Source organism: Shouchella lonarensis (assembly GCF_900096965.1).
GTDB lineage: Bacteria > Bacillota > Bacilli > Bacillales > Bacillaceae_D > Shouchella > Shouchella lonarensis.
Map to the genome: position 1 here is coordinate 115344 of NZ_FMYM01000004.1, position 115343 is coordinate 230686.

Annotated in this window: 128 protein-coding genes, 1 other RNA gene and 1 pseudogene (2 of these 130 cut by a window edge); 25 read left to right on the forward strand and 105 right to left on the reverse strand. The window is 43.5% G+C overall.

Translation table 11 applies throughout. From position 1 onward, the window contains the following. The 30 genes from BLT29_RS05075 to BLT29_RS05220 all read right to left on the reverse strand — a co-directional run. Positions 1-221, reverse strand: partial view of a phage major tail protein, TP901-1 family gene (locus BLT29_RS05075; RefSeq protein WP_090775244.1) — the 5' portion only. The gene continues 358 nt to the left of window position 1, outside the view; the window shows 221 of its 579 coding nt (coding positions 1-221); the start codon lies at positions 219-221; the stop codon falls past the left edge of the window. Positions 222-238: 17 nt separating this feature from the next. Continuing rightward, positions 239-619, reverse strand: coding sequence for a gp17 family tail completion protein (locus tag BLT29_RS05080; RefSeq protein WP_090775245.1), 381 nt, complete (start codon positions 617-619; stop codon positions 239-241). Further along, positions 616-951 (reverse strand): HK97-gp10 family putative phage morphogenesis protein, encoded by a 336-nt coding sequence (locus BLT29_RS05085; protein ID WP_090775246.1) that lies wholly within the window; start codon positions 949-951, stop codon positions 616-618. The genes BLT29_RS05080 and BLT29_RS05085 overlap by 4 nt, the downstream gene beginning before the upstream one ends. After that, a complete protein-coding gene (locus BLT29_RS05090; protein WP_141769853.1) occupies positions 938-1258 on the reverse strand; it encodes a hypothetical protein in 321 nt (106 codons plus the stop codon). Before BLT29_RS05090 ends, BLT29_RS05085 begins: the two co-directional genes overlap by 14 nt. Further along, complete coding sequence (locus BLT29_RS05095; protein WP_090775248.1) at positions 1246-1581, reverse strand: phage head-tail connector protein; 336 nt, start codon at positions 1579-1581, stop codon at positions 1246-1248. Before BLT29_RS05095 ends, BLT29_RS05090 begins: the two co-directional genes overlap by 13 nt. Further along, entirely contained in the window at positions 1578-2654 is a 1077-nt protein-coding gene (locus tag BLT29_RS05100) for a major capsid protein (RefSeq protein ID WP_090775249.1), read from the reverse strand. The genes BLT29_RS05095 and BLT29_RS05100 overlap by 4 nt, the downstream gene beginning before the upstream one ends. A 2-nt stretch (positions 2655-2656) precedes the next feature. Continuing rightward, the gene (locus BLT29_RS05105; protein ID WP_090775250.1) at positions 2657-2989 is read right to left on the reverse strand and encodes a hypothetical protein; all 333 of its coding nucleotides are present in this window, start codon (positions 2987-2989) and stop codon (positions 2657-2659) included. A 12-nt stretch (positions 2990-3001) separates the two neighbouring features. After that, positions 3002-3592 carry a capsid assembly scaffolding protein Gp46 family protein gene (locus BLT29_RS05110; protein ID WP_176763818.1) on the reverse strand — a complete coding sequence of 197 codons (591 nt, stop codon included), beginning with the start codon at positions 3590-3592 and terminating at the stop codon, positions 3002-3004. Between the two features lie 87 nt (positions 3593-3679). Continuing rightward, on the reverse strand, positions 3680-4594 hold the full coding sequence (locus tag BLT29_RS05115; RefSeq protein ID WP_090775252.1) for a minor capsid protein: 915 nt from the start codon (positions 4592-4594) through the stop codon (positions 3680-3682). Further along, positions 4594-6027, reverse strand: a complete 1434-nt coding sequence (locus tag BLT29_RS05120; RefSeq protein ID WP_090775253.1) for a phage portal protein — start codon at positions 6025-6027, stop codon at positions 4594-4596. Before BLT29_RS05120 ends, BLT29_RS05115 begins: the two co-directional genes overlap by 1 nt. A 12-nt stretch (positions 6028-6039) precedes the next feature. Then, positions 6040-7326, reverse strand: a complete 1287-nt coding sequence (locus BLT29_RS05125; RefSeq protein ID WP_090775254.1) for a PBSX family phage terminase large subunit — start codon at positions 7324-7326, stop codon at positions 6040-6042. Further along, positions 7304-7729 (reverse strand): terminase small subunit, encoded by a 426-nt coding sequence (locus BLT29_RS05130; RefSeq protein ID WP_090775255.1) that lies wholly within the window; start codon positions 7727-7729, stop codon positions 7304-7306. The genes BLT29_RS05125 and BLT29_RS05130 overlap by 23 nt, the downstream gene beginning before the upstream one ends. 287 nt (positions 7730-8016) lie before the next feature. Then, the gene (locus tag BLT29_RS05135; protein ID WP_141769854.1) at positions 8017-8565 is read right to left on the reverse strand and encodes a Cthe_2314 family HEPN domain-containing protein; all 549 of its coding nucleotides are present in this window, start codon (positions 8563-8565) and stop codon (positions 8017-8019) included. A gap of 124 nt (positions 8566-8689) precedes the next feature. Further along, positions 8690-9250, reverse strand: coding sequence for a hypothetical protein (locus BLT29_RS05140; RefSeq protein WP_090775257.1), 561 nt, complete (start codon positions 9248-9250; stop codon positions 8690-8692). Between the two features lie 256 nt (positions 9251-9506). Continuing rightward, the gene (locus tag BLT29_RS13630) at positions 9507-9824 is read right to left on the reverse strand and encodes a DNA cytosine methyltransferase (protein WP_090775258.1); all 318 of its coding nucleotides are present in this window, start codon (positions 9822-9824) and stop codon (positions 9507-9509) included. 3 nt (positions 9825-9827) lie between these two features. Further along, the gene (gene dcm / locus BLT29_RS05150; protein ID WP_090775259.1) at positions 9828-10553 is read right to left on the reverse strand and encodes a DNA (cytosine-5-)-methyltransferase; all 726 of its coding nucleotides are present in this window, start codon (positions 10551-10553) and stop codon (positions 9828-9830) included. A gap of 328 nt (positions 10554-10881) precedes the next feature. Then, a complete protein-coding gene (locus BLT29_RS05155; protein ID WP_090775260.1) occupies positions 10882-11271 on the reverse strand; it encodes an SH3 domain-containing protein in 390 nt (129 codons plus the stop codon). After that, positions 11237-12637: an SNF2-related protein gene (locus tag BLT29_RS05160; protein WP_090775261.1), complete on the reverse strand. Its 1401-nt coding sequence runs from the start codon at positions 12635-12637 to the stop codon at positions 11237-11239. The genes BLT29_RS05155 and BLT29_RS05160 overlap by 35 nt, the downstream gene beginning before the upstream one ends. Continuing rightward, on the reverse strand, positions 12634-12849 hold the full coding sequence (locus tag BLT29_RS05165; protein ID WP_367576282.1) for a VRR-NUC domain-containing protein: 216 nt from the start codon (positions 12847-12849) through the stop codon (positions 12634-12636). Before BLT29_RS05165 ends, BLT29_RS05160 begins: the two co-directional genes overlap by 4 nt. A 386-nt stretch (positions 12850-13235) precedes the next feature. Continuing rightward, positions 13236-15638 carry a virulence-associated E family protein gene (locus BLT29_RS05170; protein WP_176763819.1) on the reverse strand — a complete coding sequence of 801 codons (2403 nt, stop codon included), beginning with the start codon at positions 15636-15638 and terminating at the stop codon, positions 13236-13238. Between the two features lie 46 nt (positions 15639-15684). Further along, the gene (locus BLT29_RS05175) at positions 15685-17619 is read right to left on the reverse strand and encodes a DNA polymerase (RefSeq protein WP_090775380.1); all 1935 of its coding nucleotides are present in this window, start codon (positions 17617-17619) and stop codon (positions 15685-15687) included. A gap of 64 nt (positions 17620-17683) precedes the next feature. Next, positions 17684-18244: a DUF2815 family protein gene (locus BLT29_RS05180; RefSeq protein ID WP_090775263.1), complete on the reverse strand. Its 561-nt coding sequence runs from the start codon at positions 18242-18244 to the stop codon at positions 17684-17686. A 19-nt stretch (positions 18245-18263) separates the two neighbouring features. Further along, positions 18264-19043: a DUF2800 domain-containing protein gene (locus BLT29_RS05185; RefSeq protein ID WP_090775264.1), complete on the reverse strand. Its 780-nt coding sequence runs from the start codon at positions 19041-19043 to the stop codon at positions 18264-18266. Next, positions 19040-19327 (reverse strand): hypothetical protein, encoded by a 288-nt coding sequence (locus BLT29_RS05190; RefSeq protein WP_090775265.1) that lies wholly within the window; start codon positions 19325-19327, stop codon positions 19040-19042. Before BLT29_RS05190 ends, BLT29_RS05185 begins: the two co-directional genes overlap by 4 nt. Before the next feature lie 32 nt (positions 19328-19359). Beyond that, the gene (locus tag BLT29_RS05195) at positions 19360-20118 is read right to left on the reverse strand and encodes a phage antirepressor KilAC domain-containing protein (RefSeq protein WP_245701096.1); all 759 of its coding nucleotides are present in this window, start codon (positions 20116-20118) and stop codon (positions 19360-19362) included. Further along, positions 20115-20615 (reverse strand): phage antirepressor KilAC domain-containing protein, encoded by a 501-nt coding sequence (locus tag BLT29_RS05200; RefSeq protein WP_176763820.1) that lies wholly within the window; start codon positions 20613-20615, stop codon positions 20115-20117. The genes BLT29_RS05195 and BLT29_RS05200 overlap by 4 nt, the downstream gene beginning before the upstream one ends. 13 nt (positions 20616-20628) lie before the next feature. Then, a complete protein-coding gene (locus BLT29_RS05205) occupies positions 20629-21015 on the reverse strand; it encodes a BRO-N domain-containing protein (RefSeq protein ID WP_090775268.1) in 387 nt (128 codons plus the stop codon). A 46-nt stretch (positions 21016-21061) separates the two neighbouring features. Further along, complete coding sequence (locus tag BLT29_RS05210) at positions 21062-21538, reverse strand: BRO family protein (RefSeq protein WP_090775269.1); 477 nt, start codon at positions 21536-21538, stop codon at positions 21062-21064. Between the two features lie 12 nt (positions 21539-21550). Continuing rightward, positions 21551-21871 carry a DUF771 domain-containing protein gene (locus tag BLT29_RS05215; RefSeq protein ID WP_090775270.1) on the reverse strand — a complete coding sequence of 107 codons (321 nt, stop codon included), beginning with the start codon at positions 21869-21871 and terminating at the stop codon, positions 21551-21553. Then, the gene (locus tag BLT29_RS05220; protein ID WP_090775381.1) at positions 21859-22077 is read right to left on the reverse strand and encodes a DNA-binding protein; all 219 of its coding nucleotides are present in this window, start codon (positions 22075-22077) and stop codon (positions 21859-21861) included. Before BLT29_RS05220 ends, BLT29_RS05215 begins: the two co-directional genes overlap by 13 nt. A gap of 202 nt (positions 22078-22279) precedes the next feature. Here BLT29_RS05220 and BLT29_RS05225 point away from each other — a divergent pair, with 202 nt between their 5' ends. From BLT29_RS05225 to BLT29_RS05240, 5 genes are all read left to right on the forward strand, one after another. Beyond that, positions 22280-22738, forward strand: coding sequence for a helix-turn-helix domain-containing protein (locus BLT29_RS05225; protein WP_245701098.1), 459 nt, complete (start codon positions 22280-22282; stop codon positions 22736-22738). A gap of 13 nt (positions 22739-22751) precedes the next feature. Further along, positions 22752-23159: an ImmA/IrrE family metallo-endopeptidase gene (locus BLT29_RS05230; protein ID WP_090775272.1), complete on the forward strand. Its 408-nt coding sequence runs from the start codon at positions 22752-22754 to the stop codon at positions 23157-23159. Between the two features lie 129 nt (positions 23160-23288). Further along, positions 23289-23447, forward strand: a complete 159-nt coding sequence (locus BLT29_RS05235; RefSeq protein ID WP_090775273.1) for an Arm DNA-binding domain-containing protein — start codon at positions 23289-23291, stop codon at positions 23445-23447. A 51-nt stretch (positions 23448-23498) separates the two neighbouring features. Then, positions 23499-23654 (forward strand): Arm DNA-binding domain-containing protein, encoded by a 156-nt coding sequence (locus BLT29_RS13080; RefSeq protein WP_176763821.1) that lies wholly within the window; start codon positions 23499-23501, stop codon positions 23652-23654. Between the two features lie 46 nt (positions 23655-23700). After that, entirely contained in the window at positions 23701-24855 is a 1155-nt protein-coding gene (locus BLT29_RS05240) for a tyrosine-type recombinase/integrase (protein ID WP_090775274.1), read from the forward strand. 145 nt (positions 24856-25000) lie between these two features. Here the strand turns inward: BLT29_RS05240 and ssrA are convergent. Together ssrA and smpB are read right to left on the reverse strand one after the other, a co-directional pair. Then, positions 25001-25355, reverse strand: a transfer-messenger RNA (tmRNA) gene (gene ssrA, locus BLT29_RS05245). 74 nt (positions 25356-25429) lie between these two features. Further along, positions 25430-25897 carry an SsrA-binding protein SmpB gene (smpB, locus tag BLT29_RS05250; RefSeq protein ID WP_090775275.1) on the reverse strand — a complete coding sequence of 156 codons (468 nt, stop codon included), beginning with the start codon at positions 25895-25897 and terminating at the stop codon, positions 25430-25432. Between the two features lie 193 nt (positions 25898-26090). Here smpB and BLT29_RS05255 point away from each other — a divergent pair, with 193 nt between their 5' ends. The 3 genes from BLT29_RS05255 to BLT29_RS05265 are packed head-to-tail and all read left to right on the forward strand — an operon-like array spanning position 26091 to position 29610. After that, a complete protein-coding gene (locus tag BLT29_RS05255; RefSeq protein ID WP_090775276.1) occupies positions 26091-27170 on the forward strand; it encodes a D-alanine--D-alanine ligase family protein in 1080 nt (359 codons plus the stop codon). Beyond that, entirely contained in the window at positions 27167-28540 is a 1374-nt protein-coding gene (locus BLT29_RS05260; protein WP_090775277.1) for a UDP-N-acetylmuramoyl-tripeptide--D-alanyl-D-alanine ligase, read from the forward strand. The genes BLT29_RS05255 and BLT29_RS05260 overlap by 4 nt, the downstream gene beginning before the upstream one ends. Then, positions 28537-29610: an alanine/ornithine racemase family PLP-dependent enzyme gene (locus tag BLT29_RS05265; RefSeq protein WP_090775278.1), complete on the forward strand. Its 1074-nt coding sequence runs from the start codon at positions 28537-28539 to the stop codon at positions 29608-29610. The genes BLT29_RS05260 and BLT29_RS05265 overlap by 4 nt, the downstream gene beginning before the upstream one ends. Positions 29611-29651: 41 nt before the next feature. On the opposite strand, the gene rnr is transcribed toward BLT29_RS05265, so the two are convergent. The 21 genes from rnr to BLT29_RS05370 form a co-directional block, all read right to left on the reverse strand. Then, a complete protein-coding gene (gene rnr, locus BLT29_RS05270; RefSeq protein WP_090775279.1) occupies positions 29652-31982 on the reverse strand; it encodes a ribonuclease R in 2331 nt (776 codons plus the stop codon). 34 nt (positions 31983-32016) lie between these two features. Then, positions 32017-32763: an alpha/beta hydrolase gene (locus BLT29_RS05275; protein WP_090775280.1), complete on the reverse strand. Its 747-nt coding sequence runs from the start codon at positions 32761-32763 to the stop codon at positions 32017-32019. Positions 32764-32841: 78 nt separating this feature from the next. Further along, positions 32842-33072: a preprotein translocase subunit SecG gene (secG, locus tag BLT29_RS05280; protein ID WP_090775281.1), complete on the reverse strand. Its 231-nt coding sequence runs from the start codon at positions 33070-33072 to the stop codon at positions 32842-32844. 54 nt (positions 33073-33126) lie between these two features. Next, entirely contained in the window at positions 33127-33570 is a 444-nt protein-coding gene (locus BLT29_RS05285) for a pyridoxamine 5'-phosphate oxidase family protein (RefSeq protein ID WP_090775282.1), read from the reverse strand. Next, a complete protein-coding gene (locus BLT29_RS05290; protein ID WP_090775283.1) occupies positions 33570-34151 on the reverse strand; it encodes a non-oxidative hydroxyarylic acid decarboxylases subunit B in 582 nt (193 codons plus the stop codon). Before BLT29_RS05290 ends, BLT29_RS05285 begins: the two co-directional genes overlap by 1 nt. Positions 34152-34883: 732 nt before the next feature. Further along, positions 34884-35783: a VOC family protein gene (locus tag BLT29_RS05295; protein WP_090775284.1), complete on the reverse strand. Its 900-nt coding sequence runs from the start codon at positions 35781-35783 to the stop codon at positions 34884-34886. 134 nt (positions 35784-35917) lie between these two features. After that, positions 35918-37129 carry a cytochrome P450 gene (locus BLT29_RS05300; protein ID WP_090775285.1) on the reverse strand — a complete coding sequence of 404 codons (1212 nt, stop codon included), beginning with the start codon at positions 37127-37129 and terminating at the stop codon, positions 35918-35920. A 52-nt stretch (positions 37130-37181) separates the two neighbouring features. Then, complete coding sequence (gene bioB, locus BLT29_RS05305; protein WP_090775286.1) at positions 37182-38201, reverse strand: biotin synthase BioB; 1020 nt, start codon at positions 38199-38201, stop codon at positions 37182-37184. Continuing rightward, positions 38198-38899, reverse strand: a complete 702-nt coding sequence (bioD, locus tag BLT29_RS05310) for a dethiobiotin synthase (RefSeq protein ID WP_090775287.1) — start codon at positions 38897-38899, stop codon at positions 38198-38200. Before bioD ends, bioB begins: the two co-directional genes overlap by 4 nt. Next, complete coding sequence (gene bioF / locus BLT29_RS05315; protein WP_090775288.1) at positions 38896-40071, reverse strand: 8-amino-7-oxononanoate synthase; 1176 nt, start codon at positions 40069-40071, stop codon at positions 38896-38898. Before bioF ends, bioD begins: the two co-directional genes overlap by 4 nt. Further along, positions 40058-41416 (reverse strand): adenosylmethionine--8-amino-7-oxononanoate transaminase, encoded by a 1359-nt coding sequence (bioA, locus tag BLT29_RS05320; RefSeq protein ID WP_090775289.1) that lies wholly within the window; start codon positions 41414-41416, stop codon positions 40058-40060. Before bioA ends, bioF begins: the two co-directional genes overlap by 14 nt. Continuing rightward, the gene (bioW, locus tag BLT29_RS05325) at positions 41397-42182 is read right to left on the reverse strand and encodes a 6-carboxyhexanoate--CoA ligase (protein ID WP_090775290.1); all 786 of its coding nucleotides are present in this window, start codon (positions 42180-42182) and stop codon (positions 41397-41399) included. The genes bioA and bioW overlap by 20 nt, the downstream gene beginning before the upstream one ends. Before the next feature lie 211 nt (positions 42183-42393). Then, positions 42394-42720 (reverse strand): hypothetical protein, encoded by a 327-nt coding sequence (locus BLT29_RS05330; RefSeq protein WP_090775291.1) that lies wholly within the window; start codon positions 42718-42720, stop codon positions 42394-42396. Positions 42721-42799: 79 nt separating this feature from the next. Continuing rightward, entirely contained in the window at positions 42800-43549 is a 750-nt protein-coding gene (locus BLT29_RS05335) for an SRPBCC family protein (protein WP_090775292.1), read from the reverse strand. Positions 43550-43613: 64 nt separating this feature from the next. Continuing rightward, positions 43614-43964: a DUF2200 domain-containing protein gene (locus BLT29_RS05340; RefSeq protein WP_090775293.1), complete on the reverse strand. Its 351-nt coding sequence runs from the start codon at positions 43962-43964 to the stop codon at positions 43614-43616. 86 nt (positions 43965-44050) lie between these two features. Next, on the reverse strand, positions 44051-45340 hold the full coding sequence (gene eno, locus BLT29_RS05345; protein ID WP_090775294.1) for a phosphopyruvate hydratase: 1290 nt from the start codon (positions 45338-45340) through the stop codon (positions 44051-44053). Next, positions 45341-46891 carry a 2,3-bisphosphoglycerate-independent phosphoglycerate mutase gene (gene gpmI / locus BLT29_RS05350; protein WP_090775295.1) on the reverse strand — a complete coding sequence of 517 codons (1551 nt, stop codon included), beginning with the start codon at positions 46889-46891 and terminating at the stop codon, positions 45341-45343. It abuts the gene before it with no gap. Then, the gene (tpiA, locus tag BLT29_RS05355) at positions 46888-47643 is read right to left on the reverse strand and encodes a triose-phosphate isomerase (RefSeq protein WP_090775296.1); all 756 of its coding nucleotides are present in this window, start codon (positions 47641-47643) and stop codon (positions 46888-46890) included. The genes gpmI and tpiA overlap by 4 nt, the downstream gene beginning before the upstream one ends. An 11-nt stretch (positions 47644-47654) precedes the next feature. Further along, complete coding sequence (locus BLT29_RS05360) at positions 47655-48839, reverse strand: phosphoglycerate kinase (protein ID WP_090775297.1); 1185 nt, start codon at positions 48837-48839, stop codon at positions 47655-47657. A 66-nt stretch (positions 48840-48905) separates the two neighbouring features. Beyond that, a complete protein-coding gene (gene gap / locus BLT29_RS05365) occupies positions 48906-49913 on the reverse strand; it encodes a type I glyceraldehyde-3-phosphate dehydrogenase (RefSeq protein ID WP_090775298.1) in 1008 nt (335 codons plus the stop codon). 60 nt (positions 49914-49973) lie between these two features. After that, on the reverse strand, positions 49974-50999 hold the full coding sequence (locus BLT29_RS05370; RefSeq protein ID WP_090775299.1) for a sugar-binding transcriptional regulator: 1026 nt from the start codon (positions 50997-50999) through the stop codon (positions 49974-49976). A 312-nt stretch (positions 51000-51311) separates the two neighbouring features. Here BLT29_RS05370 and BLT29_RS05375 point away from each other — a divergent pair, with 312 nt between their 5' ends. Continuing rightward, positions 51312-51755: a GNAT family N-acetyltransferase gene (locus tag BLT29_RS05375; RefSeq protein ID WP_090775300.1), complete on the forward strand. Its 444-nt coding sequence runs from the start codon at positions 51312-51314 to the stop codon at positions 51753-51755. 463 nt (positions 51756-52218) lie between these two features. Here BLT29_RS05375 and BLT29_RS05380 read toward each other — a convergent pair whose 3' ends face one another. Continuing rightward, a complete protein-coding gene (locus BLT29_RS05380; RefSeq protein ID WP_090775301.1) occupies positions 52219-52458 on the reverse strand; it encodes a glutaredoxin family protein in 240 nt (79 codons plus the stop codon). Further along, complete coding sequence (gene rpoN / locus BLT29_RS05385; RefSeq protein WP_090775302.1) at positions 52455-53777, reverse strand: RNA polymerase factor sigma-54; 1323 nt, start codon at positions 53775-53777, stop codon at positions 52455-52457. Before rpoN ends, BLT29_RS05380 begins: the two co-directional genes overlap by 4 nt. A gap of 257 nt (positions 53778-54034) precedes the next feature. Between rpoN and clpP the strand changes: the two genes are divergently transcribed. After that, positions 54035-54619 carry an ATP-dependent Clp endopeptidase proteolytic subunit ClpP gene (gene clpP / locus BLT29_RS05390; RefSeq protein ID WP_090775303.1) on the forward strand — a complete coding sequence of 195 codons (585 nt, stop codon included), beginning with the start codon at positions 54035-54037 and terminating at the stop codon, positions 54617-54619. A 94-nt stretch (positions 54620-54713) separates the two neighbouring features. Continuing rightward, a complete protein-coding gene (locus tag BLT29_RS05395; RefSeq protein WP_090775304.1) occupies positions 54714-55364 on the forward strand; it encodes a hypothetical protein in 651 nt (216 codons plus the stop codon). Between the two features lie 34 nt (positions 55365-55398). On the opposite strand, the gene BLT29_RS05400 is transcribed toward BLT29_RS05395, so the two are convergent. Genes BLT29_RS05400 through BLT29_RS05420 form a run of 5 tightly spaced genes read right to left on the reverse strand, consistent with a single transcriptional unit; the run spans position 55399 to position 58975 of the window. Next, positions 55399-55659 carry an HPr family phosphocarrier protein gene (locus tag BLT29_RS05400; protein WP_090775382.1) on the reverse strand — a complete coding sequence of 87 codons (261 nt, stop codon included), beginning with the start codon at positions 55657-55659 and terminating at the stop codon, positions 55399-55401. A gap of 5 nt (positions 55660-55664) precedes the next feature. Beyond that, positions 55665-56624 carry a DNA-binding protein WhiA gene (gene whiA / locus BLT29_RS05405; RefSeq protein ID WP_090775305.1) on the reverse strand — a complete coding sequence of 320 codons (960 nt, stop codon included), beginning with the start codon at positions 56622-56624 and terminating at the stop codon, positions 55665-55667. A 20-nt stretch (positions 56625-56644) separates the two neighbouring features. Next, entirely contained in the window at positions 56645-57604 is a 960-nt protein-coding gene (locus BLT29_RS05410) for a gluconeogenesis factor YvcK family protein (RefSeq protein WP_090775383.1), read from the reverse strand. Further along, complete coding sequence (rapZ, locus tag BLT29_RS05415; protein ID WP_090775306.1) at positions 57604-58494, reverse strand: RNase adapter RapZ; 891 nt, start codon at positions 58492-58494, stop codon at positions 57604-57606. Before rapZ ends, BLT29_RS05410 begins: the two co-directional genes overlap by 1 nt. Then, positions 58481-58975, reverse strand: coding sequence for an NUDIX hydrolase (locus tag BLT29_RS05420; protein ID WP_090775307.1), 495 nt, complete (start codon positions 58973-58975; stop codon positions 58481-58483). The genes rapZ and BLT29_RS05420 overlap by 14 nt, the downstream gene beginning before the upstream one ends. Positions 58976-59162: 187 nt before the next feature. Here BLT29_RS05420 and BLT29_RS05425 point away from each other — a divergent pair, with 187 nt between their 5' ends. The 3 genes from BLT29_RS05425 to BLT29_RS13855 all read left to right on the forward strand — a co-directional run bounded on the left by BLT29_RS05425 (position 59163) and on the right by BLT29_RS13855 (position 62337). After that, positions 59163-60194, forward strand: a complete 1032-nt coding sequence (locus tag BLT29_RS05425) for a tetratricopeptide repeat protein (protein WP_090775308.1) — start codon at positions 59163-59165, stop codon at positions 60192-60194. Between the two features lie 92 nt (positions 60195-60286). Then, positions 60287-61231, forward strand: coding sequence for a thioredoxin-disulfide reductase (gene trxB, locus BLT29_RS05430; RefSeq protein WP_090775309.1), 945 nt, complete (start codon positions 60287-60289; stop codon positions 61229-61231). 281 nt (positions 61232-61512) lie between these two features. Further along, entirely contained in the window at positions 61513-62337 is an 825-nt protein-coding gene (locus BLT29_RS13855; RefSeq protein WP_090775310.1) for a C40 family peptidase, read from the forward strand. 83 nt (positions 62338-62420) lie between these two features. Here BLT29_RS13855 and guaA read toward each other — a convergent pair whose 3' ends face one another. From guaA to BLT29_RS05455, 4 genes are all read right to left on the reverse strand, one after another. Next, positions 62421-63968 carry a glutamine-hydrolyzing GMP synthase gene (guaA, locus tag BLT29_RS05440; protein ID WP_090775311.1) on the reverse strand — a complete coding sequence of 516 codons (1548 nt, stop codon included), beginning with the start codon at positions 63966-63968 and terminating at the stop codon, positions 62421-62423. A 253-nt stretch (positions 63969-64221) separates the two neighbouring features. Continuing rightward, positions 64222-66417, reverse strand: a complete 2196-nt coding sequence (locus BLT29_RS05445) for a DUF4129 domain-containing transglutaminase family protein (RefSeq protein WP_176763822.1) — start codon at positions 66415-66417, stop codon at positions 64222-64224. Next, positions 66410-67600: a DUF58 domain-containing protein gene (locus tag BLT29_RS05450; RefSeq protein WP_090775313.1), complete on the reverse strand. Its 1191-nt coding sequence runs from the start codon at positions 67598-67600 to the stop codon at positions 66410-66412. Before BLT29_RS05450 ends, BLT29_RS05445 begins: the two co-directional genes overlap by 8 nt. Next, positions 67597-68526, reverse strand: coding sequence for an AAA family ATPase (locus BLT29_RS05455; protein WP_090775384.1), 930 nt, complete (start codon positions 68524-68526; stop codon positions 67597-67599). The genes BLT29_RS05450 and BLT29_RS05455 overlap by 4 nt, the downstream gene beginning before the upstream one ends. A 161-nt stretch (positions 68527-68687) precedes the next feature. Between BLT29_RS05455 and BLT29_RS05460 the strand changes: the two genes are divergently transcribed. Beyond that, positions 68688-69626 carry a metallophosphoesterase gene (locus BLT29_RS05460; RefSeq protein ID WP_090775314.1) on the forward strand — a complete coding sequence of 313 codons (939 nt, stop codon included), beginning with the start codon at positions 68688-68690 and terminating at the stop codon, positions 69624-69626. A gap of 100 nt (positions 69627-69726) precedes the next feature. After that, positions 69727-69927: a hypothetical protein gene (locus BLT29_RS05465; protein WP_090775315.1), complete on the forward strand. Its 201-nt coding sequence runs from the start codon at positions 69727-69729 to the stop codon at positions 69925-69927. 64 nt (positions 69928-69991) lie between these two features. Here BLT29_RS05465 and BLT29_RS05470 read toward each other — a convergent pair whose 3' ends face one another. From BLT29_RS05470 to BLT29_RS05505, 8 genes are all read right to left on the reverse strand, one after another. Continuing rightward, positions 69992-71986, reverse strand: a complete 1995-nt coding sequence (locus tag BLT29_RS05470; RefSeq protein WP_176763823.1) for a penicillin-binding transpeptidase domain-containing protein — start codon at positions 71984-71986, stop codon at positions 69992-69994. A 191-nt stretch (positions 71987-72177) separates the two neighbouring features. After that, positions 72178-72375, reverse strand: a complete 198-nt coding sequence (locus BLT29_RS05475) for a hypothetical protein (RefSeq protein ID WP_090775317.1) — start codon at positions 72373-72375, stop codon at positions 72178-72180. Positions 72376-72437: 62 nt separating this feature from the next. After that, positions 72438-72953, reverse strand: coding sequence for a phospholipase A2 family protein (locus tag BLT29_RS05480; RefSeq protein WP_090775318.1), 516 nt, complete (start codon positions 72951-72953; stop codon positions 72438-72440). Positions 72954-73127: 174 nt separating this feature from the next. Beyond that, positions 73128-73901 carry an ectoine/hydroxyectoine ABC transporter ATP-binding protein EhuA gene (gene ehuA / locus BLT29_RS05485; RefSeq protein ID WP_090775319.1) on the reverse strand — a complete coding sequence of 258 codons (774 nt, stop codon included), beginning with the start codon at positions 73899-73901 and terminating at the stop codon, positions 73128-73130. Next, positions 73898-74578: an ectoine/hydroxyectoine ABC transporter permease subunit EhuD gene (ehuD, locus tag BLT29_RS05490; RefSeq protein WP_090775320.1), complete on the reverse strand. Its 681-nt coding sequence runs from the start codon at positions 74576-74578 to the stop codon at positions 73898-73900. Before ehuD ends, ehuA begins: the two co-directional genes overlap by 4 nt. After that, positions 74575-75246 (reverse strand): ectoine/hydroxyectoine ABC transporter permease subunit EhuC, encoded by a 672-nt coding sequence (ehuC, locus tag BLT29_RS05495; RefSeq protein ID WP_090775321.1) that lies wholly within the window; start codon positions 75244-75246, stop codon positions 74575-74577. Before ehuC ends, ehuD begins: the two co-directional genes overlap by 4 nt. Positions 75247-75310: 64 nt before the next feature. Beyond that, the gene (ehuB, locus tag BLT29_RS05500; protein ID WP_090775322.1) at positions 75311-76165 is read right to left on the reverse strand and encodes an ectoine/hydroxyectoine ABC transporter substrate-binding protein EhuB; all 855 of its coding nucleotides are present in this window, start codon (positions 76163-76165) and stop codon (positions 75311-75313) included. Between the two features lie 280 nt (positions 76166-76445). After that, positions 76446-77258, reverse strand: coding sequence for an HAD family hydrolase (locus BLT29_RS05505; protein WP_090775323.1), 813 nt, complete (start codon positions 77256-77258; stop codon positions 76446-76448). A gap of 208 nt (positions 77259-77466) precedes the next feature. Between BLT29_RS05505 and BLT29_RS05510 the strand changes: the two genes are divergently transcribed. The 4 genes from BLT29_RS05510 (at position 77467) to BLT29_RS13085 (ending at position 81904) form a co-directional block, all read left to right on the forward strand. Next, positions 77467-78429, forward strand: a complete 963-nt coding sequence (locus BLT29_RS05510) for a glycosyltransferase family 2 protein (protein ID WP_090775324.1) — start codon at positions 77467-77469, stop codon at positions 78427-78429. Next, on the forward strand, positions 78410-78823 hold the full coding sequence (locus BLT29_RS05515) for a GtrA family protein (protein WP_090775385.1): 414 nt from the start codon (positions 78410-78412) through the stop codon (positions 78821-78823). Before BLT29_RS05510 ends, BLT29_RS05515 begins: the two co-directional genes overlap by 20 nt. Further along, positions 78813-81404 (forward strand): YfhO family protein, encoded by a 2592-nt coding sequence (locus BLT29_RS05520; RefSeq protein WP_176763824.1) that lies wholly within the window; start codon positions 78813-78815, stop codon positions 81402-81404. Before BLT29_RS05515 ends, BLT29_RS05520 begins: the two co-directional genes overlap by 11 nt. Positions 81405-81733: 329 nt before the next feature. After that, on the forward strand, positions 81734-81904 hold the full coding sequence (locus tag BLT29_RS13085) for a glycine zipper domain-containing protein (RefSeq protein WP_141769856.1): 171 nt from the start codon (positions 81734-81736) through the stop codon (positions 81902-81904). An 11-nt stretch (positions 81905-81915) separates the two neighbouring features. Here BLT29_RS13085 and BLT29_RS05525 read toward each other — a convergent pair whose 3' ends face one another. Both BLT29_RS05525 and BLT29_RS05530 read right to left on the reverse strand, forming a co-directional pair. Beyond that, a complete protein-coding gene (locus BLT29_RS05525) occupies positions 81916-83391 on the reverse strand; it encodes a 4-hydroxyphenylacetate 3-hydroxylase family protein (protein ID WP_090775326.1) in 1476 nt (491 codons plus the stop codon). A gap of 112 nt (positions 83392-83503) precedes the next feature. Next, positions 83504-84214, reverse strand: a complete 711-nt coding sequence (locus tag BLT29_RS05530) for a DUF554 domain-containing protein (RefSeq protein ID WP_090775327.1) — start codon at positions 84212-84214, stop codon at positions 83504-83506. Positions 84215-84383: 169 nt separating this feature from the next. On the opposite strand from BLT29_RS05530, the gene BLT29_RS05535 reads away from it, so the two are divergent. Continuing rightward, a complete protein-coding gene (locus BLT29_RS05535; RefSeq protein ID WP_090775328.1) occupies positions 84384-85061 on the forward strand; it encodes a queuosine precursor transporter in 678 nt (225 codons plus the stop codon). An 81-nt stretch (positions 85062-85142) separates the two neighbouring features. Here BLT29_RS05535 and BLT29_RS05540 read toward each other — a convergent pair whose 3' ends face one another. Further along, positions 85143-85808, reverse strand: a complete 666-nt coding sequence (locus BLT29_RS05540; RefSeq protein WP_090775329.1) for a potassium channel family protein — start codon at positions 85806-85808, stop codon at positions 85143-85145. Between the two features lie 213 nt (positions 85809-86021). On the opposite strand from BLT29_RS05540, the gene BLT29_RS05545 reads away from it, so the two are divergent. Next, a complete protein-coding gene (locus tag BLT29_RS05545; RefSeq protein ID WP_176763825.1) occupies positions 86022-86594 on the forward strand; it encodes a VanZ family protein in 573 nt (190 codons plus the stop codon). 36 nt (positions 86595-86630) lie between these two features. Here BLT29_RS05545 and deoD read toward each other — a convergent pair whose 3' ends face one another. The 8 genes and pseudogenes from deoD to groES all read right to left on the reverse strand — a co-directional run bounded on the left by deoD (position 86631) and on the right by groES (position 93416). Further along, positions 86631-87344: a purine-nucleoside phosphorylase gene (gene deoD / locus BLT29_RS05550; protein ID WP_090775331.1), complete on the reverse strand. Its 714-nt coding sequence runs from the start codon at positions 87342-87344 to the stop codon at positions 86631-86633. 115 nt (positions 87345-87459) lie between these two features. Further along, complete coding sequence (locus BLT29_RS05555) at positions 87460-87969, reverse strand: DinB family protein (RefSeq protein ID WP_090775332.1); 510 nt, start codon at positions 87967-87969, stop codon at positions 87460-87462. Positions 87970-88060: 91 nt separating this feature from the next. Beyond that, on the reverse strand, positions 88061-89086 hold the full coding sequence (locus BLT29_RS05560; RefSeq protein ID WP_090775333.1) for an NAD-dependent epimerase/dehydratase family protein: 1026 nt from the start codon (positions 89084-89086) through the stop codon (positions 88061-88063). Continuing rightward, positions 89083-90353, reverse strand: a pseudogene (locus tag BLT29_RS05565) (MFS transporter). The gene BLT29_RS05560 and the pseudogene BLT29_RS05565 overlap by 4 nt, the downstream one beginning before the upstream one ends. Before the next feature lie 47 nt (positions 90354-90400). Then, positions 90401-90946: an SRPBCC domain-containing protein gene (locus BLT29_RS05575; protein ID WP_245701101.1), complete on the reverse strand. Its 546-nt coding sequence runs from the start codon at positions 90944-90946 to the stop codon at positions 90401-90403. A gap of 4 nt (positions 90947-90950) precedes the next feature. Beyond that, positions 90951-91289 (reverse strand): ArsR/SmtB family transcription factor, encoded by a 339-nt coding sequence (locus BLT29_RS05580; protein ID WP_090775337.1) that lies wholly within the window; start codon positions 91287-91289, stop codon positions 90951-90953. A 160-nt stretch (positions 91290-91449) separates the two neighbouring features. After that, positions 91450-93099 carry a chaperonin GroEL gene (groL, locus tag BLT29_RS05585; RefSeq protein WP_090775338.1) on the reverse strand — a complete coding sequence of 550 codons (1650 nt, stop codon included), beginning with the start codon at positions 93097-93099 and terminating at the stop codon, positions 91450-91452. Between the two features lie 32 nt (positions 93100-93131). Continuing rightward, a complete protein-coding gene (gene groES, locus BLT29_RS05590; RefSeq protein ID WP_090775339.1) occupies positions 93132-93416 on the reverse strand; it encodes a co-chaperone GroES in 285 nt (94 codons plus the stop codon). Positions 93417-93714: 298 nt separating this feature from the next. On the opposite strand from groES, the gene BLT29_RS05595 reads away from it, so the two are divergent. Together BLT29_RS05595 and BLT29_RS05600 are read left to right on the forward strand one after the other, a co-directional pair. After that, on the forward strand, positions 93715-94449 hold the full coding sequence (locus tag BLT29_RS05595; RefSeq protein ID WP_090775340.1) for a CPBP family intramembrane glutamic endopeptidase: 735 nt from the start codon (positions 93715-93717) through the stop codon (positions 94447-94449). Between the two features lies 1 nt (position 94450). Next, the gene (locus BLT29_RS05600; RefSeq protein ID WP_090775341.1) at positions 94451-94648 is read left to right on the forward strand and encodes a DUF4305 domain-containing protein; all 198 of its coding nucleotides are present in this window, start codon (positions 94451-94453) and stop codon (positions 94646-94648) included. Positions 94649-94708: 60 nt separating this feature from the next. Here BLT29_RS05600 and tatC read toward each other — a convergent pair whose 3' ends face one another. From tatC to BLT29_RS05615, 3 genes are read right to left on the reverse strand one after another with little or no spacing between them, the layout of a single operon-like run. Then, on the reverse strand, positions 94709-95473 hold the full coding sequence (gene tatC / locus BLT29_RS05605) for a twin-arginine translocase subunit TatC (RefSeq protein ID WP_245701103.1): 765 nt from the start codon (positions 95471-95473) through the stop codon (positions 94709-94711). After that, on the reverse strand, positions 95436-95609 hold the full coding sequence (locus BLT29_RS05610) for a twin-arginine translocase TatA/TatE family subunit (RefSeq protein ID WP_090775342.1): 174 nt from the start codon (positions 95607-95609) through the stop codon (positions 95436-95438). Before BLT29_RS05610 ends, tatC begins: the two co-directional genes overlap by 38 nt. Positions 95610-95625: 16 nt before the next feature. Then, positions 95626-96261 carry a redox-sensing transcriptional repressor Rex gene (locus BLT29_RS05615; RefSeq protein ID WP_090775387.1) on the reverse strand — a complete coding sequence of 212 codons (636 nt, stop codon included), beginning with the start codon at positions 96259-96261 and terminating at the stop codon, positions 95626-95628. Positions 96262-96497: 236 nt separating this feature from the next. Between BLT29_RS05615 and abc-f the strand changes: the two genes are divergently transcribed. Further along, positions 96498-98411 (forward strand): ribosomal protection-like ABC-F family protein, encoded by a 1914-nt coding sequence (gene abc-f / locus BLT29_RS05620; RefSeq protein ID WP_090775343.1) that lies wholly within the window; start codon positions 96498-96500, stop codon positions 98409-98411. 218 nt (positions 98412-98629) lie between these two features. Here abc-f and BLT29_RS05625 read toward each other — a convergent pair whose 3' ends face one another. The 19 genes from BLT29_RS05625 to BLT29_RS05710 all read right to left on the reverse strand — a co-directional run. Then, positions 98630-99088, reverse strand: a complete 459-nt coding sequence (locus BLT29_RS05625; protein WP_090775344.1) for a hypothetical protein — start codon at positions 99086-99088, stop codon at positions 98630-98632. Between the two features lie 15 nt (positions 99089-99103). Next, positions 99104-99676: a T7SS effector LXG polymorphic toxin gene (locus BLT29_RS05630; RefSeq protein WP_090775345.1), complete on the reverse strand. Its 573-nt coding sequence runs from the start codon at positions 99674-99676 to the stop codon at positions 99104-99106. 15 nt (positions 99677-99691) lie between these two features. Next, positions 99692-101185, reverse strand: a complete 1494-nt coding sequence (locus BLT29_RS05635; protein WP_090775346.1) for a DUF6792 domain-containing protein — start codon at positions 101183-101185, stop codon at positions 99692-99694. Positions 101186-101200: 15 nt separating this feature from the next. After that, positions 101201-101896, reverse strand: a complete 696-nt coding sequence (locus BLT29_RS05640; RefSeq protein ID WP_090775347.1) for a YvcA-related protein — start codon at positions 101894-101896, stop codon at positions 101201-101203. A gap of 304 nt (positions 101897-102200) precedes the next feature. Then, positions 102201-102890 carry a YvcA-related protein gene (locus BLT29_RS05645; RefSeq protein WP_090775348.1) on the reverse strand — a complete coding sequence of 230 codons (690 nt, stop codon included), beginning with the start codon at positions 102888-102890 and terminating at the stop codon, positions 102201-102203. 84 nt (positions 102891-102974) lie between these two features. Next, on the reverse strand, positions 102975-103232 hold the full coding sequence (locus BLT29_RS05650; protein WP_090775349.1) for a DUF6792 domain-containing protein: 258 nt from the start codon (positions 103230-103232) through the stop codon (positions 102975-102977). 13 nt (positions 103233-103245) lie between these two features. After that, positions 103246-103929 (reverse strand): YvcA-related protein, encoded by a 684-nt coding sequence (locus tag BLT29_RS05655; RefSeq protein ID WP_090775350.1) that lies wholly within the window; start codon positions 103927-103929, stop codon positions 103246-103248. After that, positions 103893-104057: a hypothetical protein gene (locus tag BLT29_RS13315; protein ID WP_176763827.1), complete on the reverse strand. Its 165-nt coding sequence runs from the start codon at positions 104055-104057 to the stop codon at positions 103893-103895. Before BLT29_RS13315 ends, BLT29_RS05655 begins: the two co-directional genes overlap by 37 nt. 39 nt (positions 104058-104096) lie before the next feature. After that, positions 104097-104510 (reverse strand): YwqH-like family protein, encoded by a 414-nt coding sequence (locus BLT29_RS05660; protein ID WP_090775351.1) that lies wholly within the window; start codon positions 104508-104510, stop codon positions 104097-104099. Positions 104511-104592: 82 nt separating this feature from the next. After that, positions 104593-104871: a hypothetical protein gene (locus tag BLT29_RS05665; protein ID WP_090775352.1), complete on the reverse strand. Its 279-nt coding sequence runs from the start codon at positions 104869-104871 to the stop codon at positions 104593-104595. Positions 104872-104932: 61 nt separating this feature from the next. After that, positions 104933-105505 carry a T7SS effector LXG polymorphic toxin gene (locus BLT29_RS05670; protein ID WP_176763828.1) on the reverse strand — a complete coding sequence of 191 codons (573 nt, stop codon included), beginning with the start codon at positions 105503-105505 and terminating at the stop codon, positions 104933-104935. A 15-nt stretch (positions 105506-105520) separates the two neighbouring features. Beyond that, positions 105521-107014: a DUF6792 domain-containing protein gene (locus BLT29_RS05675; protein ID WP_090775354.1), complete on the reverse strand. Its 1494-nt coding sequence runs from the start codon at positions 107012-107014 to the stop codon at positions 105521-105523. Between the two features lie 14 nt (positions 107015-107028). Further along, positions 107029-107724 carry a YvcA-related protein gene (locus tag BLT29_RS05680; RefSeq protein ID WP_090775355.1) on the reverse strand — a complete coding sequence of 232 codons (696 nt, stop codon included), beginning with the start codon at positions 107722-107724 and terminating at the stop codon, positions 107029-107031. A 32-nt stretch (positions 107725-107756) separates the two neighbouring features. Beyond that, positions 107757-108170, reverse strand: coding sequence for a YwqH-like family protein (locus BLT29_RS05685; RefSeq protein ID WP_090775356.1), 414 nt, complete (start codon positions 108168-108170; stop codon positions 107757-107759). A gap of 82 nt (positions 108171-108252) precedes the next feature. Then, the gene (gene essC / locus BLT29_RS05690; RefSeq protein ID WP_090775357.1) at positions 108253-112791 is read right to left on the reverse strand and encodes a type VII secretion protein EssC; all 4539 of its coding nucleotides are present in this window, start codon (positions 112789-112791) and stop codon (positions 108253-108255) included. Positions 112792-112797: 6 nt separating this feature from the next. After that, positions 112798-114111: a type VII secretion protein EssB gene (gene essB / locus BLT29_RS05695; protein ID WP_090775358.1), complete on the reverse strand. Its 1314-nt coding sequence runs from the start codon at positions 114109-114111 to the stop codon at positions 112798-112800. 22 nt (positions 114112-114133) lie between these two features. Continuing rightward, a complete protein-coding gene (yukD, locus tag BLT29_RS05700) occupies positions 114134-114373 on the reverse strand; it encodes an ESX secretion system protein YukD (protein ID WP_090775359.1) in 240 nt (79 codons plus the stop codon). Positions 114374-114446: 73 nt separating this feature from the next. Next, positions 114447-114740, reverse strand: coding sequence for a WXG100 family type VII secretion target (locus BLT29_RS05705; protein ID WP_176763829.1), 294 nt, complete (start codon positions 114738-114740; stop codon positions 114447-114449). Between the two features lie 291 nt (positions 114741-115031). Continuing rightward, positions 115032-115343: the end of an endonuclease/exonuclease/phosphatase family protein gene (locus BLT29_RS05710; protein WP_090775361.1), read on the reverse strand. 741 nt of this gene lie beyond the right edge of the window; 312 of the gene's 1053 nt are visible here — the last part of the coding sequence; its start codon lies beyond the right edge, outside the window; it ends in the stop codon at positions 115032-115034.

Below are 115343 nucleotides of genomic sequence, written 5' to 3' on the forward strand. Positions count from 1 at the left end.
TCTGCTTCCAATTCGCCAACCTTGATCACGGTACCATCCTTTGTCACGATGCGATCAAGTGATCGCGAGTACGAGAATGTATGCTCCGTTTGGAATACAAGTTTCCCTGCCGCCGTGTCGCTTTCAGATAACCGTCGAAACAACAAAATTTTGTTTTTACCCTGCGCCATCTCTCTTCGTAGCTGCTCATCGGTTTTTACCACTGGTTCATGATTGCTCATTTGTCTCTCACTTCCTTTCAGTTGTATCTAAACTCTAATTCCAAGATGTTGTGCCATAATATATCAGATGTTGTATCATCCTTGACCATCTGTCCGCTTGCATTGCGATACATAAAGTAGTAACCGTCACTGTTGCTAATCTGCGCACAAGCACGCTTTAATCGCTCTCCCATATCAGCTATTAACCGCCTATCTTTATACAGCCCGTACACGTGGATGGTTTGTTGAACGGTCCCATACACCCCCGATTTTGTCTGTCCATCCTGATTAAATTGCTCTCCAATGTAAACAAACGGGTACGACGCATCAGGAGGTGCAACATCATAGGTGTTGTATCCCAAACGCAAAGAAGCCTTATATACCGCATCATACAAGGCTTGTCCTGATGTCTTCTTCATTTCATTAGCCGCTTCATGTCAGAGATAAAGCGCCCTTTCTGTTCATGGAAAGCCGGACGTATAAACGGCTTTCCTCGCTGATACCTTGTACCGTACTCAACGTAAGGTGCGTAATGTGCGCCTGCGCTTAAATGTGCCGTAAAACCACGATCTTTTGGATACAGGTTCGTGGATCGTTTCAACTCACCTGTATCAACAGGTACGTTCTTTAGTGCTTTGCGGTGCATTTCTGCCCCATTCATCCTCACAACCGCCTTCACATCATTCAGATTCGCATTTTTCTTTAATTTTCCTCGTAACTCATTCATTCCTCTTAACTCAATTTTTGCCATCGGCCATCCTCTCCAAAAATAGAACCGCTTTATTATATGAAGAAACTCGTCTCACTTTATATTTTTCTCCGTTGACTTCCACCGATGTATAAGGAGTATTATAAGGACGCAAAAGCCGTGCAATGGTGATCACACGGCTTGACTCTCCATATAATTGCTTTGTCCTCTCTACACCCATCGTAGACAAATGGCACGGAACAAATTTTTCCTGTCGTGTAGGAGCTTCACGTTTGCCTGTCTTGGGGTTATATGTTCCTCCCGTTTCGAGCACAAAGTTCAGCCTAGCATTAGATTTCATATCATGCACACCTTTCCTCTTCGTGCACGGTTCACATCTTCATCATCTCTATATTCAGCGATGATGTCTAAGAACGGAACAAATTCATCCTTTAAATCGTAAAACGCAACACTATGCCCTTCCACACTCTCCGTCTTCATTCCCTCGCTACCCAAGCGATGAAAGCGCCGCACCACAACTTCTAAAATGACAAAGTCCAGTGCTGGCGGTACTTCCGGTTTTTTAAGTAATGACATTAAGTGGGCAGTGACATTACTAATGATGAGATCGAGGACGTCATCTTGCAGATCGTCCTTAATTCCTAGCAATATCTTTGCCTTATCCCTTATCATCCTTTAACACCCGTCACGGTAGACGAAGGGTCAATGTCTGGATCAAGTACATTTCCAATAAACACTTGATCAGCTAATGGGAAGGATGGCAATGCTTTAGCCACCGCTTTTGTCCAGCGTGCTACAGGGTCATTCGTACTATATGTCTGTGCAATGATATTTCCAAAGTTCTGGAACACACTGCCCGTCATGTTTCTCATCTCGATCTCTTCTGCGGTCACGCCATAAAATGTTGTCCCCAGTGTGCCGTCCGGCAGAAGCACGAATGAGTTAGACGGAAAAAAGCGCCTGTTCTCATACGTTCCATCATTCTTTTGGACGCGGTACATTCGGTCATCGGTTGCGATGATTGGTAAGTTTTGAAGCTGTAAGAAGTCATTGAGCTTCGTTAAAGATACAAGCCGTCCTGAATCACTGCCGAACATCGCGATACTTACAGTCGGATGACGACGAAGCGCATTAATGACTTGCGTAGATGTGAGTGCGCGTGTTGGTCGTACCCCTGTCCGTTCCGTCACCGAGTTTGCCCAGTCGTCTAGCTGGCGCAATGGGTCCGAATCGGGACTGTTCCACGCTTCATTTTCTTTTAATTGTGCACGTTGATGATCTCCAATCCCATAATCCACTTCACCGTTTACGCCATTGCCACTTAATTGAATCTTACCTGTTCCAATCAGTTCAAGCCGCATCGCTTCAACACGTGTTAACACGGACTGTACCATGTGATCAACGTCGTTATAAATGGTACTAATCACACGGTCAATCTCCGGCTGCCGGTTCGATTGTGCGAGCTTGCTTAATAGCTCTTCTTTCACCTGGATTTTTCGTTTGATCAACGCAAGTTCCATCTCGATTGTTTCTGCACCGTCACGGCTTCCAACTTGTGCTTCCGTGTCGTAAGAATGCACATTTGCCGCCACTGGCGCGTGATTCGCACCCATAATGTACTTGATCTTAAATTCTTCCGTTTTTTCGGGAGGAAACAACGCGTCACCCAACGTTAGTGGATACTGACGTTGTTGCACATATTCCTGTACCCGTGATCCTCCTAAGAGTTCTTCAACTGTTGCCATGCTTACTCACCTCCGTGGTTATATGCTTCAAACTTGATTTCTTTTAATACCGCTTTCGCTTCTGGCGTCACTTCTTCTGGCAATCGATCTTCGTAGACATAACCTTCAACCAAGACCGCTACTGGATAACCGCCATTTGTCAAATCAACATCATTGACAACAATTCCTTCTGCCGTTTCATCATTCGCTGGATAAACGCTCCCCGCTTTCAAGATGATTTTTCCACCTATCTCTTTGCCCATATCTTGTGTCGCCGTTCGGGTTCGACTAATAGAGTGATAGCTTGAAATAAACGACGGGTCATTTTGGTACGTTTGTTTCTTTTTCAAAAACATGCCTCGCCCTCCTTAATTGATCGCCCACGGATTGGGCACATCAAGTTTTTTTGCTTCTTTCTCATTCCGCTCTTTGGCGTAATTGTTGATGCTGTCATCGGTCTTGCTGTAGTTGTCCTCTGGCGTCTCTTGCCGCAATGCCTTTTGTACTTGCTTTTGGACGGCAGCCGCAAACTCGGTTTTGATCTCTGCAATCGTTTGCTTAATCGCTTCGTTGTCTTCGAGCTTGATCAACGCCTTTGAAAATGCAGGTGGTAGTTCTGCTTCTTTCAACTCTTTTTCAATCTCAATCTTGAGATCACGCTCATTCAGCTTTCGTTCTCGCTCTTCCAAGGCCTTCAAGCGTTTTTGTAGCTCTGACTCGGCGCGTTCTTTTTCCGTCATCTTGGCGTATTGCTCTGCATCGCGTTTTGCTGCTGCGACCTTTTCATCTACTTCTTTTTGTTTTGCGGCTTCCCATTCGGACTTTTTCTTCTCTAAGAGCTCATTAAATTTGCGATCACTTTCAGCTTCAATCAGCTTTTGCGTTGTTTCATCAACTTCAACCGCTTCTTCTGCTTTCACTTCAACCTCTTCTGGTTGAGTTTCCTTTGATTCTGGCAATGGTATTCCCTCCTTTTTTGCATGCAAAAAAGCCGCAAACATTCCGTCTGCGACCAGCCTTTTAATGTCGTGCTTAGGACAATTATTTTATAGACCTCTTCTTTCTAAATCGGCTTCATATTCTTCTCTGCTAAAGTATGGCGACGTTGAGCACCTGCAAAACGGATGCATCGGTGCAGCATTTTCACCCGCTTGCATATTTCCCACTTTAAAACGTTTTTTGTCTAACTTCTCGCATATAGGACAGGCGCTCCACTCTGCGACAAATTCGTATTCCTCAAAGCCAAACTCTTGGTAGCTGATTTTCTGTATTTCCGTCTCGACTCGCGCTTTCTCTGTAATGAGTAATCTCTTGGCGGCATAATTACTTACACCAAAACGATCACTTAATTGTGGCGCTAAATCACGGGAGTGAATACCTTGTACAATCGCTTTTTGCAGTAAAGAATCAATCTCTCGCCTCAACGCTTCCTGATTGCCCCATAGACGAGTAGACCACTTTGCAGATAAAAATGATTGGTCGATGATCGCCCTGGTCTTAATATCTAAACCACCAACCGTCATACCCATGATACCCGCCTGACGCTCAAGCTCTGCTCTAGCACCTGCGATTAATTCGTGGCGCATAAACTTCTCCATCTCGTTGCCTGCCGCGACCAGTTCGAGCCAAATGTGCATTTTTAGTAATTCCAGTCGGTTTGTTTTCATGGTGAGATTGTATAGCAACATTTCACGATTAGCTCGGGGAGAAAAGTCTTTATCAGCCACATATCGGCGTGCCTTCCGTCCGTATTCTTCCATGTCTAACGTGGATATGCGCTTCCGCACTTCTTCTTCGCTAATACCTTCCTTGTCAGCATAACTAAAAATAAATGCATTGATCTGACGTTGTATCTCCTGCATGCTGTTTCTGTTAATTTGTTCGAGACGTTGTAATTTCTGTTGCTCGGTCCAAATGATGTTTTTTCGGTGTTCTCGTTCCCTCTTCCGCCAATATGACATTACTCTTCACCTTCGGGCTTCATAAAATCATACGTCCCATCGCTACGAGGGTCTTCTGCTTCAATCTTTTTAATTTCTTCGGCTGGATTTTCTACGCCAGATACAAGTAAAGAGATCAGCGTTTCCTGCGATAACTTGCCGCCTAGACTTGCAAATGTCTTTAATTCTTCGGTGATCGCTCGCGGTAGATTCTCCGTAAAAGTAATAATGATACTGTTCACATCTAAATCCGCTTCTTTGTTTAGTCTTGCGATATTAGCAATCAAACGGTATCTATCCCTCAATGATTTCTTGAATAACCGTTCCTTGATCGCTCTCTTTTGAGACAGCCCGAACAGCTTCATTTTCAACGCCTCTCCAGATTGATTGCCTGAAAAATTGTTGTCTAGTAGGTTTGGAACAGAAGCCACCATGAGGATGTCGTTAAAAATACGCGTTTTATATTGCTCGGTGCCTGCCACATCGTACTGCTTATAAATGTAATTGGCATCTACTGCATTTGCGGAACCTTCCGCGCTATAGGACGGTTTCAGCAAAAGGATATTATGTTGCTTCATATCTTTTGCCTTCTCCACATCGATCTCAACATCTCCAGTGATCTTGAGCATCGCATCGTTCAAATCTTGCATGTAGTTAGCCGTATCGGATTGTGCAGCATCGTATAGATCAATCCCAGATAGCACTTTTTCAAAATCGCCTGTACGAAACTTGTTGTTTTTGTATTCGATGATAGGTACCCCGTCAAAATAATGATCCTCTTCTTTGATCATCATTAGCTCACCAGAAAACTTGTCCTCGCTTTGATATGTGATCACTTTGTTATCCGTGTAAAGATATACGGTATAAACACGCTCATCACTAAAGTTTTTGGTGTAACGTACCGCCGCAATGGGTTGACGCTCCACCGTGTCGTCATAGATGACAAACGTGTTCATCACATCAGATATAGCAAACCTGTTCTCATCTTCTTTATTCCTGTAAAGAATTTCATACGCCCTGCCGTAAATGGATAGGTCAAGAATCAGATCGCTATTGTGCTCATCGGCATCATTGTTTCTGTTAGTGTTCTTCAAGAATTCCTTTTCCCGCTCTTCACCTTCATAAACAGTTTTCAGCGGCACCCCTATCATGTAACCCTGCACAAATTGGGATATATACTCTGCCACGGCGTGCGCTGCTCGGTTGTCGGCAAGGTGATCTTCTTTCCGACGGTGTGCCGACATGATCGTATCATTCTGGCCAAGATAATACCTCTCCAGTGTTTCCAGTCGTGGCACTTGCTTGGTCATATGCTGGAGAATCATATCAGATAGATCACCCACGTGCTTGAGCAACAAGTCGGCGCTCGGATAACGAAATTCTTTGTTTGCGTCCGAATGAAAACGGTTTTTATTCATGTTGTTCCAGTTTTGTAACAACGTTTGTTCTGTCATGCTCACCCTCCTTTACAACCCCAACGACTGCAAGGCTTTATATTGGTCTTGTTGGTCTGCCTTTTTGCCTAGATGGTAGCGCTCCATGCTGTAGCGCAAAGCGTCTAAGATATGATTGTTTGCGTCCACGGGCTCGTTTAGCCATTTGCCCGTCTTGTCTTTCTTGAATGTGTAAGTATTAAACTCTTCTATGGTGCGTGTACAACTTGGGTGGATGTAGATGCGGAATCCTTGTAAGAAACTAATTCCTTGACGGATGCTCCCTGCTCCTTTAATTGATTTATGCAGACGACGTACTCCTTTTGTAACAAGCTCTTTGATCAACCGCGGCTCCGCGCTATCCCCTGTAATATGCGCTTTCAGCAAGTGCTTGTCGGCAAGCATATGGTAAAGGTCTTCCGTGACCATTCCGGCCTCGTAGTGCTCGTCATAAATCCAGATTTCTTTATTGCTTAAATCAACCACCGAACTAACTAGCGTCGTAGGGTCTTGAGAAAATCCGTAGTCCATACCGTGCGTCACTTCTTGTATTGCTTTAATCTTCTGTAGGGTATCAAAGTCAACCACTTGAAAGTTATCAAATACGAGCCCCTCGGATACGCCCCATTCTCCGTCACACACAATCCGCGCACGGGAAGGGTTAGTCCTATATAGGCTTAAATAACGCTTCTTGTCCTGCTCGTCCAGCCACTCGTTGACACGAAACGTCGTTGTAATTGCAAATGTATCATCTTCCCTCGTATCCTCATCGAAAAATATTTTTTTAAGAAAGTGTCCATCGTGCCATGGGTTGAAGCTGATCGTCACTTGCTTGAAAAAGGAAGGATCAGGATGTGCCCCCCTTAGCGACTCGACTACCGTACGAAAGTTTTCTTCGGATTCTAACTCGTAAGCTTCCTCAAGCCACATCCACGTGAGCAAACCGTTTTCAACTGTGATCGATGTAATTTTAAGCGGGTCATCGATTCCCCTTAGCAATATCTTCTGCCCCGTTGGCAGGTAGGTCAATTCCGGCAAACTCTCATTCGTCTTCCATAGATGAGACACATTCTGTTGATAGATCGCCCATTTCAAATCCGTGTAACAAGATTGCTTCAACGTATTTGAGAATCTGCGCATCACCAACGTATTTGCCCACGGATATTTCATCATGCGGTAGATGATGTTCAGGGCAATTGTCTTAGATTTCTTGGAGCCACGGGATCCTTTCACGACTCGATAAAAATTCTTACTATGCCAAAACTGATTGTACCCTCCGCCTATTAGCTTCGAGACACTAATCTTCTTTTGGGACGTCATCGACAAACACCGGAAGTGTCATTTCTATCTGTTTCTTATCTTTCCACATACCGTATCTTTTCCCTAGACTTACCGCCGCGGCTGTTCTTTCCGTCACCGTTGGCGGCACCTGATCCACGGACTGTTTGCCCCTGCCAGTACCGACCAAAGCCGTTCCGCTCGACTCGCCGCGCATGACGGCAGTCAAGTATTGCAATATCTCGTCTTGCTCGGCGATTTCCTGCTTTTTCAATTTGTCTAATCGCTCATCAATGTACGCCTTGATGTGTGGCTTCTGCATATTCTCGCTTCCCGCGGAATACGCTGACTTTGGTTTGTATCCAGCCTTCACGGCAGCCGTTGTGATCTCGCCCAGCTTGATGTACTCATCGGCAAAGCGCCTTTGCTTTTCTGTTAGTTTCATTTCCTTATTCCTCCTTTCGTTGGTAAAACACATAAAAACAGAGCCACACCGTAGTGCAGCCCTGTTTTTATGTGTTACTCGTTACTTGCAAATATCTTTTAAAAAGAAGCATGTACTTAGCAAGAAGTTTAATATTCTCGTCCATGTTACTCTTAAAATCAGTGGTTGTAGTATACTCACCTATACCATAAGAGGTAATGCCTTTAGTTTTAGACTTTTTCATCATCCCTGTTATGTCACCGGGTTTAGAATTGTGAATGATATCGTTTCTGTATCTCTTTAGGTCTTTATAGACTGTTTTTTTTTCGATAATCTTGTAGCACCTTCTCCAATTCAGGTTCCACTTCTTCCAACTTAAAAGAAATCACTCTCTGCAAACCTATGTTCTTTTTCACATCAAAATCATATTTGACTTTTATAACATGGTATAAAAAGTCTACGATCCCTTGAAACTGCGAATAGAAACTATCCGCGTAATGATAAAACCAAAAATGATTTACAAAATGAACATCCTCCGTAAATCGGGGAAAATAATCAGTACTTCTTCCATCTTTACCTGGAGATTGAAACCATGGCTCATCAGGTATTCCTCTGTTGTAGAAAAATACAACTAGTTTATAGGCTACTTCAGTATTAAAAACCCTTCCATTAAATTCTCTATACAAGTTCCCTAACTCTATGTTACGAAACATATCAAAAAAATCTTCCTCGTGCCTATCCCCAATTTCTTCAAACCTTATTTGTTCCCAGGAATCAGCTAACGCTACCCCTAATTTACGAAACTCTTCAGGCGTTGGGTACCTTAAGCCCTGCAAAAGATTGATTCTTTCACTCATGATATCACCCCCTACTAATGATTCTAGCAAAGCTATGCCACTATGTACATCATCAACACACACTACTTTCTCCCTGAGATAAAAACACATAAAAACAGAGCCACACCGTAGTGCAACCCTGTTTTTATGCATTGCGCATACGACACTCTAGTTTTTCGAAGAGTTTTTCAACCTTTTCTCTTTGACTCTTTTGGTCTTCAATAAGCTCTTTTTCTTTTTCACTCACGTTTTCCGGTTCTAATTGCTTTTTCAACAAAATATTTCCTTTCTTTAACTCGTAACATGTTCCAACCCAATCCGTTAGACTTTCCAAAGACTCATCTACTGTATTGCCCACTTTTCCACCGTACCGTAAAACGTACATCTTACGTTCTCTTTTTCTTGCTTCCAAAGACCGCCTAATCTGTACATAACGCTCTTCCATGAGGAAATTAATTGCTTTTTCTTCCCAATGCTTTTTGATTCTTAATCCTTTTTTCTTAGCATTTTCAAATGCTTCCTGTTCTTCTTGATTTAAACTGTCATAATAGTGCTTATGAGCTTCCGGTTTGTCCCAGAATCCATACGGCAGTGTGAAAGGATTCTCTAGTAAATCAATGATATTAAGCTGTATCTCCACAAGGCTACTATACACTTCGTCGTATGTTTCAGCCCGTGTATCAGAAAACCGTTTATGTCGATGCAATATCATCTGCATCCTGTGTATAACTATCCATACATATGCAGTACCGATTAGGATGCCGAACACGGGGCCGAATACGGTACCCTTCAAAAAATTATACATATCACACCGTCCATTTCTTAAAAACCTTACTCTGTTACCTACAGTCTAACAAATTCATAAATTCATGTACATCAATACGCACTATATATGAAAAGCACCTACCACAAACGATAAGTGCCTGCCAATAGCCACAAACACCTTAAATCCAAACAACCCATCACGCCACATACTTTCTCAAAGCAGGCACAATCGCATCAATCACATTCACTGTCACTGCATTACCTGCTTGGAAATATCGCTGCGTTTCAGACACGCCTGCATTTTTAACCGTTTCATGCGCTGCATCAGGAAATCCTTGCAGCCGCCAACATTCCAGCGGTGTGAACCGTCTAATATAGTAATTTGGATAAACGCCAATAGCTACACCGTGATGATCTCGCCTCGTAAGAGTAAACGCTGCTTCGTCGTTATTCTTGAAATGCCTAGTTAGATTGCGTGTCGGAACCCTAGGTGATGCTACGGCTCTTACCTCCATAAGTTATCCCTCCCGTTTTCTTAATTTCTCGATCAAGGCTTGCTTGCTCTTTTCGCTGATGTCATATTCAGACCCGACGTCTTCCTCCAATATGTCCCGTAACCGCGCCGAGCCTTCTTGACCAGTCGGATAATCAAAGTTAAACGTTTTGAGCCCTTCGATCTTTCCAAGCTGTCGCTTGCTCTTGGCTAGTCGGTTAGTTCCCTTCACTAGCCAGGGTTCGTGATCAACTAGATCATCCCGTAAAGCCACAATAAACACACGCTCTCTATGTTGCGGTACACCAAAGTGCTTTGAATTCAGTATCGTGAAATCGACTGTGTAGCCAATGTCATTTAGCGCTAGAATCATTGTTTCCATCGTTTTTCCCCCATCGTGCCCTAACAAACCTTTCACGTTTTCTAACAGCATTGCCTTTGGTCGCTTCTCCTTGGCAATCCTGACAATCTCAAAGAATAGCGTCCCTCTCGTATCTTCAAAACCTAAGCGATTACCTGCGACGGAAAAGGCTTGGCATGGGAATCCGCCGACTAGCAAGTCATGGTCTGGAACGTCTTGCGCATCAATCTTTGTAATGTCTCCGTGCAGGTGCTCATCCCCGTATAGCGCTGTATAAGACTTTCTTGCAAATTTATCTATTTCCGATGCAAAGACACACTTGCCGTTAGCCTTGTCTAACGCTTGCCGGAACCCTCCGATTCCTGCAAAAAGCTCAATGTATGTAAACATAACAACCCGTCCTCCCTTGTCAACGCAAAGCCAGTGCACTAGCTACGTCACTACTCACAAAACGCCTACAGTATTGCGCCTTTCAGCTCGTAGGAGAAGTTCATCATAGGTTTGTGCAATTTCTGCCAACACAAAAAGCACCCGCCCCAGTTGGGACAGATGCTTGTATTTATATTTTATCAAGCGCCGTATGTGCGCGGTATAATCCATACTACCATTATGACAGGTTTCAGGTGTAATCGGGGTATAATGCTCGATTAATTTTCCACCTCGCTATTATTCCATACTATCACTATATCACGTTGAAGGTGTAACGGGGGTATAATGCCTATACTTTTTGCCGATTAATTTTCGCGCTCACTTGCTTGATGCGCTCCAGTGAGTAACACAATTCACGCGCAATCGCCTTGAGTGGCTTGCCCTCTACATACCGTTTGTATGCAACCTGATATTCCAATCCACCTAGCCTGCTCAACTTATACTCAATCTCTTTTCGCTTGTATTCCAACTCTTCAAGGACTTGATACATCTCGCTCAATCGCTCATTGAGCCTGTCCACGCGCCATGCAGCGTTGTCGAGCGGCACGAGCTTATATAACCTGCCGCCCTCCCACCAATCATCGCGTTCCTTCTTTGTCACGGCAATTAAGTCCTCGATGATGCTAATTTCTTTCATAACCTCGTTATAGTTCCTGATGACAATTCTCGTTGTGCTCATCACTTGTCCCCTCCGTTTGTATTCTCTCTAATCTTGCCTTCACTGCATCAAGCAGTGCATTCTGCCCGTTGGCTTTTCTGTCTAATGCAGTCATAATGTCTTGATCAATTGTGCCTTGTGTCACTAGATGATGCACGACCACCGTTTGCTTTTGTCCTTGACGGTGCAGTCGTGCATTGGCTTGCTGGTATTCCTCTAACGACCATGTCAGCCCAAACCAGACTACAGTGCTTCCTCCGTCCTGTAGATTCAGCCCGTGTCCAGCACTTGCCGGATGCGCAAGCAGCATCTCAATCTTGCCGGCGTTCCAGTCCTCAATATCTTTGGGCTTGTCTAATGTACGCACTTGCTTAAACCGCGCCTTAATGCGCTCTAAATCGTGCTTGTACTTGTAAAATACTAAGATAGGCTTGCCTTGTTCCTGTATCTCTTCCAGCGCATCGAGCTTTAGGCTATGTAACTCTTGCACTTCGTCATTCTCGTTGTACACGGCTCCGTTTGCTAGCTGCACGAGTTTGTTAGATAATACCGCTGCCGTATCAGCAACAACGTCTGCCTCTCCTGCAAAGGGGAGCAAGTAATCCCGTTCCAACTGCTTGTACCTCTTCCGCGTCTCATGATCCATTCGTACAGGCACAACATTATCCACTCGTTCTGGTAGTTTCAAATGGTCTTTAGCCTTCATGGAGATTGCAATGTCTCCTATACGCTCGTAGATTTTCTTTTCTGCTCCGTGTTTTAGATTCCAGTTATAGACGATGTGCCCTTTCCGTGCGCCTGGTATGAAATATTTGTCTCGATAAGCAGTCAACGTGCGTCCTAATCGCTCGCCTTTGTCTAGCAAATACATCTGCGGCCAAAGGTCTAACAAGCCATTGGGTGCGGGTGTGCCCGTCAATCCTACGACACGATCAATATATGGCCGTACTTTTCGTAGTGCTCGGAATCGCTTTGATTTACTTGATTTAAAGCTAGATAGCTCATCAATTACGACCATGTCAAATGGCCACTTGGTTTTATAATGATCCACCAGCCACTCGACATTCTCTCGGTTGATGATGTAGATGTGTGCGTCTTGTTCTAACGCTTTCAGGCGTTCTTTCTGGCTTCCTAGAACCTTGCTGATCCTAAGGTACCGCGTATGATCCCACTTTTCAGCTTCTCTGCTCCATGTATCTTCAGCGACTCTTTTTGGCGCGATCACCAATACTTTAGCTACGTCGTAGTAGTCGTGCATCAGATCACTAATCGCGGTTAATGTTGCTACTGTCTTGCCTAAGCCCATGTCAAGCAGAAGCGCTGCTGCCCTATGTTCTATGATATGGCGAGTTGCATGTGTCTGGTATAAGTGAGGTGTAAAATTCATGGGCTCACCTCTTTTAGCAGTCGATCAATCGACTCTATGGAATCCACGACATACACCTGACAGCCTAACTGCTCCAGTTGTTGCTTCCTCTTCACCTGCAAGGCTCGTAGCTTCATACCTGGCGCTTTGACTTCCGCAAAAACAATCCTGCCGGCAGGCAAAATGACCAACCGATCTGGCACACCTGCCGTGCCTGGAGACACAAATTTCAAAGTTTTGCCGCCTTGTGCTTCCACTCTATGTTTGAGTATTTTTTCTAATCTTGATTCTCTCATATGTTTGCTCCATCTCCTGCTGTTTTTTTGCATGCGTGCTCATGACCATGATTTCCCTATTACTTTTTCAAACATAGTATTTATAGAATATATAGAGTAATACATATTATATATACTCTATATATTCTATATTTCATACTCTATATATAAAGTATGATCACATGAACACAATGGTTCTTTATCCCTTGTGTACCAAAGGAAATAAGCGTGTCCAAAGGGCGTGACCGTGTATCCTTGACATAGGTACATATTACAGAAAATTCTGTCCATACCGCCCTATTGCTGTGACCATGGCGTGTCCATAAAAATATGAACACGCGACCCTATTTCTCCCTAATAAAAGCCTTTTGAGTTCCATATTCTTTACCGAATCGAAGGCGCCCTCTCCCTGTCGAGTGCGGTTTCCACCCAGGGATTCGTTTCAAAACGTCGTTGATTTCTCTACTCTTTATCGGTGTAAATTGCTTGGGATCGCCTTGAAGAAGCTCTGCCCATATTTCCATCGCACAAATTCGCTCCCGCGGTTGACCACTAGCCTGTATTTGCTCACTATGGAAATACTCTTTACGGCTTTGAATGTTTTTTTCATGCCAATTCTCCGGCACGGGATACTCCAGAAATTCTTGTATCAAACCGAAGAGATCATTTTCTTCCATATGCAACTCTTGCGCTTCTTGCGCGCGATCAGCCACTTCTCCCTCTAAGATGAGCGGCTCCTTGCCTTTATACCGCTGCACGGCTTCCGCCCACACCTGCCCGATCTCATCATCTGTCAAGTCTTTGAAAGAGCTTTTAGTCGCTTTTGCTTTATCCACTACAACCGGCCAAAAGCGCCTGTTTCCCGTTTTATCTCGCAAAAAACTGATGTCGTTCGTCGTGCCAAAAAAGACGCATTGCCGTTTAAAAATCGATACTTGCCGTCCGTACGCCACGCGGAACGCATCCTCTTGCTTACTAATAAACTGCTTGATCGGCTCTACATCTGCCTTACGCATTGCGCTTAATTCCGCCATCTCGATGATCCAAAACCCCTGAATTTGTTCCATTGCTTCTTTTCCAAGCACTGTACTGAAAGAGTCACTATACCAGTCCTTACCCATTTTCTTAATAAGATGGCTCTTTCCTACTCCTTGCGCACCTACCATCACAAGCACATTATCAAATTTGATCCCAGGCTCATAGATACGTGCTACAGCCGCGGTAAAGGCCTTTCGTGTCACTGCACGAACGTACTCTGTGTCTTCTGCTCCTAAGTAATCTACCAGAAGCGCATCTAAGCGCGGGACGTTATCCCACACTAGCGAGGACAGGTAATCCCGTATCGGATGGAATCCATTTTCATGACTCGCTTCTGAAAAAGCATTGAATATTTTACGCGAACCTGTAATTCCATAATACCGTTCCATGAAATTTTCCAGACTTGCATCATCACGATCTTGCCAAGTATCACCAACATCAAGTTTCCTCCACGGTAAATCTCCCAACACCATATGCCTGTTAGCAAATTGGTTGTACCCAATTTTTCCTTTTAACTCTGGATGATTCTGTAGTATAAGCTGAATATTCGGTGCCGTGTTCAACAGAATTCCCTTTTTGCTATAAGAAAGTTTCTTCGTCCATTCTGTATCGTCTTCATCCTGGGGCACTTCACCAAATTCCTCTGAAACCTCAATAATTTTTTCTTGCGCCAGTTGTCGCTTCACGTTCTCATCTTTCTGCGCTAACTCGATCATTGCCATAAATGAGGGCAGTTTCACAACTGGCGTGCCTGGTTCCGCGTCATCATCTTGTGCACCAAACTTATGAATACGCACAAGATCAAACGCGTTGACCAGCCTTCCGCTAATCGGATCGGTTGCATGATGGGAATACGCAAATGTATCGTTGTCATACAAAACCAAGCCTCCTGTCGTGCTCCCGTTTTGATACGTGTAGCGACCGTTCCCAGCCGATTCATATACATCACCTAACATCGTATAGATCGCTTCTGTGATCGTATATGTCCGGCAGAATGCTCCGATCAATCCTGGTTTAGTATGAGGATCACCTTGCTTCGCGGCCAGTCTCTTAACAACGGTCTGTCTACGATCCGACTCCGGCCATTCCGCCGAATCGCGCCAATTGTTATAACGCGCCAACACGTCGTCAGGATCGATGAAAGGTGCGTCCTTGACCTTAAAAAAGTATTCCCCGTCTTGTGGTGTGCTCGGCCAATACATCAGTCTGTGCGCTTCATACGTCGTATCATCGAATTTATTAATCCCTAGATCAGCCGCCACTCGGCGTGCAAGCGGCGTGTATTCATCCGCTGTTACCGGACGAGCAAGCGGAATGACAAGTCGTAAGCGCGGCTTCTCTTGCGTATGTGAGTGTGTGCTGTAGATAACTATGGCATGATTAAAAAAATCGTCTATCATGCTTACAATCGGATCGTTTTGATTCAAATGGTCCGCATCCAGTGTGATCAAATACCGCTCTTTCACATTGTCTGCTTTCCGACGACCCGATTTCTTAAGCGATCCACCAACAAAACCGCCAATGTCTTTTGTCTGTCCTTGTTGCTTTCGAGACATTTTCTTATATTCGACCATCGTCTCTGGTGTACGTGTGGTCTGGGATAACTTTGTGACCAGCTCTAGCCATGTAAAGCTCTTATTCTTCCATGTTGTTTCAAATCGACTCTGTCCTACTGCAAGCATCAACTGCCGATCATGTTTGATTGTCATTGCGTCTCTCCCCTCAACTCTATGAGGTCAACAGCACTGACCCCATCTAATCTTTTTTATAGTAATTCGTCACGAATCCGTCCGCATCTAACGGTAAATCTTTCGCCCACTCAATCGGACGAGACATGATCTCTTCCACTTCTTCTAAGCTCGTTGATTCTGGCGCTTCTATGACTACTTCATCATGCACATGCATGACAATTTCATGTTCTTTCAATCTCATCATCGCTTCTGCTAGACAATCACGAGCGACGGCTTGGACGATGTTCTCCACTAATTTGCCGCCATAAGTTCTAAGCCTTACCGTCTTGCCGCTGTTTCCTGCGCCTTCATACGTCAATCCTGACTTGTTAAATGTCGTATCATGCTCAATCCTAGGCCGTGTATATGCAAGCCGTCTGCCGGATGGAAGACGAATAAACAATGTAGCTTTATCCCACATGAAGGTTAGCCCTTGCACGTTCACAATCTCTTTTGTCTGTACCGCTTTGATCGCTGCACGTTCTACGTCATACCAAAATTGTTTGATTGCCGGATTCGCTTCTCTCCAAGCGTCCACCAAGGGTTGTAGCTCTTCTTCCTTTAACCCCATCTTGAGTGCACCCATCGTTTTTAGTGCGCCGACACTCCCCTGATACCCCAGTGCCAACTCCGCCACTTTCCCTTTTTGACGTAGCTCCTTGTCTACTTCCTCAATCGGCACATTAAACATTGCGGATGCCGATGCTTCATAGATTTTTCCGTGAGTTTTAAATACGTCTACCCGCCACTCCTCATCCGCAAGCCAAGCGATCACCCTCGCCTCGATCGCGCTAAAGTCAGAGACTAGCAACCTTCTCCCCTTCTCTGGAATAAACGCGGTTCGTATCAAGCTACTTAATACATCAGGAACGTTGTCATAGACCATCTGCAAGCCCTCCAACTCCCCTGCTTTAAGAATCTTGCGGGCAATGCCCACGTTTTTACCGCTCATCGTACCCCTAGGCAGATTCTGCACCTGTACGAACCTTCCAGCCCAACGCCCCGTACGGTTTGCGCCGTAGAACTGTAAAATCCCTCGTAGACGGCCGTCCTTGCACTGGCCCCTTGCCATAGCCTTATATTTTGATATTGACGTCTTCGCGAGTAGTGTGCGTAGTCTTAGCGCACGTTTTACATCATTGTTGCTTGTCTCTTTTAGTAACGTCGCGACCGACTCTTTATTCAACGTCTCTACTTCCGTTCCTTGCTCGTTGATCCATTTCTTTAACTGCGAGACACTATTTGGATTCTCAAGATTCGTGAGCACTTGGAGCTCATCTAGTACACCTTGTTTGTACCGTTCATCTAGCTCAATGGCATTTTCCATTAAATCCGCGTCGATTAAAACTCCGCGATCATTAATGTGCTGATCGAGTACGTAAAGTTCGTTCTCAAATTCATTAACCGGAAACGCTGCAAGTTTTTTACGGATTTCACGCTCTACTATCACGTCTTGCACACAATACGCTTTAAATTTATCCCACTTTTCAGAATCATGTTCAGGTAGATTTCTTGTGCGTCCCCCATTGACTTTGGTTGGCTTACAAGGAATAGAAAAATATGCAATGAGTGCTTTACCTGCACGGTCTTTTTGCGCATCCATCTTTAATGTACTCGCCACACCTGCTAGATGGATTGGAAGCCCTAATGTTAACGCATGGACTTGCGTACACCGCCACTGCTGGATCGGTAGGTTGATCCCTAAATATGACTGCAAGCAAATCCGCTCAAATTGCGCGTTAAATGCGGTCTTGATGATCGATTCATCCGTTAAAGCCTTCAATACTTCTTCCGGCAACTGCTCTCCTTGCGCAAAATCAATAATCCGCACATCTTCGTTGTCAAATGCATAAGCAAATAACAATACTTCAAAATCTGTAGCTTCGGCGTATTTGTACAAACCTTGCTTAGGTAAGTCCACGCTTGAATATGTCTCAATGTCGATACTAAGTGTTGTCATGGGCATCCTCCAATTCTTGATTACAAAAGGGGCCATGCGTTCCAGCCCCTTTTGTTGTCATTCTTTAACCAAGCAAGTCTTCCATTTCTTCCTCTAGCTCGTCAAAATCTTCAAATGCGCTTGACTTACCTCCCAAACGTTCCCCGTCTGCCCACTTCTGGATGTTATTTAGTCCTGCCGCAATTCCACGATTTCCACTAACGTTATAAGCGTAAAAGTTGATAGATGCTCGTGCATAGCAACCACTATACAAGTCATCTGGTTCTGTGATCGGTGCCATAGTGCGATCCACAACTTGCGGACGTGACACGCTGCTTGCATTGATAAAATAATGGCCTTGGTATTCTTCTTTTTCCGGTCGCTCCTCGTCACCGTCCCGTAACGGTGTACGTAAGTTTGCAGGGATTTTCCCACCAAATTTTTCATTCTTTGCGTTTTCCTTCGCGGCTTCAATCGCTTCTTTAATTGCTTTGATCGTTTTCTTATCTGATTTAGGGATTAAAAGAGAAACGCTATATTTTTCTTTCTGTCCTTCCTCCATCGCATACGGCTCAAAAAGTCGAGCATAGCTTAAGCGTACTTTCCCCGTGATTACTTTTGTGTTGTTTGTTTTTGTTGTTGTCATGTGAAAACATCCTCTCAAATTAGTTTGTAAGTACATCAAAATCTTCCTTGGCAGATTTCCTACGGTACATATCCCATGCCTCACACGTCGGTTTTACTTTGCAAAATCGGCAATGCTTCCCCGCCACTAACTCCCCACCGCCCACATGTGCCTTTTTTGCAAGAGGTTTAACCATATGATCCGCCCAAGCATACAACTCTTCCGCCGACAGCCCATACTCGCTGATGTGATCCAATCGGGGTTGTACAATCGTCATACGCACTGTATTGATGTCATAGATCATATCGTAAGCATCAAGCGCCCCAAGCGCATACAGCATCATCTGTGTGTTTTTGTGCGCATCGACCCGTACGCCCTTTCCATATTTCAGATCAATCACTTCTATTGCACCCTCTGCGACGATCAATACGTCCCCTGTGCCAAAACCACCTGGCACCCATCGGCTAAAATCAAGCCGATCCTCCAATAAAACGAGCTTGTGTGGTTTGTCCATCTCATTAAATCGCTCATAGACAAAATCCACGTATGATTTCACGTATTTCTCCATGTCCTGGTTGTAAAACGAGGTATGTTCTGTAAAATCGTGATGTTTCTTTGCAAACTCATACTTGCTGATCTTGTCAAACTTCCTCTGCAAATAAATCTCGGACAACTCATGTGCCGCGGTTCCTTCTAAAGCAAAATTGCTGGCTCTATCCTCAATTTTATCTTCCAGATTTGCGGACGGCGTACATACCATCCAACGATGAGCGCCGGAAGCGCTCAACTTGGCATGTGCTCTGGTGGCATGTTGCGTCATAGCTCGGTACTCGCTTTGTTGTAAAAGGATTCAAGTTGATCTGCGGACAGCTCGGACGCTTTTTTCACGTCAAACGCGGTCAACAGCTCTTTCACTTTAGCTTTCTTTCCATCGGCTACAGCCTGTCCCAATAATGGCCGAATGTCATCATCCAAGCTGATCTGTTTTGGTTCTGTGGCAGGCTCTTTGGTTTCTTCTACTGTAGGAGTGCTCACCTTCTTCAATTCCCCAACCAATTTTTCAATTGCATTTACGATTTCTGGTGCTTCAATTGTTACCTTCATCGTTTGTCCCCTCCTATTGTCTTTTAATCAATTCACGCGGTTTGTTCTCGCTCCATCATCGGCACTACGCCTTTCTCCCGTTTCAACAGCTCATAAATAAACATGCGCCCTGCTTGTGTCCAATAAGTGTGCAGCTTACTCTTATCCTCGCTAATAAAAACGGTCTGACTTTTCGTGTACCCTTTATCCTGATATTTGGCATAAAGCAACCATCGTCCACCTTGCTTGTATTGCACACCTAACTCGTGGAGCCATTTATTCATCGTTACTGCTCCCACGCCGTAATCCTTTGCAATGTCCGTGACGCTCACCACGTCTTCCGTTTTCAAAACAGCATCGCAATAAGATGCTTTTGGCTTCATCTCTGCATTTTCTAATTCCAAACGCTCTTTTTCTTCTGCCATCTGCGCCGCCAAATACAAGACCTCAGAGCGCGTTTTATCGATTTCATCCCTTGCCTTTAGTTGCTTTTCCATCTCTTTAAATTTGATGACATAAGCGGCTGTGAACTCAATTCCTTTTTTTCCTGTCAGTTTGTTTGCGACCATATCGCACCCTTCACGAGTCAAGAGATAACAAGGCAATGTTCGTCCCGTTTTATCTTGGTATGAGTCTTCGATGAAAAACTCACTGAAATCAATTTTGAGTTCAGTACTATCTGTTAAAACTTCCACGTATTTATCGATGTCACGTAACAGATTGTGATGCTTCTTGTCTACCATCTCTGCCACATCCCGACTATCCACCAATAATTGACCGTCTTGTGCGATCACTTTCAACTCATTCATCATAAACATTCCTCCCGATTCCATACAAGGTATTCTGCCTTCCTTTCCATAAGCGGTACAATTTGTTTTTCTTGTTTCAAACGCTCATAGATGAACGTTCGTCCTTTTTGTGTCCAATAAGCATGCACCACACTGCCCTCATCAGTGGCGTATATCTTATTTTGTGTGTATCCTCGATTCTGGTGTTTGGTATTGAGCAACCAACATCCGTCATACTCATACTGCACACCTAGCTCGTGAAGCCACTGATTCATTGTTTCTTCATTAACACTGTAGTCTTTTGCAATTTGACTGATACTCGTAACTGACTTGGTTTGTAGAATCAAATCATAATAGCTAGCTTTCGGGCTCATATGACGAATGACTTGATCTTTCTTCGCTAATTCTAAAGTGAGACGTTTATTTTCTTTCTCAAGATACGCCCTTTCCTCTTCCAAATCAGCAGCTAATTGTAGGGCTTCCACATAAGTATCTGGAATTTTAAATGATCCGACATACATTCGCTTTCCCCTCCTAAACTTCTTGATAAAATGCGGTTGACAGAGAGTGGTTCGTTGCCAAGTGAAGCGCATCTACAAGAGAAACGGGACCAAATGAACCTGTTTTCCGCACAGATGGAAGCACTTTTGATGTGATCCACTTCCGAAACGCTTTGGCTTCTTTTTTACGGCTAACCAACAGGATGCCATACAGCCCATCCTCATTAATAAATACCGATAGTTGCGGGCCACCTTCTGTTTGGACAACATGTCTTGAAATGTTATCCTCGTTTAATCTCCGTCGCACTGTGCCTGGGTGCTTCAGCCCCAAAACCTTGCATACATCTTTTAGCATGAAATACGTTTTCCCGTCTCTAATGTAGGTGCGTACCCGCGTTCCACCATAATACAAATCCTTCATATCAATCTCTCCTTGAAATCGGGGGCCGTTACCCCCGAATATTGTTTTAAAACCGTTCTTCCGTTAAAAATTCAATTGCTTTCATCATGACCTGCTCTTCTACTTCTGATGAGACATGCGTCTTTTTCATCCAATCAATCATCACTTTTACCAAATGTGTTTTTTCATCTAACCGCTTCGCTTTTGCTGCTGTTTCCTTTAACTGTTCTTTTTGGCGGAAGAAAGCGAGCGCGCTATAGATGTAATCAAACAACTCATTTGTCTCCGGTTTATTGCTCATCACGATAAGTCGCAATATTCCTTGTTTACTGTAGATAACCGTTTCTTCGGGTTTTCCGCTTAATTTGACTCGCTTTGAAGATTGGTCAAACTGTTCACGGTTGCGAAGATGCTTGCGTTTTATCGTATCTCGCGGGTTTGCGTACCCGAGCGCCTCACCGACTTGACGGCGTGTCATGTACATCTCGTTTTTGTCGCTTAAGTAATAGTTACACAATCGCGTTTGAATAAGTTTAAGCTTCAAGGATTTTTCCTCCTATTGTATAAAAATATCGCTAAAGTGTTTGTCCAGAAAATCTGCCATCTTATTGGCTTGGAAGGACCATTTCTGCCCTTTTGCTCTCGGGTAGTAAACAAATCCACCCTTTTCAGCATCCAGCTTCTTAATAAAACGCGGCTGGTAAAGGATATTCTCCTTGATCCAGTCTTGTTTCCTATGGATGCGTTCTTCTAATTGCTTCATGTCCCAGTAAACACCACGAAGCTTCTCTTCTTTTAATTCATTCCATTCATTCTTAGTGATTAAAATTGAATCTTCTGGAATAGGTATAGTCAGATTCACACTTAGTTCTTGCATGGCTTATTCTCCTTCGACTCGAATAAATACTCGATGTCTTGCTCGGGAAAGAATTCATTTTTGATTTTTGCAGCATGAGATACTGAAAAATCGGTTTTCCCATTTAACTTGTCATTGACTGTTCCATAGCGAACGCTCAGCAACTCCGCAATATCAGCAGTCTTCACGTCAATCCTAGCCATTTCAGCACGTAAGTTACGTAACACCATATCTCCTCCTTAAAACTCATTTGCGAATACTCATTTGCGTTCTGGTGTAATTAAAATATATACGATATTGAGTATTAGGTCAAGCCCTAAATCAAAAAAATAATACTCAATCGAGTTTTTAGGGGTTTACATACGACATTGCGTATAGTATTATAGGTATAGAAACGCATAATCGTATTTATGGAGGAGGTGATATATATTGGACGCACCAGCAAGGTATTTAGAACACCTCATTAAAGAAACGGGACTGACTAAAAAAGCCTTTGCCCAAAAAGCCGGTTTGCCTCAAACCTCTTTACACTCAATCTTGCAAAGAGGTGTTGGCAGCGCGTCTGTTAATAATGTCATAAAGGTTTGTCAATGTTTGGGAGTTACTGTAGAAGAGGTAACAGCAGTAACCGATGACACACTTCCTATAAAGATCGGTCAGCGTGATGAGAAGATGGAAATAGACGAAAACACTCATGGAGAACCCGCTCCAAAATCGCTCCGAGAAGAGTTGCACGACATGGTTAATGGACTAAACAATGATCATGGATTTGCATTGTCTGATGGGGATTATGACATGAGCGAAGAAGAAAAAGAGCTTCTAATTGACACGCTCGAAAATACGGTGTTATTAGTTGCAAAGAAGAAATCTAAGAAAAAAAGCGACTAGGGGTGATGCCTGCTTGAAATTCCCTACAACATCTGTGAATACACTTACAAAAAAGTATGGGACAAGCAGTCCTTTTAAGTTAGCACGACACTTAGGTATTGAAGTTGTATTTGGAAAACTGGGGGACAAATTAGGATGTTACATCCATACACCCGTCCCCATTATCCTTCTCAATGCAAATGTAAGCGATAAACAGCAAGTCTTCGCATGCGCGCATGAGTTGGGGCATGTGGTACTTCATCAAAATATAAATATTAAATTCTTAAAGCAACATACTTGCGTCTGTATCGACAAATTAGAAGATGAAGCAGATTACTTCGCGTTAGAACTCTTGAGGGCTTCAGGAAAAACAATGACACTAGATGAAATAGTGTATGAATATGGGGTTCCAAGACGAATTGCTTTATCAAAAATAAGTTAGCAAACAAAGGAGCGCAAGCTCCTGGCTAACTGCCAAAAGAATCATGTGTGGATACATCTCATTTGTGCCAATATTTGAACTTCATAACCCCTTAAACGAACGTATATTCTTTCAAGGAGGTGAATTTTGATGGCAAGTTTTCGCATGCTGAAACATGGAAATTGGCAATATCGCATCTCACACACAGTAAATGGGCAACGCCGTGAGAAGAGCAAAAGCGGATTTAAATGCAAACCGGATGCTGCTAGAGCCGCTTATGAAAAAGAGAAAGAGCTCGGCATTAATTAAATTTTTTTACCTTAAGACACGAACATACATTTGCTGATGGAGGGATTTGCAATGGCTCGTGTTAAAAAATTGGAATATGGGTGGCAATATCGCATCTCGTATGTAGTTGACGGTAAGTGGAAAATAGAGCGCCACAATGGCTTCAAAACAAAGAACGAAGCGCTCACTGCTGCACTTTTTAGGGAGAAAGACCTCGGGCTTAGATAATTTTTTTTACCCCAAATACCAAACGTATATTCTGGGAGGGACGTTTATGGCAAGCATTAGAAAGTTGAAATCTGGTTATCAATACCGCATCTCCGTCAAGGTGAACGGAAAGTTCACTGAAAAAAGCGAAGCAGGGTTTCGGACAAAAAAAGAAGCACAAGCGGCTGCGGCTGAAATGGAACTGCGCATCAAGAAAGGACACGGCGTTGATACAGTCAACGCCGCTGACCAACCATTCACTGAGTATTTTCGGAATTGGTACGAAGTCTTTAGGAAAGGGAAAAAGAGCCCTGACAATGATGGAGACATAGAACGGGCCATACGATTTGCGGAAGAGCATTTCTCTGGGGTAAAGCTAAAAGATTTAACGAGAGCTATGTATCAAAAGGCACTCAACAAATATGGTGAAACACACACCACCTCTTCCGTTAAAAAGCATCATACGTACATGAGAGCTTGTATTAGGGACGCAATGGAGGAAGGAATCATCATTAAAAATCCAACGTACCAAGCACAACCAATCGGCAAGGTGCAACCTAAAGATGAAGGATTGAAATTCTTAAGCTACGGGGACGCACAGCTACTCATCGATGAGCTGAAAAGCAATCTACAACCTCGGTATGTTTCGCGATACATTCTATTGTTTGCAATCGCGACAGGAGCCCGCTTTTCGGAAATTATGGGTCTTACTTGGGACTGCGTCAATTTCGATGAGCAAACTGTAAAAATTGAAAAGACATGGGATTACCAGCACACAAAAACTTTCAGCAATACCAAGAACTATTACTCTAAACGTACAATCACACTGGACGATTACACTTGCATGGTTTTGATGGACTTATGGACGAACAACAAAAGGCTCATGAAAACACGTCGAGTAAGGAATTTCCGAAACCTTGTCTTTGTTAATCCAGAAATGCAGCTCATTTCCAATAGTGCAGTCAATAAGACCTTGCGCAATTTATGTAAAGGGTTGGGACTCCCATCTATCACTTGTCATGCGCTAAGACATACACACGCGTCCCTGTTGCTATATCGAAAGTGTAACATCAAATATATTTCACGACGACTCGGCCACACCGACATCGTTACGACGCTCCAAACCTATTCTCATATCATTGATGAGATGGAACAACGAGAATCACAAGTAGTTAATGATTTGATGAACGAGCTTCATACGCCTAATGCACTTCATGCGTAAAGCGGCGCGCAAATCCATACCAAAATTATACCAAAAAAAATACCAAAACTACCTTTTTCCATCCTTTTCTCCCCAAACAAAAAAACCCAAAAACGCTGGTGTATCAACGTTTTTTGAGCTTCTAACTTTTCCTTTCTGATCCTACAAATGGAGACGGTGGGAATTGAACCCACGTCCAGAAATAACGACACTTACGCTTCTACAAGCATAGTCTTTGTATTAGCATTTCACTAACACATCAGCCCAAAGACAGGCTTCCATGTAGCTAGTCTGATTAATCTCTTCCCGCTCCCTCAGACGGCGAGGGCAAGGCGTATCCCACTAAAGTTGAGCTTCAACCACACCACATGGGTGATGGTGAGGAGAAGCCGCTTAGCTTATGCAGCTAAAGCGAAGTTGTTTTCTTGTTTGCCAGTTATTGGCTAGTGCGTTTTAACGAGGCCGACCCCTCGACTTGCCACGCAAGCTCGACCTATTCCTGTCGAATCCAAAACGTCCCCCTGTTTTGGTTGAAACACCAGAAACTTTTGTTCTGGATCTTTTATTTTATCATAAAACAAACGTTTGAACAAGACTACCCTTTCAAGCGTTCCTTTAGTGCCCGCTCGACTTCACGTTTGGCATCTTTTTTGCGTAACGTATCGCGTTTATCATAGTTCTTCTTCCCTTTCGCCACTCCGAGCAACACTTTTGCAAAACCATTTTTAATATACACTTTGAGCGGTACAAGCGCATAGCCTTGTTGCTGGATCTTGCCAATCAGCATGTTAATTTGTTTACGATGTAACAATAACTTACGTGCTCGAACGGGATCATGATTGTAACGATTACCTTGTTCATACTCACTGATGTGCGCATTGTGTAAAAACACTTCACCTGCCCGTACACGTGCAAATGACTCTTTTAAATTCATCTTGCCCGCACGAATTGATTTAATTTCTGTGCCTGTTAGCACAATGCCCGCTTCAAACGTTTCTTCTATAAAATAATCATGCCGCGCTTTTTTATTTTGCGCGACCGCTTTTCCTTCATTTTGGGCCATCGTATCCACCTACCACGTATCTTTCATATCATCGTACCAAGTACGAGACATTTCGTCAATGGGGCTCACGTCCTACCTCCTTCAAAAAAAGAGTTGACGCATACCTGTATTGGACGTATAATACACTTACATGATGTATGAACCACATAATACACGTATATTTCCTACTACACTACTAGGGAGGACCACACAAATGAAGAAAAAAGTCTTTGTTTTATACGGCGGAAAATCAGGAGAACATGATGTATCGATCGCTTCTGCCTTAAATGTATTAAATGCACTAAATAAAACGTACTACGATGTTTTTGCCATATACATGACACGTGAAGGGAAATGGACGGAGCCATGGAAAGTCGGAGACACGCCTATTTCGGAAACGGACATGCGTAAAACAACGACTACCTCTTATACCGAATCACTCCGTACATTTTTAGCGAGTGGTCTTGATGAACAAAGCATTGTCTTTCCGGTCATGCACGGTACTTACGGTGAGGATGGGAAGATGCAAGGATTACTGGATATGTTGCACATTCCTTACGTTGGAAATGGTGTCGCTGCTTCTGCAATTGCGATGGATAAAGTGATGTCGAAAGAACTTTTAAATACACACGCCATCCCGCAAGCGACATTTGTTGCCTTCACTCATGCAGAATATGAGGAAGATGAATCTCATTGTCTACAAAAAGCACAAGACATCGTTGGCGTTCCGTGCTATGTCAAACCAGCTAACATGGGCTCAAGTATCGGTATTAGCCGTTGTGCAACTAAAAATGAACTGGCCCAAGCGATTTTAGAAGCATTTCGATATGATGAAAAAGTGCTGATAGAAAAAGAGATTGTTGGTAAAGAAGTACTCATTGCCCTGACAGGTAATCAAAACATTCGTTGTTCTGTTTCTGGGGAATGGCAACGTGACGTCTCGTTCTTTGATTATGAAGATAAGTATATGGATACAAACTTGACACCGATCATCCCGGCACAAATTTCAGATGATACATACAGCAAACTTTGTGCATACGCCAAAACAGCCTTCCGTGCGCTCGGATGTGCTGGATTATTACGAGCAGATTTCTTCGTAACAGAAGACAACGACATTTACTTAAATGAAGTGAATACTATGCCAGGATTCACCGCTCACAGTATGTTCCCGCTCCTTGTCCAAAAAACGGAAGACTGCACATATGGCGAGCTTCTTGATCAACTGATCATGCTCGGTTTCGCGCGCCACGACCGCAACCACCGCATTCAATATACAAAGGAAGTGACATCATGATTCGTAGAAACCTCCAAGATGTTGCCGCGATGCTAAAGGCGACTGCAAGTCACTCGGTTGGTACGACCATTACCGGCGTAGCAATCGACTCACGTAAAGTCGTACCTGGCAACCTTTTCATTCCTTTACAAGGCAATCATAGCGACGGACATGCATACATCGAGCAAGCGATTGAAAACGGTGCGAGTGCCGCCTTATGGCAAAAAGACGCTACGAATGCGCCCACAGATTTTCCGCTCATCCTCGTAGAAGACACCTTAAAAGCATTGCAACAACTCGCTTACGCTTATCGCAACCAACTGAAGGCCACTTTTATCGGCATTACTGGGAGCAATGGCAAAACGACGACGAAAGATATGATCACCAATATCCTGGCCACAGCGTATAAAGTAGGCAAAACCGCTGGCAACTACAATAATGAGATTGGTGTCCCGCTCACGCTACTTGATTTAGATGAAGATGTAGAAATGGCAGTCATTGAAATGGGCATGGGCCGCCCCGGAGACATCCGGTTTTTAACTGACATCGTGCAGCCACATATAGGCATCATTACAAACATCGGACATGCTCATATTGTCAATCTCGGTTCGCTTGAAAACATCGCTGCCGCGAAAATGGAATTAGTAGCGGGGATCCAGCCTGAGGGCATCTTACTTTGGAACGGTGACCAACCCGTCCTGAAAGAACAAGTCGACAAACACGATTTGCGCACAAAAACCTTTGGCGCGGCACCGACAAATGACTTCCATGTTAAAAATGTCTCTCCTTACGAAGGTGGCAGTCATATGACTATTTCAGACTCTCCCTTCATTTTTGATGTCCCGTTTCCTGGATATCACCAAGCAATGAATGCTTTAACAGCGATTGCGCTCGCGCGACTCGTTCATCTTACTGATGAACACATCCAGTCTGGATTGCACACGCCGATCCCAGCTGATAAGCGCAATGATGTCCGAACAATTGGCCACATCACAATCCTCGATGATACGTACAAATCTAATCCAGAAAGCGTACGTGCCGCTTTACAGACATTGTATAGCATAAAAACTGAAGCAAAGAAATTTTTTATTATGGGAGATATGATCGACATGGGGGACGAGGCAATACAGCTCCACCAACAAGTTGCCGATGAGTGCACACCTGAGCAGCTGGACGGTGTATTCGGTCTTGGAGAGCTCACTTCCTACACTATCTTAGCCGCCGAAAAAACTTTTGGAACAGCCAAAGCCCGTCACTTTGATCAAGAAGAAAGCCTCATGAAACATTTACGCTCACTGACAAATGAACCTTGTATTTTATTATTTAAAGCATCACGCGCCCTACAGTTCGAACGACTAGTTGAGGCATTAGAGGAGTCACTGCAACGATGAAACCACTTCTACACATCAATCTAGCAAAAATTAAACATAACACAGCAAGTCTTGTAAAAACAGCGCACGCACAAGGGTTAAAAGTTGCTGGTATTACAAAAGGTTGTTGCGGAAATATTGCTTTTGCCGAAGCACAAATGGCAGCCGGAGTCGACTTTCTCGCCGACTCACGCATCGAAAATCTGAAAAATATGCACACATTGAATATTAAAAAAATGTTACTTCGATCGCCACGATTAAGTGAAGTAGATGATGTCGTTACGCACGCAGATTATAGTTTAAATTCTAGTACCACCATCATTCGCGCACTGGGGGCTGCCGCTACAAAAAAACAAGTCACCCATGCTGTCATTTTAATGATTGATATCGGCGACTTACGTGAAGGCATTTGGCATGAGAATACAGATGATATTTATCATACTGCTCGCGTCGCCATCGATACAGAAGGTATTGAACTTGTTGGCATTGGCACAAATGTCACCTGTTTAGGGGGCATCATGCCCACCGTAGAAAACTATCAAAAAGTGATTACAATTGCTAAAGAGATTCGCCGCGAGTTTTCGATCCCTCTTCCAATTGTGTCGGGCGGTAACTCTAGCATCTTGCCCATGCTATACGAAGAGAAAATTCCAACCGGTATCACCCACTTACGAATCAATCAGTCCATTTTCTTAGGAATAGAAATTGGCTATGGCAATCCGATTCCAAACTGGGCGTCAGACATTGTGACATTACAAGCAGAAATGATTGAAGTACAAACAAAGCCATCTTATCCGCAAGGTGAGCGTGCACAGATGAACGCTTTTGGTGCCATTCCCACATTCAAAGATAAAGGAACGAGACGCCGCGCAATTGTAGCACTCGGCAGACAAGATATGGATTTAAGCGGGCTCATCCCCACCGTCCCAGGTATTACAATCGAAGGTGCAAGCAGTGATCATGTCGTGCTTGACATTACCGATAGTCCTTACGACTATGACGTAGGAGAAGCGATCACTTTCCGCGTCTCCTCTTACGCCAGTATGATTACTGCGATGGCTTCTCATTATATTGATACATTATTTCATTAAAAATGCGAGAGACCTCATCCTCAAAAGCGGCAGAGCACCCTCTACCGCTTTTTCCGCTTCCCTTTTTTCCGTTTGGCACTCGGTGCATTTTCGAAAAATGGCTTTTTCTTGCGCTTTGCACCGCTTTTACCGTTACCATCACGCTTTGGATCGCCAGTTAAAGAGGTTTTTTGCTTTGTAGCCCCTCTTCGCTTGCCGCTATCTATCACTTTCGGACGATCCGGTGCCTTGCGTGCATTCCGCTTTTTCATCCCGACAATTTCAAAATCAATCGTCGCTTCTTCCACCTGAACAGCGGCGACTCGGACTTCCAATTCATCACCAATCCGGAAAACTGTCCCGCTTCGCTCACCAATCATCGCATAATGTTTCTCATCGTAGCGATAGTAATCGTCCGTTAAATAGCTGACGTGGACGAGCCCTTCAATCGTATTATCCAACTCGACAAACAAGCCAAAATTGGTGACGCCACTAATGATGCCCGTAAATGTTTCGCCAACTTTGTCTTCCATGAACTGCGCTTTCTTCACATTATCTGTGTCACGCTCAGCATCGACTGCCCGCCGTTCCATCCCTGAAGCATGGGCCGTGAGACTCGGTAACGATGCTTGCCATTTGGCAATCGTCTTTTTATCCGTTTTTCCTTTTAGCAAATACGTACGGATTAAGCGATGAACAAGCAAATCAGGATAACGACGAATGGGTGATGTAAAGTGGGTATAAAACTCTGTCGCCAAGCCAAAGTGACCGATAGAGTGCACATCATATTTTGCCTGTTTCATCGACCGCAGCATCAACTTACTAATGACCGCTTCTTCCGGCTCACCAGACACTTCTTCTAACAATTGTTGTAATGAGCGCGGATGAATGGTATTTGCGGAACCGCGCAACACATAACCAAATCCGGTAATGAACGCCAAAAATGATTCGAGCTTTGTTTCATCTGGATCTTCATGAATGCGATATACAAATGGATATTTCAACCAGTGGAAGTGCTCTGCGACCGTTTCATTCGCCGCAAGCATAAACTCCTCGATCAATTTTTCAGCAACAGAACGCTCACGCAATACAACGTCTGTTGCTTTCCCGTCTTCGTCGACAAGCACTTTCGCTTCTTTAAAATCAAAATCAATTGCCCCGCGGTCAAAGCGCTTTTTCCGTAAAATTGCGGCAAGTGCTTCCATGTCTTCAAGCATCGGCACAATCTTAGTATAGCGCTCACGTAACGGTTCATCTTTTTCCACTAACATTTGATTTACATCGGTATATGTCATCCGCTCCGTCGTGTTAATGACACTTTGGAAAATGTCATGATGCACAACAGCACCGTTGTGGTCAATTTCCATTTCACAGGACAATGTGAGTCGGTCTACTTGTGGATTTAAACTACAAATCCCATTCGATAATCGGTGGGGAATCATCGGAATGACACGGTCAACAAGATACACGCTCGTCGCGCGCTCAGATGCTTCTTTATCAATTGGAGAACCTTCTTTAACATAATGACTCACATCAGCAATGTGAACACCGAGCAAATAATTGCCGTTATCCAGTTTTTTCACATGAACTGCATCATCCAAGTCTTTTGCATCAGCACCGTCAATTGTAATGAGCATTTCTTCGCGCAAATCACGACGTCCCTGTAAATCTTCCGTTGCAATTTTGTCTGGTACCGCTTCTGCTTGCGCTAATGTTTCATCCGAGAACGCTTGTTTAATGCCATGCTTGTGAATGATTGACAAAATGTCCATCCCGGGATCATTTTTATGACCGAGCACTTCTTTCACTTCTGCTTCGCCGCCAAAGCGACCTTCTGGATACTTTGTAATCGTTGCAATGACTTTATGGCCATCAACAGCGCCTTTTTCTTTGCCACGCTCAACAAAAAAGTCCGCACTAATTCGTTTATCATCGGCGACAACCATCGCGCGCGACGCATAAACCTTATATTCACCAACAAACTCCGTCACATGACGCGCAATCACACGAATAACCTTTCCTTCAGGACGTGAACCGTCGGATCGCTCATCAATACGGACAAGCACTGTGTCGCCATTCATCGCACTTGCCAAGTTATCCGCTGCAACATACACATCCCCTTCACCTTCATCTGGCAAAATAAAGGCAAACCCTTTTGCATGTCCTTGAACCCGCCCGCGGACAAGGTTCATTCTCTCTGGTGTGCCGTAGCGGTTTGTGCGTGAGCGCACGACTTGGCCCGCTGCTTCTAGCTCATTTAAAATTTTAATCAATTGTTTAAAACGTTCCCCTGAATCAATATGAAGCGCCTCTTCTAGCTCTTCCACTTTCATTGGCTTCGTTGCTTCTTCATGTAAAAACGCGCGCACATCCTCCTTTAATAACTCCTTCAATCGATTCACTCCCTCGCCGATCCAGTTTTCCTAGCTAGTTTGACCAATCTAGTCGATTTAAAAACGCCAATATATCTTCATGCAACACATCTTTTGCATCACTTAACGTAATGACATGCGATCCTTGTTCATACCAGTTGAGCGTCTTATCATCGGTCCCTAATTCTTCATAAATGATTTCTGCACTGTTCACATCAATCATTTCATCCTCTCGTGACTGCACAACGAGGGTCGGCGCTTCAATCATATAAAGTTGCTCACGCACTTCTGCCATTAACTCGCGTAATTGTTTCAGTGGTAAAGAGATTTTTTCTGCCAGCGCCGTGACTTCCTTTTCAATAAGTACTTCTTGTTTTTTCTCACGCTTCTTATATTCTTGTGCATACGCCAACATTCCTGCCTGCATGGCTGTTTCTGTCCGTGGCCGTACTGGCGCACACATTGGAATGACACCCTTCACCGATAATGTCGCACCCACTTTTAACGAGAAAACTCCGCCTAAAGACAAGCCACATACGGCAATTTCTTCATATCCTTGTTCTAACAAAGTGTTGTAACCTTCCTTCACGTCTCTCCACCAATCAACCGGACTGTATGTCACTAATTTTTCCGGTGGGACACCGTGCCCTCTATATAAAGGCGCATGGGTCGTATAGCCATGTTTTTGCAAAAAGCGCCCTAACATCCGCACATCAGCCGTTGTTCCCGTAAACCCGTGTAACAACAAAACCGCACGCGCCCCTCCTACAAACGTAAATGGTTTCGGGGCTACTAACTTCATTTTTCACGCTTCCTTTCTTATGTATATCTTACTAGCTATAATACAAAAACACCTGGCAGGTGCCGAGGTGTCTTTGCACTACAAGAAGTATCCATTTAAAATCGTTAGTCCGAAAAACAAGACCGCAAGCACAATCGTTGCACGATGCAACACTGCTTCTACGCCACGCGCCTTTTGTTTCCCTAAAAGCTGTTCAGCGCCACCGGAAATGGCCCCAGATAATCCTGAACTACGTCCCGGCTGCAATAGCACAGATAATATCAATAAGATTGAAACAATCACCATTAAAACCATTAACAATGCTTGCATCTATGACACCTCCACTTTCACACTCGTTCCTTTAGTGTACCATACATTAAAGCACTAATACAAGCGCATTTGTGCAATCACTCGCTCCCAACGCACCAGCGCTTCACCCGGTTTGTGTAACGTATAACGCACACCTGAATCTAACACCGCATACGGTGCTTTATCTGCTTTAACAGAAATGACTTCTCCTGCAAACAATGTCAACTGCTCCAACGTTGCTATACGCTCCAACTGTAAGCGAATGTCATAAGCTACTTGCTCCCACACAAACATTAACGTCGCTTTTTTTGCAGTTAACGCGTTTTTTTCAGACTGCGTCCCGGTCCAGATGGCCATTCGGAGCGATGACTCGTCCAGCGCAACGACTTCACCGACACTGAGCATCGCTTTGTACGGAAACCCATCCGCACCAACGGTCACAAACAGCATTGCATCATGTTGCTTCTCCTGTAAGTCCTCGCCATTTAAAAACGCGCGCACAGGTGGTGGTAACACCATCATTCCTCCTCTTTTCCCTGACCGGACAATCCATGCCAACGCTTCGCTTCAGGTAACTCAATCCCAAATTGATCTAGCGCACGATAGACAATATGATCAATCATATCATCTAACGTCTCCGGTCGATTATAAAAGGCAGGCATCGGTGGAAAAATGGTGACCCCCATTTGCGACAGCGCCGTCATATTTTCAAGATGGATCGTCGATAATGGCATTTCGCGCGTCATAAGTAACAACCGCTTTCGCTCTTTCAACATGACATCCGCTGCGCGGGTCACGAGCTGATCGGCCAAGCCAACCCGAATAGAGGCCAGTGTTTTCATTGAACACGGCGCGACAATCATGCCATCCATCCGCATTGATCCACTTGAAATGCACGCTGCTTGGTCATGAGGTGCATACGTGTAGTCAGCCAGTGCGGTCACATCTTTTACTGTATACGACGTTTCTTGTGTAATTGTAACACTCGCCCACTTCGACATAATTAAATGCGTTTCCACGCCTGTATCACGTAACTTTTCTAACAACCGGATACCAAAAATGGCGCCAGTGGCACCGGTCATGGCTACAATTAGTTTCATTGGTTTATTCGCTCCTATTACAACACTTTATCCACTTTTCCTCATTTTATCATACCCTGATATAATCAAAAATGTATAGATTGTGTACATGCATAGTAAAAGTCATCTATATCATTCTCTCGACTACGCTTAGCATACTTTATTTACTAGCTTGATCTAACTGCCTATAGATCATAACCATCTATCTCATACTCATAATGATGCATGGTTTTGATCACAAATATCCGTTCATACATTTGCATACGCAGCTTCATTCGCATATAATATAAATGTATAGGTAATATTAATAAAGCACCGCCTAGAGTCGATGACTCCAGACGGTGTCGCTGAACCCCATTACGGGCTTAGGCGAATGAGGGTAGAATAGCTCCCCAACTAGTCCGGGCTAAGACTCATGGGGGCTATTTTTCTTTGCGCTCAACCCGCACTAAGACAACAGTCAGTAATAACAACAACAATACATTTGTTGCGACTACAAGTGACAGTGACTCATAGACTGACATCGCGGCATCACCCCCTTTCTCAAAGGGATGTGCCTAAAACCCGCTCATGAGTAATTCAGCTTCTTCAATTTTATCATAAATGGAAGCGTCATCAAACGTATGTACGCATACCTTTATATCATTTTTAGAACACACAATCCACCCCTGTTGAACACTTTCTCAGCGCCTCTTAGTCTAAACTGTAAGAGCTCCTGACCTCTCAGGGCAGAAGCTCTTACACATGTTAACATCAAAAATCACTCACAACCAACTTCTTCATTTGCATCATTTTCACAAAAGCCTCGGGCTTTTTCATGAGCTCTTCCATATTTTCGGGTACAATTTGCCAACTCAAGCCGTATCGGTCTTTACACCAGCCGCATTGCTCGGCTTCCGAGACACTAGACAGTTTTTCCCAGAAGGAATCAATCTCTGTCTGGTCTTTACAAGACACCGATAGTGAGACCGCTTCGTTAAAGGTGAAGTGTTGCTCAACACCGGAGTCCATTGCCGCAAACCACTGATCCGCTAGCATGAAATCAGCAAACATTAATGCTCCTGCTTGAGCTGGACCGGTGTCTTCACTATAACGAGCCACTGTTCCGAGTTTCGCGTCATCAAATACTGATAGGTAAAAGTTGATTGCTTCTTCTGCATGATTTATGTTTTCCCCGGAAAACATGAGGGACGGAATGATAAAAGGCCGTGGCTCGCCCGCTGGATCAGTCAAAATTAATTGCCACGTTAAACCATAACGATCTTTGACCCAGCCGTAACGCTTGCTAAATGGGTACGCGTCTAGTGGCATCAGTATCTCGCCACCCTCAACAAGTTTCGCCCACAACTCATTTAATTGCTCACTCGCCTGCTCATCACGTGATGGATCAAAATTGACCATAAACGAAATGGATGGATTGAACTGAAATACGGGTCCGGCGTTAATAGCGGTGAAACGGAAGCCACTGATTTCAAAGTCTATCGTCAGCTCTTTACCAGCAAAATCAAGCTGAAAATCAGCCAAACCTTCTTCAACACTGTTTGGATAATAACTTGTGGAAATAACCTTACCACTCGGAAATGCCGAAGTATAAAAATCGACGGCTTCCTTGGCCCCATCAAACCATAAGTTCGGCGTAATTTTTTGCTTCATATTGGTCGCTCCCTCGATTTTAAATAGAGTACGGGCGGAACATACTGCACTTTTTGGCTCACGTCCCAAAAGTGCAAACAGGCTTATCCACTATGAGAATATCATTCTACTAAGATGATGTCAAAATGATTGAATCACTTTGTAATCGTATGTTCAAAATATAACGGACAACTCTCAAGCGCACGGAAACCTATGAGCCGCCGCCACCTCGGCTCTGCTGTCGCTAATTCCAACTGGTCCGCCTTCTCTAGCAACACTTGAACCGCAACTTCCGCTTCTACCCTCGCCAACGCCGCACCAATACAAAAGTGACTGCCATAACCGAATGCAAGGTGATGATTTGATGTGCGCGCGATATCAAATTGATGTGGCTCTGAAAATTTCGCTGGATCGCGATTGACAGCACCGAGCAAGACATACAGTTGTGCACCTTCTTTTATATGGTTACCGTTTACTTCAATATCACTCACCGCAACCCTTGCCACCATCTGTGTTGGACTCTCAAACCGTAACGTTTCTTCTATGGCACCGCGAATGAACGTCGGATCCTTCTTTAAGAGCAAAAGTTGCGACTCATGTTGCAACAAAGACAGAACGGCATTACTAATGAGATTGACCGTCGTCTCGTGCCCAGCGATGACGAGCAAGACGCATGTTGCGAGTAATTCCTCGTCCGATATCTCTTCTTCATCTATGAGCCTACTAATGAGGTCATCTTGTGGCGTTTGCCGTTTCTCTGCGATCAGCGACTGAAAATAATGTCCCAGCAACGCTGCTTGTTTATTGCCTTGCATCATATCCTCACGGGAACGGGTTAAATCAATCGTTTGAATAAAACACATCGCCCACGCTCGAAATCGCTCCTGGTCTTTTCTCGGCACCCCGAGTATTTTCGCAATGACGAGACTTGCTAACGGGAATGCGAAGTCCATCACGACATCCATTTGTTTCTTTCTGCTTATCTCATCTAATAACTCATGCACCGTCTCTTCAATATATGGTCGGTACTCTTCAATCATTTGCGCGTGAAACGCTTTCCCTACTAAACCGCGCAACCGTTTATGATCATACGCGTTTTTAAATAACATCATCTCTTGTTGCAGCTTTCTTAACCGCTCATAACGTTTCGTCGTCTCCGGTAGTGGCATCCGGTTTTGGAAGACCGCTTTATTTTTAAAAATCGCCACCGCTTCATCATATCCTGTGACGTACCAACCTGGATATTTAAACGCGCTTCCCTTGTATATCGGGCTCTCTGCACGCAATTGCTCATATAATGGGTACGGGTTTTGAAAAAACGCCGCAGAAGCAAATACATGTGAAGGTTGTTGTATATTTGTTGCCATGTCTCTCCCCCCTTTCGAGTGTAAAAAAAGGAGCAACTGCTCCTTTTCCTCCTTACTGCGCTGCTTCCTGCTCACGCGCTAAACTTGCTTTCATTTCCTCCACCGACTCAACTTCAAAACCTAGATCAGCGAGCATTTCATGGTCAGCCGTTTCTTCTTGTCCTTCCGTTGTTAAATAATCACCAACAAAAATCGAGTTCGCCGCATATAGAGCGAGCGGCTGCAAGGAACGAAGGTTCACTTCACGTCCCCCAGAAACACGAATTTCTTTTGTCGGATTAATAAAACGGAACAACGCCAACACTTTCAAGCAATATAATGGTTGTAATTCGTTCGTTCCTTCTAGCGGTGTCCCGTCAATCGCATGCAAAAAGTTAACTGGAATCGAATCGGCATCAAGTGCTTTTAAACTGTTCGCCATATCAACGACATCTTGTCTTGACTCTCTCATCCCAACAATGACGCCAGAACAAGGGGACATCCCCGCATCTTTAACGGTCTCTACTGTTCCAACTCGGTCATCATATGTATGTGACGTCGTAATATTGTCATGGTTCCGGGCCGAAGTATTGAGGTTATGGTTATAACGATCGACTTGCGCTTCTTTTAACCGTTCTGCTTGTTCCGGTTTTAAAATTCCGAGACACGCACACACTTTCAAACCATAATTTTGTTTAATTTCCTTTACCGCTTCAACAACGTGATCGACTTCCCAATTCGCTGGTCCACGACCGCTCGCAACAATACAGTACGTCCCGACATTTAAGTCATGCGCCCGTTTCGCACCAGCAACAATCGTGTCTTTATCGAGCATACGGTATTTCTCGATTGGGGCTGTGGACACAGACGATTGTGAGCAATACCCACAATTTTCTGGGCAGAGGCCCGACTTCGTATTAATAATCATATTGAGCTTCACTTTGTTGCCATAATAGCGCTTACGAATTTGATAAGCGGCATGCATGAGCAGCAACACGTCTTCATCCGGACAGTCCAAAACCTCCAACGCTTCTTCATTTGTGATTGCTTGCTCGGCCAATACTTTTTCTGCTAGATTCATCCACTTTTTCATGTCATTTCCTCCAGTTTGTTAAAAAGTAAGTTGAGATCAATTGATTGCTCGATCATTGCTTTGAGGCTTTCTTCTGTCACTTTATTCATTTTCGGCGTAATACCTAAAACCGGTACGTCACACCATTCTTCCATTAATTTTGGATTTGTTTGTTCTGCTAAACTAGGCGTCGCGCTCATACCATTGATGATCACACCGACAACCTGTATGCCCAACTGTTTGGCATACTGAACCGTGAGCAACGTATGATTGACAGTGCCGAGATCCGGACGGGCAACAATGATGATGGGGAGTTTTAGCGCCCGGATCAAATCACTAACGAGAAAACGGTCCCCTAATGGGACAGCTAGCCCTCCGGCTCCTTCAACGATAAAGCAGCCGTGCTTGTCTTTGATATCCGCCCAATGCGCCAACACCTCGGCCATCTCGACTCGTTGGCCGTGAAGAGCGGCTGCCATATAAGGGGCGAGTGGTTCCTCAAATTGAAACGGTGTAATTTCCTCATGAGAAAGTAATGTGCCAGACATTCGTTTTAATAAACTCGTATCACTTTCTGGGTGTTCCCTTGCAATCCCGCTCAATAACGGTTTGAACACCCCGACATCAATCCCACGCGCTTTCAATACAGCTGCTAATCCGCTCGCAATGATTGTTTTGCCGACATCTGTATCTGTTCCCGTGATAAAAAATCCATTCATAAAGGTTGCCTCAATTCTGTACCAATCTCTTGAAATGTCGTTATTAAATGAGCGATATGAGCGTCACAGTGGTCGGCGGTGACGGTTAAACGAATCCGACTTTCCCCGTCTGGAACGGTCGGCGGACGAATCGCTGGTGCATAAATGCCAACATCTTGTAATTGCTTCGCCACGCGCACCGCTTGATCCGTTGCTCCAATGATGACTGGGATAATCGGCGTATTATCGCCATACACGGTGTAGCCGAGCTCCTGTAATCGTGTTCTGATCTCACGGGCGTTTTTAGCCAATCGGTGCCGCTTCTCCTCATCATGTGCAATGATTTCGAGTGCGGCGTCGGCTGCGGCGCAAATGGCTGGCGGGAGCGATGTTTGGAAAATGAACGAACGAGCATGGTTCCGTAAGAAATCAATGAGTGCGCGACTCCCAGCCACATATCCGCCCTCTGCTCCAACCGCTTTACTCAATGTGCCAATCAAGACATGCGGCTTCACTTGAAAGTACGCACATGTCCCACGTCCATGTTCCCCTAACACACCTGTCCCGTGGGCATCGTCGACAATAACAAACGCATCGTACCGTTCGGCTAGTTGCATGGTCTGATCAAGCGGCGCAATCGTCCCGTCCATGCTAAAAACACCGTCTGTGACAATAAAACGTCGCTCATATGTTGTAGCCTGCGCTAATTTCTCCTCAAGATCATCCATATCAACGTGCCGATACACAACTGTCTTCGCCTTTGATAGGCGGCAACCGTCAATAATGCTCGCATGGTTGAATTGATCACTAAAAATCACATCTTGTTGCGTAGGTAATGATGACAGCACACCGATATTTGCTAAATAACCGCTTGAGAATAGCAACGCCGCTTCTGTTTGCTTAAACGCCGCCAATGTCTCTTCTAACTTTTTGTGCCACGTCGTATGTCCGGTCGTTAACCGCGAGCCGCTACTACCAACACCAAATGCTTGCAACGCATTTTCTGCTGCAGCAACCAATCGACTGTCACCCGCCAATCCAAGGTAATTATTCGATGAAAAGACAAGCTGCCGCTCCCCCTCCACCACCATTTCCGGCCGCGGCGCACCATGCATCGTGCGACATTCACGATACAACCCCGCTTCTTTTGTTTTCGTTAAGCGCTGCTGTAACCAATGATTAAACGCCGACATGAAAAGCCTCGCTCGTGACAATCTCAATAGCTTCTTTCATAATCGCCACCATCGCTTGCACATCTGCTTTCGTACTGACAAGCGGCGGCATAAAGACGATCACGTTTCCGAGCGGGCGCGTGAGCATCCCGAGTTCGCGCATCTTTAATGATACACGGTAACCAATGCGCTGTTCAAAGGCAAACGGCGTTTTCGTCTCTTTATCTTGGACAAGCTCAATTCCACACATGAACCCAAGTTGGCGTACATCGCCCACATGCGGAAGTGCGTATAACTCATTTAATTGCGCGCTCACATACGTAGACATCTCGGCCACGTGATCCACAATGCGCTCCGACTCAAATAAACGTAAATTCTCAAGTGCAACCGCACAACCTAATTGATTGCCTGTGTACGAATGCCCATGAAAAAGGGTCTTCAAGTTTTCATAGTCATCATAAAAGGCGTCATAAACCTTTTCCGTTGTTAATGTCGCGGCAATCGGCAAATAACCACCCGTGATTCCTTTCCCGACCGCCATTAAATCAGGCTGCACGTGTTCGTTCTCACACGCGAACATTTTGCCTGTCCGTCCAAATCCGGTTGCGACCTCATCAACAATCATGAGCACATCATACTTCGTACACAGATTGCGCACCCCGGCTAAAAACCCTTCCGGCATAACGATCATCCCCGCTGCTCCTTGTACGAGTGATTCAATCGTCAGTGCAGCCACTTCGTGATGTTTTTCTTGTAACAGTTGTTCAAGTTTATGTAAACATTGATCACGACACGCTGCTGGATCATCTGTTTCTGAACGATACACATACGGAATCGGCGCTTGATAACTTTCAAACATTAACGGACCATACACTTGATGAAACAAGCCGATGGACCCGACACTGACTGCACCAATCGTATCGCCATGATAGCCATTTTTCATCGCCACAAATTTTTGCTTTTCCGGTCGATCGCTATTCGCCCAATATTGAAATGCCATCTTGAGCGCAATTTCCATTGCTTCTGCGCCGCTATCGGAGTAAAATACGCGGGTTAAATTAGCTGGGCTAATCTCCACCAACTTCTCAGCCAGTTCTGTTGCCGGAATATTTGTCATCCCTAACAACGTGGAATGAGCGATTTTTTCAAGTTGTTTCTTAATCGCTTCGTCTAACTCTTTTTTTCGGTGCCCGTGTACATTGAGCCAGACAGAGGAAAAACCATCGTAGTATTCTTTGCCATCTATATCTTTCACTTTAATGCCTGCACCACTCTCGATAATGAGTGGATCTGCATCGTAATCTTTCATTTGCGTAAATGGCAGCCATAAGTGCTTTTTGCTTTTTTCAATCAAATCGTTTGTCATCGTCTGCCTCCCACTGAATGAGTATCGGCTGTTCTTTTAAATAATCCATATAGTCGTCCACATGGTACGTACCATCAATGAAAAAAATCCGACACCCTTGTTCATTGCCGTATTCTTTTAATTTCGTAATCCGCTCGTAACCAGAATCTTTACTTGCCACATAACCAGTTACATAATCCGGATCATCAGACCAACACCATTCCGCGATCGTCGCTGGATGATGGCTTACTTTTGCGGCGAGCGTAAGGGCTTCTTTGATCCGCGGATTGTGCGGAACGTCATGCGCATCCGCCCACTTGGAGAAGTTGGCTTCACGCCAATCCATTTTTGAGACACGTACACCTCGTTCTTTCTCTAGATCCAACCGTTTCCCCGTGCGCGCATCAACGATCAATGCGCCTCTCATCGACGGTTGTGCCATTGCTTGCTCATAAGCTTGCTCGATCACTTCTTTTTTGATGCCGATGTGGTGTAGGCGAGCCCGTGCGAACGCTTGGCCAGCTTCAACGCTAACGACGTCGTATGTTGTGAGCGGCAGTGGGGGCGTTTGCTGGACAGGTCTATTTACCATCTCAATCTGCAATTGCATAAAATCGGGATTTCCTCGCGAATGAGATAACCCTTTTTCCACTAACGCATTGACCGCCTGTTGAATCTGATCATACGTTGTGAGTTGCTCACCACCAGATATGTGTTTTCCTCCCAGTTCATGAGCGCCCCCTTGGGCTGCGCGCATGCGAATGTTAAAATATGTGTTTTGGTGCATTTCGCACCCTCCTCACATGACAAAGAAAATGTTAACATATATATAATTATAGTTTACAATATTGATGATAGAGCTCATCAATCACTTTGTCAACCTAATATAACGTGTTTATAAACTTCTTAGTGGTTGCTCATAACATTAGAGAGGCAAACTGCACCTTTTTCCTCCTTCACGTTAAAAACAAAAAGCGACTTGATTCCCTATTTAGGTTTCAAGTCACTTTTTGTGTACTGTTAATCCAATATTTCTTACTTAAATGATGAAAAGCAAGAGCTAGTATGGCTGCAATAACCACTAATAATATTGATTTAGACACGGCCGCGGAAAGAATAATGATACTCGTTGTTGTATTGATCATGATCCATTTTAACTTTTCGTCACCTTTATCCAGCCAGTATTGTCTCATTAAGTCTTGCCATAAAAATGCTACGAAAAACGCCCCAGCAATCCATAATACAGATTTAAACATGATGAATGCTGCGAGAACAATGAGCGTCGCAATACTATTAATAACGATGATCTTTGCCATCCTACCCATAATGACACATCCCCTCTACCGTTAAATTGACTTTATCATCAAACCATCCAATGCGTCAACATTGTGCTCGCTGCAGCCTTCACCGCCACCTGCCTATGCGCCAAGATAACGGAATCCAGACATCTTCCACCCACGTTGCCAATCGCTCTTCTGCTTCTTCTGATGTTTCGACTGTAAATAAGAATATCCCTCTTTCTGGATCCTTCTTATAATCTGCAGACAAAAGCGCTTGTATTTGATACTTATCAGCAAACTCATCAAAGTCGTCAAAATAAACATCCCAGCTTCTTTGTTCATTTCGGTACGCTAATGCCTGCATATCCCTTTCATCAGGAAGGTCGCAATGAATCAACATCTCATCCATTTCCTCTTCATGCACGTACTCAACAAAACGTTCGTACTGTTCGTTGTAGAGGAACTTCGCTAACCAACCAGTCAGCAAGCCTTTTATCATCTGAAACTTGTTTTTTGGAATGAAGCGTGATTCTACAATCAACGTTGTCTCAACCATATCTTCCTCAAACTCTTCTTGAGACAGCCAGTACTCGGTAATACTGATGCCCTCTTTTGTTGTTGTCTTCATCATCGCATGGGAAGGTGGGTCAAAGCACTCTAGCTCAACATTAAATGTATATATCTTTTTGCCCATTCTCCATACAGATTCAAACTGCGACCCACTCGTTAAACACTCTTCTCCCTCTGGATAATGATTTTCTTGTACAAAAGAATGCCACCGTAAAACATGTTGATCTTGATTTAAATACTGAAACACCGATTCAATCGGTGCATCAATCGTTTTTACTACACGAAAAAGTGTTATTTCACGCATTTTGTGTCTCTCCTTAAAAATACCCTCTATATCTATAAAACACATAAACTACCTTACACCAACATCATCCCCGCAAAATCTTCTCCATCGCTTTGCCCTTTGCCAACTCATCGATCAGCTTATCCAAATAACGAATTTCCCTCATCGTTGGCTCTTCAATGTCTTCTACTCGGACACCACAAACCACGCCTTTAACGAGTGTACGCGCAGGATTCAGTTGCGGTGCTTCGGCAAAGAACGTCTCAAAGTCTGTTTCCTGCTCCAAAATTGCCGCTAACGCTTCTTCATCGTATCCTGTCAGCCAACAAATGATCTCATCAACTTCTGCTTTTGTCCGTCCTTTTTTCTCCACTTTTGCAATATAACAAGAATAGACTTTTGCAAAGCTCATCGTATAAATATGATGTTTAGCCATCCGACATCCCTCGCTTGTTTTTTCTTTTATTATATCATGAGAAATCCCCCACCGCCTAAACGGTGAGGGATTGCTTCAGCTCAAGCCTACTTTCGCAAGTTATAAAACGTCTGTAGTCCTTTGTACTCCGCTAAATCCGCTAATTCATCTTCAATGCGCAACAGTTGGTTGTATTTTGCAACACGGTCCGTCCGTGACGGTGCACCGGTTTTAATTTGCCCTGCGTTTGTCGCAACCGCGATATCGGCAATTGTCGCATCTTCAGTTTCACCCGAACGATGCGAGATCACTGCTGTGTAGCCGGCGCGCTTCGCCATTTCAATTGCATCAAATGTTTCAGTGAGTGTCCCAATTTGGTTCACTTTGATGAGGATCGAGTTGCTGATGCCTTTTTCGATTCCTTCTGCAAGCTTCTTCGTATTCGTGACAAACAAATCATCACCAACAAGTTGAATCTTGTCACCAAGACGCTCTGTTAACAACTTATGACCAGCCCAGTCATTTTCATCTAAGCCATCTTCAATTGAAATGATCGGGTATTTCTCCACGAGTGATGCATAGAAATCAACCATTTCTTCTGACGTCAGCACTTTTCCTTCGCCTGCCAAATGGTATTTGCCGTCTTCTTTGTTGTAAATCTCTGAAGCAGCAACATCCATCGCCAATTGCACTTCTGCGCCAGGCTTGTACCCGGCTTTTTCAATTGCTTCGATAATCGTTGACAACGCTTCTTCATTCGAAGACAAGTTCGGGGCAAAACCACCCTCGTCACCAACAGCCGTATTGTAGCCTTTTGATTTCAATACCGCTTTTAGGTTATGAAAAATTTCTGCACCCATACGCAGTGCTTCTTGGAAGTTTTCCGCGCCGACAGGCATGACCATAAATTCTTGGATGTCAACATTATTATCGGCATGTTCGCCGCCATTAATGATGTTCATCATCGGGACTGGTAGTTGCTTCGCGTTGAAGCCACCGAGATAGACGTATAGTGGCAAGTCTAGCGCGTTCGCCGCCGCATGGGCAACAGCCATCGATACACCAAGGATCGCGTTGGCACCGAGATTCCCTTTGTTTTCCGTCCCATCGAGGTCCATCATGAGACGATCAATACCAATTTGATCGAGCACGTTTTCACCAATGAGTGTTGGACCAATTTTTTCATTGACGTTTTCAACCGCTTGTAAGACACCTTTCCCCATGTAACGAGCACCGCCGTCGCGTAATTCAACCGCTTCATACTCTCCAGTAGAGGCACCACTTGGAACGAGTGCGCGTCCCATTACGCCAGACTCAAGATGTACTTCTACTTCCACCGTTGGATTGCCACGGGAATCGAGCACTTCACGTCCATACACATCTGAAATTAACATCATTTATTCATCTCCTCGGGTATCATGTTCAATTAATGTGTTGCCAGTCATTTCTGCTGGTTTTTGACCACCTAATACGTCGAGCATCGTTGGCGCCAGATCTGCTAAAATGCCGCCTTCACGTAGGGAAAGTCCTGCTTTCGTGATAATGAACGGGACACGATTCGTCGTATGCGCCGTCATTGGCTTCCCTTCTAATGTGACGACTTCATCGGCATTGCCATGATCGGCTGTAATGAGCGCCACGCCACCTTTTTCAACAATGAGGTCGACAATTTTGCCTAAACATTCATCTACAGCTTCAACCGCTTTAATCGTTGGTTCTAGCATTCCTGAATGACCAACCATATCTGGATTGGCAAAGTTTAAAATGATCGCATCATGCTTATCTGCCTGAATATCCGCAAGCAACGCGTCCGTCACTTCATATGCACTCATCTCTGGCTTCAAATCATATGTCGCGACTTTTGGTGAATCAATTAAAATCCGCTCTTCACCAGGAAAAGGATCTTCGCGACCGCCACTAAAGAAAAACGTCACATGTGGATACTTCTCTGTTTCAGCAATCCGCAATTGTTTATACCCTTGTTGCGACAACACTTCACCAAGCGTATTATCAAGGTTCGTCGGTTTAAAAGCAACAAACCCTTGCACCGACTCACTAAACTTTGTCAAACACACAAAATGAAGATTGTGGGGAAATTTTTCTCCCCGATCAAATCCACGAAAGTCTTCGTTTGTAAATACTTGTGACAACTGAATCGCTCTGTCAGGACGGAAGTTACAGAAGATGACCGCGTCATTGTCTTGCACCGTCGCAACGGGAGAACCGTCGTCTTTTGTGATGACCGATGGAATGACAAACTCATCTGTAATGCCATTTTCGTAACTGTCATTGATCGCCTCGATGCCCGTGCGATACGTTGGACCATCACCATACACCATCGCACAATACGATTTATTGACACGTTCCCAGCGTTTGTCACGGTCCATCGCATAATAACGTCCGTGAACGGTTGCCAACTCGCCAACGCCGACTTCAGCAAACTTTGCTTCTAAGCCTTCTAAAAATTGCTGTGCTGATTTTGGTCCAACATCACGTCCATCGAGGAAGCCGTGGACATACACGCGTTCAACTTGCTGCTTTTGCGCGAGTTCAAGGAGCGCATAAATGTGATCAATATGACTATGAATACCACCATCAGACAACAAACCGTAAATATGCAAGGCAGACTTTTTTTCTTTCACATGATTCATCGCGGCGAGAAATGTTTCATTCTCAAAAAAATCTCCTTCGCGAATGGATAGGTTCACACGGGTTAAACTTTGGTACACAATTCTTCCGGCACCAATATTTAAATGACCGACTTCAGAATTCCCCATTTGTCCTGCTGGTAAGCCGACCGCTTCCCCGTCTGCTTTTAATGTTGCATGTGGATACGAAGACCAGTAACGGTCAAAGTTTGGCTTATTCGCTTGCGCAACAGCATTTCCTTTTGTCTCGTCGCGCACACCAAAACCATCAAGAATGATTAATGCAACAGGCTTCTTCATTTTGCAGCTCCCAATAACGCCACAAACGAATCAGGTTCTAAGCTCGCACCACCAACAAGTGCACCATCAATGTCTGTTTGCGCCATGTAATCAGCAATATTTGCTGGCTTGACACTGCCGCCATACTGGATGCGGACAGCTTCAGCAGCTGCTTGTGAGCATTGCTTAGCAACAACGCGACGTACGTGGCTACACGCCTCATTCGCATCTTGCGCCGTTGATGATTTGCCTGTTCCAATCGCCCAAATCGGCTCATATGCGATCACCATTTCGCTCACTTGCGCCTCAGTTAACCCAGCTAAACCTTTTTCCACTTGGGACGTGATGATATCCATTGTCTTGCCCGCTTCACGTTCCTCATCGGTTTCTCCGCAACACATGATCGGTGTTAAGTTGTACTGAAAAGCAGCATGGACTTTTTTATTGACCGTCTCATCCGTTTCTGCAAACATCTCCCGTCGTTCCGAGTGTCCGATGATCACGTAACGCACATCAAGATCTTGCAAAGCACGTGGGCTAATTTCGCCAGTGAACGCACCACTTTCTGCAAAATGCATCGTTTGCGCGCCAATTGCTAGTTCCGTACTCGTTGTCGCTGCAACAAGACGCTCTAAAAATAACGCTGGTGCACAAATGACTGCATCGACATCCGCGCTTGATGGAATTTGATGCTGTACTGTCTCCACAAACGTCATAGCTTCTGATAACGTTTTATTCATCTTCCAGTTTCCTGCAATAATTGGCTTCCGCACGCTTTTCACCTCTACTTATCTGCTAATGCCTCCACACCTGGCAAAGCTTTTCCTTCCATAAACTCTAGACTTGCGCCACCACCTGTAGAAATGTGACTCATTTGATCGGCAAGACCAAACTTTTCTACCGCTGCCGCAGAATCGCCGCCACCAATAATTGAATAGGTGTCTGGTGCCGCCGCAAGTGCTTCGGCAATCGCTTTTGTGCCACCTGAAAAAGCTTTTAATTCGAATACACCCATTGGCCCATTCCAAACGACAAGCTTCGAAGCTTGTAACACGCTTGCATAAGTATCACGTGTCTTCGGACCAATATCGAGTGCTTCCCAGTCGGACGGGATTGCATCAATCGCAACTTCTTTCGTATTTGCATCTTCACCGAATTTATCGGCAACAATCGCATCTTCTGGCAGGTGAAGTTTCACACCTTTTTCCTTCGCTTTCGCCATGAAACTGTTTGCCAAATCAATTTTGTCTTCTTCTAGCAAGGACTTTCCAATTTCATGCCCTTGGGCTTTGACAAATGTATATGCCAAGCCACCACCAATTAATAAATGGTCAACTTTATCAAGCAAGTGGTCAATGACACCAATTTTGTCTTTCACTTTTGCGCCGCCAATGACAGCCGTAAATGGACGCTCCGGGTGCTCCAACGCTTTACCGAGTACGGCTAGTTCTTTTTCCATTAAAAAGCCGGCAGCCGACGGTAATAGATGGGCAATCCCTTCCGTTGATGCATGCGCCCGGTGTGCTGCGCCGAATGCGTCATTTACGTAAATATCAGCTAAATTGGCAAACGATCGTGCGAGCTCACGGTCATTTTTCTCTTCCCCTGGATAGAAGCGCACATTTTCTAATAACGCAATATCGCCATCACGTAGGGAATCTGCTGCTTTTTTCGCTACGGGACCATACGCTTCAGGAATTGCTGTCACGTCTTTTTGTAGTAGCTCGCTGAGACGCTTGGCAACAGGTGACAACCTTAATTCCTCTACAACTTCGCCTTTCGGCCGCCCTAAATGACTTGCAAGCAAAACCCTGGCACCAGCTGTCCTTAAATACTCAATCGTTGGCAACGCCGCACGAATACGCGTCTCATCTGTAATGACACCGTCTTTCATTGGCACATTAAAATCGACACGCACAAACACAACTTTGCCTTTAAAATCATAATCATGAAGCGTTTTTTTCTTCATCAGGTAAGCCTCCTCAAGTGTAAAGGAGGGAAACGATCGTGCCCCTCCACCTACACTTATTATAACTTAAAGACCTTTGTTTGCGATATATTCAACAAGGTCAACCACACGATGTGAGTACCCTGATTCATTGTCATACCAAGAGATCACTTTCACCATATTACCTTCCATGACCATCGTGGACAATCCGTCAACCGTTGATGAGTGCGGGTTACCGTTGTAGTCTTTTGAGACGAGTGGTGCTTCTGAGTACGCGAGAATCCCTTTTAGATCTCCCTCAGCTGCTTGTTTCAAGGCACCGTTCACTTCTTCAGCAGTTACATCTTTGTCCAATTCCACTACAAGGTCAACTAAAGACACGTTTGGTGTCGGTACACGCATTGCGCCACCATTCAATTTCCCTTTTAACTCTGGTAAAACGAGCGCAACCGCTTTGGCAGCACCTGTAGATGTTGGAATGATGTTCTCTGCTGCAGCCCGCGCACGACGGTAATCCTTATGCGGCAAGTCTAAAATTTGCTGGTCATTTGTATAAGAATGAACTGTCGTCATCATCCCGCGGCGAATGCCAAACTGGTCGTTTAGTACTTTCGCAAATGGGGCTAGACAGTTTGTAGTACAAGAAGCGTTCGAAATGACTTCATGTGTGCTTGCATCGTATTTGTCTTCGTTCACACCCATGACCACTGTAATGTCTTCATCTGTTGCTGGTGCAGAGATAATGACTTTCTTTGCGCCTGCTTCTAAATGTTTTGCTGCATCAGCACGTTTTGTGAAGAAGCCCGTTGATTCTACAACCACTTCTACACCATGTTTGCTCCAACCAATGTTTGCTGGGTCACGCTCGGCAGAGACATGAACTTCTTGTCCATCGACAATCAACATGTTGTCTTTTGCTTCAATCTCAATATCAAGCACACCATGAACGGTGTCATATTTAAGTAAATGTGCAAGCATATTTGCATCGGTTAAATCGTTGATCGCCACAATCTCTACTTGATCATTTTGTAATGCTGCCCGGAAAACATTTCGTCCAATTCTTCCAAAACCATTAATTCCAATTTTCGTTGCCATGTTTATTGCCTCCTAAAGAATCGTAAATGATATTGCCTCGTTACTATACTTCCACTGTTGTTATTCCTTTACTCGATCTAAGATCGCTTTTGCAGCTGCTTCATCCGTAATGAGCACATCACTTGGCCGATGCTTCATATACGCTAAAATTGCCGCTGCCTTTGACTGTCCTCCAGCAATGGAAATGACATGCTTCCCCTGGAGTTCATCCAATTGCAAACCAATCGTGCGTTGCTTATGAACAATTTGCCCTTCAGCATTAAAGAAATATCCGAATGCCTCTGCAATGGCTTGCTTCCGACTCAGTTCATTCGTAAATATATCGAGTGATCCGCGGCGCTGCGCCATATGGGTTGCATCACCAATGCCGTGCATCACAACCGCTGCAGATGTAATCAGTTGTAGAATATCCCTTACTGACGGTTCTAATACAAGTGACTCATGCGCTTCTGCACTTAAGTGCTCTGGCACATGCAACAGTCGGTACGCTGCTCCTGTTCGCCTCGCACATTCGGCACTAATCGTGCTTGCTTGAATCTCTACTTTCTCGCCAAGTCCTCCGCGTGCGGGCACAAACGTCGTCCCAGCGAAAACATCATCTCTTGACATCATACGAGCAACAGCGGCTAAGGTTGTCCCACCCATTACCGCTAAAACGTCTCCAGCTTTGACGATCGACTTCAACTCATTTACACACGCTTTTCCGAAAGAATGCTTTACCCAGTCTTCTGTGTCACTATCGCCAGCAACAACAATCACGCGTGATACACCAAGCGTCTGTGCCAAGTCATCGCCAAGTTTTCGTAACCCGAGTAACTCAACCATCATTTCTTCTAACTGTAAAAATACAGTCTCCCCGACATCAGTGACACTCATACCAGCCTTCGCAAAGGTAATCAGCCCTTGATCTTTTAACAATGTCACTTCTCCCCGGATGATCCGCTCAGACGATTGCAGCTCGCTTGCCAAATTCCTTCTCCCAATAGGTTGCTTCAACCGAATATACTGCAGCAATCGGTATCGCTTTACCATTGTCTCTAATAAATCTGGCACCAAGTGTGATTGTAATTGCACAAGTGTACGCATCGCATCGCTCCTTTAGATAAATGATACAAACAAACGGGATGATAACCTGCAAGCCAACAGGGACAAACCAAGTCCCTATATGACATATTATGTCCCAATTGGAGCAAAAAAATTCCTTTCACTATTCATTGTACCAGATGAGAAGATATTCGACAAGATTTTTAGCAGCCGCATAAGTGTGACAATCTACCGACATTCCTAACAGTTTTACGCTGAATCGCGCACAAACAAAGAAAAAAAGCACCTATTTGACGATGCATTCAAAAACCATTATGATAGTAACCTCCACCTTATTCGAAAGGAAGGAAGCCCATGGAAACAAAAAAAGTCACCCAAGAATCGGATTTACAAATTGCACTTAGTATGAGGAAAGAAGTATTCATCAACGAACAAGGAGTCCCTCCAGAGGAAGAAATTGATGCGTTTGACACATTGAATGACCAATGTGAACACGTATTGGTTTATGAAAACAATCAAGCCATTGGCACTGGAAGAATGCGCATTGTTAACAATATAGGCAAGTTGGAAAGAATCTGTGTGCGTGCCCCTTATCGACAGTTAGGCGCTGGGAAAGTCATCATCGAAGCTTTAGAAGACATTGCCAGAGAGAAGGAATTGTCTCAAGTGAAATTAGACGCACAAACACATGCGGAAGGGTTTTATCAAAAACTCGGCTATCAAGTCATCTCTAATGACATATTTATGGATGCTGGCATCCCTCACATTTCAATGACAAAACAGTTATCAAACATATAAGCAAAACGTACGCTATTGTTTGATGATTCAATGAGAAATGCGTTATGATCAACTTAGTAGGAACGCAGACTTGTAATACGGTGGGTCGACACTTCCCTGTGGAGGGAGGTGTTGCGTCATGATAGATGAAGTGAAATCGTGGATTGAGGTTATGCTCAAAGTTGCGAAGTTCGTTTTTGAAGTCGTGAAGTTCAAGAAGAATGACAAATCCCACCGCTAGAGTTACCCGCTCGACTCGGTGGGATTGTTGTAACCGATACAGGGCGATCCTCTGACGAGTCGCTACCTACGAAGGCCGCCGGTGTCTTGATCTCACCTGCGGTCTTTTTAGTTTATGCATAATTTATTTTCATTATACAAATGATACGACCACAAAGTCAAGCAATGTCCCACGTTAATTGTCATCATTTTCATCCTACGTAGCGCGCCCTGATCAAGTGACTTTCGGTTCTCTTCGTGCGGATTACAACATCGGTTTCATCCGCTCTTCTAACTCCGGCATCGACAGTCGCCCAAATCCAAGTTCTTGCCCATCTAAAACCACAACAGGTATCTTCAATTGATAAGCTTCCAAATATATTTCCTGCTCATAAATATCAATGACTTCCAATTCAAGAGCGTAACGCTCAGCCAATATTTTGACAGGCACCAGCCCTTCATCACATAACAGACACTCTTCTTTTGTAAAAAATTGCAGCTTCATTGTACCAGCCTTTCCGCATAGCGTCTCCGTTTCGCTGACGAGAGAATCCCTAACTCCGTTCGATACTTTGCAACGACCCGACGGGATAACGTCATCCCTCTTTCTTCTTGTAACAACTCCGTGAGACTTTGGTCAGACAGAGGTTGATAACGATCCTCTTTTGCGATCGTCTCTCGTAACCATTGTTTTACTGATTGTTGTGTCACCATACCGCTCGTTTTATTAATGTTAGATGTAAAGAAATGCTTCAACCAAAATGTCCCTCGCGGTGTTTGTACCACTTTATTTGCTGTGGCACGACTCACAGTAGATTCATGAAGATCAAGCGCTTCGGCGACATTAGCTAACGTTAACGGACGCAATTGACCTTGTGGATGTAATAAGTAATGACGTTGATGACGCGCAATCATTTCTACGACTCGCTCAATTGTTTGCGTGCGATACGTCAGACTTTTTTTCAACCACTCAATATGTTGCGCTTTTTCTTTTGCATACGCTTTCGTTTCCCCGTTTGCAAATAACAATCGCCGATATTCTTCTTGGATACGAACAGTAGGGAGCACTGTCTGATTCATGGCGACGAGCAATTCATTCTCTTCTTTCATAATATACACATCTGGCACAGTATACACAGTTGGCTCTGTCGCAAAACATGCGCCCGGTTTCGGATGAAGTGTTTTCACACAATCATAGATTGTTTGAATGCGGTCGATATCAACAGATAACTGTTGTGCCAACTGGCGCCACTTCCGCTCTGCCAAGCACTCCAAATGGATGCGTACAATTTCAGGCGCCAACGGATCGCAATCAGGTATACGAACCAATTGTAACGCCAAACACTCGCCAAGTGAGCGCGCACCAACACCAGCTGGTTCTAGCGATTGAATGAGCGCAAGCAGATGCTCACCGTCCACTAAAGTTAAACCACGCTTCTCACAAATATCTGCTAAATCATCCCTGAAATAACCATCTTCTTGAAGACAATCAATCAAATAATGCAGGTGTTTTTTTTCTTCTTTTGTTACACCGATGAGGTCTAAAACTTGAAAACGCAATGCTTCATATAATGTTGTATAAGAACGGGCAGTGTTTTCTAGCGCCGAATGTTTTTGGTCACTCGAAACGGTCACTTGCCCGATGTAATCATCTCGTTTCGTTTCTTTTAGGGGCACTACTTCCAACAACGGATTTTCCAGCGCCTGTTCTTCTAGATAAGCCATCACATCAGTCGCACTATATTGCAATAAATGAATTGCTTGCTTCAGCGACTGCGTCATCACTAAACTCATCTTTTGTTGTTGAAAAAGACCGAGCTCCATATGCCACCCCTCCTACCCGTATCATAGCACAAAAGTGTACATGTGGGGAGGAAAAATAATAGGAAAAGAAAATGTAGTAAGGCCACTTTGCTCCATAAAAAACAAAAAGCAGGATCCTCCCCCTTAAACCTCGAATACAACAATAACAAAATACGCAAGACAAATCATTTGACCTTTCTTGACCTTTGCGTTATCATACTACATACAAACTGCATTTCGGCTTCTTCTGTCCGCAGTGCATACAAGGAGGATCTCACATGAATTTAATTCCAACAGTAATTGAACAAACGAACCGTGGCGAGCGTGCATACGACATTTACTCTCGTCTATTAAAAGACCGGATTATTATGCTCGGGAGCGCGATTGACGACAATGTCGCCAACTCTATTGTTGCGCAACTTCTCTTTTTACAAGCAGAAGATCCTGAAAAAGACATCTCGCTTTACATTAACTCTCCAGGTGGATCCATTTCAGCTGGCATGGCCATTTATGACACGATGCAGTTCATCAAGCCAGACGTATCGACGATTTGTATCGGCATGGCTGCGTCAATGGGTGCATTTTTACTTACAGCCGGGGCAAACGGAAAGCGGCTCGCGCTCCCGAACAGTGAAGTAATGATTCACCAACCACTTGGTGGCATGCAAGGGCAAGCAGCCGATATGGAAATTCATGCCAAACGCATTTTAGATATGCGCAAGAAGTTAAATGAAATTATGGCAGAACGTACAGGTCAAACTTATCGGACGATCGCTAAAGATACAGACCGCGATAACTTCATGACCGCAGAGCAAGCAAAAACGTACGGCTTGATTGACGACGTGATCTCTTCAACGAAGTAACTGAAAAACCTCCCTGTCGCTATCGAAATTGCGGGGAGGTTTTTCCCCTTCTACATATCCATGACATTATAACACGAGAAAGGAGTCGTCACTAATGGATACGGCTGTTTCTGACTATATTTACAACTTCATTGACGAAGTTACACAAGCTACAACCTCGCTACCGTCTCATTATACTGAACAAAAACGAATTGCCCTTACAAAAGAGATGCAAGCATTTGCGCGACAATCATTAGAAAATAGAACACCCGAAGCAACCATCACCTTACTACAATATCAATTCCCGAAACCAAACAATATTGCAGCGGAATGGCAGAGCCAGTATCAAGAACATCAAGTCCTCACTCAAGCAAACTGGCCAAATTTTTATGTCTACCTTATTATTAGTGGTTTTGGGTCGTTGCTATTTACGCTCATTACTGGTACATTTGACATTTCCGTCTCCTTCATATGGATCCTCGGAGCACTTATCGGTGTCGTTTTACTAAACACGACCAAGAAACCGTTAGACGTCGCCTCACTACGGCTACTAAAACGTATTTTCATTCCAGCCTCATTTGGTGCTGCTACTATTTCTCTACTACTGAATCACTTTATTTATCAAAATATCCAATCAGGGCTAATCTTTTTTTCTTTTTATATCATTATATCCCTCGCCTTACACATCAACTTTCACTACCTATTAAAAAAGCACTCACGACATGAGTCATCTTCACAAAAACAGCGCCTGGAGATCACTCGGTAATCTTCAGGCGCGATTTCCATGCATACACTTTTCTTCAAACCTCTCCGCCCTCCACGTATTCAGAAAGCGTAGCTACAGCTTCCTCTGCGTCTGTACCCGTTGCTGCCAATGTCACTGTTGTCCCTTGGTGAAGCGCCAAACTCATCAATCCCATGATGCTTTTTGCATCGACGGTTGTCGTTCCTTTTACTAGAGATATGTCTGCCACAAAACGATTCGCTTGTTGCACGAACACGGCTGCTGGCCGCGCTTGTAAACCGGTTTTAAGACCAATTGTTACCTTTTTCTCAATCATCATGATCACCCCCGATGTTTCTCTTCATAGATGCCGTTTCTTAGTTTTTCTGCGAGCTCGTCTAATTTTCGCAAGCGATGATTCACACCAGACTTGCTCACCTTCGTTCCTTGCACCATTTCTCCCAACTCTTTTAAGGTCACGTCTTGATGCTTCACACGCAAAGACGCGATTTCTTGTAACTTTGGATCCAAATTTTCTAAGCCCAACATCCGTTCAATATAACGAATATTTTCCACTTGTCGTAACGCTGCGCCGACGGTTTTATTTAAATTGGCCGTCTCACAATTGACGAGCCGGTTCACGGAGTTACGCATATCCTTCATAATCCGCACATCTTCAAAGTAAAGCAATGCTTGATGTGCACCAATGACATTCAAAAACTCAGTAATCTTCTCACTTTCTTTAATGTAAGTGATAAAGCCTTTTTTTCGTTCTAGCGTTTTCGCAGAAAGATCAAACGTATTCATTTGTTGACACAGAGACACACTATGCTCCTCATAAAAAGAAAAAATTTCTAAATGGTAAGAAGACGTTTCTGGATGATTGATAGAGCCTCCCGCAAGAAATGCACCACGTAAATATGCACGTGCGCAACATGTGTCGCGAACGATCTCGGGCGAAATTGCTCGAATAAATTGAAACGAGTCACCTAGAATGTATAGCTCCTCGAGCAACTTCTTTGCACCTTCACGCATCCGGACTAAATAGACATTGTTTTTTTTCAATCGCATCTTTTTACGCACAAGCAGCTCAATATGGATGGATGGAAATAACCGTTTGATTAACGTATACATCCGACGAGCAATGGCTGCGTTCTCAGTCGTTACATCCAGTCCTAGCACCTGTCCGCCTACTGATAAAGCGCCATTCATACGAATTAAGGCAGATAGCTCTGAACGAGCACAGCACGATGTCATTTCTAACTGAGTCAATTCTTTTTTTACTTTCGCAGCAAAAGACATGCGATAACCACCCCTAACAATTACACTTGATTGGACGCATTAAGTAGGCGCAACAACGCCTCTGATACACGCATGGCATCATGACGAATCTTATTCTCTCTTTCCAATACAAACCGGTCACATAAAATAGACATGCCAAGCATTTTCAGTGCTTCGTCATCATGGATAACCGGTGTAGCCTCTTCAGCTTCGTAACGGGCCAATACCGTTGGCGACAAATTCTCATCATTTACCAACACGTGCGAAATTAGTCCATCTCCGCAATGATCAACAAGCGCCTGGACATGCTCGGAGGCTGTATATTGATCCGTCTCACCCGGTTGTGTCATGACATTACAAATATACACCTTTTTCGCCGCTGATGCGCGTACCGTCTCACTAATACCGGGTACAAGTAGATTAGGTAATACACTCGTATAAAGCGATCCGGGTCCAAGCACAATGAGATCTGCTCTCGAAAGGGCAGAAAGTGCTTCTGAAGATGCCTTCACATGTGGGGGGGTCAAAAACGTCCGAGCAATTCGTTTACGTGCAAGCGGAATTTTTGACTCTCCGGAAACCACCGTGCCGTCTGTCATTTCTGCATGCAATTCTACACTTTCATTCGCTGCAGGCAACACACGCCCGCGCACATTTAACACTCTACTTATTTCTGCAATCCCTTGTTGAAAATCACCTGTAATCGATGTCATTGCTGCCAACAACAAGTTGCCAAGTGAATGACCACTCAATCCACTGCCACTGGAAAAGCGGTGCTGGAATAATTCCTCCACCAATGGCTCTACTTCAGCAAGTGCAACAAGTACATTTCGTACATCACCTGGTGGTGGAATGTTTAATTCTTTACGTAAAATTCCCGAACTCCCGCCATCATCAGCAACCGTCACAATTGCCGTAATGTCGATCGGAAATGTCTTTAATCCTCGTAAAATCACAGATAATCCGGTACCGCCGCCAATGACAACGACTCTTTTTCTCATCAAGATAGCTGGGCCTTTCGTTTTGAAATATCACGATGACTAACATAAGTACGCCACGCTTCTTCAAAATATGCGCCAAAGTGTTCCGCTAATGTGACGGAGCGGTGTTGTCCCCCTGTACAGCCAATGGCAATGACAACTTGACTTTTTCCTTCTCTTTTGTAATGAGGAAGCATGAATGAAAATAAATCAGTCAACTTGTGAACAAATTGCTGTGTATCTTGCCATTTCAATACATAGGAAGACACTTCTTGCTCCAATCCTGTTTTCGGTTGCAATTCAGCAATATAGTGAGGATTAGGCAAAAAGCGCACATCAAATACTAAATCGGCATCAATTGGAATCCCATACTTAAACCCAAATGATAGAAAATGCACAGTAAAGACAGGACGTTCTTTTGTACCGAATCTTTTTTGAATCTTTTCACGTAACGCGCGCGGTTTTAAATCCGTTGTATCAACAATTTGTTGCGCCCGCCCTTTCATTTCTTCCAGCAATTGACGTTCCTTTTGAATACCTTCTAACAATAAACCATCCATTGCTAGTGGATGAGTACGGCGTGTCTCTTTATATCGTTGAACAAGCGCAGCATCCTTGGCATCAAGAAATAAAATTTGCATCCGTAACCACGCTGGTGCGGATGCACTTAATTCATCCAACGCTTGAAATAATTCATCAAAAAATGATTGTCCACGCAAATCCATGACAAGCGCAATTTTCGTTACTCTATCTGCCCCTACCTCAATAAGTTCAACAAACTTACCAAGCAATGCTGGCGGTAAATTGTCAACACAATAAAACCCTAAGTCTTCAAAGCTCTGCACAGCAACGGTTTTACCCGCACCAGACATGCCTGTAATGATTACAATATCAACATCAGCGTGACTCATTTGCTTCTCCCTCTTCCATCATAGGCTTTGGATCAAGCCGAAAATCGATCAGTTCATAATCACGTGTATAATAAAAAGTCCCATACATGAGCCCTTCGCCCTTTAACAAATGTGCAAACAAATATTGATCCCCGTTTGCCATTGATAAATGTCCGCATTTGTCCGCACTCACCCACTCCAAATTCCCTTCCGGCGATTGTTGTATCATCTTTCCTTTATATTGCGTTGCAAGAAACGTAAACATCATCCATTCGCTCACAACTTCATCATGATCCATCATCACAGTCGTTGTAATCGCTCGCAGCATAGGCTTAACGAGCATCAATCCCGTCTCCTCGCAAAACTCACGCACAACAGCTTCCTTAATTGATTCTCCAGATTCCATTTTTCCGCCTGGCGCAACCCACCAACCACGGCTTGGTTTTTGCAGCAATAAACATTGCTCACGGTCTCTCAACAGACAATTTGTGATTCTTTGCACAAAATCACCTCACGTTCTTAATAGTACAGTATACAATATAAGTACACTGCAACACAATGATTGTGCGCACGCCATTTGAACACTTTCCAAGCTTTCTTCTACCCCTATATTTGAAAACACCGGCTGTCAGCAAGTCTATATTCGTGTATACTAGACATAATGAAACGCATTTGGAGGCATCGCGTACATGAGCGACAGATATCATTCAAAACAAACATCTAATATTGTTGTACCCTTCCACCGAAGCGGAGACTACTTTTTCCATAAAGGCTTGACGGCATTTAAGAAAAAACACTTGCATCAAGCGGTAAAACAGTTCGAGCGAGCCATCAAACGTAGTGATAACGAGCCGGCTTTCCAAGTCCAACTCGCTATTGTGCTCACAGAATTAGGTGAATACGAACGAGCAAATGAGATTTTACAAAATGTCCTTTACCAAGGGGAAGAACAACAAGAAATTTGCCACTTCCTCATTGCTAGCAATGCTGCCTATTTAGGCTACTTCTCCCAAGCAAAACACCATGCAGAGCGTTACTTACAACTTGAGCCAGAAGGAGAATGTGCCGAAGAAGCGCAACGCTTAATTGACGTATGCGACAATGACTTACTTTTTACTTCTTCATATCAAGAGGAAGACGAACATCTACTTGACTTGCATGCCCAAGCGCTCGAATATATGGAAACATCTAAGCTCGACCACGCAATGAGGATTTTAGAAGACATTACAAATACGTATCCAGCTTACTGGGCTGCACAAAACCACCTTGCGGAAGTGGTTTTTCGAAAAGGAGAATATGCACGTGCTTTTTCACTATGTGAAACCATCTTAAAAGCACATCCTAATAACCTACTAACACATTGTAATTTAGCATTATTCCATGACAAACTTGGGCATGCTACAAAGGTCGCCCAATACAAACAGCTCCTTCCAACGATCCTTCCAATGGATATTGATCATGCGATCCGACTAGTTGAAGTGCTGTGCACATTAGGACAATATAGAGAAGTAATGAAACGACCGTTACTCGCTTTTACTCACGGCGAAGACCATGTACAATTGCTGCGTTGCTACGGTGTAGCTGCTTATCATACGGGTGACCGTGCACGTGCAACATCACTATTAAAAAAAGCAGCTGAACGCGGTTGTCATATGTCTAGCGCACAACTAAATGCCATCAAGCAGCAGCAAAGTCAACAAATTACCTTCTCTCCTTTCTAGTCGCGCGCTTGTGAGCAGAACATTGGACATCACGATTACAGATCCGCTACGATAATGATATACACGAAAGACATAATTTAGGAGTGTGAAACATGGAAGAGACAATCTATGACGTCATTATCGCTGGTGCTGGTCCAGCCGGCATGACAGCAGCCGTCTATACATCTCGTGCAAACTTACGCACATTAATGATTGAGCGTGGTATTCCTGGTGGACAAATGGCCAACACGGAAGATGTTGAAAACTATCCAGGATTCGATCACATTTTAGGGCCGGAATTGTCAAATAAAATGTTTGAACACGCCAAGAAGTTTGGCGCCGAGTATGCTTATGGTGATATTAAAGAAATCATTGATGATGGCAATACAAAACGCATCATTGCTGGGAACAAAACATACACCACGCGTGCCGTCATTGTAACTACAGGTGCCCAATATAAAAAATTAGGCATTCCCGGCGAGCAAGAATTGAGCGGGCGTGGCGTGTCTTATTGTGCGGTGTGTGACGGTGCTTTCTTTAAAGATAAGGAGCTATTCGTCATTGGCGGCGGTGACTCTGCCGTAGAAGAAGCCGTTTACTTGACTCGTTTTGCTTCTAAAGTGACAATCGTCCATCGACGCGATGAACTGCGGGCACAAAAGATTTTACAAGATAGAGCCTTTCAAAACGAAAAAATCTCCTTTATGTGGAACAAAGTTGCCGAAGAAATTCACGAAAAAGACGGCAAAGTCGGCAGCTTAACTTTAAAAGACACACAAACCGGGGAACGTGAAACGCATAAAACTGACGGTGTGTTTATCTACATTGGCATGGTGCCATTAAGTGATTGTGTAAAAAATTTGGACATCACAAATGATGAAGGCTACATCGTCACCAACGCAGAGATGGAAACGAACGTTCCAGGCATTTATGCTGCTGGTGATATTCGTGAGAAAACATTACGGCAAATTGTCACTGCCACAGGTGATGGCTCTCTCGCTGCGCAAAACGTTCAGCACTACCTAGAGCATCTGCCAGAAACGGAGAGCGCCAAATAGTCATAAGCTTTTAATCAAGTTGTAACCTTTTCGCAATCGCTGCATTTTATAATAGAGACATGTGATTTGACCCCCTTTTCAAATATAGTTCGACTTCCCGTGGACCAAGTGTCCACGGCTTTTTTTTTGCAAAAAATCTAATGTGAGTATTCCTATCCCCTACGAGAGTCGCACATCTAACTGTTTTAGAATTGTTATGTCTTCGTAATCGACCAATAAACGTTTTGTCATGTCCATACGTTACATTAATAACAAGGACGATTATTCAAGGAGGCATTTTCGTGAAAAACATCCAAACGCGCACAACATCGCTCACATGGAAACAATGGGTACTTCGCTCAGCTGCTACAGTAGGACTTGCAACCACAGCCCTGTTCGCTTTAAACGGCGAAGCGTCCGCAAGTGTTGACATGACTAAAGTTAATGAGACCTCGCCACAAACGACAACAACCGAGGCAAGTACACCCGTCACAGTAAAAACTGTTCGCCTAGGAGACCGGAACGATGTTGTAAAACAAGTACAAGAAAAAGTAGGCACAAATGTTGATGGCATTTTTGGTCCTAAAACAGAGGACGCTGTCAAAGACTTTCAAGCAGCGAATCAATTGCAAGTGGATGGGATTGTTGGTCCAAAAACGATGCAAGCACTGGGAATTGCAACCCCAACCACAGCGACGACCCAAACAACTTCAACAAACGAGACTGCAAAACCGATACAAACAGCAGCACCTGCATCAAATGCAACCCATTCATCACTCATTGACGTAGCGCTCGATCAACTTGGCGCACCTTATTCATGGGGCGGACAGTCACCGCAAACAGGTTTTGACTGCAGCGGCTTTATTCATTATGTATTTGGTACACAAGGTATTCAATTACCACGAAGTGCACAAGGGCTATACGATATGGCTTCCCCCACTTCATCTCCAAACGTAGGCGATCTCGTCTTCTTTACGAACACATATGAAACAGATGCCTATATTACACATGCTGGCATTTACATTGGTAACAACAGCTTTATTCATGCTGCTTCAAGTGGCGTAGAACAATCGAACTTAAACAACACGTATTGGCAGCAGCATTACGTCGGTTCAGGCAGCCTTTAGTAACATGGACAAGCAGTAAGTTATTTATGACGAACAAAAACCTGGTGCGCACATAAGGTGCTACCAGGTTTTTCATGTCTTACTTACTCCCACTCAATTGTAGAAGGTGGCTTACTTGTAATATCATAAACAATCCGATTCACATGAGGAACCTCATTCACAATACGCGTTGAAATTTTTTCAAGTACATCCCACGGGATACGCGCCCAGTCTGATGTCATCCCATCAATCGATGTGACCGCACGAATACCGACTGTGTAGTCATACGTACGTGCATCCCCCATCACACCAACACTCCGCATGTTTGGTAGCGCGGTGAAGTATTGCCAAATATCCCGATCGAGCCCCGCTTTTTTAATTTCCTCGCGTAAAATAGCGTCCGACTCACGGACAATTTCTAACTTCTCATCCGTGATCTCACCTAATACGCGAATACCTAGACCTGGACCTGGGAATGGTTGGCGCCAAACCACTTCCTCTGCAATACCTAGTTCAGTTCCGACCGCGCGCACTTCATCTTTAAATAATGCACTCAACGGTTCAATCAATTTAAACTTCATGTCTTCTGGTAGACCACCAACATTATGATGTGACTTAATGGTCTCCGCTGTATCTGTTCCTGACTCAATAATATCTGTATACAATGTGCCTTGCGCCAGAAACTCCATTTCTTTATCTTTAAGCTTGGCTGATTCTTCGTCAAAGACGTAAATAAATTCATTTCCAATGATTTTCCGCTTTTCTTCTGGATCGGTCACACCTTTTAATTTTCCGAGGAAACGTTCAGATGCATCGATTTTAACAACGTTCATATTGAACCCTTCGCTAAAAGTCTTCATGACACTTTCAGCTTCTCCTTTGCGTAGCAAACCGTGATCGATAAACATACACGTCAGCTGGTCACCTATGGCACGATGAATGAGCACAGCGACAACAGAAGAATCGACGCCACCACTAAGAGCACACAATACTTGTCGGTCCCCAACTTGCTCACGAATCTTCGAAATTTGTTCCTCAACAAAATTCTCCATGGACCAATCACCTTTTGCGTTACAAATTGAAAAGGCAAAATTCTTCAGTAGTTCATTCCCATGTTGAGAGTGTCTTACTTCCGGATGGAATTGCACACCGTACAAATTGCGCGATGTATCACTCATCGCTGCAACAGGACAAGAATCACTCGTACCATCAACTGTAAATCCAGTGGGTGGGACAACAATTTTATCACTATGGCTCATCCACACCGGTTGTGATGCAGGGGTTCCTTCGAATAACTGAGACTCATGAGCGACCTCTAACAACGCTTTCCCATATTCACGCTGTGAAGCTTGCTCTACTTTCCCACCAAAATGTTGCGTCATCAATTGCATACCATAACAAATTCCTAAGATCGGCACCCCTAAATCATAAATCGCGGGGTCACATGTCGGTGCACCTGGCGCATAGGCACTATTAGGACCACCTGAAAAAATAATGCCTATTGGGTTCTTCTCTTTTATCTCTGCAGCCGTCATCTTATGGGAGTGTAGTTCACTATATACACCAAGATCACGGATACGCCTCGTAATTAACTGATTATACTGCCCGCCAAAATCAAGGACAATCACCGTCTCATGACTCGCCTTTTGCATACCATCCACCCTTTACATCGCTAAATTATTTAAACAAAACGGCTACAAATCCCGATACGTTTCATACGCACCAGGTTGTAGCCGACCAAACCCTTTCAGGATACAAAAACCGTATCATTCCGGTAATTACTTCCGAAAAACTGTTTGTTCGATCCCTCATTCCACCCTCTAGATCTACCTACATGATGACACTCATCTTCCGTCTCTATGCATGTTTCACAGCGTCTATTTTACCAAGTAGCGCGTTGCATGGTCAAGGTTTGATTTTTGCTAACATCATTTTCCAATGTTTTTCATAGATATGTGCTTGTAGGTTCGGCACACGTCCACCATATACATATTGTTCATACACAGCTGTCAACGACCGCATATGGTCACCGCCGATCGCTTCATCAATTTTTGCCGCATACTCTGTCAATGTTTGTGGTTTTCCCCGTTCATACCCATGTACATGAAGCACCCAGAGTAAGTGCATATACGCCGCTTTAAAAGACGTTGGACTCATTTGCTGTTGAAATCGTCTTTGGGCAAAAAAACGGACAATTGTTTTATAAAAAGTGTTCACAACCAACACAACAATTGACATGAACACAACAAACACCGCTAACAACAACGTAAGATCAATAGATAATGACTTCTTATCTTCTTTTGTCACGGTATCTTTGCCTGCATCCTCCAGTTGTTCACTTGCTGCCTGTTCATCTTGTCCATCAGGTGTATCAGGTGTTTTTTTTGCTTCATCATCTGAGTCTGACTGCGCAATGTGCGAGAAACCGGCAAAACCCGGTGTCGGCTCAAAAGGAATCCAACCAACTTCTGGGAAATACACTTCTACCCACGTATGAGCGTGACGGTTTTTAATTAAGTAACCCTCGCGTCCCATCTGCAACATGTCTTCCTCTGGAAGCTGCGCCTTCTCTCCTCCAGCAAAACCTTTCACCCACCGCGTCGGTACATCGAGTGTACGTAACATAACCGCCATCGCTGTCGAAAATTGCTCGCAATATCCCCGCTGTGTATCAAATAAAAATTGATCTACATAATCTTTTCCTTCTTCAAGAATAGGGACATCGTCTGTCTCATAATGAAAATCGGGGCCTTTTAAATAACTTTCAATCGCTTTTGCTTGGGTGTAAGGATGCGTTTCCTCCCCAACAATTTCTTGTGCCTTTTCCTTAATGCGATCTGGTAGCTCCTCAGGTAATAGTGTAAATAGCCATATGTTTTCATCTTCAAAGTCATACTGAATGTCGTATTCTTTTAACGCTGCAAAATCATATGTCGCATCCCGATACACGACATCATACAACCCGGGTGGTGCTTCTCCGTTTTCTAATCTTACCTTGCTCGACAAAGGATCGATCCGAACGTTATAAACGTCTTCATCTTCTGTGTTACGCCAACCAACAACGCTTGACGATTGCAATTGTCCAGGATAAAAAATATGATCAAACGCGACATCCGGCCCTTGACCCAAAAACGTTGCAGTTTTTTCCTCCGAGAATGACACAATATCCGTACGCACATTTTGTTCTAACAAAGACGGTTCCACAAAGCGCCCTTGTTCCTGTCCTTCTTCTGACGCAATCAGATCCCACCCTGTGCCTGTGTACATATTCTTCGTTTCACCTTTTAAGTATGCTTGCTTAGAGGAAGTCCATACCCGAAAAATGTGTGTCTCATCTTGCATCAACGGTCCACCTAAATGAAGATCGTCCTCACCGTAACCGGTGCGCCCCTCGCTTTTCATTCCCTCCCCAGACTGCCTGTTGTCTGTGCCAAAAGAAAAGACAGGCGCAGCCTTTGGTAATGTATATCCAGTAAGAAGTGCACCCATCATACAAAGGATCCCCAACGTCATGACACCAAACAAGCCTTTCCGCTCATTGACGTGCTTCATCTGTCTATACTGCTCCGTAAAACGAATGAACATAAATAAAAACGTACCTATGGCGAAAATACGCATGACCGCTACACCTGCATCATAAACCGTCGTGGCGTCAACAATGATGACAAACACAATCGTGATGACCACGAAAGATAAAATCCGGCGACCGTACACAATCCAATAAAAAAGCACGTGAGATACAAGTGAAAGCACAATGAGAAATAAAAAAGTTCTATAAAAATCCGTTACATTTGCTAAATTTCCAGAGGATAATATAGACAACGGCTGATCAATCAATTCCTGTACCATGTAAGAAAACCAAGACTGTCCTGCATCAGTTGGAAACCCTAGAAACAGCGCACCCATAATGATTAGCACACGTAACATAAACCGTAGGGAGGGCGCTATGTTCATAAAAGCAACGACAAAGAACAACACGAATGCCCATGCGAAAATCGTAATATTATCTGTATGCGTTAAGAAAGGGATTGGATAAATCCATTCTAAAACAAGGAATAATCCACCCGTATAAAGCAATGCATCACATAATCGTTCACGCACGACAAAACGCCTCCCCGTCTGTTTGCTCATATCGTTGTTGTGGCACATGAAGAAACATCGCTCCTGCCGCTTCTAGCGTCTCTTGCTCATGCATAGATATGCGCGAAGCAATGGTCACATAAACATGTTGTGCTCTATCCAAAAATGACCGCACCACTTGCTCAGTAGCAGACGTATAAATCGGTATCACGAGAAACACAACCACTTTTTCATGTGTTAATACGATATCTTGTGGTGAAATTACTTCGTTTTCCGTTAAAGACAGTAAGGACAACGTGCGTAACGCTGCTGACCACGACGACTTTGACACCGACAATGTTTGCCACCCTTGATTATAAAACAATAGAGATGATGTCACTTGTCCCGCGGTTAACGTCGCCACAATAGACGTCACACTCGACACCGCTTGCTCAAATCGAACAAAGGTCGCTTCATCCTTAGCACGACCGGCATACGGGAAGGCTATGACGATCGCTTGTTCATGTGCTTCTGTTTCAAACATTTTTGTGAACAATCCAGTGACACCAGCAGAACGCTTCCAGTCCACTCTAGCTAAACGATCCCCTGGTTCATATGCACGAATACCTGCAAATGCATAGTCTTCTTGTTGGTGCAACCATTTTCTTGTCGTTTGTTCCTTTACATCCGCATACGCCAAATCATCTAGCTGACAATATGCCGGATAGACGAGCATTTCTGTTGTCACTGGAATTGTTCGTTTAAGCGCTAGTAAACCGAACAAGTCGTGGACCGTCACATTTACACGAGGAAATATATGTTGGCCACGCACAGTCGCTTGAACTACATAAGAAAATGATACTTGCTTTCTCAACGAAGGAGACAACCATGCGCGTTGCGTCTTTGTCGCCTGCAATCGTTTTGGTACTTGATCGACAACCTCATAGCAAAAAGCAGGCAACCAACGTTGTTTTTTTATCATCACTTTCACATCGACATGGGAGAAACATGGTACTTCCTGTGTCGATATTTGTCGCGCAACTTGAATGCCCCATAAAGATAAAAACGAAACGATACAAGAAAATAAGACAACACTGACGATTGCATAAAATAAAAACCAGCTTACAAAACCACCTCGAAACAAGGCATACACAAAACTCGCCGCAAAGAGGAGACATGCAAATAACCACCGTCTCATTTGCATAGACATTTTTGTTCGTTTCACAACGAAACCTTCTCTTTTATCATGACTGGCACTTCAATCTGCGCTAGTAACTGTTCAATGACCGTCTCTGGTCGCATCTCTCTATGGCGTCGCTCCTGCTTTAAGCGTATGCGATGATTCAGTACATAAGGCGTCACTGCCTTCACATCATCTGGTTTTACGTACGTGCGTCCCATTGAGAATGCATACGCTTGTGACACACGCATGAGCGCAATCGCCGCTCGTGGACTAGCACCCAGCTCAATATGCGGGTCAAAACGTGTTGCTTGAATGATTTGAACCAAATAAGATTTTACTTCTTCTGCTAAATAAACATGTTTCACTGCTCGTTGCAAATGAACAATATCTTCTGGCGTCATCACACTTTCTAACGCTGCAATTGGATGCTCATGCATAACGCGGTCTAATAACGCTAACTCTTCTGTAAATGTTGGATACCCAACCGCTATTTTTAACAAAAATCTGTCCAACTGTGCCTCAGGAAGTGGAAACGTGCCTGCATACTCAATCGGATTTTGTGTCGCCATCACAAAAAAAGGCGCTTCAATCTGACGTGTAGTGCCATCAACAGTGACATACCCCTCTTCCAAAGCTTCTAACAACGCTGCCTGGGTTTTAGGAGATGTTCTATTGACTTCATCAGCTAACACAACATTGCCCATAATCGGTCCAGGGCGAAATTCAAATTGACCATGATGTTGGTTATAAAAGGAAAAACCCGTCACATCTGATGGTAATAAATCTGGTGTAAATTGAATCCGTTTAAACGAACCCCCAATTGTTCGAGCCACAGCTTTTACAAACATTGTCTTTCCAACACCTGGAACATCTTCTAGTAACACATGTCCACCGGCCAATAGTGCCACAAAAACAAGGCGGATCTCAGTTGTTTTCCCTATCATGACACGTTCTACATTTTCAATCATCTGTGCAACTTTTTCGCTACTCTGCACATGAATCCACCCTTTCTCGACGGCATTTACCAAAATCGTAGCATGAACGCCCTTTTTAGGCAAAGAAAAACACTTAAGTATCCTAACATGATTCGTCCACGTCTGGATACACTAAGATCGATAAGGAGGTACCCATGAAAAACACATACAAAAACGCAAAAAAACTTATTTTCCTACTCATTCTCACGTTCATATTTAATATAAGCACTGTTTCTGCACAACAAAACCACCCATTTACCTTTGTATGGATGACAGATACACAATACTATTCAGAAAAGTATCCCCACATATACGAGCGCATCACTGACTGGATCGCTCAGGAGGCACAAGCAGACAACATTCGCTATGTATTTCATACGGGCGACATTGTCAATCATCATAACAAGGAAAAAGAATGGATCAATGCACATAAAGCCATGAAAACGTTAGATACTGCGCTTGTCCCCTACGGTGTACTCGCCGGCAACCATGACGTCGCTCATGATGAATTAAATTATAAACATTTCAGTCACTACTTCGGTGAAAAACGCTTTAAAAACCGCTCGTATTACAAAGGAACATATGAAAATAATCGGGCACATTATGATGAAATTAAGGTTTCCTCCCATCAGTTCCTTATGTTACACATTGGGTATGGTTTAAACGATGACGTGCTCAGCTGGGCGAAAACTGTAATAGACGAGCATCCGAAACACACTGTCATCATTGCAACCCACCGTTATTTAAAATTGGACGGTAGCCGGTCTGGTGATGGAGAAAAGCTGTTCCAAACACTCATTCTTCCTTCTCCTAATGTCCAGCTTGTCTTAAGTGGACACTATTCAGGTACCGCCCAAAAGTTCGATCGCATTGACGATGACGGTGATGGCAAAACAGATCGCACAGTCGTGCAATTATTAACTGACTATCAACGCTTTAAAAAGGGTGGTAATGGCTTTATTCGCTTACTCTCTTTTAATCCAAATTTGCAAACAGTTACGGTTGATACTTTTTCACCTTATACAGATGAGCATACACTTGATCATAAAGACGTGAAACAACCGATGTCATTCCACTTCCGGCTCGCATTTTAACCCTCTTTCCTTGTATAGTCATTTGCCCAAATTTTGCGCTTCCATCACCTTTTATAGGGCAAATCCATATGTTGTAGTAAACCGGAAAGGTGGTGCTTTTATGAGCTATTACGGCGGAGGTTACGGGCAAGGATGCTGCCCGCCACCACCATGTGGATCGTATGGTGGTGTTGGCTGTGGCGGTGGATTTGGCTGGATCATTGGTATTATCGTCGTTGTATTTATCTTACTCTGTCTCTTTGGCGGCTTTGGTGGCTATGGTGGTTACGGTGGGCAAGGCGGCTATAAACCATCTTGTTGATCATCAACATATTAAAAAACCAACCGACAGTTCATACTGTTTAGGTTGGTTTTTTCGTACTATATTATTGTGCGTTTGTAAAAACTGCGTTCATTTTGTTAATTAAATCACCACTAGACGCGCCTTCTTGCATGAGCGCCACAACAAGTTGCCCCGGCTCTCGATCATAAGCCACAATCCAGCCGAGTAAATCTTCATCTTGCTCACCTTGATCTCCAGTCACTTGTGCCGTTCCCGTTTTTGCGGCAAGAGACTTTCCGTCCACTTGCATCCCATGCGCTGTCCCACGCTTGTCGGTAACAACCTCTACTAACGCTTGATCAATTTGTTGCGTAATTTCAGGCGTAAACACTTCTTTCCATACTTTAGACTTCTCTTCTTTCTGATCCAATACGGGTTGAATGACTTTTCCATCATTCACAAAAGCTGTATACAATGCTGTTAAATGAACGGGGTTCATTAACACTTGTCCTTGACCATAGCCTGTATCCGCTAACTGAATGTCGTTGTCAAAGCCATCTTCATTCGTAAAACTCGACGGCTTAAGACCATATGAATAAGGGAAGGGCTCACCAAAACCTAGCTCCTCAGCAAATGAAATCATCCGCTCTTCTCCTAACTCAAGCGCATGCTGGGCAAAATAAATGTTGTCTGAGTAAACAAGCGCTCGATTTAAGTCAACTGGTTCCCCATAATCAGACACACGCTTCACTTTATGCGTACCCCAGTCTGATCCTTCAGGCTGCCACTCCCTACCAGACACAGTCATTGACGCCTGTGGATCTAATGTCCCTTCTTTCAATCCTAACGCAGCAGTAAACGGCTTAAATGTCGAACCAGGAGAGTAACTCGCCGTAAATCGATTCAACATTGGACTGTTATTCTCTTCACTCGCGGCTTCTGCGTATGCTCCTGGCCAGCCAAGCGCCAACTTATTCGGATCGTACGTCGGGGCACTGACGAGCGCCAACGTTTCACCCGTCGTTGGATGCAACACAACACCGACACCGGCCTCCTCTTTCAACTGCTCATACACTGTTTGTTGTACTTTCGGATCAATCGTTAAGTGAATGTCCTCTCCGGGGGCCATCTCTTTCTCGCTAATCGTGTGTTTTTTCTCCCCTGTGGCATCTTTTGTATAAATCTCCACCCCATCTTCTCCGCGTAAACGCGACTCAAACACGGCCTCTAATCCTGTCTTACCAATTTTTGATTGCTGATGGTATCCTTCTCCTGCACGGTCTTCTAAATCTTCGGCTGTGACTTGGGCAATGTATCCTGTTAAATGCGCTGCCGCTTCACCGAGGGGGTAGACGCGATCTGACTTCATTCCCCTCATTAATCCAGGTATCTCATTGGCCATCTTTAATGCATACTCTTCCTCTGACGCTGGTAATCTCATCAATGGTACATAGGAATCGGGCTTTACCCAACCTTGTTCAAGCTGAGACTGAATATACGCTACGTCCAACGGGAATGCCTCAGCCACACTTTCAACACTCCCTTCTTCTACATTGCCAGCTTTAAAACCAATCTCCACCACTTCCCCGTTCCCAGCCAACACTTCTCCATCTGCTGCGTACAACTCACCACGTGTCGCTTCAAATCGGTCAAAAGAAACTTCATCATCTCCCTCAAGCTCTGGGAATATGAGCTGTGGTTTCCATGCAATTTTCCATTCTTTTCCCTCATCACTTTCTTCCAATACAACTTCTAATGCCTCCGTAAACGAAACCGGTTCTGCAATCGTATCCATAGACACGTCTACCTTAATTTCATCTGTCTCTTCACCTGAAAACGATTCCGGAAATGTCGGCTTCACTTGTAATTCTGATATAAGTGCATAAATGTTTTCATGTCTTTTCACAAATGCTTCTTCACTAATGTTTGCTTGTGCTTCTTTCGTCAAACGCGCATACATTTTATCATATGCTTCTGCATGCCAGTCCTCTATGTATTTGGAGACTGCATCTTCCGGCGTTTCGGTTCCACACGCAGAGAGCCATAGTAAACCAGCTGTGAGCACACACGCTTTTAGCCATTTCTCGTTCCTCTTCACTTTTTCATCCCCTCTACTTATCATTCTTCTTGCTCGAAAGCAAGCGTTTTCTCCCATCACCATAGCACATTTTCCTACGCGATGAAAAGAAAAAACGTTTGACAAATGTCTATTTTTATCTTTTACTATCGTATAAGAGCTCGTCTTTTTCAACAATCAAACATAGGAAGGAGGTCTCACATACCCCCTTCCTATTCCAGCACACCATTGATGACGTAACCAAGCAGCATGACGAGAAAGAAGCTAAAAAACATCACCAAGTTTAATACAATTAAACTTTTCTTTTCCGCAAGAACCGCGCAAAACATTCCTACAGGAGAGACAACAAGTGTGAGTAACCAATAAGGCGTCGATAATTGAAAAACGATATTCGGTAACCAAAGAAACATAGATATGATTGCACAAGTAAGTGCGACATTTTTTACCCCATCTGCTTCAAATCCTTTCTATATCAACGACATATCATGACTGTAAAGAAAAATTTTACCCCTAATGCCACAAGCTTCTCAAAAAACTTCATTTCGCTAAAATGACGGTCAATATGTGCAATCAGTGCCTCATCACATTCACAAGAAAAATATCCTTTCTCGGCATAACATCCATCGTGCTGCATACAACCTTGGTCTAGTAAATCTTGTGGAAACCCACCACCATGACCTGGTCCACACCAATTTCCCCAAATGGGTATAGATAGTTGGAGAGACATTTCACCTTGCCCATATGCATCATTTAAGCGATTCACTGTTTCCCCAATAAGCAATTGTTCTTCTGACATCCCATCTGCAATGGCCTTGTCTTTATCAAAGAAGACGCCATCATCTGTCACCGTCATATATGGCCACAACGCTTCCTCTACATCATCGTACATCAGTCTTTCCTGTGCACTTGCTTGGGAAAACGGTGCTAACACAACACTCGCCATGAAAAGCATTAAAAAGAACAGCTTGATGTATCGCTCGCGATTCAAATTGTCTCCCCCCTCTCATACATCTTATGAACCCACTCTCTCCAATATCATCTTAAAATCTTTTTAGGAAGGATTTTGTTTAAAAATTTAAACAACTGCGGTGATCAATAGTAAAACAGCGCTATCAGCATCATAAAAACGGTATGCCCTCACTAAGAGAACATACCGTAAGCTTTACGCATGAAACCGACTTAAAAAAGCTTGTAACCTTTCTGTCTTGGGTGCATGAATGACCTTTTCTGGCGGCCCTTGTTCTGCGATTTGACCGTTATCTAAAAAAAGCACTTGGTCTGCAACATCAGCGGCAAAATCCATTTCATGGGTGACTAACATCATTGTTGTGTTTCCTTCTGCTGCAATATCACGAATCACTTCGAGCACTTCACCAACAAGCTCCGGATCCAACGCAGCTGTCACCTCATCAAACAACAGCACTTGTGGTTGCATCACGAGTGACCGTGCAATTGCAACCCTTTGTTGTTGTCCACCAGAAAGCTGCGCGGGATACATATCTACTTTATCTGACAAACCCACTTTTTCAAGCATCTCCAATGCACGCGCTTCTGCTTCTTCTTTACGTATTCCCAGCACATGGATCGGAGCAGTCGTGCAATTTTTCATAATCGTCATATGTGGGAATAAATTGTATTGTTGAAACACCATTCCCACTTTTCCCCTCATCGCCCGCAAATGTTTTTCATTGGCAGAAACTAATTTACCATTGACCTCTTTATGCCATAGCATTTCACCGTCAATCTCAATGATGCCTTCTGTCGGTCGCTCCAATGTCATGAGCATGCGAATAATCGTTGTCTTTCCTGAACCTGACGGACCGATTAGTGCAACCTTCTCTCCTCTTTTTACCTCTAAATTTAAATCATTTAATACCGTTACTTCACCAAACGTTTTTTTAACGTTTTCATAACGTACAAGTGTTTGTGTTTTCACATACTCACTTCCTTCCCATTACGACCATTTCCGTGCAACGAAGCAACTTTATGTTCTAAATACTGTATAAATAAAGCCGCCGGATAACTTAATATAAGGAATAAAAAGCCGACAATTGTAATTGGCTCAACATAACGAAATGTACTCGTCCCGATCGATTGCGCCACTTGCATCATCTCAACAACAAACAAGGCAGACAATAGCGGTGTTTCTTTAAAAAGAACAATTAAATAATTCCCAAGCATTGGCACTACAGGTGGGACCGCTTGTGGCAAAATGACTTTACGCCACGTTTGAGCCCGAGAAAAATTCAGTGCCTTACTTGCTTCCCATTGGCTTTTTGGTACCCCTTCGATACCCGCACGATAAATCTCAGACATATACGTGCTGTAATGAATCCCTAATACGACGATGCCTGTCTGTAACCCGTCTAACGGCGTTGCATAAAAAACAAAGAACAACTGTACGAGCGGTGGGGTCGCGCGAACAAATTCAACAAAACCGGCGGTAATAAGCGCCAACAGCTTGAATCGTGAACGACGCAACAACGCAAGAAGCAACCCAACGAGTAAAGCAATGACATACGCGGCTACCGCTACACCGACCGTGACGCCCATCGCCCGCGCAATTTCAGGAAAAATTTCAACTGCAAAATCCCAATCCCATGCTTGATTCATGATGTGCGCACCCCCTTGCCTGCTCGTTTTTCAAACTTACGCGCCAAGAATATGAGCGGCAATGCAAGTACAAAATACATGAGCAATAAATAAAAGTAAATTTCTATTTGATTGGACAGCGACGTATAACTTCCTCGTAATACATTCGCACGAAATGTCATATCTGCTAATGAAATAAAATATACAAGTGACGTCCCTTTCAATAATTCAATGGCATTGTTTCCAAAACCAGGTAACATCAAACGAATTGCTTGAGGTAAAATAACAAACCTCATCCGCTGCCACTTTGACATATTTAATGAGATCGCCGCCTCCGTCTGACCATGCCCGACCGACTGTATCGCACTCCTTACAATTTCCGATGCGTATGCCCCGTAATTTAAACCGATTGCAAGTGCACCAGCCATGAATGTTGACATCGCCAAATTTGGCACAATGAGCGGCAATGCATAAGCAAAGAAAAACATTTGCACAAGCAACGAAGTACCGCGAAACAATTCTACAAATACAGTCGACACCCCCCTGATTGCAACATGATGACTCGCTCGTCCCATACCTGCAATGAAAGCGATGCTATACGCAATGAGTACACTCACTAAAAAGACTTGTACCGTGACAATGAGACCAGTCATCATATACGGTAAAAACGTGCTGACATTCGTAAACATCTTTTTTACTCCTCTCCAAAAGTAAAGGAGGCATCAATTGGAATGCCTCCTTTCATCCACTCCATTACATATTGCAACGTTGCTCGGTTGTAATATCTGTCGGTGGCAAATTCGCTTCTGTGAAGCCAAATGCCTCAATAATTTCCAGCAATTCCCCTGATTCAATCAGCTTGGCCAGTGCTTCATTATACTCATCACGCAATTGCTCACCTTCCTCTGTTAGCGGAAACACAGCCGCACCATAAGCAACTTGTGGGACCCCTTCAATGAGCGGTTGAGTGAAATCGTCCACAAATATGATTTTGTCTGTATGTGCATTTTGAACTGCGGCATTCACTGTTGCGTCTGTCGCAACCATCGCGTCAGCCTTCCCTGATTCTAGGGCAGCAATGTTTGCAGGGATATCATCTGCAATGACAAGCTGAGAATCGTCCACGCCTAGACTTTTTAGCATATCAATTTGATTTGCGCCCGCCATGACCGCAACTTTGACATCACGGTTTTTGGCAATATCTTCATAACTCCTTAAATTTAAAGGATTACCTGCTGCGACAGCCATGCCCTCACCGTACTGAATTTCAATATCAGCAAAATTACCGTTTTCGCATCGCTCTTTTCGTATGTCCATTCCCGCAGTCACAACATCAAAATTGCCAGCATTAACGCCTTGAATTAATGATCCAAAATCAGCCACTTCTCCTTGGATGTCTTCATAGCCCATTGACTGAAACACAGCACGAGCAATTTCTGGGTTTGCCCCTGTCACCTCATCCTTCTCCATATCCATGTAACCATATGGTGCTTCGTTCGCAACACCAACACGAATGAGTTTCGCATCGCCCCCTGTTTTCTCATCTCCACATGCCGCCAACATTGATATAGACAACAATAAAAAACCGAATATTCTAACCTTTTTCATTAAAAAGCCTCCTTTACCATCATCGATGCAGCATAAAGAACAGCATTCACCGCCTTTTACTCACCCTTGCTCTTTTTATCATAGCATAAATAAAATGCTGTTTAAAACGAACTTTCTTTCATATATTGCCTTGTCACCGCACCTATTCGACTATTTCGCCAATATGTTAACTGACATCCTTTTCTCCCCTTTTTATAGCTCCATCCTCTTTATTGCGCCTTCATTCATTTTTAGTACAAAAAATAGGGTGCGGTTCATTTCACCACACCCACTACACTAACTAAAAAAGATCCACAACACTTGTCACAACACGCACTTTTTTATGATCAACGACAGGTCGTTGCGGATGAATATATACCGCATCCATACCAAGCAGCACTGCTGGTGCAACCTCATTAATGAAATTATCACCGATACTCACTGCCTCCTCTGGCTGTACATCATACTGTTGGAGCAATTGTTTAAATAATGTTGTCGTTTGCGCTGGTTTTTTTGCAGATGTCACGACATGTTCAAATGCCCCTGTTAAGCCTAGCTCCCGAAACAATCGGGCAACATCATCGGCATCGCTGTTTGTGACAACGACTGTTTGAGTTTTCCCGTTCAATATCCGAATATTTTCAACAAGTCCCGCAAGTGGTACAAGCGAAAAATCGTCGGATACCATATATTCTTTTGTCGCGACATAACTGTCATAACAATCAACCACACCGTGATGTTTGGCACAAACAAACGGATACCACCAACCATCCCCAATGGCAATCATGTTCTCAAAATCAAATGAGAGTACCTGTGGATACAATTCGTGCGTCTGTATTTCTGATAAAGACGCCCCTTCCCACGTATGTGCCTCGGTCACGCGCAACGTCATTGGATCCATTGTCAAAACGAGATCACGATTTACATCGTACACTTTTCCAATTTGGACGATATGCCGCCCTGACTTCATCGCCTCATAATCTAAAGAAAACATGTCTTTTTGCGAAGCAGCTACGTTTTCTTTTAACTTTTCAGCATAATAATCAAAATGATCGGTTTCCTCATATAAGGTACCATCTAAGTCAAATATAACCAGCTTATAACGATCTAACATCTGTATTCCCCCTCACACCTCTAGTTTAGCGGGAAAAACCACACTGCGCTAGTCATTTTTATAAAAAATGTCTCTTATTTTGTGATTTTGATACACATTTTTAGTTATTTTTGCAACCTAACTGTAAAATATTTTTGTTAAACTGGAGATGCTATACACATGCGCCCATTTCACCCTTTTCCCAAAAAATACGATTGGAGGCGCCCATATGACTCAAACTTTTTTATCTGTAATCGTTCCTTCATTTAATGAAGAGGAAAATATTGAGCCCTTTTATTTTGCGCTTCGAGATACGCTGTCTTTCCTTCAAGAGCCATGGGAAGTCATTTTTATTGATGATGGCAGTAGTGATGCTACCTTGCCGCTTTTGCAACGCCTGTCTGTCTGGCACCAAGAGGTCCAATACGTTTCTTTCACTCGCAATTTTGGTAAAGAATCGGCGATTTTGGCTGGTTTCAAGCATGCCCAAGGCGAATGTGTGATCATTATTGATGCAGACTTGCAGCATCCTGTCGAAAAGATTCCTGCTTTATTAGAAGGGTATCAAGAAGGGTATGACCAAGTCATTGCTTGTAGAAATAGAAAGGGAGAAAACATTATCCGCAGCACTGTCTCAGGGTTTTACTATAAGCTCATAAACAAAGTTGTCGACGTGAAATTAGAAAATGGTGTAGGCGACTTTCGATTACTCAGTCGTCGTGCCGTCGATGCACTCCTTGTTATGAGTGAGGGGAACCGTTTTTCAAAAGGATTATTTTCTTGGATTGGGTTTGAACAGAAAGTCATTTATTATGATAATGTGTGCCGAAAAAATGGACAATCTAAATGGTCACCTGCCAAACTGATTAATTATGGCATTGACGGTATCGTCTCTTTTAATGTTCGCCCACTCCGGTTTTGCCTGTATACAGGCGCTATCACACTCACTTGCGCACTGCTATATATTTTCGTGATGCTCATTGAAATCTTTCGTACCGGTATTGATGTCCCCGGGTATTTCACGATTATTTCAGCTGTACTATTTCTTGGCGGTGTTCAGCTTGTCTCACTTGGTGTCGTTGGTGAATATATTGGGCGTATTTATAATGAAACAAAACGTAGACCTCACTATTTAGTTAAAGAAACAAGTGAACAAAAAGAAAGGCAGCGTTATGAGCAAATTCAATCGTAAAACAATTCCGTACGGAGAAATATGCCGGTTTATTCTTGTCGGTGGTACAAACACAGTCATTTTTTACGGATTATATTTAGTATTTACTCAGTGGCTTCTTTTCCATTACATGGTTTCTCACGTCTGTGCTTTTTTATTAAGTATGGTGGTCTCTTATTTCCTTAATGTGTTCTTCACGTTTAATGTGCGACCTTCATTGAAAACATTTTTTCAGTTTCCATTGACGCAAGTCGTGAACTTGACTGTTTCTAGTGGACTTGTCTATGTGCTTGTTGAATGGATTGGACTCGCGCCTGTACTCGCACCGATCTTCGCGGTGTTCTTTACAGTCCCTATTACGTTTATTATGAGTGCAAAAATTTTAAAACAGGATGTTATCTCTCATGAACAATAAAAAAACTCTCTTATGGCTCTTTATTGCCAGTGGCGTCGTTGCGCTCTCCGCACACGCTTTTTTCTTTTACCAATGGGGACACGGTCAATTTATGGTCGGTCCGAACGATGGCACAGCACAAATGTTGCCGTTTAAACAGTTTCTCTTTGAACAATATAAAAATGGCGCTTGGTTTTATGCACATGACTTTGGTCTTGGTGGCGGCACTTACAGCCAACTCGCTTATTATTTCTCAACGAGCACGTTTTTCCTTCTTACTAGCGTTGTCGTCTACCTCGGACAATGGTTTGGTTTATTCGGACATGCTGACACAGTCGTTTTTTGGGGTCAAGCAGCCGTTTTTATTAGTACCTTTCGACTAATGATCGTCATTTTTACATCTACACTTGTTTTCCGCTACATGCGTGTTCCTTCCGTATATGCGTTCGTTGGGGCCGTCTTGTATGGTGCGAGTATCATGTATTTTCGTCATGCCGCGTTTTGGGAGTTTTTTGCTGATTCGTATGTATGGTTACCGATACTCGTACTTGGTGTAGAGAAGATTATTCGCGAAAAGAAGCCTACTTGGCTCATTATCGGAACAGTACTTACACTCATCAATAACTTTTATTTTGCTTATATGAACCTTATTTTTATTGGATTGTACGCATTACTCCGTTTGATCATGCGTTTTCCAGATGATCGCTCCACACGTATGACGCAAATTCGTCTATACATCCCAACGTTACTACTTGGATTCATGATCTCAGCCATAGCTTTTATCCCAGCAGCATATGGCTTTTTACAAAACTATCGACCAGCGTTTTCAGCTCCGATTGAAGCATTTAAAATACGGGATATTGTTTTATTTACGAGTAGATTATGGATTATCCCAGCTGTCTTTTTCGTACTCGTCTTTATTCGTGCGCTTCATAAGCACAAGCCATTTTTGCTGTTTACAATATTAACAGGACTATTTTTACTTTTCCACCATAGTCCACTTGCCGGAAGTGCTTTTAATGGTTTTTCTGCACCACAGTTTCGGTTTGAATATATGGGTGCATTTGCAGTCGCAGGTGCTGTTGCTTTTGGGCTACCAAAATTGCTCAACACCAACCGAAAGTCGTTATTCATCAGTGTTGGGTGTACAGCTGCTTTATTTTTACTTGCATTACTTTTTCTCGTTTTCTTCATTGATCCCAGCAAATGGCTCTTTCCTATACAATTATGGACCGTCATTGGTACAACCATCGTGACACTTTTATGTTTATGTCTGCGCTGGCAACGCGTTCTTGTCACAGCGCTCATTTTGTGTACAATATTTATTGCCAACATCTATCAATATGAACGGCTATTTGTGGAAGGAAACTTACAAAAGACGTCGACAGCCTTTTTACAAAGTGATCAATATGACGGTCAAACGCAGTCTGCGTTGATTCATCAAGTACTAGCGACAGACGCGCGCCCTTTACCGAGAACAGAATGGATGGCTGGTTTCCGTAATAACACGCCACTTGTACAAGACTTTGCTGGGAACAGTGCCTATTCAAGTATCTTTAATAAACACCTGCTGTTTTTCTATTACAACCATTTACAAATTGACATGAATCGTGAAAGTGTGAGCCGTTATAACGGTTTTGGTGATCGCGCGAATTTGCATAGTTTATTTCAAACAACGTATAAGCTCGTTGACCCTAAAGAAGATACACCGATTCCATATGGGTTTGTTTTAAAAGACACAAATGATCAATATCATTTATATGAAAATGAGCTTGTCTTGCCATTTGCCCGCGTCGCTACCGCAATTTATAGTGAAGAAGATCTTGCCGAGCTCAGCATGCTGGAACGTGAACACGCCATGTTAACAGGCGTCATCGCCCGTGATGAGATTGCGCGCGACACTTATGATGCAACCGCGACAGACAAAATGCCGCAGGCAACCATACACCCAGTTGGGGGGACATATGAAGACGGTGTTCTCACCGTCACTGAAAAAAAAGGTGGCATAGATATTAAGGTGGGCGAACGAGCAGAAAATGAAGTCGATGACTACCTTTCGTTTTACTTGAAAAATCGAGATGCTACTGCACCGCTCTTTCCATTGACTGTGAATGAATTTGAAACATCCCGAAAGTCACTAAAGTCGATTTATAAAACCGAAGAAAATCACTTAACCATTAGGGTACAATCAAGTGACACATTGTCTTTACGCGTCCCTAAAGGAAGCTATGATCTTCGCGATTTTCAGTTGTACAGCGAGTCATATGATCTCTTACGTGAAGCAAGCGAGACAAACGAACCACTCGATGTTTCCATTAGCAACCACCATCTTCATGTGACTGTCCCAAATGCGAAGGACGGTTCTCTACTGACCGTACCTGTTCCATATGAAAAAGGATGGGAGGTCACCGTTAATGGGGAAAAAGCCGATCTTGAACAAGTCAATTATGCATTTTTAGGTGTTCAACTATCACAAGGTGATAACGAAGTAAGGTTCTCTTATTTACCACCTTTCTTCCGTCTCTCTGTTGGCTTGTCGAGCGCTGGTCTTATACTCGCCATGCTTTGGCATATTTATCGCAAGAAGAAGACGCCGCAATAATTGTCGGCGTCTTTTCCTTGCCCCAATATGCAGGCCATGTTATGATAATATTTAAATTATTTTTGTTCGTTCGTTTAATACCTCCAGAAAGGAGTGTCTCAATGAAAGCTCGATTCAGCATTTTTATTATTCTCCTTCTCAGCATAGGTGTGGTTCTAAAATTATTTCGTGTACCTAGTATACTCTCTATGACCATCCTTCTCCTAGCTCTCCTCGTTGGGGCAGTCATAGCGCTCTCATACCACTCAAAATAAAGGCTTTTTTTGACGATCATCTATTCATTCGGTACAATAAGTACACATCATTTTTTCAGACGGGAGGAAAGCCTCGTGGGCAATAATAAACGTCGACCACCGAATGAATCATTTGGCATACTATTTGGCGTCATTATCGGCATCAGTGTTGGCATTGCGACAAAGAACATTCCTATCGGGATTGCCATCGGGATTGTATTTGGCATCGCGATTAGTTTTTACCAAAGAAAAGACGCGTCTAATTAAATGCATGATGACTAGGAACGGAAAGACTCATCCATCTGTATTTTTTCATGAGGCAATTGTTTTAAGAACCTCTCCACCCGCTCGCGGTAGGCAGCCTTCTCTGGCTCATACAGATGGTACAATGATGACAACACACGTATAGGGTCCCCGAAAAAGTATCGTTCATATAGTGTTTGCCGTATACCAAACTCCGTCATCGTCATATCACGAATACATCTAATCAGTTGTGTTTTCTCTTTTGCGGTCGTAGACTCGCCGCGCACAAACCGCTCCAGCTGAGAGGCAATCGGGGAAGCAAAGTCTTGTTCATTTGGTGCTGCAATGAAATGACTTGCGCCCAACAACTGCAACATCTCCACCAGCCGTGGATATGTTGCTTGGTAGTAAGAAACGGCAGCTCGCAACGGCTCTATCTTCGGCACCATCAATTCAAATTCATTTACTTGCGCTTGCGATTCAGCGGAGCATACAAACCCACGCATTGCCTCTAAAGCAATAATCATTTCGGCTATCTTTCCTTGTACATGCTGATGCTGTTCAATACCCATGACATCTACAAGCGCTTGCGCCAAGCCAAGTAACCACTCCGTCTTCACAACTTGTCGATTCGCCGCTTGGTAAAGCATATAAGCTTCTGCACCGGTCTTCGAAAAGAGATCACTTGTCAACAATTCATTGCGATACAAAAATACACGTGACCACGGGACAAGCACGTGATCAAAAACAACAATTGCATCACCTTCCTCAAATTGAGACGATAAAGGATAATCAAAAACAGATGTTTTACAAACTGATGGTCGGCATAAAAACCGCAATCCTTTCGTGTCGGAAGGAATGGCGAAACCATATAAATAGTCACTATCAACAAACGCTGTCGACGGTAAAACAAGAATCTCGTCTGTCATGCCCCCTTGTGTCGCGAGCAAACGTGCCCCATCAATCACCAAACCTTCCTCTGTTTCGTCTATAATTTTTGCTGCAATGGGCACTTCTTGATTTTCACCATCTGGGTAATAAGGCTTCCGGCTAATAGGTGGGTTGACAAATGTATGTGTAAACGTATAATCATGTTTGACGGCACGTTCGTAAATCCCCTGTATGTTTTCACCATACTCTACCCCCGCCTGGGAAAAATAAGCTTTTGACGCCGCCAAAACGGTCACAATCGTGTTCACATAATCGGGCGAACGCCCTAGTACACCTGCCGCTTCATTTGCCCAAAGACGCGTTGCCTTCCCTCTCTTTACTAAGTCTTCTTTCGTACGTGGCATTTCAAATGTAAAATTACTTGTATGATCTGATGATTGCAGCAGAGACTGATGAGAAGGTTCCTGTACCATATCATACAACTTTGCCTTTGCCTGCAACACAGACCTAAACGCCGCATGTTTCGTCAAACCACCTCTTATACATTCCCCTTCTAACCAAACTTCACTTTGCAACTGCGCAATCCGCTTCAAATACTTATCACCCGTGGTCATCGCCATCTGCTTCACGCCTCCTTTAGACGTTATTAGCGTATGCAACTGCCCATAGGAGCGTACCTCGATTTTTTCCTATATAAGTGTAGAAGCGCCTCGCCACCACGGCTAAGACGCTTTAAAATAAAACTTGTACACCATATATTGCACTCACAATGACAACCACAATCACTAAACTAGGCAAAAGGTTTGCGACTTTTACTTTTGTAACATGGAGCAAGTTTAGTCCAATGGCGACAATAAACACGCCTCCAACACTAGTCAATTCCGCAATCAACGTCTCCATCAATGCTGGTGGTACCCATGCGTGAATTTGACTTGCAAAAACAGCAATAAATCCTTGGTATAAAAAAACAGGAATAGCCGAAAATAAGACTCCGATCCCTAATGTTGAGGCAAACACAAGCGCAGAAAAACCATCAATCAATGATTTTGTAAAAAGTAATTGGTGGTCGCCTCTCAAACCACTGTCCAAAGGTCCTAAAATTGCCAGGGCGCCTGTTGCAAAAATCAATGTCGCACTCACAAACCCTTGAGAAAAAGAGCCTTGTGCTGCTTTACCGAGACGCGCCTCAATCCACATACCTACTTGATTTAATCGCTTATCAATATCCATACACTCACCGATGACCGCACCAATTAATAAACTGGCCATCACTATAATAAACTGTTCACTCGAAAGTGCCATATTGATCCCCATTACAATGACTGACAATGATAAAGCTTGCATAACAAGTAATTTTATTCGTTCAGGAATGCGCCGAATACGCACCCCAATAAGGCTTGCAAAAATGATTGCACATGCATTGACAATAACACCTAATAACACAGCTGTCTCTCCTCGATATTTTGACTACACTCGTAGTATACATCAATGATTGCTCACAAGGAAGAAAAGATTTTCCTTCCTATACAATTACCTGCCTTCATGATAAAATATGGCTCTAATGCTGATTCGTGTAAGTTTATTATTTCGTAAAAGAAAGGAGGCACTACATATGCCGACAGAACTATATGGATTACTTTTTGCCTTACTGAACTTCATCTTTCTCGTCATTTTCTATAAACTATACGGGAAAGTGGGTCTATTTAGTTGGATCGGTTTTGCGACGATTTTAGCAAATATACAAGTAACAAAAACGATTGAAGTGTTCGGTCTCGTTGCCACTCTTGGTAACGTCATGTATGCATCGACCTTTCTTGCGACCGATCTTTTGAACGAAAAGTACGGGAAAGCATTCGCACAAAAAGCCGTTTGGCTTGGCTTTTCAGCCCTATTGATCTCAACAGTCATCATGCAAATGGTCCTTTATTTCACACCTCATAATGAAGACTTAGCGCAACCCCACCTCGCATTTCTATTTAATTTTGCCGTCAAAATTTCTGCCGCTAGCCTTGCTGCTTATTTAATTAGCAATATGCTCAATGTCTACATCTTTGCTTTCTTTAAAAGAATGTTCCCTAAGCCTTCACTTCTTTGGCTTCGTAACAGTGCTTCTAGTTTAATTGGACAAGCATTTGACACACTGATCTTTTGTACAATCGCTTTTGTCGGCGAATATTCGTTGTCTATTTGGCTACAAATCGCACTGACCACATATATTTTGAAATTCCTTGTTTCTGCCCTCGCCATTCCTTTTATTTACTGGGCACGGCAAACAAAACCACTCATGTAAAAGCAGTTGCCCATTACAGGTCAACTGCTTTCTTTTGCAAACAATACCTTATGTTTAGGTTCACATCACATGTAACGTATATTACAAGCCTTCATCCTCAAAACGGTCTATATCATCTTTATGACCCACAACAATTAAAATGTCGCTTTCATGCACCTCGTCTTCTGGAAATGGTGCGATGTTCATTTCCTCACCGCGCTTAATGGCTAAAATGGTGACACCATATTTCGCACGTACATCCAACTGTACAAGCGTCCGACGACTAACTTTTTTCGTTGCCAAAAGCTCTACAATGCTATAGTCATCAGAGAGGTCGATAAAGTCAATGATTTTTTCGGAGCTAATATTATGTGCAATTCTTTTACCCATATCGAATTCCGGATGAACAACCAAATCAGCACCAATTTTGTCTAACACTTTTTGATGATAATAACTTTGTGCTTTCACCCATACTTTTTCAACCCCCATCTCTTTTAAAACGAGTGTCGTCAAAATACTGGCTTGAATGTTATCACCAATGGCCACAACGACATGACTAAAATTCCGCATACCAACACTTTCTAGCGCTTTTTCGTCCGTGCTGTCTAATTGAATTGCATGGGTAGAAAATTTTACGTGCTCATTTACTCTTGCTTCATCTAGATCAATCGCGAGCACCTCGTGACCCATTTCAAACAATTCCTTACATACACTCCCGCCAAAGCGGCCTAATCCGATGACAGCAAATTGCTTTTTCTTTCTCGCCATCTTTACCTCCACCCCTTCACACAGTTCAATAACAAATCGGATATGAAAAACTTCTCTTACGAGTGTGCCCGATCATCGCTATCATAACACACCACATTCTACCCAGTCATCACATTTTTCTATGGACAAATTAGTAAAAGATAAATGATTGACAATCACACTTATCCCCGTTAAGATATGCAGATGAGATCACCGAGAAATGAGGATTTGTTCATGGAACAACTTTGGTATTCGTTTAGCGATGTCATTCCTATCTTCACTGTTATGATTCCGTTCGTTCTAGGTATTAGTTGGCTGCATTTCAAACGCCAAAGAAAAAAAGGTCTTTCTCATCGAGAAGCTTTTTTCTTTTCTTCAACTGGTGCACTGTTCATTTTGTCTATCATCGGAATCCTATTGGTCACACTCCTCCCAATATATGGCATGAGATCTCAAACGTTACAACTAAAGCCCTTTTCAAGTATTCTTCATTTGTTAGAGTACTCGATTACAGCGAGTGTAACCATTCGCCTTATAGGATTTAATATGATCCTGTTTATGCCCTTCGGTTTGTTCTTTTCTCTTCGTTTTCATCGGAAAATGAGCGTGTGGACCATTACTTTTTTGGGTATGCTTTTTTCTACAGGAATTGAAACCGCTCAGTACGTATTGGCTATTGGACGAACGTCTAATATTGATGATGTCATATTAAATACTACAGGTACTTTTATAGGTGCGCTCATTGGATTATTGATCAGCAAACTATTTTTTAAGAAAACACGCAAAAAGTCTATTAGAAACAAATAACCTCTCCGCCGACTGGCAAAGAGGTTATTTGTTTCTTTAAGCTAACTCCAATGCAATTTCCATCATCTTCGTAAATGATGTTTCCCGCTCTTCTGGTGTGGTTTCTTGCTGCGTGAAAATGTGATCACTCACTGTTAAAATACATAATGCGTTCACACCCGCGTGCGCTGCATTCATGTAAAGTGCAGCCGCCTCCATTTCAATGCCGAGGACACCCATGTCTCTCCATTTACCTGCTGCTTCTTTATCCGCATTGTAGAAAATATCACTGGATAAGACATTACCAACATGCACCGCTTGTCCTTTTTCATCAGCAATCTTTTTCGCTTTCTCCAATAAGGAGAACGAAGCAATGTTGGCATACGTACCTGGCAACTTATATTGGCTCGCATAGTTGGCGTTTGTTGACGCGCCCATTGCCAACACGACATCATATAAATCAAGATCATCTTGTAATGCCCCACAAGAGCCTACACGGATCAAATTCTTCACACCAAAGACATTGATTAACTCCCAAGAGTAAATGCCCATGCTTGGCATCCCCATCCCGGTGCCCATCACAGAAATACGCTTCCCTTTATATGTCCCAGTATAGCCGAGCATATTCCGAACACTGTTAAACTGAACAACGTCTTCTAAAAAATTGTCAGCAATAAACTTTGCTCGCAGTGGGTCTCCGGGTAGTAATACTGTCTCAGCGATTTCTACGCCTTCTGGTTTAATATGTGCTGTATGTTTCATTTCGCTCATTTTTATCGACTCCTTTTTCTTCTACTGCCTTTTCTATTATAACCGAAATGAGGGGTTGTGCGCGCATCACTTGCACGCCTAATAAATGACATTTTTATTAACAGTTGTAAGAGGTCTATCCTTTGTTCATACAAAAAGAGACGTAATCTGTAGGTACACCTTGTTCTCCTTGTTGATGGAGCATCGCTGTCACATTCCCACGATGATACGTGCCGTGATTGACAACATGATGAATGAGGTCAGCTAACACAAATGACATTTGTCCCCGTTTCGGGTGCTCGACAACAATCGTTCGCTCGAGATCATCTTGTTCCGCAAAGAAGCGGTCATATTCTTCTGAAAGCGCATCATAGCAAGATTCCATCTCATTGATTGATACGCCTGATACTGCTGCTTTCCGACGCGCCACTTCCTCTGCAGACTCTTCAAAGGTACTTCCTTTCATCGTCTCCAACCATACAATATCTGCACCATAAATATGAGTCATTACTTCTGAAATAGAATCAAATACACTTTTTACATGTTCATGATACACGTGCTCTCGTAGTTGCTTCAAATGTTTGATCAGTTGCTTATTTGCCCACACATGATAATCATACATCGTCTTTGCTCGGTGACTTTCCATCGTCTCAGATCCTTTCTTCAAACATCCTCATATTAAATCACGATATTGCCTGATGTACTCATCAAGGAAATCAACACATTTTTCCCACATGTCAAGCATGCCACAATCTCAATAACTCCTGTTCACGCGCTTCTTTCAAACTCCCAAGCACATCAGGTGGGTCGTTTTGTAGCCATTGCACCGTGTCACGCACCGTCTGTTCAAGCGGGCGAAAAGTAAAACCCAACTTGACCGCTTTAGTCATTGCTATTGAAAGAAAACCACTCAGATCAGGTTGGTCACCGTGAGCCTTTTCTGGTATCCAGAGCGGCATCTCTACCCATGGTTGCACATCGTGCTTCTGCAAAAAATCATCGTCAACCCAAGTGAAATTTGCAGAAATACCGATCGTGTCACGACAAGTGGATAGGAAATCACCCATTGTCAATTTATAGTCAGGGCCAACGACGTTAAAGGTACCTATTGTCGAAAATTTAATTCGATCTATTATCCACTTCGCCAAATCTCTTCCATCAATCACTTGGATTGCCCGTTCTGCACGTCCGGGTGCTAACACCTCTCCCCCACGTAGCAGTCTCCTCATCCAATACACAAAGCGATCCGTACGATCATACGGACCGACGATCAAGCCAGGACGGACGATTAGTGATCGTCCAGGCATCGCTTGCTGCAACGCATCCTCACAATGATATTTCAGGGCACCGTAATGTGCCATCTGTTTATCATGATCCACATCATGCCGGTCGAGTGCAACAAGCTGCTCCGGCGTCAATGTAAGTCCATCCGAAGATTCCCCAATACTTTGTTGTGAAAAGTCGCGGTAAACACTGCAACTAGAGACAAAGGTATAATGACCAACGTTATGAGACAACTGTTCGACGGCTTTTCTCACTTGCGCTGGCCAATATCCAGACGTATCAATCACTGCATCCCACTGTCTTTTCCCTAATAAACTTACATCAACATTACGATCACCGTGCAGCACCTCAACATTCGCCAAAGGCTTTGTAGATGATATGCCACGATTAAACAACGTCACCTCGTGGTTTTGCGCAAGTGCTGCATCGATCAAGTGGCGGCCAACAAATCTTGTTCCTCCTAAGATTAGAATCTTCACATCATTTCCTCCTTTATTACTCGATTCGCTGCTTTTTGCTGAAGAAACTCTTTTTGTAGCTCACCATACCCCTTCATCATGCGGAAGGAGACAGCAATAACGACTAACAGTACACCAGCATAAATTAAGACTGTCGAGATCCCAACCTGCCGCGCGAGCCAACCACCGACGATTACACCAATAATCATACAAAGATTCATCACAGCATTAAATAAGGATAATCCACGACCGACCAATTCTTTTGGTAGTTTCATCAAAAAGGTGGCACCAAGTGGCACATTGTACAACCCTTGAGCCAAACCTGCAACCACACACCAGCCATATACTGGCAACAAGCCGCTCGCCTCGCGCAGAAATGTCAGCGGTGCAACCGCGATCATGACCATTCCAAATAGGAAAACTGACATTATGGAGAGCAAACCCGGTCCCAAATAACGACTCATGAGCTTAGGGCCAAACAACGCGCCACCAATCGCACCAATTGCGAATACGGTTTCTAGCAAACCAAAATGAAAAGCATTCGCTTGAAACTCCTGCAATAACAATGCGTTGTAGTTGGTGAGAAACAGCCCTAGCACCAACATGACCGGGATCATAAAGATCAACAAGAACCGCAGAGATGCAATCTCAACTGTTCCTTGAATCCCCATTTTCAACGACGCAAAATATGGCTCAGACAGCTGCTTCGTTTGCGCCTTCTGATCTTCTTTTAGCACACCGATACTGCTTAGAAGCAATGCGGAACAAAGGTAGGTCGCTGCACTGATCGAGAAGAGGAGCATCGGATGATCGATAACAAGCAAGAGACCCGCCAGCATCGGACCGACAATATTGATTGTCTGCACCGTACTTTGGAATAGCGCAATTGCCGTCGGGATGCTGTGATTCCCAACAATGAGCGGAACTGAAGCAATACGTGCTGGTTCAAAGATGCTTTTAGCAACACCTGTGAGTAGCACGAGAAGCAGTAACATCCACGGCGAATGAATAAAAAAATCATGCTCAGCATCAAGACCGCCCGAACGATGTCAGCAAAGATCATAATTAATCGTTTCGGAAAACGATCGGTTAACGGACCGACGAAGATACTTAAAACAGCAGACGGTACTAATTGCGCGAAAATGACAAGCGCAATCATAAACGGATCATTGGTCATCTTTGAAATCAAGTAAATAACGGCTATTCGGGCAATTCCATCACCTAAAAAAGCGAGCACGACCGCTAACCAATACTTAATATACGTCCCATCCTTGAGAAGTTTGAGCATCGCGCCCTCCAATTTTTACAACCCTATATGGTTGATCATTTTCTTTTCTAACGACTAGTGACGAATTGCCTTTGCACGTGCATTTTCCGTATGATCATTTTTCGCGTCCGAACGTGAGACACGTTCTCTATCATATGCTTCTGAAGGCGGGTGTACATTTGGTTAAACCATTCTTCCATCCCTATATTCAATACTTGCTTTAGTGCTTGGGCAGCAGGATATTTTACAACGACAATTAATTTTGTCTTCGCTTCATGTGCTTCAAAATACAAGGTGACTTCCCCTATAGGAAGCACTTCATTCACATTGCCTTCCGCATCAGAAAAATAGTCCGTGTAGACAATCTTCTCACCGTTGACGATCTCCTTATAAATGGCCTTTCTCCATAACTCCTCCTCATCTTGGTTCTTTTCCACACACTTCATACAAAAGTGCCAGGTCCCTCCTGGACGAAAATCAAGGTGACAAACCGGCAGTACCCAACCACGAGGCCCCCACCAATGTTTCAGATGTTCCACTTCAGAAAACATCTTGAACACCAACTCGCGCGGTGCATTAAACACGCGTTCCATTGTAAATTCTTGCTGTGTCATCCACTCACTCCTCCTCATCTGATTTGATACCCTTTGATTGTACCCTTTCCAAATAATGATCGAGACGTTCAAAACGTTCTTCCCACATTTTCAAATAACCCGAAAGCCATATGTCCATTTCCTGAAAAGGTTCCGGACAAAGGTGATAATACCGACGATTCGCATCAGCCTGCACTTGAACGAAACCAGTTTCGAACAATACCCGCAAATGTTTCGAGACTTGTGGTTGACGAAGCTCTAGTAAGGTGGCGATCTCTCCTACGGTTAAAGCACCACCTTGCAGGAGCTTCACAATACGTAACCGATTATGATCGGCCAATGCACTGAATATCGTGATCTTCATCTCTTGAATATCCTGATTCACCTCAATTCTTTACTGGTAAACACAATATACCATAAAGAGAATATTCTTTTCAAGGAATATTCAAACGTAAAAAAGCTCTTCATAAGCTCGCCGAGCTTATGAAGAGCTTTTTGTTTATCATGCGCTGCGGTCAGCTACCTTACATCATGCCGCCCATACCGCCCATGCCACCCATGCCGCCCATGTCAGGCATGCCAGCACCAGCGCCACCAGCATTTTCTTCTGGCTTGTCAGCAATGACAGATTCTGTTGTCAAGAACATCGCAGATACACTTGCTGCGTTTTGCAATGCAGAACGTGTCACTTTCACAGGATCAAGGATGCCTGTTTCAACCATGTTCACATATTCGCCTGTTGCTGCATTGTAGCCAATACCGACTGGCTCAGCTTTCAACTTCTCAACAATGATTGAACCTTCTAATCCAGCGTTATGTGCAATTTGACGTACTGGCTCTTCTAACGCACGAAGTACGATGTTTACACCCGTTGCTTCGTCACCTGTTGCTTCAACCGCTTTGACTGCATTAATGACATTAATAAGTGCTGTACCACCACCTGCAACAATGCCTTCTTCTACTGCTGCACGAGTTGAGTTTAAGGCATCCTCAATGCGAAGTTTACGCTCTTTCATTTCAGTTTCTGTTGCTGCACCAACTTTAAGCACTGCAACCCCACCAGAAAGCTTCGCTAAACGCTCTTGTAACTTCTCTTTATCAAACTCAGACGTTGTCTCTTCAACTTGTGCTTTCAACTGCGCAACACGCGCTGAGATTTGCTCTGGGCTTCCAGCACCTTCAACAACTGTTGTGTTTTCTTTCGTCACAACCACTTTTGCCGCGCGACCAAGAGAATCAATGGTTGCTGATTTCAAGTCAAGACCAAGGTCTTCGGTAATCACTTCAGCACCTGTTAAGATCGCGATATCTTCTAACATCGCTTTACGACGATCTCCAAACCCTGGTGCTTTTACGGCAACAGCGTTGAACGTGCCACGTAACTTGTTTACAACAAGCGTCGCAAGTGCTTCGCCTTCCACGTCTTCAGCAATAATCAAGATCGGACGGCTTTGCTGAACAACTTGCTCAAGCACAGGCAATACTTCTTGAATGTTACTGATCTTCTTATCTGTAATCAAAACATATGGGTTTTCAAGCACCGCTTCCATTTTGTCAGAGTCAGAAACCATGTACGGAGACGCATAACCACGGTCAAATTGCATCCCTTCTACTACTTCTAACTCAGTAGAAAAGCCCTTAGACTCTTCAATTGTGATGACGCCATCGTTACCAACGCGCTCCATCGCCTCAGCAATGATTTTTCCAACCTCTTCATCAGCAGAAGAAATCGCCGCGACTTGAGAGATGGATTCTTTTCCTTCAATTGGCTTAGAAATCGCTTTAAGCTCTTCCACAGCTGCATTCGTTGCTTTTTCAATTCCCTTGCGAATGCCCATTGGGTTCGCACCAGATGTCACGTTTTTTAAGCCTTCGCGGATCATTGCTTGTGCAAGAACCGTTGCTGTTGTTGTACCGTCACCAGCAATATCGTTTGTTTTGCTCGCAACTTCTGCAACAAGCTTCGCACCCATATTTTCGAATGCATCTTCAAGCTCGATTTCCTTTGCAATTGTTACACCATCATTGGTAATTAACGGTGAACCAAACTTTTTCTCAAGTACAACGTTACGCCCTTTTGGGCCAAGCGTTACTTTTACTGCGTTCGCAAGCGTATCTACACCTTTTAGCATTGAACGACGTGCGTCTTCACTGAACTTAATTTCTTTCGCCATTTGAATAGCCTCCTCTGTATCTCAAAATTTCCTTAACCAATGACTGCTAAAATGTCGCTCTCACGAAGAACGAGATAATCTTTACCTTCGTATTTAACTTCCGTACCTGCATATTTAGAAAAGATGACTGTATCGCCTTCTTGTACTTCAAGTGCTACTTTCTCTCCGCCATCTGTGATACGACCTGTACCCACAGCCACAATTTTCCCTTCCTGCGGCTTTTCTTTCGCAGAGTCAGGAAGAACGATCCCGCTCGCAGTCGTTTCCTCTGATTCGATTTGCTCAATTACCACGCGGTCTGCTAATGGTTTTAACATGGAAAATACCCTCCTTTGATGACATATGTAGTCTCTTTGTTAGCACTCGAATCAAACGAGTGCTAACACAACTACTATGATAATCATTTTACATCGATTTTGCAAGAGGAAAGCGCAAAATTTTTTTGTTTTTTTCTTTCCTGCATATCTTCATACATGAACCATGGTATGCATGTCCGAAACATTGTAGAACGAATTCTCCTTTGTTGGTTCATAAAGAAATGCGCTAGATATTTTTCTAATCGAACGATGCTATGATATAATGAAAGGCATAGCCACTGAATAAAGGAGTTTAAACGTGACAAAACGATACTTTCTTATTGTATTGACGTATATTGTGATGCAAACTGGATTCATGTTCGTCGTCGCCCGCAGTTTATCTCATTTCTTCGATATTGCCGATGGTTCCGTGCTCTTGGGACTGACTGCTGTCATCAGCTTTTCAATCGGTCTGCTTGTTATGTTGCTATTACTACGTAAAGATTCTGCACGCGGAGGCGACTTACCCGGGGAAAAGTCAACGATTGGCAGTACAATTGGTTGGTCAGCACTTGGTGTCGTCATCGTCTTTGTTGCACAAATGACCGCCGGACTGATCGAGACCTATATATTCGGAATTGAGCCTGGCTCTAAAAATACTGCAGAACTCGTTAGCTATGCCCGCGACTTTTGGGCGATGATACTTGTCATTGCAGTACTTGGACCCATTATTGAAGAGATCGTTTTCCGAAAAGCGATTTTTGGCTGGCTGTATGTCCGCACAAACTTTTTTATTGCCGCACTTGCAAGTTCACTCGTTTTCGCTGTTGTGCATATGGATTTTGAGCATATGTTACTATATACAACAATGGGATTTACGTTTGCCTTTCTATACACGCATACGAAACGATTAATTGTCCCGATCATCGCTCATGTTTCACTCAATAGTTTTGTGATTCTTACGCAAGTCATCTTTTACGATCAGATTGTCGAATATTTAGAACGCCACGGACAAACGATACCACTTATTTTTCCATTTCTACTAGGGGTGTAATATGAAAATTTCTCCATACGTACTCGGTGTACTCTTTTTTGCGATGGGCTTTGCCTTTATTTTCTTTGCGGTGAATCGTGTAAATGAAGAAGGGTGGGGATTTTTTGCGATCCTGTTCTCTTTCATCGCAGCCCATGCCTTTTTAACAAGTTACCGGTACGTTCATTTCGGTCTTTTATTAAACAAAAAGAAGAAATAATCCTTGCATGAAAAAAGCGATCTCCTATCATTAGTGATGAGAAGATCGCTTTTTATATTTCTACTTTGATTGGTATTTTTTGTACGTTGCTGTTGAAATCACAATACTTACTTCATATAAAATGAGCATTGGGACCGTCACCAACAAATGTGAGAGTAAATCCGGTGGTGTAATCAATGCACCAATGACAAGCAAAACAAAATACGCATACTTCCGTATTTTCCGTAACAGTGCCGGCGTGACGACACCTAGCCGTGTCAAAAACATCACGATAACCGGCAATTGAAATAAAGCACCAAACGGTAACGTTAACTGAAACAAAAACGAGAAGTACTCACTAATCCCATACATTTCTTCAATGTCTAACCGACTTGCCATCGTACTCATGAAACCGATGACAAACGGCAACAAAACAAAATAGGCAAAAGCTATCCCACCAAGAAACAAGAAAAACGCAATCGGAATATAGGCGAGCGTTGCCTTCCGTTCACTTTCCTTCAGCCCTGGGGAGACAAACGCCCATAGCTGATACAAAATGACAGGAATGATTAAAATGACGGCTGTAATCACGGCAAAGTTGACAAAGACCCATAATGAATCCGTCAGTCGAAACGCATTGAGTGACATCTCTTGCACTTGCGGCGCTTCTTGCAATAACTGGATGAGCGGTACCGCCAAGAAAAAGCCGCCTATCAACGCTACGACAAAAAAAGACAGGATCACAAGAATCCTCCGCCGCAATTCTGCGGCGTGATCCATTACGGACATCTCTTTTTGCGTCGCTTGATTATGCTTTTTCTTTTGAGGATTTGTTATCATCGTCATCTGCTAGTCCTTTTGTTGCATTTTTGAATTCACGTAATGTATTCCCTGCTGCTCTGCCAAGTTGTGGCAACTTCGACGGGCCAAAAATAAGCAAAGCAACAAGCGCAATAATAATAAGGCTCATAGGTCCAGGCATACGGTCATCCCTCCTTCTATAATGGATAATGTTTCAAAAAGTAAACAAGTGCTTGTAGTTCAATCGTTAAGTCTATATGGTGAACCCGAATATGATCAGGCACTGATAGGCGTACAGGCGTGAAATTTAAAATGCCGTGAATCCCTGCTTCCACAAGCTTATCTGCACTTGCTTGCGCTTGCGCCGCCGGAACGGTTAACACCGCAATTGCCGCTTGCTGCAAGCCAACTTGGTCGAGCGCTGCCCAGTCATACACAGGTACAGAACCAATCTTCGTGCCAATCTTATTTTGGTCGACATCAAATGCATGGGTAATGACTGTATTGTTGCTCTTAGAAAATTTATACTGCAACAATGCCGTCCCTAAATTTCCAACACCGACAACGACAACATTTGTGCGTTCATCTTGATCGAGTGTCTCTCTGAAAAATGATAACAGGTATTGGACATTGTAACCATACCCTTTTTTGCCCAGTGCACCAAAGTAAGAAAAATCGCGTCTAATTGTCGCTGAATCTACCTTTAATGCTTGGCTCAATTCCGTCGACGAAACACGTTGTTTCCCCGCCATATGTAAATTCTCGAGGAAGCGATAGTATAATGGTAAACGTTTCGCCGTCGCCTGGGGAATCTTTGGCTGTTCAGACTTCATAACCGCTCCTTCCTGATACGAGACATCAGATGGTAGAGCAATCGCGCTTTCCATCCACTCCCTAGCATGAAAACATCTATGCAGCTATTGATGCCAGCGATCGATGAATATCTGTCTTCGATGGAAAACCTTTGCCTCTATTGTACACCATTTCCCGTCCCAGTTGTTGAGATTTTTAGGCAATCTGATGTACACTTAAAAGACAATACTGATAACAAACGTGAGGACCTTCTACTATGATTGTACTACAATGTGCCCGAGTATCAAAATCATTCGGTGCGACACCGATTTTAAATAACGTAAAACTAGAAATACAGACAAAAGAACGCATTGCTCTTGTTGGACGCAATGGTGCGGGTAAATCAACGCTTTTAAAGGCAATCGTTGGTGAGACTGGCATTGATGAAGGAGACATCTCCATACCAAAGCATGTGACCATCGGATACTTGGCGCAACATACCGCGCTGAACTCGACACGATCTATTTGGGATGAAATGTGCACCGTTTTTTCATCACTGAGAAAAATGGAAGTCGGTTTACAGCAACTAGAAGCAGAAATGGCTTCTTCCCCTGTAGATGAGCCGCCTAGTGCAACCGAAAAACGACTTCAGGCGTATGATGCAATGCAAATCGCGTTTAAAGACCAAGGTGGCTACCAATACGAAGCGGATATTCGCACGATTCTTTCCGGTTTTGGCTTTGCAACATTTGATTACAGCACACCCATTACTACTTTGAGTGGTGGTCAAAAAACGCGCCTCGCCTTGGCAAAATTACTCCTAACCAAGCCCGATTTGCTCGTCCTCGATGAGCCCACAAACCACTTAGATATGGCAACATTAACGTGGCTCGAACAATATTTACAAAGTTATACAGGCGCTATCCTTATTGTTTCCCACGACCGCTACTTTTTAGACAAGATTGCAACGGGTGTCATAGAATTATCACGGACACGGACAACAACTTACAAAGGAAACTATAGCTATTATTTGGCCGAAAAAGCGCGGCGCTATGAACAAGATTTAAAACAATACGAGAAACAACAAACTGCCATCGCAAACATGGAACAATTCGTCGCGAAAAACTTAGCGCGCGCTTCCACAACGAAACGCGCCCAAAGCCGGCGCAAGCAGCTTGAAAAAATGGATAGACTAGACCGGCCAGAAGGAAGCGAAAAACAAGCAACCTTTTCGTTCACGATCCAAAAACAAACGGGAAACGATGTCCTGACCATTGACAATTTAACTGTTGCTTATGAAGACGAACCAATCTTCTCCGGACTCAACCTCTCACTCACGCGTGGTGAATCCATTGCTTTTATTGGTAAAAACGGTGCTGGCAAATCGACACTACTAAAGGCGATCACAAAGCAACTGACACCGCAAACTGGCACGATCTCCTTTGGCAGCAACGTCATTCTCGGTTACTATGACCAAGAACACGCCAAATTATCAAGCGGGAAAACGATTTTACAAGAAGTGTGGGATGACTATCCTTCCTTCCCTGAACAAAAAATCCGCACCACTTTAGGACAATTCCTCTTCAGCGGCGACGATGTTTTAAAAACAGTGTCTTCTTTAAGCGGTGGCGAACGAGCCCGCGTGGCGTTAGCGAAGTTAATGCTCCAACAAGCAAACGTGCTGCTCCTAGACGAGCCGACGAACCATCTTGATCTAGAAGCAAAGGAAGTGCTGGAAGCAGCACTAGTTGACTATCCGGGAACAATCATATTCATCTCACACGACCGTTACTTTATTAACCGCCTTGCTACCCGTATCGTTGAACTAGCAAACGGGACGGTCACCAACTACCTCGGCAACTATGATGACTATGTCGAGAAAAAACAAGCGCAAGCGGAACGGGCAGCACTTGCCGCACCTCAAGTCATAGATAAGCCCATCAACAAAAAGCAGTCTTTCCAGCAAGACAAAGAAGCGCAGAAAAGAGAACGAAAACGACTGCGGCGGATTGAAGCGATTGAACAAGAGATTGAGGAAACAGACGAACAGCTTAACGCACTCGAACAAAAGCTCGCCGAACCAGAAGTTTACAGCGACCATGTGGCTGCAGCGAAGATTCAGGAGGAGATAGACACGCTGAATGAGCGGAATGAGTCGCTGATGGAAGAGTGGGAGACGTTGCAGAGTTAAGGACATACGCACCACATGAAAACCCTGCCTGAACGGTTATCATAGTACCGATCAGGCAGGGTTATAGTTTACGCTGAAAACAAAACCAATAGATATATGATAAGAAAATCCGATCCTCTTTCCATAAACTTAGGAGAGGGTCGACTCTATCTTTTGAGGTTAAAAGTAAAATTAAAGCAAACAGATTTTCAATTTTCAACGTTCTCCAGCAACTATTACTACCACATACCCAAGGATACCATGCCAGCAATCACATATAACAAAATAGGTGCTAATAGTATCAGTACAGTTCCACCGGCTCCAATAGTTAGATATATAAACATTGTTATTACAAGCACTGCAGCACTACCAAGAAATAACACTGGAGAAGCATTCCTATATAGTTTGATAGCCATAATGCCTACGATTCCCACTGCGCCAGTAATCAATACACAAGGAACCGCTACCGATGAAAGTGAGGAAGCGATCCCTGCAAATAAGCCTTTTTCTCCACGCAGAAACTCTAACGTAATCACCGATATGATCGCAAAAAAGATCATACCTATGATGACACATAACCCAATTCCAAGGGATGTCCAGGACGCAAATAGTCCCCAAAAACGCTTACTTGAAAGCGCCCCTTTCTGTTTTTCTCCTTTTTGCCGAAAATGCGTTGAAAAGTCATCCATATTGTCCATTTAAAAGCACCCCCCTTAGCCAATCTTCGCCACAGCATTTGACCATTCCGACGACAATTCCTCTAGTGGCTCAATTTTCTCTGTGCTATCATCATCAAATTCAACCAAAGCTTCTGCTGTCTCTTGAGAATGGGTTCGTGCCGTTTCAGTTGCCTCAAACAAGCTATCTGTCTGAATGGGATTAATGCTTACTAAATCGTCCACAGAAGCAATCGTCGCATTGATTTCTGATAAGTTCTCTTCCGCCGCCTCTTCAAACGCATTCAATCCACTAGGAACCTTGTCTGACATGAATGATTCCCTCCATAGTGCGTTCTCGTCTTCCATCTCATTTAAAGTACCTCGAATACTTCCAAACACAATCATCGTTTGACTACGAAATTCTTTATACTTGTTAATGACAGGCATTTGTTGGTCTTGATAATGCTCTTTTAATGCATCTGCGCCTTCACCTTCTAAGACTCCTTCTAAACTCTTTAACTTCGCTACTGCTTTTTCAAATGCAACGATTGGATCCTTTCTCTCTGCATACTTTTTCACCACTTGTTTTAAAAAGCTGTTCGCTTCCGTAAAGTCGATTACTTTCATTTATATCCCCCAAATCTAGCCCATATTTCCTGCGATCTCATCGTCTTTCTCCCAATACTGAATGATGAACTGCCGATGCCTAGCTACATTCTCTAACGTCTTCTCCATCCATGTCGTAATCTTTCGCTCTCCTTCATCAGCCATTGCAAGCGACCTACTCATAAACGTAGCCTTTGTCACCACCACATCGTCTCCCACGTTGGTCATTACTGAATCCGCCATCATCTCTGCGGCTGTCTGAAGCTCATATAATCCTTCTAGCGTATTGACGGAGACAAGCAAGTGTTTACCAGCCCCGCCCAAACCGAGCATCATTTTCAATTGGCGATAAAAACGCGCAACGCCATCTTTCCCCAGGATCGCTCCAATACTTGCCAGATACACCATTGCTTCGCTTCTACGTGTAGGATCGTTTAACACTTCCATCATCTGATTCCATGCAAATTCATAGATTAGGACTTCGATCTGGTGATTGTCCATTTGGTCAAATTGCTGCATAATGTCATAGACATGGCGCTGCACAGTTTTGTTGTTTGCCATCACCACCGCCACAGGACCAAATCTCCTCACTAACTCCGCTATGTGGAAGACTGTAAGACTATTTGCAATGTCATCCACCGAGTGCGCGCGACCTGTTCCACGAATCATCTCTAAGACCGCTCCTATAAATTCACGGTAGACATACGGACTGATACCAAACATGTCTTCGGCATACGTTTCAAACAGGTTTGGAAAGTGAGGCGTGTCCAAGTTACCAAGATATTGAATATCCCCAAAAAAGTGCGCGTAAGGAATCTTTTGCGCATACAATGGTTCACCTTTGACACGAAGGTGTTTGATGTGGCCGATCTCGGCTTTGTAATAGTCCTCGGCTAGAGCTTTGAGCTCTTTTTCGGAGAGGGAGTCTGAATCTGTTTTTCCGGTCACCCTTTCTACGTGTCGTCTAAAATCATCATCTAATCTTGTCAACTGATGTAAATGAACTGGCGCTGCGTTCAACCCTCGAACGTCTGTAAAACTCTTTGTTAGTAATGCCAACGTCGCAATGAGATGTCCTCCTAGTGAGTGACCATCACCATAACGCTTCATGTCGCCAGCATCTTCACTTGAAACTTTGTTCTCAATCTTTCCCTCTACCTGTTCATAAAATTTCACTGCATCTACAATTTGATCATCTGCTACACCACCTGCGACACCATACAGATCATAGAGAATGTCATGCGGTTTATCAAGCTCCGTGCCACGGGTGATATAATAAACCTCATTCCTTCCGGATTCTGCATTGTAAATATGAATTGCTGCGCCATCGAAACCAGACCTATCACCACTTTTTTTATCGATGTTTTTACCGTCGCTTTTATAGATTGTAATATCTTTGGCTTTCACACCGGTCACATTATGTTTTTTTAAGATCGCTTCAACCGATGCTTCATCAAATGTGTGACCTTTTTTCTTATCCTCATACTGTAACTCGACTAACTCATTTCGAACCTCTTCTGAAAGTGACATGCTCTCTACCTCCCATTAGCGAAATTTGATGTTGCGGATAAATGTGTCAAAAAAGCTGGCTTCTTTTTCACCATTGTTTCCACATGCTGATTCGTTTTCGTCGGCACAATATAAGCTATATTTTACAGTCACAGATTGGTTGCCCCCTTTGTTCTGGATCAGCGCAAAATATTGATTAGCGTAACTATCTTTTGGATTAGAAAACACTCCCTTCTTACCTTCTAAGCCATGATGAGAAGAACCGTAATAAATGATGGTATCGTCAGTTTCGACCTTCTCATGCTGACCATTGTAGCTAACATCTTTTAATAAAATGCGCAGATCCAAATTAATCATATCTTGATCTGTTTCTTCTCCAGCACTGTATGTTGTAAAAATAACCCCAGCGAACACATCTTCTGGTTCTCCTTCTTCCCTTTTCTCATACATACTAAGCACTTCATAATGATCCTTAGTAATATACATCGCTGCGGCGTCGGACAAATAATACCCCGACGGAAACCACATCGTATAGTGCCCATTCTGAGATTCAAAGAAATGAAACCCGTCATCCACCTTCACACTTCGGTCAATAAACTTGCTCGTGAAAGTATCATCCAATGCAATGTCACCTGTTTTACTCATGTGATTTGCCAACACAATCCCTCCTACTGTTAATGCAATGATTCCTATAATCATGACAATCGTTTTCCACCATTTTTTCCAAAACAAACTATCACACCTCTCTCTTAGTTTCATAATAAGCTATATATCCATTATGTAAATAAATACGGTATGATTCAATCTTAAAGAGGTTTATGTAATATCAACTACCAATGTATCCTCTTTATCAATGTTTTTACCGTCACTTTTATAAATCGTGATATCTTTAGCTTTTATATCGGTTACTCCGTGCTTTTTAAGATCGCTTCAACTGACTTCTCATCAAATGTATGATCTTTCTTCTTGTCCTCATACTGTAATTCAACCAATTCGTTACGAACTTCTTCTGAAAGTGCCACTTTCTCTGCCTCCTTTAGCGAAATTTGATGTTACGAATAAATGTGTCAAAAAAACTGGCTTCTTTTTCACCATTATTGCCGCAACCTGATTCCTCTTCGTTTGGACAGTATAAGCTATAATCAACTGTTAAAAATTGGTCTCCTTCCTTGTTTTGAATCAGAGCAAAATATTGATTAGCATAGCTATCCTTGGGATTAGAAAAAACACCTTTTTTATCCTCTAAAGAATGATGAGAAGAGCCATAATAAATGATTGTATCTTCGGTCTCTATCTTCTCGTATTCACCATCATAGCTGCGATCATCCAACAACATCTCTAAATTATTTTGGACCCTCCATTGGTTCATCGCCCCCCTATACATGGTATAAATCGTACCAGAGAATACATCTTCCCTCGAACCGTCTTCTGCTTTCTCATACATGCTAAGCACCTCATAGTGGTCCTGAGTAATATACATCATTGGATCATCCGACAAATAATACCCCGACGGGAACCACATCGTATAGTGCCCATTCTGAGATTCAAAGAAATGAAACCCGTCATCCACCTCCACACTTCGATCAATGAATTTGCTCGTGAAGTCATCATCCAATGCAATGTCGCCTGTTTTACTCGTATGATTTACCAATACAATCCCTCCTACTGTTAATGCAATGATTCCTACAATCACAACAATTGTTTTCCACCATTTTTTCCAGAACAAACATATCCCACCTCTCTCTTAGTTTCATAATAAGCTATATATCCATTATGTAAATAAATACGGTATGATTCAACCCTAAGAGGTTTATGTAATATCAAATACTAACGTATCCTCGTTGTGAATATGAATAGCTGCGCCATCGAATCCCGTCTTATCGCCGACTTTTCCATCAATGTTTTTACCGTCACTTTTATAAATCGTGATATCTTTAGCTTTAACATCAGTCACATTATGTTTTTTTAAAGTCTCTTCAACTGACTTCTCATCAAATGTATGACCCTTCTTCTTATCCTCATACTGTAACTCAACCAATTCATTTCGAACTTCTTCTGAAAGCGCCATTCCCTCTCCCCCATTAACGAAATTTGATGTTGCGGATAAATGTGTCAAAAAAGCTGGCTTCTTTATCACTGTTATTGCCACATACCAATTCATCTTCGTTGGGACAAAACAAACTATACCTCACTGTTAAAAATTGGTCCCCTGCTTTGTTCTGTATCAGAGCAAAATAATGGTCAGCATAGTTGTCTTGCGGATCAGTAATAAAGACATCCGTGCCTTCAACGTTGAACTTAGAAGAACCATAATAGATGATTGTGTCTTCTGTCTCCATCTTTTCATGTTCACCATTGTAACTAACATTTTTCAATAAAATATTCAAGTCCAAATCAATAATTTCTTGAGTCACATCTCCACCACTATATGTTGTATAAATAGTCCCAGAGAATACATCCTCCCTTTCTTCTTCCTCATACATGCTAAGCACCTCATGATGGTCCTTAGTAATGTACATCATTGGATCATCCGACAAATAATACCCCGCAGGAAACCACATCATATAGTGCCCATTCTGAGATTCAAAAAAATGAAATCCATCATCCACCTTCACACTTCGGTCAATAAACTTGCTCGTGAAAGTATCATCCAATGCAATGTCACCTGTTTTACTCATGTGATTTGCCAACACAATCCCTCCTACTGTTAATGCAATGATTCCTACAATCACAACAATTGTTTTCCACCACTTTTTCCAAAACAAACATATCCCACCTCTCTCTTAGTTTCATAATAAGCTATATATCCATTATGTAAATAGGAGAGAATAGATTCAACTGTATCTGGAACAACGCCAAAGAGTTGATCTTTTTTCTGCTCCCTCGTCATCACCGCGTTTTCTCCTAGAAGCCGCCATACTTCTCTCTCTCACTAATCACTGCTTGATAACGCTGCCTTCCACTTCCGCTGTTGCCCTTCCAACACACTTAGTTGTCTTTCCGCAAATCCAATAGCGTTTGTATACTCTCTAATTCCTTGTCGTTTGTTTGTTAAGGCATCTTGCACCCAGCCGATCACACGGTCAATCTTGTCACCACATGAATTGTACTGCTCTCTTATGTCACTGCGGTGATCTTTTTGTTTATCCGCCTCTGTCCCTGCCCACTCTTCCCGTGTGATAGACGGGTCCCTGGTGAGCGAACTGTTGTCATCGAACGTAGCTTTTTGCGTCTCTAATTCGTCCTTTGCTTTTTGTAGTCGCTCCTCTTCGCCTTCAAGGCGACTTTTTGTATTTTTATATCCTCGTATTTGGCTTTTTTTCATGTTAATCGCTGTTTGATACACCGCCGTCCCTCCTCCTCTTCGTTCATTTCAAGTCATTCTCCTGCATCACATTATGATCATACAGGAGAATGATTGCGTCTCTTTAAACGGTTGTCATTGCTGGTGTTTCCACTGCACTATCGGGAATTTTGATTTTCGTCGTCTCACCATCTACCGCATAGTAACCCATACCGACTTTGATCGCTTCTTTTCCGCCTTGTAAGTTTTTAAGCACAGTCTGGTCTCCTGCTTTCACAAGTAAGATGCCTTGACGGACTTTTCTTAGCTCTGTTCCAAATTCGTTCCCCGCGGAGAATTCGCCGGTATTACCTGCCGCAATCACCTTTAAGCCTAAAACAACTTTAGCCCTGCCCACGTTCATTCAGGCAGGACTACATTACAATACATTAAATTCTCTCTCACTCACAATAAGTATTCTCTTCCTAACCAATCTTCGCCACCACACTCGACCATTCCGACAAGCTCTCCTCTGACGGTTCCAATTTCGCTATGCAGTCGTCATCAAACTCAACCAACGCCTCTGCCGTCTCTTGTGAGTGTGTTCGTGCCTCGCTCGCTGTCTCAAACAACTCGTCTGTATGGACACGATCCGTACTGACTAAATCACTCACTGAAGAGAGTGTGCTATTAATCTCTGACAAACTTTCCTCTATCGCGTCCTCCAGTGCATTCAAGCCACTTGGAACTTCATCTGACATAAATGACTCTCTCCACAGGGCTGTTTCCTCGTCCAAACCTAGCATCGTTACACGTGTATATTCCAACGAAACAACTGCGTGATCGTTAAACTCTCTTAGTTTGCTTATGGTGGGTGTCTGCTTATCTCGGTAGTGCTCTTTAAGCGCTTCTGCGCCCTCTCCCTCCAACACGCCTTTTAACTTCTGCAACTTCTTCATGGCATTTTCAACAGCAGTAATTTTTTCTCTCACCTCTACATGCTTTTTCACCTGTTGCTGCAAGAAGCCATTTGCTTCCGCAAAGTCCAGCACTTTCATCTTCATCCTCCTCATCTAGCTGATGTTTCTTGCAATTTCTTCGTCTTTCTCCCAGTATTGGATGATGAATTGTTGGTGCGCATCTACATTCGTAAGCGTCTTCTCTCCCCAAATGGTTAGCGTCTCTTTAAATTTATCACGCATCGCAAGCGCCCTATTAATGACAGTCATTTTTGTCACCACAATTTCATCATCTACGCCTGATCCAGTTGCAACTAATTCTTCCGTGGCTACCTCAAGCTCGTACAACACTTCCAATGAATCAATCGATACAACCAAAGGATGACCCGAACCACCTAAGCCCAACAGGATTCTTAATTGGCGATAAAACAACGCAACTTGATCTTTCCCAAACACTGAACCGATATTTGCGATATACGCCATGACTTCACTGCGGCGGGATGGGTCTTTTAATGCTTCTATCGTACTTCTCAAGGCATTGTACATGACAAACTCTTCCATAACCACATCAATGTCATGCAAATCAACTTGGTCAAACTGCTGCCAAATTGTTATCACTTGTTTCAGGAATGTAGGATTGAACAGCATAAGTACCACCACCGGACCAAAGGTCTTTACCAAATAAGCATAATCACCTGGTCCCAGGCTATCTAATAAGTTCGCTGTATCATCCACAGAAACTTCCTTTCCAGATCTTCGGAGAAGCCACAGTACCGTTGCCATAAACGAATGATAAATCGCTCGATCAACATTAAACGCCCCTGAGTCATAGGTGTCTAGTAAATTAGGAAATTCAGGGGTGCCCATGTGACCAAGGTAATGAATGTCACCAAAGAAGAAGCCAAAAGGTATTGTTTGCGCATACAATGGTTCTCCCTTAACACGATACTGCTTAATATGGGCGATTTCAGCTTTGTAATAATCCTTGGCTAGGTCTTGAAGCTCTTTTTGGGAGAGGGAGTCAGCATCCTTCCCACCAGTTACACGATCAATGTGCTGCCTGAACTCATCATCTAGCTCAATCAATTGTTTCAAGTGAACTGGCGCCGCATTCAACCCACGAACATCTGTAAAACCTTTTTCTAGTAATGCCAATGTCGCAATAATATGTCCGCCTAATGAATGACCATCTCCGTAGCGTTTAATGCTATCTATATTTTCATTCGAAACTGCTGAAGAAACATTTTCCTCTACTTCTCGAAAAAACTCTTGTGCATCTGCAATTTGATCATCTGCCACACCGCCCGCTACACCATACATATCGTATACAACATCATGCGAACTATCTAGCTCCGTTCCTCTGGCTATATAATAAACCTCATTCCGTCCAGACTCTTCGTTATAAATATGGATAGCGGCACCATCAAAGCCAGATGTTCCACCAATTTTACGATCAATGCCTTCTCCATCACTCGTGTAAACCATCACATCTTCGGGCTTAATGTCATTAATCTGGTGCTGCTTTAACAATTCTATAACCGCATCTCGATCAATCGAACCATACTGTAGTTTAACAAGCTCATTCCTAATTTCCTCTGAAAGTGCCATCTTCCCTACCTCCATTAACGAAATTTGATGTTGCGGATAAAGGTATCAAAGAAATGAGCTTCTTCCTCTCCGTTGTTACCACACGCTGATTCATCTTCATTAGGGCAAAATAGACTATATTTCACTGTTAAAAATTGATCGCCCTCTTTATCTTGAATCAATGCGAAGTACTTATTAGCATAGCTTTCTTTCGGATCGGTAATAAAAGCTCTTTTATCTTTTAATCCAAAGTTAGAAGAACCGTAATAAATAACGGTATCTTCTGTTCCAATTTCCTTGTGATCACCGTTGTAACTAACATCGTCCAGCAACATTCTTAAATTCGTATCAATTCCTCCTTGAGTTACCGCCCCTCTATACATAGTTCGAACCTCTCCTACAAACTCATTTCCACCTAACTTGTGATCTCCGTCCTTATCTTGGCGCATGCTCAAACGCTCATAATGATCCTTACTAACATACATCGGCCCTTCTTCCTTCAAATAATACCCCGACGGAAACCACATCGTGTAGTGCCCATTCTGAGATTCGAAGAAATGAAATCCGTCATCCGCCTTTACGCTGCGATCAATAAACTTGCTCGTGAAAGTATCATCCAATGCAATGTCACCTGTATTACTCATGTTATTTGCCAATACAATCCCTCCTACTGTTAATGCAATGATTCCTACAATCACGGTAATTGTTTTCCACCATTTTGACCAAAACAAGCATATCCCACCTCTCTTAGTCTCCTACGTTACTAATCCTGCTGCGATGCTGTAAGCCAGTTTCGTTGTTTTTTTCTTAAAGTGTTCAGGTCTCTTTCTGCCCAAGCAATCGCGCCGTTATATTCCCTAATCCCTTGTTGTGCCCGTGATAGCGCATCTTGTACCGCTTCAATGGCACGTTCAATTCGCCTACCTCCTAACGCGTGGTTCTTCCCTAATTGGCTACGATAATCCGTTGTTTGTTTCCTTGCCTCTTTGCCTTTCCACACTTCCCATAAAATTTGCGGATCCCTAATGAGTGAATTGTGGTCGTTAAATACTGACTGGCTTGCTTCTAGTTGCGTTTTTGCTTTTTGGAGTCGCTCTTCTGCTCGTTCAAGGCGGCTTCTTTCATTTCTGTAATTCCTTAGTTGACTCTGTCTCATATTAATTCTTCCTTGATACACCGCCGTCCCTCCTCTTCTTCGTTCATTTCAAGTCATTCTCCTGCATCACCGTATGATCATACAGGAGAATGCTTGCGTCTCTTTAAACGGTTGTCATTGCTGGTGTTTCCACTGCACTATCGGGAATTTTGATTTTCGTCGTCTCACCATCTACCGCATAGTAACCCATGCCGACTTTGATCGCTTCTTTTCCGCCTTGTAAGTTTTTAAGTACGGTCTGGTCTCCTGCTTTCACAAGTAAGATGCCTTGACGGACTTTTCTTAGCTCTGTTCCGAATTCGTTCCCCGCGGAGAATTCGCCGGTATTGCCTGCCGCAATCACCTTTAAGCCTAGGTTTGCGCCGTTTTTGACGGCATCGCTTAACTTGCGTGTTGTAGCCGAGTTCCCGTATGGGTCGGCATCTCCGGTAATATTTTGACTGATCTTCGCCAAGTTGTCGATCACAAGGATGATTGGTTTAAAGATTGGTGATGGCTCCTGATTGCTTAGTGCCGCTTTATATAACTTGCTGCGAGCTTCCATTGTTTCTGTCAAATCATCCAACCACGCAAGTGTCTCTTCTTCCGTATCAATCGTGCGCAAACGGTCATCTTGAATAAACTTCGTTAAGGCATAGCTTGGTCCGTCGCACAACACTACCTCTTCCACTTCTCCTTGGAGATAAGATGAGATGAGCACTTTTAAGACGTTTGTCTTCCCTGAACCAGGAGTACCGATCACAAGGCAAGAAGGGTGTGTATCAAACTTCGTATAAACGGGCTGAACTGTGACTTCATCTAAACCAATTGGCACGTGATCGCCTTGACGCTGCGCCCAGTCTTGCTTGAAGGCTGAGAGGGTGAGTACCGGCGGCAACATCGCCATCCCTTTTGGTCGCGATGCTTGTTTATACTGGCTGTTTACTGTTTTAATGGCTTTCTTTAAGTGCTCCAGTACTGCAGATTCGCTGTCACCTGAAACAGGGAGATACATTTGCGCAAAATCGCTCGTTTTTCTCGCAATGATCCCGCGTCCTGGAATTGGTTCAATCGCAAGTTTCGTTCTGCCAAGTACGGTTTCTATTTCCGACTGACCGATCATGTAGTGACAAATCTTCATCGGCATGTTGTTACGGAGCGGTGCGCGCACCACGTTGGTAATTTGCGATGAGGTGATCATCATAAATACGCCGTAAGACTGGCCGTCCCGGGCAATTTGAATGTATCTCGCATCGAGTGGTTCAAATTCTTCTTTCACAAGCTCATATCCGTCAATCACCACATACATGACTGGCAACGGTGCTTCTGCCACCTCGTTGTACATGCGGATATTGCTTACTTCTTCTTTGGAAAATAGCTCACGTCTTGCTTCAATTTCCTCTTGGATGAAGTCCATCATCTTTTCGATTTTCGCGTCGTCATCCATTTTCGTGTAGTCTCCCGTATGAGCGAGTTGCTTTAATGGCAGAAGGGCCCCATTTCCGAAGTCAAAGATATAGTAGTGGAGCGCATCAGGACCGACCACTTTTGCAAGTGACAATAGTAACGTCACGAGCGTCGTCGATTTTCCGTAGCCACCAGAACCAAATACCGCGACGTTTGTGTCTTTCATCCATTCATAGTACACCGGGTACTGCGCTTGTGCTTCTGGGTCGTCTGCGAGCGCCAGTGGAATCTTAATTGTTTTATCGTCGCGCTCCCACACCGGCTGGACAATACGCTCTTCAAGAGGATCAAGCCACGGGCTCGGGGCTCGCTGAATGCCCATCTTTTCTGTTGTTGCGACAATTTCATGTGTGACTGCTTCAATCTCGGTGATACCTTTTTCGTGTTTCTTTTTCTTTTGATCCGTTTGTGTATCTGAAATCATTTCTAAACCCAAGTCATGGACGCGGGCCACGTCATTTTCTTCTTCGACAATGTCTTGCATGTACGGCGCACCTGACCAAGCGGCTTGAAACAAGTCGTATTGCTCGTTGTTGCCGATTTGCAAGTAGCCGCGTCCTGTTTCTGTGATGTTAGCCGCATCGGCATTTTTGAGGATTTCTTTTGAGTCTGCCTCATCTTGTACTTTTAACGCCACTTTGAAGCGGGAATTACTCCAAATTTGTTTGTCGACTACACCAGGCGGCTTTTGGGTCGCTAGTAAAAGATGCACCCCAAGGCTTCGTCCAATCCGTGCCGCTGACACAAGTTCTTTTATAAAATCAGGTTCTTCTTGTTTGAGTTCCGCAAATTCGTCACTGATGAGAAATAAGTGCGGCATCGGCTCCAGTGCCTGTCGTTCTTTATAGAGTGCCATATAGTCGTTAATATGACTGACGGAAAACTGGTCAAATAAACGTTGGCGCTTTTTGAGCTCTGACTTAATTGACAAAAGCGCGCGTTGCGTGAAGTTCGGGCTGTCGGCGATGTTCGTAATGACACCTAAAAGATGCGGAATATCTTTAAATGGTTGTGCCATGCCCCCACCTTTATAGTCAATTAAAAGAAAGGCGACTTCATGTGGATGGTAGTTTACTGCTAATGATAAGATATACGTTTGTAGAAACTCGGATTTACCAGAACCTGTCGTTCCTGCAAGCAAGCCGTGCGGGCCATGCGCGCGTTCATGCACATTTAATTCTAAAATATCGTCCTTCGTTTTATAGCCGACTGGAACGGATAGCGAAGCTGCGCTGTTATTTTGTTGCCAACGCGCATCAATGTGCAGCTCACGTGCTTCTTTTGCGTCAAATAAATCCATAAACGACACTTTATCGGGAATTGAACGGATCATGCCGAGTTTGTGGTCAAGAGAGAATAACTTGCGGGCAAAGGCTTCATTTGTCTCTTCATCGTGCGGTTCAAATTGGAATCGTTGATGTGCCGCTTTCCGTTCCTGTAAAACAATTTCTCCTTCTCGCTCATTGATCGCTTTCACCACCGTATGCACATGTTCAGATAAGTTTTCCTCTACTTTTGTCATAAATAAAACAGAAGCGTCAATTGCTTTGTCTGGACCTTCTAAGTACTCCATGATGGCGTGTTCGCTCACAAGTGACCGATCTGCGACGAGAAACATCACGTGTGGAGTAAACCGTTTGCGCTTGTTTTGGTCTCTTGATTCTTGTTGTAAATCGCGCTCACGTAATACTTCATATAATGAGCCTAACAATTGATCACGTGTTTGATCATTGTAAATCATGCCTCTTGCATGCATACCAATCAATTGAAAATGTGGAAGCCACTTCATCCAGGCCCAATTTTCATAATCATTTTCATGAAAGATCGCCACAAACCGTAAATCGTGGTAACTGTGCGCAAAAGCAAGTTGCCCAATCAATTGCGATACTTCTTGTTGCACAATGTGTGGGTAGCCCACATAACCAATTGCGCCACGCGATAGGTTTAAGCGAAGCGGAACATCTTTCACTGTTTCATAGGCTTTATATAATTTATCTGATTCCTCCAGCAGATGGTCGCGGTCACGGTTCGCTAAATCCCCACCTGGTTCGGACAATTGAAAACTGACATGCACATCTGCCCGCCCAACACTGACATGCATAAAGTCTTCGTCTTGAGGCGTCTTCTCCCAAATACGCGCATAAATATGTTTGGTCATATATTTAACTTCTTCAAATGGAGGAAAGTGGTAGTTCAGCGCATGACGTTGCTTTTCCGACAACTCATGAAGCTCTTCTCTTTTTTCATTTAAGTAGCGGTTATATACACGTTGTCGTTTTTCTTCCTTTTCTTTTGCAATACGCTTATCACGGAAGTGGCGTGTAATCGACATTGTAATCGTCGCAAGCAGCATCGTCATCGTAATGATGATATAAAGCCCTCTAGGAATAAACAACATCACCCCTATCATTGCAAGCAACATCACAAATGGAGGTAAAATCAACATCCAGAGCGGTGTGCGGTTGTCTTCAACCTCCTGACTTGGAAATGAAAATTTCACACGATCATCTGGTTCTTCATAAATCATCCGTGGGGTACGACGGTAAATCGGGTAATGAACCTTTGTCTCTGACGTCGGATGTGCTGTTTCAGGCAAGTTCGTTTCATATTCATGATGCGCTTTGATCATAAGCATGTCTGTTTCTTCAATGGTGAAAGTGTAAAAATTAACCCATAACGTGTCGCCGTCTAATACTTTTGTTGGTTCGGTTACTTGATGGCCGTTCACATATAAAACAGATGTCGTTGATGGGTGAACGATCCAGCCATTCGCTCGTGTCTGTAGGAGCGTACATATTTCTGTACTCTCTTGAGCAATGGTTGGAAGAACAATCTCGGCTTGTTTTGATGCGCCTTGAGAAATCGTGAGTGTTTTCCTCTTACCGATGTAGTAGGTTTTCTCGTCAAATACTTTATTTGTAAATATGAATGTTACAGTTCCTTGCGGCGTGGTATACGCATAGCGTTCATTCGGCTGTAGTATTTGTTTCATCCCTAACGCATCTGTAAGCAAACACTGATCTCGCGTATCGTCTATTTGAACATGTACAACTGTATTTTTTAAGATTGAAATAAACACATCTGAAGTAAGGGCATCTCCTATTGAGACATGGCGGTCATCAAGCTGGGTGACCTGATAGGTTTGATCATAAAACATCCATACTTGCGGATTAACATTGTTTCCTTGAGACGGCATTACTCATCACCCCCCGTCCTCTTTGCCTTTGTCGTCTTCCTGATTATCTTCTTTTTCTTCCTTATGTTTCTCTGTTGGTGCTTCTTCTTCAGCTTCCGGTTCTTCTTCCACAGTGGACGCGCCCTCTCCAGATGCTGGGATGGTCTCTGCTTCTTTCATTTCTTCCAGCGTTTTCTGGTATTGGGCAAGCTCCGCATCAACTTCTTTTAACTTTTCTTCACGTTCTTTGCCGGATAACTGTTTATCGTTACGAATTTGTTCGCGCAACTTGACATTCGCATAAACGAGCCACTCTGGGTCTTCTAAACCACGGGCAATGTCAAGCGCCTCTTCATTCTCACCGCGACCAATCGCAATCCAGTACTCAAAATAATCTTCTAGCGCTTGGAGCACAAGGATATTTCGCAAGTTTTCCCGCTGTTCATCTTTCAGACTCTCGACCGCAACGTAAGATTGTGCCAATTGATACTTCACGACTTTTGGCATTACACCCGTTTTGTACGGTTCAAGCACATCAATCACTTCACTATAATTTTGATTCAAGTAAGCCGTGTGACTTGCGGTGAATGCTTCTTGCCGGGGCTGTACAAAAGCAAAGGTGTACACCGTGAAAAAGATCAATGGAACAAGTGCTGCAATCGTGCCCACGAGTGTCCATTTTCGCACAAGCCACTTTCTCATTGGCATTTTATGATACTGTTTCTCACGCGCTTCATGTTCTTTCGTCCAACGTACAATTAATGTATGTAAGCCTGAAATCGTTTCTTCATTTAATATGCGTTTTGCTTTTTCGGACATTTTCAGCGTACCTGTATTGTTCATATACGCTTTAAAATGGTGTTCTCCGTCTAACAAAGTAAGCAATGTTGCACGTAATTCCGCAAAAAGCTTGGCATCATCTTTCACATAGGGAGGCAAGCTCTCTTGAATACCGTAATAAATAAACGATACACTCAGCCCTGCATCTACCAATACATTTTCGGGAGAGATGATCAAATGAAGCCGTGCACTGTCATGTTGCTTCACTGCTTGGATGAGAGAGTAGGCAACAAGCAGCTTACTAGCATTATCTTTTTCTTTTAGTCTGTGAAAAGGGATCATCCCTTCCTCGGGGGCGATGACCATACACAATTCGTGTTTCTGTTTCTTCCATGTTCGTTTCATGTTTGCGTCATATTCTTCTAAAACGCCAGGTTCCAGGTGCGTCGTCAATTTCACTTCTGACTCTTGGAATCGTAACAGATATGTATTTGTTTCTTTGTCTCGTTCAAATATGGCGCCTGTTTGTTCTTCTAAATAAAAGGCTTTTCTCTTCTCCACTTTTTTATCCCTCACTTCCTGATCATAATACCTCTAAACGATCCCCACTCGTCACGTAGCTTTCTGCCAGAACGTCATGTCCAGAAAGCGTCCGTGCTTTATTTTGAATTCGCAACCAGCTACCTTCACGTCGTGGCACAGATAGTTGTTCGATTTTCCAAACCGTGTCAACGACTTTTTTTGCCGTATATTGATCAGATAAACGTAAATCAAACTGTTTTCCATTATATCTTCTCATGTCAATTGTCACTTGAATATACATCGTTTTTCACCTACAATATAAGATAAGACGCAAGTTACATACATAAACTGCGCCTCATCAAGTATTCATTCATTTAACCGCGGATGCGGGAAGCAATGTTTGCATCATTCTCTTCAATGGCATTAGCTGATTGTCGCAACTGTTCTGAGATTTGAGCCGCTAATTCCTTCATTTGAACGAACGACGGCCTCAATTCTTCGTATTGTGAGACAAATGCCTCTTGTGCGGCACCTTTCCAACTATCCAGTAAAAATCCTTTCTCCGTGTCCAAATCCCCTATGACACTTTCAGTATTCTCACTTGCTTTCATATACCTGTCCGCGCTCCCACGCAGTTCTTCCGGTTTTGCATCAATATGTTGCGCCATGTGAATCTCCTCCTTAATTTGGTTTATCATAGTAATTCCTAGAAACAATTTCATTTTAACATAGCAACAATCAAGTGTATATGATCATCAGAAAATGTAACCTAAAGTTTATAATTTAAGATTAATTATTTTGATTTTATCGGCGTTACGTTAAATGTACACTGGATTAGCAGCATTCTAAAAGTGTTGAGCTGTTATAGCATATGAAAGGTATCCTTGCTTCTAGAGCAGCATTTCATTACTGTCATATTCCAACTCCGCATATTCTTTTTCACAATCGCACAACGCCCCCTACCTCAACCGCAGCTCAACACTAACAGGGTTATGGTCACTATGTTCAAACCTTAGATCTGTTCCTTCTACCCGAACAATTTCTATATTTGGTGACACTAAAAACCCGTCAATCACCGTCTCGAACGTTTCCCCTTCTACGTATGGTGCAGATAAATCTCGCACCGTCATCACCTCACCGTCGACAGCCCATTGAAAATCACCGGTATTAAAGTCGTCTGGCAACTCTGCCACCCACTCTGGCCATTCCCCTATATTTTCCTCCTGCAACAATGCTTCCGACAGTAAATGATTCCAGTCTCCACCTAAAAT

What these genes read in the sequence shown, in the direction of transcription:
- BLT29_RS05080 (WP_090775245.1), bottom strand. Translation starts at nt 619, where the DNA reads ATGAAGAAGACATCAGGACAAGCCTTGTATGATGCGGTATATAAGGCT.
- BLT29_RS05085 (WP_090775246.1), bottom strand. Translation starts at nt 951, where the DNA reads ATGGCAAAAATTGAGTTAAGAGGAATGAATGAGTTACGAGGAAAATTA.
- BLT29_RS05095 (WP_090775248.1), bottom strand. Translation starts at nt 1,581, where the DNA reads ATGATAAGGGATAAGGCAAAGATATTGCTAGGAATTAAGGACGATCTG.
- BLT29_RS05100 (WP_090775249.1), bottom strand. Translation starts at nt 2,654, where the DNA reads ATGGCAACAGTTGAAGAACTCTTAGGAGGATCACGGGTACAGGAATAT.
- BLT29_RS05105 (WP_090775250.1), bottom strand. Translation starts at nt 2,989, where the DNA reads ATGTTTTTGAAAAAGAAACAAACGTACCAAAATGACCCGTCGTTTATT.
- BLT29_RS05115 (WP_090775252.1), bottom strand. Translation starts at nt 4,594, where the DNA reads ATGTCATATTGGCGGAAGAGGGAACGAGAACACCGAAAAAACATCATT.
- BLT29_RS05120 (WP_090775253.1), bottom strand. Translation starts at nt 6,027, where the DNA reads ATGACAGAACAAACGTTGTTACAAAACTGGAACAACATGAATAAAAAC.
- BLT29_RS05125 (WP_090775254.1), bottom strand. Translation starts at nt 7,326, where the DNA reads ATGACGTCCCAAAAGAAGATTAGTGTCTCGAAGCTAATAGGCGGAGGG.
- BLT29_RS05130 (WP_090775255.1), bottom strand. Translation starts at nt 7,729, where the DNA reads ATGAAACTAACAGAAAAGCAAAGGCGCTTTGCCGATGAGTACATCAAG.
- BLT29_RS05135 (WP_141769854.1), bottom strand. Translation starts at nt 8,565, where the DNA reads ATGAGTGAAAGAATCAATCTTTTGCAGGGCTTAAGGTACCCAACGCCT.
- BLT29_RS13630 (WP_090775258.1), bottom strand. Translation starts at nt 9,824, where the DNA reads ATGGAGGTAAGAGCCGTAGCATCACCTAGGGTTCCGACACGCAATCTA.
- dcm (WP_090775259.1), bottom strand. Translation starts at nt 10,553, where the DNA reads ATGTTTACATACATTGAGCTTTTTGCAGGAATCGGAGGGTTCCGGCAA.
- BLT29_RS05155 (WP_090775260.1), bottom strand. Translation starts at nt 11,271, where the DNA reads ATGAGCACAACGAGAATTGTCATCAGGAACTATAACGAGGTTATGAAA.
- BLT29_RS05160 (WP_090775261.1), bottom strand. Translation starts at nt 12,637, where the DNA reads ATGAATTTTACACCTCACTTATACCAGACACATGCAACTCGCCATATC.
- BLT29_RS05170 (WP_176763819.1), bottom strand. Translation starts at nt 15,638, where the DNA reads ATGACAATCAAACATGATCGGCAGTTGATGCTTGCAGTAGGACAGAGT.
- BLT29_RS05175 (WP_090775380.1), bottom strand. Translation starts at nt 17,619, where the DNA reads ATGACAACACTTAGTATCGACATTGAGACATATTCAAGCGTGGACTTA.
- BLT29_RS05180 (WP_090775263.1), bottom strand. Translation starts at nt 18,244, where the DNA reads ATGACAACAACAAAAACAAACAACACAAAAGTAATCACGGGGAAAGTA.
- BLT29_RS05185 (WP_090775264.1), bottom strand. Translation starts at nt 19,043, where the DNA reads ATGACGCAACATGCCACCAGAGCACATGCCAAGTTGAGCGCTTCCGGC.
- BLT29_RS05190 (WP_090775265.1), bottom strand. Translation starts at nt 19,327, where the DNA reads ATGAAGGTAACAATTGAAGCACCAGAAATCGTAAATGCAATTGAAAAA.
- BLT29_RS05195 (WP_245701096.1), bottom strand. Translation starts at nt 20,118, where the DNA reads ATGATGAATGAGTTGAAAGTGATCGCACAAGACGGTCAATTATTGGTG.
- BLT29_RS05200 (WP_176763820.1), bottom strand. Translation starts at nt 20,615, where the DNA reads ATGTATGTCGGATCATTTAAAATTCCAGATACTTATGTGGAAGCCCTA.
- BLT29_RS05205 (WP_090775268.1), bottom strand. Translation starts at nt 21,015, where the DNA reads ATGAAGGATTTGTATTATGGTGGAACGCGGGTACGCACCTACATTAGA.
- BLT29_RS05215 (WP_090775270.1), bottom strand. Translation starts at nt 21,871, where the DNA reads ATGCAAGAACTAAGTGTGAATCTGACTATACCTATTCCAGAAGATTCA.
- BLT29_RS05235 (WP_090775273.1), top strand. Translation starts at nt 23,289, where the DNA reads ATGGCAAGTTTTCGCATGCTGAAACATGGAAATTGGCAATATCGCATC.
- BLT29_RS13080 (WP_176763821.1), top strand. Translation starts at nt 23,499, where the DNA reads ATGGCTCGTGTTAAAAAATTGGAATATGGGTGGCAATATCGCATCTCG.
- BLT29_RS05240 (WP_090775274.1), top strand. Translation starts at nt 23,701, where the DNA reads ATGGCAAGCATTAGAAAGTTGAAATCTGGTTATCAATACCGCATCTCC.
- smpB (WP_090775275.1), bottom strand. Translation starts at nt 25,897, where the DNA reads ATGGCCCAAAATGAAGGAAAAGCGGTCGCGCAAAATAAAAAAGCGCGG.
- BLT29_RS05255 (WP_090775276.1), top strand. Translation starts at nt 26,091, where the DNA reads ATGAAGAAAAAAGTCTTTGTTTTATACGGCGGAAAATCAGGAGAACAT.
- BLT29_RS05260 (WP_090775277.1), top strand. Translation starts at nt 27,167, where the DNA reads ATGATTCGTAGAAACCTCCAAGATGTTGCCGCGATGCTAAAGGCGACT.
- BLT29_RS05265 (WP_090775278.1), top strand. Translation starts at nt 28,537, where the DNA reads ATGAAACCACTTCTACACATCAATCTAGCAAAAATTAAACATAACACA.
- BLT29_RS05275 (WP_090775280.1), bottom strand. Translation starts at nt 32,763, where the DNA reads ATGAAGTTAGTAGCCCCGAAACCATTTACGTTTGTAGGAGGGGCGCGT.
- secG (WP_090775281.1), bottom strand. Translation starts at nt 33,072, where the DNA reads ATGCAAGCATTGTTAATGGTTTTAATGGTGATTGTTTCAATCTTATTG.
- BLT29_RS05285 (WP_090775282.1), bottom strand. Translation starts at nt 33,570, where the DNA reads ATGGTGTTACCACCACCTGTGCGCGCGTTTTTAAATGGCGAGGACTTA.
- BLT29_RS05290 (WP_090775283.1), bottom strand. Translation starts at nt 34,151, where the DNA reads ATGAAACTAATTGTAGCCATGACCGGTGCCACTGGCGCCATTTTTGGT.
- BLT29_RS05295 (WP_090775284.1), bottom strand. Translation starts at nt 35,783, where the DNA reads ATGAAGCAAAAAATTACGCCGAACTTATGGTTTGATGGGGCCAAGGAA.
- BLT29_RS05300 (WP_090775285.1), bottom strand. Translation starts at nt 37,129, where the DNA reads ATGGCAACAAATATACAACAACCTTCACATGTATTTGCTTCTGCGGCG.
- bioB (WP_090775286.1), bottom strand. Translation starts at nt 38,201, where the DNA reads ATGAAAAAGTGGATGAATCTAGCAGAAAAAGTATTGGCCGAGCAAGCA.
- bioD (WP_090775287.1), bottom strand. Translation starts at nt 38,899, where the DNA reads ATGAATGGATTTTTTATCACGGGAACAGATACAGATGTCGGCAAAACA.
- bioF (WP_090775288.1), bottom strand. Translation starts at nt 40,071, where the DNA reads ATGTCGGCGTTTAATCATTGGTTACAGCAGCGCTTAACGAAAACAAAA.
- bioA (WP_090775289.1), bottom strand. Translation starts at nt 41,416, where the DNA reads ATGACAAACGATTTGATTGAAAAAAGCAAAAAGCACTTATGGCTGCCA.
- bioW (WP_090775290.1), bottom strand. Translation starts at nt 42,182, where the DNA reads ATGCACCAAAACACATATTTTAACATTCGCATGCGCGCAGCCCAAGGG.
- BLT29_RS05330 (WP_090775291.1), bottom strand. Translation starts at nt 42,720, where the DNA reads ATGGGTAGGATGGCAAAGATCATCGTTATTAATAGTATTGCGACGCTC.
- BLT29_RS05335 (WP_090775292.1), bottom strand. Translation starts at nt 43,549, where the DNA reads ATGCGTGAAATAACACTTTTTCGTGTAGTAAAAACGATTGATGCACCG.
- BLT29_RS05340 (WP_090775293.1), bottom strand. Translation starts at nt 43,964, where the DNA reads ATGGCTAAACATCATATTTATACGATGAGCTTTGCAAAAGTCTATTCT.
- eno (WP_090775294.1), bottom strand. Translation starts at nt 45,340, where the DNA reads ATGATGTTAATTTCAGATGTGTATGGACGTGAAGTGCTCGATTCCCGT.
- gpmI (WP_090775295.1), bottom strand. Translation starts at nt 46,891, where the DNA reads ATGAAGAAGCCTGTTGCATTAATCATTCTTGATGGTTTTGGTGTGCGC.
- BLT29_RS05360 (WP_090775297.1), bottom strand. Translation starts at nt 48,839, where the DNA reads ATGAAGAAAAAAACGCTTCATGATTATGATTTTAAAGGCAAAGTTGTG.
- gap (WP_090775298.1), bottom strand. Translation starts at nt 49,913, where the DNA reads ATGGCAACGAAAATTGGAATTAATGGTTTTGGAAGAATTGGACGAAAT.
- BLT29_RS05370 (WP_090775299.1), bottom strand. Translation starts at nt 50,999, where the DNA reads ATGCGTACACTTGTGCAATTACAATCACACTTGGTGCCAGATTTATTA.
- BLT29_RS05375 (WP_090775300.1), top strand. Translation starts at nt 51,312, where the DNA reads ATGGAAACAAAAAAAGTCACCCAAGAATCGGATTTACAAATTGCACTT.
- BLT29_RS05380 (WP_090775301.1), bottom strand. Translation starts at nt 52,458, where the DNA reads ATGAAGCTGCAATTTTTTACAAAAGAAGAGTGTCTGTTATGTGATGAA.
- rpoN (WP_090775302.1), bottom strand. Translation starts at nt 53,777, where the DNA reads ATGGAGCTCGGTCTTTTTCAACAACAAAAGATGAGTTTAGTGATGACG.
- clpP (WP_090775303.1), top strand. Translation starts at nt 54,035, where the DNA reads ATGAATTTAATTCCAACAGTAATTGAACAAACGAACCGTGGCGAGCGT.
- BLT29_RS05395 (WP_090775304.1), top strand. Translation starts at nt 54,714, where the DNA reads ATGGATACGGCTGTTTCTGACTATATTTACAACTTCATTGACGAAGTT.
- BLT29_RS05400 (WP_090775382.1), bottom strand. Translation starts at nt 55,659, where the DNA reads ATGATTGAGAAAAAGGTAACAATTGGTCTTAAAACCGGTTTACAAGCG.
- whiA (WP_090775305.1), bottom strand. Translation starts at nt 56,624, where the DNA reads ATGTCTTTTGCTGCGAAAGTAAAAAAAGAATTGACTCAGTTAGAAATG.
- BLT29_RS05410 (WP_090775383.1), bottom strand. Translation starts at nt 57,604, where the DNA reads ATGAGAAAAAGAGTCGTTGTCATTGGCGGCGGTACCGGATTATCTGTG.
- rapZ (WP_090775306.1), bottom strand. Translation starts at nt 58,494, where the DNA reads ATGAGTCACGCTGATGTTGATATTGTAATCATTACAGGCATGTCTGGT.
- BLT29_RS05425 (WP_090775308.1), top strand. Translation starts at nt 59,163, where the DNA reads ATGAGCGACAGATATCATTCAAAACAAACATCTAATATTGTTGTACCC.
- trxB (WP_090775309.1), top strand. Translation starts at nt 60,287, where the DNA reads ATGGAAGAGACAATCTATGACGTCATTATCGCTGGTGCTGGTCCAGCC.
- guaA (WP_090775311.1), bottom strand. Translation starts at nt 63,968, where the DNA reads ATGCAAAAGGCGAGTCATGAGACGGTGATTGTCCTTGATTTTGGCGGG.
- BLT29_RS05455 (WP_090775384.1), bottom strand. Translation starts at nt 68,526, where the DNA reads ATGATTGAAAATGTAGAACGTGTCATGATAGGGAAAACAACTGAGATC.
- BLT29_RS05460 (WP_090775314.1), top strand. Translation starts at nt 68,688, where the DNA reads ATGAAAAACACATACAAAAACGCAAAAAAACTTATTTTCCTACTCATT.
- BLT29_RS05465 (WP_090775315.1), top strand. Translation starts at nt 69,727, where the DNA reads ATGAGCTATTACGGCGGAGGTTACGGGCAAGGATGCTGCCCGCCACCA.
- BLT29_RS05475 (WP_090775317.1), bottom strand. Translation starts at nt 72,375, where the DNA reads ATGTTTCTTTGGTTACCGAATATCGTTTTTCAATTATCGACGCCTTAT.
- ehuD (WP_090775320.1), bottom strand. Translation starts at nt 74,578, where the DNA reads ATGAATCAAGCATGGGATTGGGATTTTGCAGTTGAAATTTTTCCTGAA.
- ehuC (WP_090775321.1), bottom strand. Translation starts at nt 75,246, where the DNA reads ATGTTTACGAATGTCAGCACGTTTTTACCGTATATGATGACTGGTCTC.
- ehuB (WP_090775322.1), bottom strand. Translation starts at nt 76,165, where the DNA reads ATGAAAAAGGTTAGAATATTCGGTTTTTTATTGTTGTCTATATCAATG.
- BLT29_RS05505 (WP_090775323.1), bottom strand. Translation starts at nt 77,258, where the DNA reads ATGTTAGATCGTTATAAGCTGGTTATATTTGACTTAGATGGTACCTTA.
- BLT29_RS05510 (WP_090775324.1), top strand. Translation starts at nt 77,467, where the DNA reads ATGACTCAAACTTTTTTATCTGTAATCGTTCCTTCATTTAATGAAGAG.
- BLT29_RS05515 (WP_090775385.1), top strand. Translation starts at nt 78,410, where the DNA reads ATGAGCAAATTCAATCGTAAAACAATTCCGTACGGAGAAATATGCCGG.
- BLT29_RS05520 (WP_176763824.1), top strand. Translation starts at nt 78,813, where the DNA reads ATGAACAATAAAAAAACTCTCTTATGGCTCTTTATTGCCAGTGGCGTC.
- BLT29_RS05525 (WP_090775326.1), bottom strand. Translation starts at nt 83,391, where the DNA reads ATGGCGATGACCACGGGTGATAAGTATTTGAAGCGGATTGCGCAGTTG.
- BLT29_RS05535 (WP_090775328.1), top strand. Translation starts at nt 84,384, where the DNA reads ATGCCGACAGAACTATATGGATTACTTTTTGCCTTACTGAACTTCATC.
- BLT29_RS05540 (WP_090775329.1), bottom strand. Translation starts at nt 85,808, where the DNA reads ATGGCGAGAAAGAAAAAGCAATTTGCTGTCATCGGATTAGGCCGCTTT.
- BLT29_RS05545 (WP_176763825.1), top strand. Translation starts at nt 86,022, where the DNA reads ATGGAACAACTTTGGTATTCGTTTAGCGATGTCATTCCTATCTTCACT.
- deoD (WP_090775331.1), bottom strand. Translation starts at nt 87,344, where the DNA reads ATGAGCGAAATGAAACATACAGCACATATTAAACCAGAAGGCGTAGAA.
- BLT29_RS05555 (WP_090775332.1), bottom strand. Translation starts at nt 87,969, where the DNA reads ATGGAAAGTCACCGAGCAAAGACGATGTATGATTATCATGTGTGGGCA.
- BLT29_RS05575 (WP_245701101.1), bottom strand. Translation starts at nt 90,946, where the DNA reads ATGACACAGCAAGAATTTACAATGGAACGCGTGTTTAATGCACCGCGC.
- BLT29_RS05580 (WP_090775337.1), bottom strand. Translation starts at nt 91,289, where the DNA reads ATGAAGATCACGATATTCAGTGCATTGGCCGATCATAATCGGTTACGT.
- groL (WP_090775338.1), bottom strand. Translation starts at nt 93,099, where the DNA reads ATGGCGAAAGAAATTAAGTTCAGTGAAGACGCACGTCGTTCAATGCTA.
- groES (WP_090775339.1), bottom strand. Translation starts at nt 93,416, where the DNA reads ATGTTAAAACCATTAGCAGACCGCGTGGTAATTGAGCAAATCGAATCA.
- BLT29_RS05600 (WP_090775341.1), top strand. Translation starts at nt 94,451, where the DNA reads ATGAAAATTTCTCCATACGTACTCGGTGTACTCTTTTTTGCGATGGGC.
- tatC (WP_245701103.1), bottom strand. Translation starts at nt 95,473, where the DNA reads ATGACGATGATAACAAATCCTCAAAAGAAAAAGCATAATCAAGCGACG.
- BLT29_RS05610 (WP_090775342.1), bottom strand. Translation starts at nt 95,609, where the DNA reads ATGCCTGGACCTATGAGCCTTATTATTATTGCGCTTGTTGCTTTGCTT.
- BLT29_RS05615 (WP_090775387.1), bottom strand. Translation starts at nt 96,261, where the DNA reads ATGAAGTCTGAACAGCCAAAGATTCCCCAGGCGACGGCGAAACGTTTA.
- abc-f (WP_090775343.1), top strand. Translation starts at nt 96,498, where the DNA reads ATGATTGTACTACAATGTGCCCGAGTATCAAAATCATTCGGTGCGACA.
- BLT29_RS05625 (WP_090775344.1), bottom strand. Translation starts at nt 99,088, where the DNA reads ATGGACAATATGGATGACTTTTCAACGCATTTTCGGCAAAAAGGAGAA.
- BLT29_RS05630 (WP_090775345.1), bottom strand. Translation starts at nt 99,676, where the DNA reads ATGAAAGTAATCGACTTTACGGAAGCGAACAGCTTTTTAAAACAAGTG.
- BLT29_RS05635 (WP_090775346.1), bottom strand. Translation starts at nt 101,185, where the DNA reads ATGTCACTTTCAGAAGAGGTTCGAAATGAGTTAGTCGAGTTACAGTAT.
- BLT29_RS05650 (WP_090775349.1), bottom strand. Translation starts at nt 103,232, where the DNA reads ATGGCGCTTTCAGAAGAAGTTCGAAATGAATTGGTTGAGTTACAGTAT.
- BLT29_RS05665 (WP_090775352.1), bottom strand. Translation starts at nt 104,871, where the DNA reads ATGAACGTGGGCAGGGCTAAAGTTGTTTTAGGCTTAAAGGTGATTGCG.
- BLT29_RS05670 (WP_176763828.1), bottom strand. Translation starts at nt 105,505, where the DNA reads ATGAAAGTGCTGGACTTTGCGGAAGCAAATGGCTTCTTGCAGCAACAG.
- BLT29_RS05675 (WP_090775354.1), bottom strand. Translation starts at nt 107,014, where the DNA reads ATGGCACTTTCAGAGGAAATTAGGAATGAGCTTGTTAAACTACAGTAT.
- essC (WP_090775357.1), bottom strand. Translation starts at nt 112,791, where the DNA reads ATGCCGTCTCAAGGAAACAATGTTAATCCGCAAGTATGGATGTTTTAT.
- yukD (WP_090775359.1), bottom strand. Translation starts at nt 114,373, where the DNA reads ATGTATATTCAAGTGACAATTGACATGAGAAGATATAATGGAAAACAG.
- BLT29_RS05705 (WP_176763829.1), bottom strand. Translation starts at nt 114,740, where the DNA reads ATGGCGCAACATATTGATGCAAAACCGGAAGAACTGCGTGGGAGCGCG.